This window comes from Microbulbifer mixtoriginis (SeqCode) (genome assembly GCF_052468275.1).
The window spans coordinates 4,436,002-4,551,344 of record NZ_CP174341.1; the positions used below are offsets into that span (position 1 = coordinate 4,436,002).

Annotated in this window: 77 protein-coding genes and 1 pseudogene (1 of these 78 running past the window's edge); 20 read left to right on the top strand and 58 right to left on the bottom strand. The window is 41.6% G+C overall.

The window, feature by feature from the left end:
• Window positions 1-198, bottom strand: the 5' end (the start) of a protein-coding gene (locus ACJJIC_RS19480; RefSeq protein WP_444908864.1) for a class I SAM-dependent methyltransferase. 813 nt of this gene lie to the left of the window's left edge; only the first 198 of its 1,011 coding nucleotides appear in the window; the start codon lies at window positions 196-198; its stop codon lies beyond the left edge, outside the window.
• Between the two features lie 534 nt (window positions 199-732).
• Between ACJJIC_RS19480 and moeB the strand changes: the two genes are divergently transcribed.
• The 10 genes from moeB (at window position 733) to ACJJIC_RS19530 (ending at window position 14,995) form a co-directional block, all read left to right on the top strand.
• Complete coding sequence (gene moeB, locus ACJJIC_RS19485) at window positions 733-1,902, top strand: molybdopterin-synthase adenylyltransferase MoeB (RefSeq protein ID WP_444904003.1); 1,170 nt, start codon at window positions 733-735, stop codon at window positions 1,900-1,902.
• A 27-nt stretch (window positions 1,903-1,929) separates the two neighbouring features.
• The gene (locus ACJJIC_RS19490) at window positions 1,930-2,340 is read left to right on the top strand and encodes a M67 family metallopeptidase (protein ID WP_252084779.1); all 411 of its coding nucleotides are present in this window, start codon (window positions 1,930-1,932) and stop codon (window positions 2,338-2,340) included.
• A 21-nt stretch (window positions 2,341-2,361) separates the two neighbouring features.
• A complete protein-coding gene (locus ACJJIC_RS19495; RefSeq protein ID WP_252084778.1) occupies window positions 2,362-2,634 on the top strand; it encodes a MoaD/ThiS family protein in 273 nt (90 codons plus the stop codon).
• A 207-nt stretch (window positions 2,635-2,841) separates the two neighbouring features.
• Window positions 2,842-4,755: a CoA transferase gene (locus ACJJIC_RS19500; RefSeq protein ID WP_444908863.1), complete on the top strand. Its 1,914-nt coding sequence runs from the start codon at window positions 2,842-2,844 to the stop codon at window positions 4,753-4,755.
• Window positions 4,752-6,431, top strand: a complete 1,680-nt coding sequence (locus ACJJIC_RS19505; protein ID WP_444908862.1) for a class I adenylate-forming enzyme family protein — start codon at window positions 4,752-4,754, stop codon at window positions 6,429-6,431. Before ACJJIC_RS19500 ends, ACJJIC_RS19505 begins: the two co-directional genes overlap by 4 nt.
• A gap of 51 nt (window positions 6,432-6,482) precedes the next feature.
• The gene (locus ACJJIC_RS19510) at window positions 6,483-7,676 is read left to right on the top strand and encodes an MFS transporter (RefSeq protein WP_445357696.1); all 1,194 of its coding nucleotides are present in this window, start codon (window positions 6,483-6,485) and stop codon (window positions 7,674-7,676) included.
• A gap of 1 nt (window position 7,677) precedes the next feature.
• On the top strand, window positions 7,678-8,802 hold the full coding sequence (locus tag ACJJIC_RS19515; RefSeq protein ID WP_445357697.1) for a hypothetical protein: 1,125 nt from the start codon (window positions 7,678-7,680) through the stop codon (window positions 8,800-8,802).
• 29 nt (window positions 8,803-8,831) lie between these two features.
• On the top strand, window positions 8,832-11,249 hold the full coding sequence (locus ACJJIC_RS19520) for a hypothetical protein (protein ID WP_444908859.1): 2,418 nt from the start codon (window positions 8,832-8,834) through the stop codon (window positions 11,247-11,249).
• A 16-nt stretch (window positions 11,250-11,265) separates the two neighbouring features.
• Window positions 11,266-13,770, top strand: a complete 2,505-nt coding sequence (gene pigE / locus ACJJIC_RS19525; RefSeq protein WP_444908858.1) for a prodigiosin MAP biosynthesis aminotransferase PigE — start codon at window positions 11,266-11,268, stop codon at window positions 13,768-13,770.
• A 58-nt stretch (window positions 13,771-13,828) separates the two neighbouring features.
• Complete coding sequence (locus tag ACJJIC_RS19530; RefSeq protein ID WP_444908857.1) at window positions 13,829-14,995, top strand: acyl-CoA dehydrogenase family protein; 1,167 nt, start codon at window positions 13,829-13,831, stop codon at window positions 14,993-14,995.
• 56 nt (window positions 14,996-15,051) lie between these two features.
• Here ACJJIC_RS19530 and ACJJIC_RS19535 read toward each other — a convergent pair whose 3' ends face one another.
• The 3 genes from ACJJIC_RS19535 to ACJJIC_RS19545 form a co-directional block, all read right to left on the bottom strand.
• The gene (locus ACJJIC_RS19535) at window positions 15,052-16,281 is read right to left on the bottom strand and encodes an MFS transporter (protein WP_444910998.1); all 1,230 of its coding nucleotides are present in this window, start codon (window positions 16,279-16,281) and stop codon (window positions 15,052-15,054) included.
• On the bottom strand, window positions 16,268-17,269 hold the full coding sequence (locus tag ACJJIC_RS19540; protein ID WP_252084770.1) for a helix-turn-helix domain-containing protein: 1,002 nt from the start codon (window positions 17,267-17,269) through the stop codon (window positions 16,268-16,270). Before ACJJIC_RS19540 ends, ACJJIC_RS19535 begins: the two co-directional genes overlap by 14 nt.
• A 1,075-nt stretch (window positions 17,270-18,344) precedes the next feature.
• A complete protein-coding gene (locus ACJJIC_RS19545) occupies window positions 18,345-19,559 on the bottom strand; it encodes a hypothetical protein (protein ID WP_445357698.1) in 1,215 nt (404 codons plus the stop codon).
• Window positions 19,560-20,957: 1,398 nt separating this feature from the next.
• Here ACJJIC_RS19545 and gcvP point away from each other — a divergent pair.
• Window positions 20,958-23,849 carry an aminomethyl-transferring glycine dehydrogenase gene (gcvP, locus tag ACJJIC_RS19550; RefSeq protein WP_444908855.1) on the top strand — a complete coding sequence of 964 codons (2,892 nt, stop codon included), beginning with the start codon at window positions 20,958-20,960 and terminating at the stop codon, window positions 23,847-23,849.
• 269 nt (window positions 23,850-24,118) lie between these two features.
• Complete coding sequence (locus ACJJIC_RS19555; protein WP_444888171.1) at window positions 24,119-24,400, top strand: zinc-ribbon domain-containing protein; 282 nt, start codon at window positions 24,119-24,121, stop codon at window positions 24,398-24,400.
• 136 nt (window positions 24,401-24,536) lie between these two features.
• On the opposite strand, the gene ACJJIC_RS19560 is transcribed toward ACJJIC_RS19555, so the two are convergent.
• The 5 genes from ACJJIC_RS19560 to purU form a co-directional block, all read right to left on the bottom strand.
• Window positions 24,537-25,856: a glycosyl hydrolase family 18 protein gene (locus ACJJIC_RS19560; protein ID WP_445357699.1), complete on the bottom strand. Its 1,320-nt coding sequence runs from the start codon at window positions 25,854-25,856 to the stop codon at window positions 24,537-24,539.
• A gap of 112 nt (window positions 25,857-25,968) precedes the next feature.
• Window positions 25,969-28,806, bottom strand: coding sequence for a TonB-dependent receptor (locus tag ACJJIC_RS19565; protein ID WP_445357700.1), 2,838 nt, complete (start codon window positions 28,804-28,806; stop codon window positions 25,969-25,971).
• A 363-nt stretch (window positions 28,807-29,169) separates the two neighbouring features.
• Window positions 29,170-29,901: a PAS domain-containing protein gene (locus ACJJIC_RS19570; RefSeq protein ID WP_444882582.1), complete on the bottom strand. Its 732-nt coding sequence runs from the start codon at window positions 29,899-29,901 to the stop codon at window positions 29,170-29,172.
• A gap of 108 nt (window positions 29,902-30,009) precedes the next feature.
• Window positions 30,010-30,462, bottom strand: coding sequence for a hypothetical protein (locus ACJJIC_RS19575; protein WP_445357701.1), 453 nt, complete (start codon window positions 30,460-30,462; stop codon window positions 30,010-30,012).
• A gap of 32 nt (window positions 30,463-30,494) precedes the next feature.
• Window positions 30,495-31,331: a formyltetrahydrofolate deformylase gene (gene purU, locus ACJJIC_RS19580; protein ID WP_444882584.1), complete on the bottom strand. Its 837-nt coding sequence runs from the start codon at window positions 31,329-31,331 to the stop codon at window positions 30,495-30,497.
• A gap of 83 nt (window positions 31,332-31,414) precedes the next feature.
• Between purU and pepQ the strand changes: the two genes are divergently transcribed.
• Window positions 31,415-32,728 carry a Xaa-Pro dipeptidase gene (pepQ, locus tag ACJJIC_RS19585; RefSeq protein WP_445357702.1) on the top strand — a complete coding sequence of 438 codons (1,314 nt, stop codon included), beginning with the start codon at window positions 31,415-31,417 and terminating at the stop codon, window positions 32,726-32,728.
• Window positions 32,729-33,008: 280 nt separating this feature from the next.
• Complete coding sequence (locus ACJJIC_RS19590; protein ID WP_445357703.1) at window positions 33,009-35,060, top strand: amidohydrolase family protein; 2,052 nt, start codon at window positions 33,009-33,011, stop codon at window positions 35,058-35,060.
• 79 nt (window positions 35,061-35,139) lie between these two features.
• Here ACJJIC_RS19590 and metE read toward each other — a convergent pair whose 3' ends face one another.
• The gene (gene metE / locus ACJJIC_RS19595) at window positions 35,140-37,371 is read right to left on the bottom strand and encodes a 5-methyltetrahydropteroyltriglutamate--homocysteine S-methyltransferase (protein WP_445357704.1); all 2,232 of its coding nucleotides are present in this window, start codon (window positions 37,369-37,371) and stop codon (window positions 35,140-35,142) included.
• A gap of 181 nt (window positions 37,372-37,552) precedes the next feature.
• On the opposite strand from metE, the gene ACJJIC_RS19600 reads away from it, so the two are divergent.
• On the top strand, window positions 37,553-38,488 hold the full coding sequence (locus ACJJIC_RS19600; RefSeq protein WP_444898949.1) for a LysR family transcriptional regulator: 936 nt from the start codon (window positions 37,553-37,555) through the stop codon (window positions 38,486-38,488).
• Between the two features lie 101 nt (window positions 38,489-38,589).
• A complete protein-coding gene (locus ACJJIC_RS19605) occupies window positions 38,590-39,129 on the top strand; it encodes a cytochrome b (protein WP_444888162.1) in 540 nt (179 codons plus the stop codon).
• A gap of 81 nt (window positions 39,130-39,210) precedes the next feature.
• On the opposite strand, the gene ACJJIC_RS19610 is transcribed toward ACJJIC_RS19605, so the two are convergent.
• The 7 genes from ACJJIC_RS19610 to ACJJIC_RS19640 form a co-directional block, all read right to left on the bottom strand.
• On the bottom strand, window positions 39,211-40,980 hold the full coding sequence (locus ACJJIC_RS19610; RefSeq protein WP_444882590.1) for a DEAD/DEAH box helicase: 1,770 nt from the start codon (window positions 40,978-40,980) through the stop codon (window positions 39,211-39,213).
• Window positions 40,981-41,201: 221 nt separating this feature from the next.
• Entirely contained in the window at window positions 41,202-42,455 is a 1,254-nt protein-coding gene (locus ACJJIC_RS19615) for a capsule polysaccharide biogenesis protein (RefSeq protein ID WP_445357705.1), read from the bottom strand.
• 690 nt (window positions 42,456-43,145) lie between these two features.
• Window positions 43,146-44,216 (bottom strand): phytanoyl-CoA dioxygenase family protein, encoded by a 1,071-nt coding sequence (locus tag ACJJIC_RS19620; RefSeq protein WP_445357706.1) that lies wholly within the window; start codon window positions 44,214-44,216, stop codon window positions 43,146-43,148.
• 136 nt (window positions 44,217-44,352) lie between these two features.
• Window positions 44,353-46,365 carry a capsule polysaccharide biogenesis protein gene (locus ACJJIC_RS19625; RefSeq protein ID WP_445357707.1) on the bottom strand — a complete coding sequence of 671 codons (2,013 nt, stop codon included), beginning with the start codon at window positions 46,363-46,365 and terminating at the stop codon, window positions 44,353-44,355.
• Window positions 46,366-46,394: 29 nt separating this feature from the next.
• Window positions 46,395-47,315, bottom strand: a complete 921-nt coding sequence (locus ACJJIC_RS19630) for a glycosyltransferase (RefSeq protein ID WP_444908848.1) — start codon at window positions 47,313-47,315, stop codon at window positions 46,395-46,397.
• A gap of 34 nt (window positions 47,316-47,349) precedes the next feature.
• On the bottom strand, window positions 47,350-49,122 hold the full coding sequence (locus ACJJIC_RS19635; RefSeq protein ID WP_444908847.1) for an SLC13 family permease: 1,773 nt from the start codon (window positions 49,120-49,122) through the stop codon (window positions 47,350-47,352).
• Window positions 49,123-49,828: 706 nt separating this feature from the next.
• A complete protein-coding gene (locus ACJJIC_RS19640; RefSeq protein WP_445357708.1) occupies window positions 49,829-52,033 on the bottom strand; it encodes a glycosyltransferase family 2 protein in 2,205 nt (734 codons plus the stop codon).
• A gap of 617 nt (window positions 52,034-52,650) precedes the next feature.
• Here ACJJIC_RS19640 and ACJJIC_RS19645 point away from each other — a divergent pair.
• On the top strand, window positions 52,651-53,058 hold the full coding sequence (locus ACJJIC_RS19645; RefSeq protein ID WP_444908845.1) for a transposase: 408 nt from the start codon (window positions 52,651-52,653) through the stop codon (window positions 53,056-53,058).
• Between the two features lie 1,785 nt (window positions 53,059-54,843).
• On the opposite strand, the gene ACJJIC_RS19650 is transcribed toward ACJJIC_RS19645, so the two are convergent.
• The 17 genes from ACJJIC_RS19650 to ACJJIC_RS19730 form a co-directional block, all read right to left on the bottom strand.
• Window positions 54,844-57,735, bottom strand: a complete 2,892-nt coding sequence (locus ACJJIC_RS19650; RefSeq protein WP_444908844.1) for a glycosyltransferase — start codon at window positions 57,733-57,735, stop codon at window positions 54,844-54,846.
• A gap of 91 nt (window positions 57,736-57,826) precedes the next feature.
• Complete coding sequence (locus ACJJIC_RS19655) at window positions 57,827-62,695, bottom strand: hypothetical protein (RefSeq protein WP_445357709.1); 4,869 nt, start codon at window positions 62,693-62,695, stop codon at window positions 57,827-57,829.
• A gap of 529 nt (window positions 62,696-63,224) precedes the next feature.
• Window positions 63,225-63,986 carry an O-methyltransferase gene (locus tag ACJJIC_RS19660; RefSeq protein WP_444908842.1) on the bottom strand — a complete coding sequence of 254 codons (762 nt, stop codon included), beginning with the start codon at window positions 63,984-63,986 and terminating at the stop codon, window positions 63,225-63,227.
• A gap of 216 nt (window positions 63,987-64,202) precedes the next feature.
• A complete protein-coding gene (locus tag ACJJIC_RS19665; RefSeq protein WP_444908841.1) occupies window positions 64,203-65,636 on the bottom strand; it encodes a mannose-1-phosphate guanylyltransferase/mannose-6-phosphate isomerase in 1,434 nt (477 codons plus the stop codon).
• Between the two features lie 154 nt (window positions 65,637-65,790).
• Window positions 65,791-66,765 (bottom strand): hypothetical protein, encoded by a 975-nt coding sequence (locus ACJJIC_RS19670; protein ID WP_444908840.1) that lies wholly within the window; start codon window positions 66,763-66,765, stop codon window positions 65,791-65,793.
• 164 nt (window positions 66,766-66,929) lie between these two features.
• Entirely contained in the window at window positions 66,930-67,868 is a 939-nt protein-coding gene (locus tag ACJJIC_RS19675) for a hypothetical protein (protein WP_444908839.1), read from the bottom strand.
• Window positions 67,869-67,885: 17 nt separating this feature from the next.
• A complete protein-coding gene (locus tag ACJJIC_RS19680; RefSeq protein WP_444908838.1) occupies window positions 67,886-69,382 on the bottom strand; it encodes a heparinase II/III domain-containing protein in 1,497 nt (498 codons plus the stop codon).
• A gap of 45 nt (window positions 69,383-69,427) precedes the next feature.
• The gene (locus ACJJIC_RS19685) at window positions 69,428-70,585 is read right to left on the bottom strand and encodes a glycosyltransferase (protein WP_444908837.1); all 1,158 of its coding nucleotides are present in this window, start codon (window positions 70,583-70,585) and stop codon (window positions 69,428-69,430) included.
• The gene (locus ACJJIC_RS19690; RefSeq protein WP_444908836.1) at window positions 70,578-74,411 is read right to left on the bottom strand and encodes a glycosyltransferase; all 3,834 of its coding nucleotides are present in this window, start codon (window positions 74,409-74,411) and stop codon (window positions 70,578-70,580) included. Before ACJJIC_RS19690 ends, ACJJIC_RS19685 begins: the two co-directional genes overlap by 8 nt.
• A 70-nt stretch (window positions 74,412-74,481) precedes the next feature.
• Complete coding sequence (wecC, locus tag ACJJIC_RS19695; protein WP_444908835.1) at window positions 74,482-75,762, bottom strand: UDP-N-acetyl-D-mannosamine dehydrogenase; 1,281 nt, start codon at window positions 75,760-75,762, stop codon at window positions 74,482-74,484.
• A 77-nt stretch (window positions 75,763-75,839) separates the two neighbouring features.
• Window positions 75,840-76,961, bottom strand: a complete 1,122-nt coding sequence (gene wecB / locus ACJJIC_RS19700) for a non-hydrolyzing UDP-N-acetylglucosamine 2-epimerase (RefSeq protein ID WP_444908834.1) — start codon at window positions 76,959-76,961, stop codon at window positions 75,840-75,842.
• A 15-nt stretch (window positions 76,962-76,976) separates the two neighbouring features.
• On the bottom strand, window positions 76,977-77,540 hold the full coding sequence (locus ACJJIC_RS19705) for a hypothetical protein (protein WP_444908833.1): 564 nt from the start codon (window positions 77,538-77,540) through the stop codon (window positions 76,977-76,979).
• Window positions 77,541-77,772: 232 nt separating this feature from the next.
• Window positions 77,773-78,687 carry a glucose-1-phosphate thymidylyltransferase RfbA gene (gene rfbA, locus ACJJIC_RS19710; RefSeq protein ID WP_444908832.1) on the bottom strand — a complete coding sequence of 305 codons (915 nt, stop codon included), beginning with the start codon at window positions 78,685-78,687 and terminating at the stop codon, window positions 77,773-77,775.
• Between the two features lie 138 nt (window positions 78,688-78,825).
• Window positions 78,826-80,469: a polysaccharide biosynthesis/export family protein gene (locus tag ACJJIC_RS19715; protein WP_444908831.1), complete on the bottom strand. Its 1,644-nt coding sequence runs from the start codon at window positions 80,467-80,469 to the stop codon at window positions 78,826-78,828.
• A gap of 82 nt (window positions 80,470-80,551) precedes the next feature.
• A complete protein-coding gene (locus tag ACJJIC_RS19720; RefSeq protein ID WP_445357710.1) occupies window positions 80,552-81,778 on the bottom strand; it encodes a KpsE/RkpR family capsule polysaccharide export protein in 1,227 nt (408 codons plus the stop codon).
• A 38-nt stretch (window positions 81,779-81,816) separates the two neighbouring features.
• Complete coding sequence (locus tag ACJJIC_RS19725; protein WP_445357711.1) at window positions 81,817-82,512, bottom strand: ABC transporter ATP-binding protein; 696 nt, start codon at window positions 82,510-82,512, stop codon at window positions 81,817-81,819.
• Window positions 82,509-83,300, bottom strand: coding sequence for an ABC transporter permease (locus tag ACJJIC_RS19730; protein ID WP_444908828.1), 792 nt, complete (start codon window positions 83,298-83,300; stop codon window positions 82,509-82,511). Before ACJJIC_RS19730 ends, ACJJIC_RS19725 begins: the two co-directional genes overlap by 4 nt.
• A gap of 401 nt (window positions 83,301-83,701) precedes the next feature.
• Here ACJJIC_RS19730 and ACJJIC_RS19735 point away from each other — a divergent pair, with 401 nt between their 5' ends.
• Together ACJJIC_RS19735 and ACJJIC_RS19740 are read left to right on the top strand one after the other, a co-directional pair.
• Entirely contained in the window at window positions 83,702-83,854 is a 153-nt protein-coding gene (locus ACJJIC_RS19735; protein ID WP_444908827.1) for a hypothetical protein, read from the top strand.
• A gap of 770 nt (window positions 83,855-84,624) precedes the next feature.
• Window positions 84,625-84,837, top strand: a complete 213-nt coding sequence (locus tag ACJJIC_RS19740) for an integrase core domain-containing protein (protein ID WP_445357867.1) — start codon at window positions 84,625-84,627, stop codon at window positions 84,835-84,837.
• 485 nt (window positions 84,838-85,322) lie between these two features.
• Here the strand turns inward: ACJJIC_RS19740 and ACJJIC_RS19745 are convergent, their stop codons facing one another.
• From ACJJIC_RS19745 to ACJJIC_RS19830, 18 genes are all read right to left on the bottom strand, one after another.
• Complete coding sequence (locus ACJJIC_RS19745; RefSeq protein ID WP_445357712.1) at window positions 85,323-87,590, bottom strand: glycosyltransferase family 2 protein; 2,268 nt, start codon at window positions 87,588-87,590, stop codon at window positions 85,323-85,325.
• Between the two features lie 118 nt (window positions 87,591-87,708).
• Window positions 87,709-88,836, bottom strand: a complete 1,128-nt coding sequence (locus tag ACJJIC_RS19750; RefSeq protein ID WP_445357713.1) for a glycosyltransferase family 2 protein — start codon at window positions 88,834-88,836, stop codon at window positions 87,709-87,711.
• 81 nt (window positions 88,837-88,917) lie between these two features.
• Window positions 88,918-89,859 carry a sulfotransferase family 2 domain-containing protein gene (locus tag ACJJIC_RS19755; RefSeq protein WP_445357714.1) on the bottom strand — a complete coding sequence of 314 codons (942 nt, stop codon included), beginning with the start codon at window positions 89,857-89,859 and terminating at the stop codon, window positions 88,918-88,920.
• A gap of 515 nt (window positions 89,860-90,374) precedes the next feature.
• Window positions 90,375-91,412, bottom strand: a complete 1,038-nt coding sequence (gene galE, locus ACJJIC_RS19760) for a UDP-glucose 4-epimerase GalE (RefSeq protein ID WP_445357715.1) — start codon at window positions 91,410-91,412, stop codon at window positions 90,375-90,377.
• Window positions 91,413-91,429: 17 nt separating this feature from the next.
• Entirely contained in the window at window positions 91,430-92,365 is a 936-nt protein-coding gene (gene galU, locus ACJJIC_RS19765; protein WP_444908821.1) for a UTP--glucose-1-phosphate uridylyltransferase GalU, read from the bottom strand.
• Window positions 92,366-92,499: 134 nt separating this feature from the next.
• A complete protein-coding gene (locus ACJJIC_RS19770; RefSeq protein ID WP_445357716.1) occupies window positions 92,500-93,639 on the bottom strand; it encodes a polysaccharide pyruvyl transferase family protein in 1,140 nt (379 codons plus the stop codon).
• Window positions 93,640-93,646: 7 nt separating this feature from the next.
• Window positions 93,647-94,531: a WcbI family polysaccharide biosynthesis putative acetyltransferase gene (locus ACJJIC_RS19775; protein ID WP_445357717.1), complete on the bottom strand. Its 885-nt coding sequence runs from the start codon at window positions 94,529-94,531 to the stop codon at window positions 93,647-93,649.
• Between the two features lie 15 nt (window positions 94,532-94,546).
• Window positions 94,547-95,395, bottom strand: a complete 849-nt coding sequence (locus ACJJIC_RS19780; protein WP_445357718.1) for a sulfotransferase domain-containing protein — start codon at window positions 95,393-95,395, stop codon at window positions 94,547-94,549.
• Between the two features lie 27 nt (window positions 95,396-95,422).
• A complete protein-coding gene (locus tag ACJJIC_RS19785) occupies window positions 95,423-96,589 on the bottom strand; it encodes a glycosyltransferase (RefSeq protein WP_445357719.1) in 1,167 nt (388 codons plus the stop codon).
• Between the two features lie 76 nt (window positions 96,590-96,665).
• A complete protein-coding gene (locus ACJJIC_RS19790; protein ID WP_445357720.1) occupies window positions 96,666-98,534 on the bottom strand; it encodes a glycosyltransferase family 2 protein in 1,869 nt (622 codons plus the stop codon).
• The gene (gene rfbB, locus ACJJIC_RS19795; RefSeq protein ID WP_444888127.1) at window positions 98,534-99,658 is read right to left on the bottom strand and encodes a dTDP-glucose 4,6-dehydratase; all 1,125 of its coding nucleotides are present in this window, start codon (window positions 99,656-99,658) and stop codon (window positions 98,534-98,536) included. The genes ACJJIC_RS19790 and rfbB overlap by 1 nt, the downstream gene beginning before the upstream one ends.
• 175 nt (window positions 99,659-99,833) lie before the next feature.
• A complete protein-coding gene (gene rfbD, locus ACJJIC_RS19800) occupies window positions 99,834-100,706 on the bottom strand; it encodes a dTDP-4-dehydrorhamnose reductase (RefSeq protein WP_445357721.1) in 873 nt (290 codons plus the stop codon).
• Window positions 100,707-100,861: 155 nt separating this feature from the next.
• Window positions 100,862-101,410 (bottom strand): dTDP-4-dehydrorhamnose 3,5-epimerase, encoded by a 549-nt coding sequence (gene rfbC / locus ACJJIC_RS19805; protein ID WP_445357722.1) that lies wholly within the window; start codon window positions 101,408-101,410, stop codon window positions 100,862-100,864.
• Between the two features lie 49 nt (window positions 101,411-101,459).
• Entirely contained in the window at window positions 101,460-102,398 is a 939-nt protein-coding gene (gene rfbA, locus ACJJIC_RS19810; RefSeq protein WP_445357723.1) for a glucose-1-phosphate thymidylyltransferase RfbA, read from the bottom strand.
• 98 nt (window positions 102,399-102,496) lie between these two features.
• Window positions 102,497-104,131 carry a polysaccharide biosynthesis/export family protein gene (locus tag ACJJIC_RS19815; protein WP_444908812.1) on the bottom strand — a complete coding sequence of 545 codons (1,635 nt, stop codon included), beginning with the start codon at window positions 104,129-104,131 and terminating at the stop codon, window positions 102,497-102,499.
• 136 nt (window positions 104,132-104,267) lie between these two features.
• Window positions 104,268-105,506: a KpsE/RkpR family capsule polysaccharide export protein gene (locus ACJJIC_RS19820; RefSeq protein ID WP_444908811.1), complete on the bottom strand. Its 1,239-nt coding sequence runs from the start codon at window positions 105,504-105,506 to the stop codon at window positions 104,268-104,270.
• Between the two features lie 3 nt (window positions 105,507-105,509).
• Window positions 105,510-106,220, bottom strand: a complete 711-nt coding sequence (locus tag ACJJIC_RS19825) for an ABC transporter ATP-binding protein (RefSeq protein ID WP_444908810.1) — start codon at window positions 106,218-106,220, stop codon at window positions 105,510-105,512.
• Window positions 106,217-107,008: an ABC transporter permease gene (locus ACJJIC_RS19830; RefSeq protein ID WP_444908809.1), complete on the bottom strand. Its 792-nt coding sequence runs from the start codon at window positions 107,006-107,008 to the stop codon at window positions 106,217-106,219. Before ACJJIC_RS19830 ends, ACJJIC_RS19825 begins: the two co-directional genes overlap by 4 nt.
• A gap of 1,394 nt (window positions 107,009-108,402) precedes the next feature.
• Between ACJJIC_RS19830 and ACJJIC_RS19835 the strand changes: the two genes are divergently transcribed.
• Entirely contained in the window at window positions 108,403-108,666 is a 264-nt protein-coding gene (locus tag ACJJIC_RS19835) for a hypothetical protein (protein ID WP_444908808.1), read from the top strand.
• 1,639 nt (window positions 108,667-110,305) lie between these two features.
• Here ACJJIC_RS19835 and ACJJIC_RS19840 read toward each other — a convergent pair.
• The 6 genes and pseudogenes from ACJJIC_RS19840 to ACJJIC_RS19865 form a co-directional block, all read right to left on the bottom strand.
• A complete protein-coding gene (locus ACJJIC_RS19840; RefSeq protein ID WP_444908807.1) occupies window positions 110,306-110,674 on the bottom strand; it encodes a hypothetical protein in 369 nt (122 codons plus the stop codon).
• Window positions 110,675-111,078: 404 nt separating this feature from the next.
• Window positions 111,079-112,641 carry a hypothetical protein gene (locus tag ACJJIC_RS19845; protein ID WP_444908806.1) on the bottom strand — a complete coding sequence of 521 codons (1,563 nt, stop codon included), beginning with the start codon at window positions 112,639-112,641 and terminating at the stop codon, window positions 111,079-111,081.
• Between the two features lie 70 nt (window positions 112,642-112,711).
• A complete protein-coding gene (locus tag ACJJIC_RS19850; protein ID WP_444908805.1) occupies window positions 112,712-113,053 on the bottom strand; it encodes a hypothetical protein in 342 nt (113 codons plus the stop codon).
• 371 nt (window positions 113,054-113,424) lie between these two features.
• The gene (locus tag ACJJIC_RS19855; protein ID WP_445357724.1) at window positions 113,425-113,754 is read right to left on the bottom strand and encodes a hypothetical protein; all 330 of its coding nucleotides are present in this window, start codon (window positions 113,752-113,754) and stop codon (window positions 113,425-113,427) included.
• A gap of 445 nt (window positions 113,755-114,199) precedes the next feature.
• Window positions 114,200-114,610: pseudogene (locus ACJJIC_RS19860) on the bottom strand (transposase); the annotation flags it as partial.
• Between the two features lie 76 nt (window positions 114,611-114,686).
• The gene (locus ACJJIC_RS19865) at window positions 114,687-114,998 is read right to left on the bottom strand and encodes a transposase (protein WP_444908803.1); all 312 of its coding nucleotides are present in this window, start codon (window positions 114,996-114,998) and stop codon (window positions 114,687-114,689) included.
• Between the last annotated feature and the right edge of the window lie 345 nt (window positions 114,999-115,343).

A 115,343-nucleotide genomic window follows, 5' to 3' on the forward strand; every position in this document is an offset into this window, starting at 1 on the left:
GTTAAGGAAAAGTTCAGCCCGACTCTCTAGAAAATCAAAGTGAAGAGCAACGTCCTTAACTGTACGTGCATCCTGCAGATAATCAAATATTTTAAGTTTTATCCCTGCTGATAGAATCTCCCACCGTAAAGGAGCCACTAGAGTATCAAATAAAAAAAATTGAGCATCATCCCCAAAGGAGGATTTATTAAACAACATTGATAATTCCAATATTTTCTGACAATAGATATCTAATCACAAACTTTATAATCAAAGATTACCCAATAAGACAGATGACCTGAAAACCCAGCGGTTAACAATTGAGATTTCTAAACATAGTCAGATTAAATTATTTATAAAATTTAAAAGCTAATAACTAAAGCTTTAAGCCATTTATTGACAAATTGGTAACAAGGTTAAGTAGAAAACACAATAAATATCTATAGATACCAAACAGATCTAAATCTCATTCCAGAGTTCCTATTTGCTTCAAAGTAACCTGTAAACAAAATTAGCTTCAGGATTCACATCGCTACTTGATACTTGATACTTGCTTTATGAGAACACAATAGGCTGCTCTGCAATCGTTTCCTATCATTACAGGAGCGAAGGAATATCAATTGCTGAACGCCGTTAACCCTTTCGACTGTTCGTGATATGACAAAATCTTGAGCCTAATTTTATATCGAACCTCAATAAAAAACGGTTTGATAATCAAATTCGATAGATAAAAGATATAACAAGGACTACGTAATGACACTGCCCCCGCTTGTCAGCCCCGTTCACGAACTCAGTAAACAAGAAATGGAGAGGTATAGCCGTCACCTACTGTTGCCAGATATTGGAATCGATGGGCAGAAACGGTTAAAAAACAGTAAAGTTTTGATTATTGGTGCAGGCGGACTCGGATCACCGGCATTACTGTATCTGGCTGCAGCGGGAGTAGGGACACTCGGTATCGTAGATTTTGATACAGTAGATGCCTCTAATCTTCAGCGTCAAGTTATCCACGGCCAATCCAATATAGGTGAAAATAAACTAGATAGCGCAAAAGCAACAGTTCAAGAGGTCAACCCTTTCGTTCATGTTGAACTGCATGAAACACGTCTAGATAGGACAAATGCTCTAGAAATAATTTCAGATTATGATCTTATTTTAGATGGAACAGATAATTTTGCTACTCGTTACCTAGTCAATGATGCTTGCGTAATGGCCAAAAAACCTTATGTATGGGGTTCAATATTCAGATTTGAAGGCCAGGCCTCTGTTTTTTGGGAAAATGCTCCTGGCGATATAGGAATCAACTACCGTGATCTATATCCAGAGCCGCCCCCCCCTGAGCATGCACCTTCCTGTTCGGAGGGAGGGGTGTTAGGAGTCCTATGCGCAGCAATAGGCTCAATTATGGCGACTGAAGCCATAAAACTACTCACCGGTATTGGGAGTCCTCTTATTGGGAAATTGATGGTCTATGATGCACTGGATATGACCTTCCGTAAATTACCCATTTATCGTAATCCCGATAGACAACCAATTACAGAACTCTGTGACTATGAATTTTTTTGTGGACTAACTAAGCCTTCGCAAGCACAAGAAGAAATTCCCACTTTAACACCCACTGAATTGCATAAAATTCGGCAGACAGGAAAATCGCATCTGCTGATTGATGTAAGGGAGTCCGGAGAGCGAGACATCTGCTGTATTGAAGGTGCTATTCATATTCCTAAAGCTGACATTCTAGCCGGGCGTGGATTAGAGTCGGTAGATAAAAACACCTTCATAGTTTTACACTGCAAAGTTGGTGGAAGATCCAGACAAGCTCTGGCTGCTTTAGAAAATCAGGGGTTCACTAATCTTTACAATCTCCATGGAGGCATTCTTGCCTGGATTAAAGATATTGAACCTGAACTTCCAGCTTATTAACACTAAAGCACAGACTGGAAATTTACTATGCTAAAGATTTTAGATGTACATATAGAATCTATTATGAATCAAGCACTTGCTGAGCACCCTATAGAGGCTTGCGGCATTATTCTTGGTAAAAAAGATAATCAAGTACCCCATAGAATAGTGCCAATGCAAAATGCAGCACGCTCTGAAAATTTTTTTGCATTTGACCCTAAAGAACAGTTTAAGGTCTGGCAAGAAATGGAAGAAAAAAATGAAGTGCCAATGGTGTTCTATCACTCACATACAAACTCCCGCGCCTTTCCAAGTAAAGAAGATATTCAACATGCTTGGTATCCTGATGCCAGTTATGTTTTGGTTTCAACAACTGGGGGTAAACCTGGTGAAGTGCGTAGCTATCGCATAGTAGACAAAAAGGCCATCGAAGAAACAATTAACGTAGTATCGCAATAAAACAAATAGGCAGATAAAAGCATGTCAGTGAAAGTAAAGATTCCCACTATTTTACGAACTCTAACTAACAATCAAAAAGAAGTAACGTCTGAAGGACAAACAGTCAAAGAGTTAATAGAATCTCTAGAATCGCAATATCCAGGGATCAGAGACCGCTTATTAAAAGAAGGGGAAGTTCACAAATTTATGAACATTTATGTAAATGAAGATGATATCCGCTTCAAAAACCAATTAGCTACAGACATAAAATCAAGCGATGTCATTACTATACTTCCAGCTGTCGCAGGTGGCTAATTAAAAACAAATAAAAAACTGTAAAAAACCTTAACATCTAAAAAAGGTGATCGGCATTATCGACTCACCTTTTTACATTATATAGTGATACCTAATCTAACCGGTAGAGAAATAACCAGAGTTACCTTGTTGCTCTTAAATAACGACCTCAATTAATTTAATTGATTGATTGTGTTACTGGCAACAGATTTTGGTGGTATATAAATTATGGAAATGGATAAATTTCTTAGCGACTGTACAATTATTGGTAACTTTAAAGAAGTTCCGGTTCACCTACAGTCAACAATAAATACTTTTCAGTATCAGTGCCATGCGTTAGGAATTCAAGTAGAAAATGATTTAAGTTTAAATAGTGATGTAAATTTTCCATTCAAATTTATATCTTCAGATAGACGAACTCAGGAAAACCTTTTCTCTTTTTGGTCAGATGATCCCCTACGGCAAGGCTCAGAGTCTGTGATTCAAGCCGCAACTGGCTTGATGTCGGTTCATGGACGTTCCATTGGTGGAATAGATGCCTTGAATGCTCCCTATCTATCTAGCGCATCAGCTGTTTTAACTCTTTTAGGCTGTATAGCCACCGCTATAGGCCATAGACGCGGATTAAATTCGAGAGGATTTCAAACCTCCATGGTATCTGCAGGGTTATTGTGTGTTGGGCAATACCTTGCTGGTGCAACTGTAAATGAATATGCGGAGAATATTCCTCCCGGAGTACACGATCATTCTCAACGACCACCTTTCTGTTCAGCAGATGGTGTGCTTTTTGAATTAGAAACTCTTTCTCCAGAACCTTGGCGTCGATTCTGGAGTGCTCTTGGGATCAGCCAGGAGGATATGAGCAAAGGTTGGCAGTCATTTCTGCAGCGGTATGCGAAAGCAACATCAGATCTGCCAAGAACCCTCATATCAAAAATTTCTTCTTGTAAATTTAAAGATATTGAATTGTTAGCAAGTGAATCGGGGGTCGCAGTATGTCGTCAGAGAACACTTTTAGAAAGGTCCACTGATAGAGATATATCTATTTTATTGGAACGAGGCCCATGGCAACTTAGACCTGAAGTTATTAATAATGATATATACAAAGATTCTTCAAAAAATATTTTAAATCAAGATACTTCAAATAACTTTATTACTGACCAAAGTAAACCTTTGAGTGGACTTACTGTTATCGAATCCTGCCGACGGATTCAAGGGCCTATAGCTGGCCATTTACTAGCCTTATTGGGAGCTAGGGTAGTACGAATTGAGCCACCTGGTGGTGACCCATTACGAGGTATGCCTCCTCTTGCTGGAGATTGTTCAGCGCGATTTGACGCACTAAACCATCTTAAAGAGGTTCGGGAAATCGATATTAAAACACCTGCGGGTCGCGCTGAAGTTCTTTCATTAGTATCTACTGCGGATGTCTTTATTCATAACTGGGCTCCAGGAAAAGCCAAGCAACTACAACTCGACCACGAACATTTGAAAAAGGTAAATCCTGATATTGTTTATAACTATGCCGGTGGATGGGGAATTCTAGATAACGATGTGCACTATCCTGGTACTGATTTCACCGTACAGGCTTATTCTGGACTAGCTAGTGAGCTTTCACATAATAATAAGAATAATGGAGGTACCCTATATACAGCCCTCGATGTTCTTGGTGGGATAATTTCAGCTCAAGGAACCACCTTAGGTCTATTCCGTAAATTTTTTAATAACCAGGGATGTCGTGTAGATACCTCATTACTAGGAAGCGCGACACTTTTAACCCAACCAATTATTAAATCTATTAGGGAAAAACATCAAAAGCCTGAATTTCAGAAAGGAAGGCTATTCAAGACCTTAGATGGATATATCATCCTAGAGTTCTCCTCATCTAATGAACTAATTCCTTTGCTAGATGAAATAAATTTGACGGTCAGAGATTTAGAGCAATCGAACATAGATGAAAAATTAGAGAAAATTCTTGAAGACAAAAATGCTCAAGAGTGGTTATTTATTTTCGAGAAACATAACATCCCATGTAGTCAAGTAATAGAGTCACTCGAAGAGCTACCCAAGCAGCCTCGCTTTAAAGAAAACTTTCAAACCTCAAATTATTCTCGTGTAACCACGCCATGGAGATTCAAATGAACAATACAGGTGTGATTGATATAGTGCCCATTTCGGTGCGACAGGATTGGACTTCTAAAGGATATTATCCCGAGCAAACTGTTTATGAAAAATTTTGCGAAAATGCTATAAAACAACCAAATAAACCCGCAGTACTTGAGAAAGATACAATAACAACTTACAGCCAATTATCTGAATCCGCAGCCCGGCTTGCTAATAGTTTTTTAAAATTGGGGATTGTCAGTGGGGACGTTGTTGTTTATCAGCTGGTCAACTCCTGGCGATCATGTGCTATTGATCTTGCATGTGCTGCAATCGGTGCTGTTGTCTGTCCGATTCCACTTGGGCGAGGCAGCCTTGATATTAAATCTGTTATCAAGCGTACTAATGCCAGAGCATTGATTACTGAAAGATCTTATGCAGATATTGATTACTGTGAAATAATTCAATCGATTCGTCCAAATGCATTATCATTGAGAACATTTATCGTCCAAGGTGATAAACCAGCATCCAGTGAAACTAACTGGAATGATCTTGATGAATTATTTAAAAATGATCCGCTTAAAACACCGATCAAAGTATGCCCTAATAGCCCTGTAAGGTTTCTTATTTCTTCAGGTACTGAATCAGAACCCAAATTAGTTGCTTATTCACACAATGCTATATTGGGTGGAAGAGGACGGTTTTTAGAAAGAATTACTAAGCCCAATAGAGACTTTCGTGCATTATACCTTATGCCTTTGGGTACTGCATTTGGCTCTAGTGCGACATTTGGCGTGCTTTCCTGGATGGGAGGTTCATTAGTACTTCTTCCAAAGTTTGATATAACTACTGCTATAGAGGCTATACAGCAACATAAACCAAGTCATATTTTTGGTGTTCCCACCATGTTTCAACGTATGGCGGCGGCTGCAGAACTACAAAAAACTGACTTATCGTGTCTTACGGCCATTGTCAGTGGTGGCGCCATTATTGATCAAGCGACAATTTATCGCTGTGTTAGTGCTTTTGACTGTAGAATTATTAGCCTTTATGGATCAGCCGATGGTATTAATTGTCATAATACATTGGAAGATTCTTTAGATTCTATTTGTAGATCCGTTGGACGTCCAAATCCTAGTATTTGTGAAATTCGAATTGTAGATGATCAAAAGCAACCTTTGGCTCAAGGGGAGATCGGAGAAATAGCTGGGCGAGGGCCAATGACGCCGATGCAATATGTAAATGCCCCAGATCTAGACCAACGTTACAGGGATCATGAAGGCTGGGTTTATACTGGTGATCTGGGTTGTATTGATGATAATGGATATCTTATTCTTCTCGGGAGAAAAAAAGATATCATCATTCGGGGCGGAATGAATATTAGCCCTGTTCAAATTGAAAAAATTGCAACCTCTCATCCTGAGATTATAAGTGCAGCTTGTATTCCTGTACCAGACGAAGATCTTGGCCAAAGAGTTTGTATCTGTATCACTCTGCGCGAAGGTTCAGATCTTCTCTCACTTAATGAAATTAATGATTACCTTAGGGATCAAGGCCTGGAAGTAAATAAACTACCAGAGTATCTGCAATTTTACCGGCAACTACCGATGACCCCTGCCGGAAAAATTAATAAAAAAATGCTTGTGGAAAATATCTCTTCATTGGGAAAGAGCAGAGAACAATCAAGGAATAGTGAATACGATACTGTAACATAATTTTGCTAACATTTTGGATACCCCATCTCCCTAAAAAGGATTAAATCGATCATGAGTGCCCCTCCAATTCATATAGATACGTTCGATAAAATAAAAATTGGACTGGTTCTTTTACTTGCAATGGCATTACCAATGTTCATTCTTTATGCAACTGGTGTTCTGAGCCCATATTTAATTAAAGCACTACAAGTACAAGAGAGTGACCTGAGCTATATTGTGATGGTTTCTTTTGGGTTAGCATCAATTTTATCCCTATTTGCGGGAAATGCTGTCGACTATTTTGGTCTTAGGGCATCATATGTTCTTCACTTCATAACAATTGCAATATCTTTTTTTATAATTAGTATCTCGGATAGCTTATGGACAATCATTGGCGCTATTTCTATAGTTGGTCTTTCTCAAGCCTTAGCCAATCCCTTAACTAATAAGTTAATTGCACTAAGAATCCCAGACTCTAGTAAGGCCATGATGGTCGGTATGAAGCAATCTGGAGTGCAGTTATCAGCATTACTTGCCGGTTTCACTCTGCCTTTTATAGCAAATAATTGGGGTTGGAGAGTATCCTTCTTGGCTGTAGTACCTATAGCAATAGTGATGGCAATACTAAGTTGGAAAGTATCTCCAAATAAGCCTCTAGTAAGGAAATCCTCTCAACAATACATTCCAAATAGAAAGCTTGCGCTATTAATGTTAACCCAAGGAGGAATTGGAGCAGTTCTTTCTGCATACATCACTTATATACCAAGCTTTGCAATCAGTTTATCCCTAAGCCCAGAGCAAGCAGGGCTTCTCATTACATTGTTTGGTATTACAGGAATGTCCTCTCGAATTATAATGACACCTATAGCCTCATCATTTGATAATCAAGCAATGTTTATCGTAGGGATGATTGGATTCGCTATTCTAGCCATATTTATCACAATGAAATCAAATATTGAGGCCTCTTGGCCAATTTATATTGGAGTCATTGGAATTGGATTAAGTATTGTGGCAACTAATGCAATAGCTATGGGGATGGTTGTAAAGGATTCAAGATTTGGCCCTATTGCCTATGCATCTGGAATGATATCTGCTGCTTTTTTTGCTGGTATAGCCGTCGGATCATCTATTTTTGGAATGATCATTTCATTCTTTGAATCTTTTTCAAGTGGATGGATATTTACTATTTTAATCCTGTTGATAAGTGGGAGTTCTTGCCTGATTCTTGCAAACCAACATTCTCTCACTCAACAAGAAGCTGTTTAAAATGAATAATTCATTGTTGGTAGAGAATAAAGAGTCATCTTTTTCAGACTCTTCTACAAGTGTAAATTACACTGCCATATATGCCATATATGCCATAACCAATACTTTAGAGAGAATTTCTTATTCTTGTGATGATAATTTCCCAATATTTACATCCCCCCAGGATAATCAGTGGAAATTTTCTTCAGGAGGTTCTTGGATGGGCGGATTTTGGTGTGGCAGCTGGTGGTTAAAGGCAAAAGTCAGTGGAAAGGATATTGATAGAAATTATGCGTCTTCTATTTTAGAACGTCTCACACCAAAACTATATTCAGACACAATATTCCGCAGCATGATTTATTGGTATGCATTAGCGCCTGGCATTCGTTTATTTAACGATACTAAGTCTATTTTATTTGCGGAAAAAGCAGCAAAAACCATCTTTCAAAGTTTCAATTCGAAGTGGGATTGCTATCCTATGGGAACCGCTTTGGGGGCAGGAGAAAAAGGAAAAAACACACTAAATATTGATGGCCTTGCTGCTCTTATCCAACTGTTACAGTATGGTGACTCTGAAACCCGTTCTACTGCAAAATCACACACCGATTCAATTATTAAGTTTATGCTCGACCCAAGTGGTAATTTTTCTGCAAATGCTACACTTGGAAGCAATAAAATAAAAATAAGCAATTCTTCCAAGGGTTGGGCTCGAGGCCATAGTTGGGGACTTTTGGGCTTGGCTACTGCTTCCCGTCTTTGGGGCGGAGATTATCATACATTGGCTGAATCATTGTGCGTTGAATGGCTTAATGAATATTCTGATAAATTCCCTAAGAACCTTAAAAATGGAAATCGAAATCACCTGGATCCCTCTGCATCACTGATCGCGGCATTATCAATGTATAAACTTTCCGCATGTCCAAAAAATATGATTGATTGGCGAGCAGAAGCCAACTCTATTATTAAAAATATAATTGAGTCTGACTACTTCAATATAAACGACCAGTCCCATGAGGCATATTTTAACGGTTGCTTTTTTCGTATTAACTCTAGCGAAGAAAGTTTAGGTGAAACAATATGGGGATATTTTTTTCTTCTGCAGGCTCTGCTTATATCAGAAAAAATTATTGACCCAAACGATATTTAACAAAATGAATTAGAGGCTCAACTTTAGAGATGAATCACAACATAGGGATATGCATTATTTCTGAGAATCCTGCTCTTATTGAAGAGCTGGATTATATATTTTCTCTTATCCATGTCATTCAAAATCCTGAGGATGATTGCTCATTTACGATAGAGCCATTTTCTCTACCGCCGAAAAATAATAGAGACATATTGAATGCCACTATAAAACAAGCTCAACACTATCTAACGAATGCTGGCAAACGTCATGAATTCTCATTTACTCCATATATATTTAGAGATTTAAATGAAGCAATTAAGGTGTTGCCTGGAGAAAATACTGTTTTTGACATATTTATTGTTGACACTGAATATTTACCTGAATACTCAAAAGAGGCCAACATTAGCTTACCCGAAAGCCCTTTTGATTTATTAATATCATCTTGTAAAGTACGTACACTTACTCCATTTTCTAAAGTTATGTACGTGCCAGAAGAGAGTCTAAATAGTATTTTATCATATGTTGATGGCAGTACTCAGATTCAAGTTCTACAAGACGATCCGGATTTAGTTAGGGCGAAATTACTAAAACTATTGATTGATCACATGGAGCACGGTTATCTCAATAAGTTATTATCAAGAACTGCAGCAACCACTAAATCACCAATTGGAATCGCCCAGGCAATCTTTAGTCACATGCAAGAATTCTGGCCGAAGCAATGGGATTTCCACTATTATACGGGCTCTATGGTAGCCAACTTAATTCGCTCAATACAGGCATTATGTACGGATGTCCAGGATGATTCATCGCCCAGATGTTTAACTGGTAATAATGAGCATTGTTTAGCTGCTGGCGCATTAGCAGGATGGCAACTATTCGAGCGTTCATACGTTATTACAGTCACTTCTGGTATGATTGATGAATTTCGTGGTACTTTATCGAACCTTCAAAGAGCAAAAGCCCCAGGTTTAATTATATGTGCTGATAGTCCAGCTGATTCTTGGTTTGCTTTTCAGGGAACAATTGACGTTGATACTGATGGGCGTGAGGTCATAGCTGCCAGAAGGATACCCCACGTATACCTACATGATCGGGAAACCTTATCAGAACAGCTGAATAAGGCTTTTCAAGTCATGCATGAAAATCCTGGTCCCGTTTTCATTTTTGCCACTCCAAATATACTCGAGTCTAGGGAGAATACATTTAGCCCATCTGAATTCATATCAAAAGTATCCGAACCTGATGATATACATCAGAATGATCTCGATACTGTTATGAACTTAATTAACAATTCTGATATCAGATTACTCTGGAACTGTGGTCCGCTTTCTAAGTATGAGCTTGAGTTGGTAACCCAGATTGCGCAAGATGCAGGTATAGCTCTAACCGATTCATTAACTCATCCAGGTACGGTTCAAGCTTATAGAAATGGAAAACTAAATAAAAACTATCTTGGAACCTTCGGCGTCTATGCTTTCAGTCGACGGGTTTATCACTACCTACATGACAATGGAAAACTACGAGGGCCGGATACTCTTAGTCAATTTTTTTTAAAACATAAAATTGATCAGGCTGCGACCCCATTTTCAGAAGGTAAACTGAAGCGTAATATCCATATCGTCCAAGTTAATAAAAATAAACGTCATCTCTCTCCTTACAGCAATATTGCCCTTAATATGCCTCTTGTAAAACTCTTGGAGTATATAAAGGCGCACTTAGACGTACAGGATCACATCAAAGCAAATCGCTTAGCATACTTGACAGAGGCTACAAATCTTGACGAATGTGTACCCGGGGATTATATGGCCAGCCTTCCAATGTCAGCCAATTATTTCATGTTGAAATTAGGTCAACAGGTTAGGAGATTAATTGAGAACAATGCATTTGAATTCATTGGTGTTTATGATGTAGGGCGCTGTGGGTTATCTGCAATACGTAATATACCAAGGACCTGTCGTAGTTTTTCTGGCTGGTACGGAAGAGCACTAATGGGAGATGCGCTTTCTGCCCTACCCTACATTGCTAGAACTTCTGATAAAAATGTATTGGCATTTATTGGCGATGGTGCACGAGCACTGGTCCCCAATATTGAGAGTCAACTTGTCCATGCTTTATCTCAAAACCCAAATGGGACAAAAATTAATATTACACTTTTGTATCTATGCAATGGTGTTTTATCAATGATTCAAACATATTTGGACAAAAGAACACCATCCGGCTGTGGTCGACAGGTAGTGGTGCCTTTACCACTTCAGGAGAACCATCCCGAGCATAGGAGAGAGCCTGTTACTTCCCGCAATATCATTGTTAATCGAACAAGGGTTAGTAGCTATCAGGAGCAGCAAATAGGAGATCTTTTGAATCAAAAGGGAAGAATAAATATTGCTGAGGTGCTTCTATCTCACAATTCTGATGGAGATGGTCTAAGCCTAATCTCTGAAGCCTCCTGGAATCGAATTACAGCTTGAATTTGGACTTAAAAGAATGAAATTTGGATTTATCGCTCACCCAACATCAGTTGCCCTGAAGCGTCATGTTAAACTTATTGATTTGGTCAACCGAAATATTGATGAGCAAAGTAATGGTTATCATGAGGACTACTGGAAAAAGCAAAACCTTGTGCCATTTACTACTTTTGATTCCGTTATCAGTAAGGCAGGGTCACAATGTAGTGGAATTATCCACTATATGCCTCTAACCGCAGAGGAAATGCTTTCGGAACATCGAAATGTAACAAAACGTGTTATTGAGGGAATCAATGACTTACAAAGCCGAGGAGCAGAACTAGTTGGGTTAGGTGGATTCACTGGCATCGTTGGAAATCGGGGCCTGCAGACAACAGAGAAATGCTCAATTCCAATCACCACAGGTAACTCTCTAACAGCTTATGCTGCTCAAAGAAACATTCTACAAGCTATGGAGCGGCTCGAACTATCACCTCAAGGTATAGAAGTTGCCATTATAGGCTATCCAGGCTCTATTTCTCTCGCTATTGCTCAACTACTTATCGATAAAGGTTGTCACCTAACATTAGTGCATCGAGGTAAGAGCGATCCTGATAAATATCTGAACTACCTGCCTAGCCAGATGCATTCATCTGTAACGCTCACTAATAATATTGAAGATTGTTACGGTAGAATTAAATTCTATATTGCCGCAACTTCTACAGGCAGTGTAATAGATCCAGCCAGACTTCTTTCTGGCTCAATAGTGGTCGACGCAGCCTTACCTAAGGATGTAATGCCCACACTACAGCCGAGAGAAGATATTCTGATTATAGATGGTGGCCTGATTTCTGCAGGCCCTGAAGTCAGCTTCGGGGAAGCCACTAAAAATTTTGCTCCAAAGAAGTTCATGAATGGTTGCTTAGCAGAAACTATAGTTTTAACTTTAGAGCAATGCAGAGAAGACTATTCACTAGGTAGAATACTGCCGCCAGAGCGTGTATTAAACATTGGCCAACTAGCGGAAAAACATGGTTTTACCACTGTACCAATGGCCACCGACGGAGAGTGGATTACCGATTCCCATTTTTATGGGCTTCTTCGCCATCATCGTGATATTCAGGTCTCTCTTGATACTTCAAAACACCTACAGCGCACTCAAACCATTAGTAGATTTCGACATCACATTAATCCTGTGATGGCAGATTTTTACCAATTTAATCATATTGAACGTGTTTTTCATCACGGAAGTGGATGTCAACTCACTGATATGGATGGAACAATTTACTTAGATTTTGTTGCCGGTTATGGGTGCCTTAATACTGGCCATAATCACCCTAAAGTAACAAAAGCTATCACAGATTATTTATCATCGGAGAATCCTACTTTTGTTCAGTATGTCTCCATGCCATATCATGCTTCTCTACTTGCAGAGAGGCTGGCTGAGCTTGCTCCTGGAGATTTATCAAGAGTCTTCCTCAGTAACTCAGGTACAGAGGCTGTGGAAGCTGCTATTAAAATGGCTCTTGCCGCAACTTCAACGGGTCGTTTGATATATTGTGATAATGGCTATCACGGAAAAACCCTTGGGGCATTATCTATCACTGGCCGCACTAAACACAGATCAGAATTCGAACCTCTATTACCTGAATGCCATGAAATACCTTTCGGTTCCTTGACCGCATTAGAGGAGGAATTACAGAAAGGTGACGTGAGGGCATTTATCCTTGAGCCTATACAGGGTGAAGGCGGTGTTCTATTACCACCTAAAGGATATTTAAAAGAAGTCAGGCGCTTATGTACTAAATATAATGTCATAATGATTCTCGATGAAGTGCAAACGGGACTAGGTCGAACCGGTAAACTCTTTTGTTGTGAGTGGGAGAATGTGGTACCTGACATTTTAATATTATCCAAGTCACTTTCCGGTGGCACTATTCCAATTGGTGCTACGATATCAAATCCTCGTTTATGGGATAGCGCTTACGGTAGTATGGATCGCTGTATTTTGCATACATCAACTTTTGGAGGCGGAAACCTGGCTGCTGCTACGGCTCTTGCGACTTTAAATGTTATTGTAGAAGAAAATTTAGCGGCTAATGCTATAGCTATGGGAGAAAAACTTAAAAGCTCATTAGAAGAAATTGCCAGTCAATACCCCTTCATTAAGTCTGTAAGGGGAATGGGACTTATGCTTGCAATTGAATTTTCTCAGTCTTTCAAAGGCAGTATTAATGCTACTGCTCAGGAACTTGCTCATCGCTTACCCTGGAATTCTCGTGAAACTTACAAAATGCTGTCAGATAATGCCAAGCATCATATGCTTGCTGCCATTGATGCAATTGAGTCCAATTTGGAAGATATGTTTTCCCTAAGATTCGTTACAAAGCTTTCTCAAGAACATAATATTTTAACTTTTCTTACTGCCAACAATAGTCGCGTGATGCGCATTCAACCTCCATTGGTTTTGAATTCCCAAGAAGCATTAAGATTTATTTCTGCTTTCGATTCAGTATGCCGAGACATGTCTACTTTTATGGACTAACCATCATACATGTTAAGCAATTAATTTTTTATTGGAAGCCAGCAGCTAAAGGATAAACATGTCATTATTAACAAAACAACAAGAAAAGCTTGTTCAGAGAGCACGTGATTTTGTACAAACAGAACTCCTTCCTCTTGAAAAGGAGGTTGAAAAATCTGGTGGAATAAGTTCAGAATCTTCTAATGAAATCATAAGAAAATCTCGACAAGAAGGTCTTTTTGCGGCCAATATTGATCGCCGATTTGGAGGAGGGGGACTCACCACATTAGATAACGTTCTCTTGCAAGAACAGTTCGGAGCCACCAAGGAAATTCTTGCACGTCGAGCGGCAGGAAATATCTATGAGTGTATTAAGGAAGGTACAGCCGAACAAATTGAGCGTTTTTTAATTCCTAGTATCAGAGGCGATCGGCACTCAGCATTAGCTGTCTCTGAGCCTGAGGCAGGTTCTGATGCGGCATCTATTACTACTAGGGCCGTACGCTGTGATGCCGGCTGGATACTTAATGGAAGAAAATATTTCATTAGTGATGCGGATTTCTGTGACTACTTTATAGTTGCAGCTGTAACTCAGCCAGATCTTGGTCCACGTGGAATCTCTTTATTTTTGGTTGACAGGAGTCAACAGGGATTTTCCTATGGCAAAAGTTTTAATATGCTCGGATTTAAGGGTACAACGCATCGTGAGCTAATTTTCAACAATCTTATTCTGGGAAAATATGCGCTGCTAGGAGAGGAGAATGACGGCTTTAGAATCCTGGGCGATACATTAGGAAAAGCGAGATTAAGTAAAGTCGGAGCCAGGGCAATTGGAAAGTGCCATCGTCTGTTGTATTTGATGAAGAAACACGCCCAAGATCGTCAACAATTTAGTAAAGCTCTCATTGATTTTGGCCAAATAAAACAAATGATTGTTGATAGTAATATTGAAATTGCAGCTGCAAGAGCACTTCTTCTACAAACTGCTAAGGAAATTGATACTGGCTTAGATTCTCGGGCTGCCATTTCCCAAGTAAAGATACTCGCAACCGAAACTTTGGGGCGTGTTGCAGATAGGGCTGTCCAAGTCTTTGGCGCCTCGGGCTGTCACGATGAAGAGGTGATTGAGAGTTTCTATCGCGATGCTAGACTGTATCGTATTATAGATGGAACATCAGAAATCCATATGAATATCATAGCGAAGGATCTAAAAAGATCAGTTGGGCCTTGTTTCGTAGCCAGCTAAATTCCCTTGAAAGCCAGAACTACTACTTCAGTCAGTTTCTGGCTACACCAGAGAAATTAGATTGATTGATTTCCTTTTAGAAGGATTAACTTATGATTTTTAACTCTCCAAAAACTAACAGCGACCATTAGCCCACCTAATAATATAGTAAACATAAAAGGTGAGAGAGGGGAAAACTGGTGAAGAAATGCTCCCATCAATGGGCCCAGGGCCAATCCTAAGCCTTTACTGACGCCATTGATTCCAGCTATTTTCCCCTGTGTATTCTCATCACCACTGAGACTTAATAACGCGAGATTTCCGGGAAAAAGTAAACCCATTCCACCTCCCAGAATTGCCATACCTAAAAATAACCACAGGTAAGAATCTGCAGAAGCAGATATAACTAAGGCTACAACTTGAATTATACAACCACCTATTAGTAACTTCTCAGGGGACCATGAAAGTAATTTCATTAACACACCCTGAGTTATAACCATAACTGTCATACTGGTCATCATTACTGCACCAGTTCTTTTAAGTGCCTCTCCCGAGGAATAACCAAATTCATCTTGTAACCTCAAACCAATAACTTGCTGTAATGTTCCATAAATTAGCAGACCACAAAATGTTATGAACAACATTGGTAGCAGATTCTTATAAGATAATTTAAATTTTGTATTTAATGACGAACTTCCAATTTCCTTTGATTCTTGTAGATTATTGCAGCCTAACCACCACAATATTAATAGACTTAATCCAACGATCGAGAAGCCTATTGCAATGGAATGCTTACCAATAAGCATTGCTATGAAACCACCAACAATAGTACCAACTCCGAATGCAGCACCCATTTTACCCATTCCTCTTGCGCGGTAGTCACGAGAGGTGAGATCAGCAATAAATGCCTGAGCTGCCGGCATAATGCCTCCAACCCCGATTGCCTGGCATAACCTTAAGCAAAGTATAATTAAAAAGACAGACGCCACAGTTATATGAAAAGTTAGCTTTATATATATAGTACTTGCGGTCAATATCAAAAATAAACCCGTGACCAATATACCAATAGATATAATTTTTTTTCTTCCATAAATTTCACTTTTAACCCCCCAAAATGGAGCCGAAATCATCATAGCGAGAGAGGAGACTGTTAATATAAAACCGGTTTGAATATCTGTAAGCCCCAAATTTCTACCAAGTAAAGGAAATGTTATAACAAATAGACTGTGTGCTACTCCATTGGCAACCAGGATAAGAAGTAATAAATTAATGTTTTGTGCTTTCTTAAAAGACTTAACTGATTCCATACTCACAGTACACTTCCTGTAGTTTTTCATTATTCCTAAATTCAATAGGAGTGCAGCTATATCTCTGTTTAAAGGTCTGTGCAAAATGGCTTGCACTGCTAAATCCACATAAGAAAGCAATATCTGTAATGCTTCTTTGCTTATCTTTTAACAGTGATCGTGCTCTCGCCAACCGATAATCTCTTAGCCAACCAAATACTGTCTTGCCAAAAGTCTTTTTGAAGGTTCTATTTAATCGACTATGGCTCATCCCTACTATTCTTGACATTTCCTCCAGCGAAGGGACATTAGCTAAATCAGCCGTCATCAAGTTTATTATCTTGTCCATTTCGGATGATTTTTTTGCGACGGGAGTATCATCAGGTGCAAGTTCAGCGAGAGGTCTCAACCATCGAGCCAATACATCGAGCGTTTTTGCCTCAGCACTCAAACAATCTAAAGCCGTATTAAAAGGGTTTCCCATTAAGTCTGAAATCCAGGATTCATTTGCTTCTTGATAACCCAGCCTCATAAGCCAAGGTGTTCCATTATCGGAAAAAATTCTAGATTTATTAGGAAAGGCAAAACCGACACGTTTTGTTGCATATTTGATTACAACCATCTCATTCTTTTGCTTAGAAGGTGTATATCGAAAAAGCTTACTGCCTCCGGTATTCACCAACCAAACATCACCAGGTCTAATCAAATAATTTATATCATTTTTGGAAAACCCAATGGAACTAACTCCTTCAAATCCAAATATCAGTAGTGTTGTATTTTTTTGATAGCGAATACACGAAAGATAGTGGTCATTAAACGTACAGCTACTTCCAGTCAAAGTAATATCGTCGCATATTCTACACGTCGTGAACTCCGTATCGCCAATTTCAGGTGGCAGAGAAGTTTGGCTCCACTTGCCCTGGGCCCTACCTGTCTCTTGTAAGTAATTATCAGAGACAATAAATGGTACGCAACCATCAATTACAGACTTTTTCCCGCACAACTCCATTTGATCTAATCCATCTATCCATCAAATTTTCACATGAGAATACATTAGATCACCTTCATTTCAAGGAAATTAAACTAACTACCTTTCATTTTCTACAGGTAAGAAACTAAATAGGATGTTATTTATCTAAACTGTTATTTTGTGACTTATCTATCTTGATTATTTGTTGAGTAAAGTTATACAAGATCTGAAGAGAGGTTAAATAATCACCTACTTAACAGCCTGGGGCAGAAAATATCTAAAGTTTCAAAATTTCACTCTACTTTATGCCATTGATACTTTTGAAATATTCTTCCACCCATACTGGAAACTATTCTTCTACTTGAACTTTCTTGTCAGATTCTATCTAAATTATGGCCCACCAAGCCATCTTTAGGAGATTCAAGAACTCTCTATTTTCCACACGAAAAGTAAGTGTTTTGTATGCAATGTCGCATCAGGCATGAGGAGGAGAGGAACACTATTTCTATACTGAGGTTACTGTTATGGTACTTCTTACTTGAATATCGTCAGCAGTCAGCAGTCAGCAGTCAGCAGTCAGCAGTCAGCAGTCAGCAGTCAGCAGTCAGCATCTTTCCATTCTTATTTTCCCATATCTAGATTACAGTTTTCCTATGCTAAACCGCTAGAAAGCCCTTTCATCTATTCAGGGTAATTATTTGTCAGACTTCTTGAGAGGTGCTTCGTTCATGCAATTAATCATACTACCTGCTCTTCTCAATACTGAAGCCTACTTAAGAAAGAACTCACAGCTTATCCTTTAAATCTGTCGGATAATCGAAATTTCTTAGACATCACTTCTACTTTTCAGCAGAATCAGTGGATATTTTATGGTTGCATAATGTTCGCCATTTAATCCCATTTGGCAACTGTAAATACCGGTTGTTCTACCTATTTTGGATGAGAAAAAATAATTTACTTTATGCTATACAAAACTTTTAACAACAGGCTAATGTAGGCTAGGTGGTTAGCTTGCCCTTTCATATAAGTCCTATTCCTGACAAGCTAAATACCACAATCCAAAATATTTTAAAATCTAAGATACATTGTCAATATCTATACATCACCCCTGAATTTAAAAATTCATAGTAATCATCAACCAAAATTTATTTGTATCAGATAAATAATCTTTTGCATTATAGGTTGCATATTTCACCATACCGGACAAATGCTTACTGAATTTGCGATTATATCTGACACTCCACTCACTACCATAAAACGCGCTTCCCTGATTGGCTTCAAAATTATGATAACTAATGCCCAAATTCCCACCGATCAGTTTTAAGTTGGCAGTAACATACAAATCTTCAACGCCTTTTGCTGGTGTTTTTCTGAATTTATCTGTAAATCCTTGAAATTTATGGGTAGTTGCAAGTGGTGTACTGAAACCAATACCGTTGTTTGCTCCCAGTATCTCGTAACCTATTTTCCCCTTCATTTTTCCTAAGGTGCCTGTAATCTCAGCTAGATAATAATTTGCTGAGTAATCATTAAGGTTTTTATTAATATTTTTCTGGTGTGCGAAACTCAAACGGGTTTCAAAGGCACCAAAATTTCCCAGATAATCCATACCGTAAGTACGACTAGAATCATTTATGGCATTATCGAAGTCTAGATTATATAAAAATACAGATAGTTGATGTTTTATTAAAACAGGGTAGCTAGCTCGAAATAGGTGGATATCCCCTTTGAAATCTGAAAAGTTGCTATCTTCTCCATAAACACGATTGATGTTGTAGATATAGCTGTGATCTAACTGTAATTGACCCGGATTACCATATTGATAGCGTATACCATCGTATGTTCTTTCGTTCTGACGCCAGCTTGCTTTACCCTCCATGCCACCAACAAAGCGTGGGTTATTTAAGTTAATACGCTGATTACCTACCGTAACTTTCAATTGTTCTAAATTATATCTCAAGTACACCTGATTAATCTCTGTACCTTTGGGGTCAGCCACAACCGGATATTCAGTCTTACCATTAACCGTAGAGTTATACTTATCTACACCAATCTCACTCACATTGTCTAACTCAAGGAAGAAGTTCACCCCCTGAAAGCCACCACTTCTCCAGTTAATACGTGTTCTTAAAGTAGAGGCTACTGCATCTTCATACATATTATCTTGTTCGACATACTCTGTACGGTATCGAAGGTTCACTCCAACCTCACCCGACTTTAGAACTTCTGTTATTTTGTTGGTATTACCACCGTTAGCCTCTACTCTTTGAGTATTGCAAACACTTAGGATGAGTATTGTTACCACCATGTATAAATTATTATTTTTCACTCGCTAATCCTTTGCACATTTTAATAAGCTCCGCTACCGGATAGTATCAAAACTCAAACATCCTACTTATCAAACTACGGTAGCTTGCTAATAGTTAGATACCAACCTTATCGGATCCCGAATCATGAACCAATAAGATAAATAACCGGTCAAGATTAACCTTAAATTCGTCTCATGTCATTTTTCCAGATTCAGCATCATAAAAATGCGGCTTCATAAATTACTAGCACCGATAATTACTAACCTCCCAGCTATTCTCTTGCACTATTTTCAGGTTAAAAAAACCACCTAAATGATCACCTCCACCAACTTTATGAAGGGTTAAAGCCTGAAGTGGGGTTGTAAAAAAGTCGATCCCGTAATAAACCTGCTTCACAAAAGGAAACCCATAATATAACTAGATGTACCACCCCTTAGAATTTATAGTAATTATGAAACAGCGATTGCAGTAAGGATTACTTTGAAAGAGATAGAGAGTACACAAAAAGACAACCTTCATTTAACGCTACATCTTTCATGTAAAGATGAATTAAATACCTCCTCTTACCGTATAAAGCCATTAAATAGTAAAGCTATGCTATCAAATGAAAACTCAAAGAATTTGGCGTTGATGAACGTCAGATATCTAACGCGTATATATTCAAAAATTTCTTTTTGTGCTTAGAAATTATTCTTGAAGTTAAAAGTTTAGCCATCCAGTAACGTCGGTCTTAGAAAAGGATTATTTTGAGTGCAGTACAAAATTTGATTGGAACAGCTCAGAATATTTCTTCTATTTAATAATATTGCTAGATTTAAGTAACAGCTGTAATTGTACACTTTTACAGATTATTAACTTTTGTATCATTCATTTAAAATTTAGCCAGGCACCTTAGATGAAAGCTAAATGAATGAGCTTGGAGACAAAATTAAGTTATACCCATCTAAGGAGATCTCTAGTTTCCAGCCGTTACTGAATATACATATACTCGATGCCCTAGTAGAAGGCTACTCGCTACCGTAGGGTCTGGGACTATATGTTCACTCATATCCTTTGTTCGCACTTAAAGCCATAACTTCTTCGGCTCACCCAGAACAAAATACCTCAATATCCCACATTACAGGATTTAACCCACTTTTTGCGCCAAAATTTAGCAGTTTCCCCGCCCAAAACCCGCAGATTGCCCCTACTCGCGCCGATTGCTAAGATGCGCGCCTGCCGCTATGGCCCGGCTTCCCCTCTGGTTCCGTATTGCAACACTGGGGCTGCCAGCAAACCGATTCTCCCAAGCGTTACCCTCGCCTATCCGCTACGCGGAGGCCCGAGGCTTTCCACAGGAAAAGCGGTACCGAGGCCAGGTGCTATTTTTAACCGCGAGCGCACCGCGACGACTCCCTGCGACTACAGGAACGAAGTTTATGACCCAACCATCGCTGCAGCAGTTGGAACAACACGACGCCTTTATCCATCGCCATATTGGCCCCGATGCCAAACAGGTAGAGGCCATGCTGGAAACCCTCGGAGTTGCCAGCCTCGAAGAGCTGATCGAGAAAACCGTGCCCGAAGCCATTCGCAAGACTGATGAGCTGGATCTGGCCGATGCAATCAATGAAGTTGAGGCCCTCGCAGAGCTGAAAGATATCGCGGCGCGCAACAAGATCTACCGCACCTTTATAGGTATGGGTTACCACGACACCATTACCCCCAATGTGATCCTGCGCAACGTGCTGGAGAATCCGGGTTGGTACACCGCCTATACCCCTTACCAGCCGGAAATTGCCCAGGGCCGCCTGGAAGGCCTGCTGAACTTCCAGCAGATGATTATGGACCTCACCGGTATGGAACTGGCCAACGCCTCCATGCTGGATGAAGGTACCGCAGCAGCTGAAGCCATGGCCATGTGTAAGCGCCAGGTCAAACGCAACAAATCCAACACCTACTTTGTGGACCGGGACTGCCACCCGCAGACCATCGCCGTAGTTAAAACCCGCGCCGAGCACTTCGGCTTCGAGGTCGTTGTAGGCGATGTGGAAAAAGATATTCCCGCCGAACTGTTCGGTGCCCTGCTGCAGTACCCCGGCAGCACCGGTCGCGTACGCGACCTGACCGACATCATCACCAAGGTGCACGAAGCCAACGCACTGGTAACCGTGGCCGCAGATCTGATGAGCCTGGTAGCCCTGCGGGCACCGGGTGATATGGGTGCAGACGTAGTTGTTGGCTGTAACCAGCGCTTCGGCATCCCCATGGGCTACGGTGGTCCCCACGCCGGTTTCTTCGCCTTCCGCGAAGCTTACAAGCGCTCCGCACCAGGTCGTATTATCGGCGTTTCCGTCGACAGCAAAGGCAAGCGTGCCCTGCGCATGGCCATGCAAACCCGCGAACAGCATATTCGCCGCGAGAAAGCCAACTCCAACATCTGTACTTCCCAGGTGCTGCTGGCGGTAATGAGTGCTTTCTATGCGATTTACCACGGCCCTGAAGGCCTGAAAACCATCGCTGCCCGCATCCAGCGCCTGGCAGATATTCTCGCTTCCGCCCTACAGCAGGAAGGCTTCAATCTGGCCCACGACAGCTGGTTCGATACCCTGAATGTCACCGTTGGTGCCAAGCAGGAAGAGGTTTACCAGCGCGCCCTGGCCGCTGAGATCAACCTGCGTAAAATTGGTGAAGACGCCCTGGGTGTGAGCCTGAGTGAGACCGCCACCCTGCAGGATGTGTCCGACCTGATCAATGCCTTTATCGGCACCGAACACAGCATCGATCTGCATACTCTGGACAGCGAAATTGCCAGCAAGGGCTCTCTGGGTGTACCCGCCTCCCTGGTGCGCGATACTGAATTCCTAACTCACCCGGTGTTCAACACCTACCACTCCGAAACCGAGATGCTGCGCTATCTCAAGTCTCTGGAAGCCAAGGATATCGCCCTGAATCACTCTATGATTCCCCTGGGCTCCTGCACCATGAAGCTGAACGCCACCGCCGAGATGATCCCAGTCACCTGGCCCGAGTTCGGCAAGCTGCACCCCTTCGCACCAGTTGATCAAGCGGAAGGCTACGCGGAAATGTTCCGCCAGCTACAGCAAATGCTGTCCGCCTGCACCGGTTACGATGCGGTGAGCCTGCAGCCGAACGCCGGTTCACAGGGTGAATACGCAGGCCTGGTTGCTATCAAGAAGTACTTCGAAGCGAAGGGCGAAACCCAACGCGATATCTGCCTGATTCCCGCCTCTGCCCACGGCACTAATCCGGCTTCCGCCATGATGGTGAGCATGAAAGTGGTTGTGGTTGCCTGTGATGATAAAGGCAATGTGGATATTGAAGACCTGAAAGCCAAAATCGAAGAGCACGGCGACCGCGTTGCCGCACTGATGGTCACTTATCCGTCCACCCACGGGGTGTTCGAAGAAGGTATCCGCGAAGTTTGCGACCTGGTACACCAGGCTGGCGGCCAGGTTTATATCGATGGTGCCAACATGAACGCCCTGATCGGCGTCGCGGCTCCGGGCCAGTTCGGTGGTGACGTATCCCACCTGAACCTGCACAAAACTTTCTGTATCCCTCACGGTGGTGGCGGCCCCGGTATGGGCCCGATCGCTGTTGGCGAACACCTGAAGCCCTACCTGGCGGCCCACCCGGTGACTGAAGTACCGGAAACCAATCTGGATAACGGCACCATCTCCGCCGCTCCCTGGGGCTCCGCCAGTATCCTGCCGATCAGCTGGATGTATATCCGCATGATGGGTAAGCAGGGTATGAAGCAGGCTACCGAGATGGCAATCCTGAACGCCAACTACGTAGCCAAGAAGCTGGGTGAGCACTACTCACTTCTCTACACCGGCACCAATGGCTTTGTTGCCCACGAGTGCTTGGTTGACCTGCGCCCGCTCAAGGAAGCTAGCGGTATCACTGAAGAGGATATCGCCAAGCGCCTGATGGACTTTGGCTTCCACTCCCCTACCATGTCCTTCCCGGTAGCCGGCACCCTGATGATCGAGCCTACCGAAAGTGAATCCAAAGGTGAGCTGGATCGCTTTATCGAGGCTATGGCAACAATTCGCCAGGAAGTGGAAGATGTAACCAGCGGTAAATACACTCCTGAGGATAACCCTCTACACAATGCCCCTCACACCCTTGAGGACGTCATGAGCGATGAGTGGACCCACAGCTACTCCCGCGATATCGCCGCACGCCCAGCGGCGTGGTTAAAAGAGCACAAGGTGTGGCCTGCTGCTAACCGTATCGACAACGTATACGGCGACCGCAACCTGATCTGCTCCTGCCCTCCTATCGAGAGCTACGCCGAGTAGAACCCAACACTCTCACAGGTGGATTTAAAAGCGGGCTTTATGCCCGCTTTTTTCATTTTTATTGGGTCGAATTAAACTTCGCCCACCCATAAAGTACTTTCTTCCTCTCAGCTAATGGTAAGGAACACCCAATGAAAAGCGGCAAACAAAGAAGAATCGAAATTAAGCAAGCTCGAAGAAAAAAAAGGGAAGCTAAATAGAGGCAAGATCCTTGATCAGTTCAGTGGCCCATTCCCGACTGGGCTATTGCGGTAGATAGGGCAGCAATTGTGCACCACTCTTACTACATTGCCATTCCTCTCTACTACCTGGATCAAGAATTTCAATGTAAAGATTGTGGCTCAGAAGAAGTATGGACAGCAAAGCAACAAAAATGGTGGTATGAAATCGCCAAGAGAGACTTTGAGACCTCTGCGATTCGCTGTCGTCCCTGTAGGAAAAAGAGAAACCAAGCGAAGGCAGAACAGAAAGCTCATATGGAAGCGATGGCAAAGAAAAAGCCACACCCCAATGAGGCCTTCTTTAAAAAGAGCTTTATTAAAAAAGAGTAGAAGTGTATCCGCCAAGAGTCAGAAACAACTCCTTAGGAGCTGAGTATAAGGGTTGTATTTCGGAGTGTTTACTACCCACTCCGAAATAGATTTACTAAAGAGAATTAACTAAATCACAACTATCAATATTTTTGAACTACTTAAGGCAACTAGGAACCGCTGAAGTACCTGGCCAAACTGTAGAAAGATAGCTGCTAGAATCTTTAGTCACATTAAATATCATTGTGCCGCCACCAAGGTTATTATTTTCGTTACAGGAGGCCAAAGCACTTGCGGTAGATGCACCATTCATCACAGTGGAAGCTCCAACACCCAGCTTAGACTTATCAACACCCAGATTGATATACTTCTGGATTCTTGATGTACAACTTGAGCCCAACCAATAGCTCATCTCCCAGCCATAAGTTAGTTGATCGCCCAGTTTCTTGCCATTCCATTCAGCCTGAAAAGCATCGGTATCACTCCAGAGTGCTTTGGAAATGATTTTATTCGGCATTTTCTCTCGCAATGCACTAGTCACTTTTACCAGGGAGTCAGAATAGGTTTGGCTGCACTGTGAGTACTCATCATCAATATCAATACCATCCAGACCATATTGATCCACTGCATCTTTCAACTGCTGAGCAAAGTCATCAGCGGATTGCTCATCGGCAAAACAAGACCAACCTGCATTTTGGTGATTTCCGAGAACACTGAGTACCACTTTCGTACCCTTGTCTTGCAAGTCTTGTACTGTACTCAAATTGTTATTGAGCAGGTCTGACACTTGGTCATTAAAATGCAAGACCGCTTTCTGACCATCATAATTAATATTTGCCGCAAAGATCACAGCTATATCGAACAACTGACTGCCATCGCTCTCTGTAAAACAGCCCGCATTTCCCAAGTTATTACTGTTAACCTCTACGTAGGCAACTTTGGGAGCAGATCCACTTTCCTGAGGAGTATCTGATTTACACAGTGTTGAGCCCAGCTCACGGATTTCATTCTTGCGTGAACCACATCCATAGCCGCTGCCATCCATGGAGGCATTACCGGCAAGGTTTGCAATTTCCCAGTCTCCCAGAACAGAGCACAGCTCATCTTTATAAATTTGTGCCTCAAGATAGGTAACCGAGTCTGCATCGGACGAACAACTGCTGCCACTAACAACATGTGGTACTGAAGGTTCAGACTTACATAGTGTCTTGGAGATTTGGCGACTTTCATTATCCGTCAATTGGCAATTGTCACCCAGGTGCTCTATTGAAGCCCCTCCTGATAGACCGACAAGATCACCACTATTGAGAAGACCACAAAATTCATCAGGATAATTAAGCGCTTCAGAATAGCTTACTTTGGTAGCATCAGAGGGACATACGCCTGAACTGACCACTTCAATATCTGCGTAGGCACCAGCCTGAAATAAAAAGGTGGCACAAGCAGCTTGCATTGCTCTAAGTGTTGGTTGTTTCATATCTATGCTCATTTTTTATTATGTAGTTATGTGAATTTTACAATCTAACATCTAAAGTCAAAAAATGGTGTAGTGCATTTGCTCTACACCCAATACTACGATCAACGAGGTGTTAGAATTTATAGTTTGCACCAATATAAAATCGGCGCCCAGAGTAGTTGTTGTATGTCATCCGATTTTCCTGTTTCCAATATCCCTCCGCCACTTCTTCAGTTAAATTGATAATAGAGGCAGAGATATTAAAGTTATCAGTGAAGGTATAGGTTGCATTCAGATCCAACTGTCCGTAGTCCTTATCGTATACCGCATACCCACGATGTAAACTTGTAACCCTGTCATCCACCCAATTATAGGAGGCACGAACACCGAAATTTTCATTCTCATAAAATGCAGATAAATTATATTGGTGTCTCGCGGTACCAGGTATCTCAGCTTCGATTGACTCATTAGCAAGAATGATGGTGGAAGTGCCGGTATCCGTAAATGTATAGTTGGCCATAAGACCGAAGCCGCTTTCGAAAGCATGCTGGGCAAACAACTCCACCCCTCTAGAAGTTGCGTTTCCTCCCCCTATCTGCCCCTTCATTTCCACTTCAATAGGGCCATTACAACAATCGTGCTCACGCTCAACAATTTCAGTTACTTGGATTGGCAGATTGTCAATATCTTTGTCAAATAAAGTTACACCCAATGCAGAACCATCGGCGTAATACCACTCTAGGCCCAGATCGAACTGCTTGGAGATCATGGCCTCCAGATCCGTATTCGCAAAGAAGCCACTTCCTCGCCCCGTCCACTCATCCGGAGAAACAATATGAACTGGTGGACCATAAGTTTCAGCCTGCCCCAAATAAGCGTAACTCACCCTTGACATGGCTTTAGAGGCTGTAAATCGTATTACCAGATCATCAGTTAGATCCCAGGCAACATTCAAACTTGGCAAAAATTCTTTTGTGGTATTACTGCGGGAGTTAGCAATAACTTCATCCGATTCCATTCCAGTAATATCATCATACGTTTCTGTAGATAATTTTGTGCTGACATAGCGAACCCCCAAGTTTCCGCGGAAGTCTCGCCATATAAAATCAGCTTGGGCATAGGTTGAGAATATTTCTTCATCAATTGTATAAGTGCCAGATAGTACTGGCATAACAGTGAGGTTGAAGTTTCCACGCACATAGTCCATCAAGGCATCGGTATCAAATGCCAGATAATCAATTGCACCTGTATTACCAGCACTATTATCAACTACCTTATCGCTAATTAAAGTTGAAGTATCTGGGTGGTAATCAGGATTGTGGAACCATTGATCGCCAGATAACCAACCTCGGTAACCGCCATTATCATCAGTCTCGTCATCCCAGCGATAGATATCTCTATAGGATCTAGCCTCATGATCCCTATACTTTGTGCCCACATAAAACTTATTAACAATTCCCCAGTTAGTATCAAATGCCAAATCTAGCTGATAGTAACTCTCTTCATCGCTATTTTCCGTAGCATCTGAGCCAAACCAGTCATAGTAGGGATAAGCTTCAGTATCTTTTGTGAGATCTGTGGAAACTTCATAGCTCGGCTTACCATCTGCAATTGACCAAAGCCAGCTATCCACGGAACCATAACGAGCATCCATATTAGCGTATGTGAGTTCAGAAGTTCCCCCCTCTGCTTCTGTATGCCCAACATTTATAGCCGCGGTATAAAAGCCCCCTTCATAGATAACTTCAAAATCATAAGTATTAGATTCCGATTCACCCTTGCGGGTATAGCCTGTCAGCTGGGGAGACATCAAACCACGGTATACGTCTACACCGCCATTTACATCTCCATCGCCCCAGTTATTTTCATTAAGGTCACCATTGTCGTTAAAACCATAGGTGACGACTGTATCTCCATCCACTTCAATGCCATAGTATGCATCGTCATGATCATTCCATTCCGCAAATGTCAGGCTTTGAGTATTAGTGTCATAGCCAAGCTTGGAACCGAAATAAGCAAAACCAAACTCCAGGCGTTCAGTGGGTCGCCACTGTGCGGCAAGCTGGTATCCATCACGGGTTCGGTCTTCCTTAGAGTTGTGAATACTGACCTGCGTGGGCGCCCACACATTATTAAAAGCTTCTTCTGTGGTCTGATCAACAAGAGCTGACAAATCTGCATTTTCATCAGTATCTGAGTGCAAACGCCAGCCACTTGCATAATTGGTAACTCCGGTTACGCCACGGTCCTGGCTGGTGTACCCAACTAAAATACCAAAAGTTTCGCTCTCATTTTTCCAGGAGTAGAAAGCATTATATTGTGGGTCCCACTCTTCGGTAGTATCTGAATAAGTCGCCTCTGTGGTGATTACACCTTGTCCAGCATCAAGATCAAGAGGTTTGTGGCTATGTAGGATAACGGTACCACCGACACCACCTTCATCAATTCTTGCCTCGGGGCTTTTATAAACCTCTGCCTTACTGATCATACTGGAGGGAAGCAATAAGTAGTTAAAATTTCTGGAGGGAGCTCCACTACCGGAAGTAGCAATGTAATTCCCATTTAACTGGGTGAGAGTCCACTCTGAGCTGGTTCCCCGAATACTAACCGTGCTACCTTCACCACCACTGCGATCGATAGTGACACCTGGCACACGCTGAAGAGAATCAGCTACATTTTTATCGGGGAACTTACCAATATCTTCTGCAGTAATAGCATCTACTACAGCAAGGGAATCCCGTTTGATTTCAAGGTTTTTGGTAGCACTCTCAAGAATTCCAATGACTTGAACCTCTTCAATTCTCTCATCAGAGTCCGAAGTATCTTCCGCGATCGCCATGCTACTTACGACCAGCGAGATAGCAGTAACCATAGACTTCTGCCTGAAACCTCTGCTCCAGGTATTAACCCTTTTTCGGCTATTATTCTTCATTATTTTCATAGCATCCCAACTTTCTATTTTTTCTCTCACCGGTTCAAAAAATGCCAGCCCCTTTCAAAGGGCTGGCGTAAAACTGTCAGGGGACCCTAAACCCCAAAAAGACAGTTCATTTGTTGAGCACTAAAACCCTAAAAAAAAACCTTGATGGAGAGGTAATCAATACTGGGATACTAATGAAACAAAATCGGCGTTTTAGATTTTTAAGAAAAAACAAGCAGTCGCAGAAAGCCAAAAATGAATCGACTAACTACCTGTTTTAAGGAATAAAATCCCAAGTCAAACTCGGGTCTAGAATTTCCGGAAATGAATGAAATGGGCGGCTATCAACTCATCGGGGGAAGTTAACGTACTGCTTTCTCTAAAGTTGCTGAGGACACTCAGCTTGTTCGGCGTTTATATATTGGACTGAACTTCACTACGATAATTTGCTGGAAGCTGTCCAAACATGCCTTTGAAGTGTCTACTGAAGTAACTATGAGATGTAAAGCCAACCCGATAAGCAATTTCAGATATTGGGCTTTGTGTTTCCACCAACATACGACGAGAGTTCTCTAATCTGACTTCACGAACGAATTGCATGGGTGTTTTATCCAGATATTTTTTGAATCGCCGCTCTAGTGCACTAACCGATAAACTCGCGACCTCTGCCAAATCTTCAACGGCAATTGGCTGACTATAGTTATTTTTTATGTATTCAACTGGCCTTTTAAGTTTATCCATTCTAGAGAGAGTCTTAACCGTTTCTTTAAGGTCTCGAGCTACACCATAGGTTCCTATGATTTCTCCATTGGCACTCTTTAATGGGCGCTTTGATGTCGTAAACCAAACTAACTCGCCTGTTTTACCAATATTCAATTCCAGACGATCTGTAATCGTCTCTCCTGACATCACCCTTTTGTCATCACGTATATAGTTTTTAGCGAGATAAGAAGGGGAAAAATCCATATCTGAACGGCCAACTACCTGATGTAATGACCTGCAGCCGACATGCTCAATAAATTCCCGGTTACAATGCACCACATAGCCGGATTCATCTTTTACCCAGAAAATAATATCTGATATAAGGTCAAACACTGCAATGATCTGCTGCGTAGAGACCTGTTCCAAGACTGATTTATACTTCATTATTCTTATTTACATTTTGTATAAAACTGGAATATAGCTGAGCTTACTGACTAACCTCTTAAAAATTAACAAACTCAATAAGTTTTTCTAATCAAGACACTAAAAGTATCAAAATGCCCCCTCTCTACACTCACCCCGCACTTCTCCCCCATATGGGGAGATAATTCGCTCAATTTCAAAATAACCACGCTCGCAGAAACCGGTTTCTATCAACTTCTGCTCCAGAGCCCAATCAAAATAGGCTTCTACCCGACGACTTGAAGGGCCACCACTCTCCACTGGCCCTCTCGGCATACGGGACTGAGCACTGGAACCTGCCACAACTGGCGCAGGGATATCACGCTGCTTTCCCTTTAACGTAAAAGTAAAACGCTTGGCGCCATTGGGAGCAACTTCTGTCTCAAAGGATTCCTTCATTCCTGGTATCGGGCTGTTACTGGTACAGCCTATAAATATCAGGGCAATTGCCAAGCCCCCAAATAGTCGTATTGGGGAAAATGAGGAGTTAAATTTATTTTTATTCAGCACAGCAAGCCCTCTTGGCTCATCAATAGCTTCCATAAAAGGCTATTAGCCTCAGGAGACTTTATCAATTATTTGAATACCACGGTTTTATTGCCATGGATAAATACCCGCTCCTGCAACAGTAACTGCAGTGCGCGGGACAAAACCAACTTTTCCACATCGCGGCCCGCATCCGCCATGGACTCCGCCGAGTAGGCATGATCCACATGTATTACATCCTGTTCAATAATCGGGCCCTCATCCAGATCATCAGTCACAAAGTGAGCGGTGGCACCAATAATTTTAACTCCGCGCTCATAGGCCTGCTGATAAGGCTTGGCCCCGATAAAGGCCGGCAGGAAGGAGTGGTGAATATTAATAATTCGGCCAGCATAATGAGCGACAAACTCCGGGGTGAGTACCCGCATATACTTGGCCAGAACCAGGTAATCCGGATTGTACTCATCTACCAGGGCAGCCACTTTTTCCTCGTGCTCGCTGCGTTTCAGGTCTTGTGCCGGTACACAGTGGAAAGGAATATCAAACTTCTCTACCAACCCACCCAGGTCTGGGTGGTTGCCAATAACAGCGGCTATCTCAACATCCAGTGCGCCCGAATAGCACTTCATCAAGATGTCACCCAGGCAGTGAGGCTCGCGTGTCACCATCAGCACCAGGCGCTTGCGTTTGGTGGACACCAGGCGCCGCTCGGCCCCCTGCGGTAAGGCCATATCCAAATCTTCCAGGAAGGTCGTGTCGTTGAAGATACCTTCCAGGGCGGTGCGCATAAAAAAGCGGCCCTCCGCGCGGTCTACAAATTCATCATTCTTGATGATATTGAGCTGGTGCTTGTAGCAAATATTGGTAATCTTCGCGATCAGGCCCTTATCATCGGGGCAGTCGGTTAGCAGTATCTTCTTTTCCATGGTCGAATTTCAGGCCAAATATCCAGAGTTCAGACTATACACTATGCCGTCTAATCGATTCAGCGATCCATTCCGGGGAGAACATGGATAAAAACCTTTACGCAGATCATATGGCCACCCTGTGCCGCCGCTACGATGAAATATTGGAGTCCTGCGGCTTCGATACCCTGAATGTATTCAGCGGTGCACCCAGGATGCAGTTTCTGGATGACAACCCCTACCCTTTTAAGGTCAATCCCCAGTTCAAGGCCCTGGTACCGATCACCGACAACCCCAACAGTTGGGTGATCTTCAGGCGCGGGCAGAAACCCAAACTCTTGTTCTATCGCCCGGTGGACTTCTGGCACTATGTCCCACCCGCGCCACAGACCTTCTGGAGTGAGCTCTACGATATCGAGCTGTTGAGTAAGCCAGCAGATGCCCGGGAATTCCTAAACGCGGATAACGCCGCCTTCATTGGTGAGGCCGACAGGTTCCAGGACTGGCCACTCGGTGAGATCAACCCCGAAATCCTAATCAACCGTCTACATTGGGCGCGTGCCAACAAGACCCCTTATGAAGTCGCCTGCCTGCGCGAGGCCAACCGCATTGCGGTGGCAGGGCACCGAGCCGCTGAACTGGCTTTCCGCGGTGGCGCCAGCGAGTTCGAGATCAACCAAGCCTACTTGAGTGCTACCGGCCAGGGCGAGAACACCATGCCGTACGGCAATATCGTGGCCCTCAATGAACACGCGGCGATACTGCACTACACCCACCTCTCCACCCAACGCCTGCCCGGCACAGAATTAAAGACCTTTCTGATAGACGCAGGGGCCGACTGCAACGGCTATTGTGCGGATATCACCCGCACCTATAGCTATGCCGACAGCGAGTTCGCTCAGCTGGTGGCGGCAATGGATGAAAAGCAGCTGCAGCTGGTGAACGGCCTCAAACCCGGCCTGCCCTACCCGGAACTACACCGCCAGTGCCACTTGAAAGTTGGCGAGTTGCTGGCCCAGTTCGATATCATCAAATCTTCTGCCGAGAGCGCGGTGGAGTCCGGATTAACCCGGCCATTTATGCCTCATGGTCTAGGCCACTTCCTCGGTCTGCAGGTACATGATGTGGGTGGTCACCAGAGTGGCCCCGATGGCGGTACCACACCCCCACCTGCGGAGTACCCTTTCCTGCGCACCAGCCGCACTATTGAAGAAAACCAAGTGTTTACTATTGAGCCGGGGCTCTATTTTATCGATAGTCTGCTTGCGGAATTGAAAGTCTCCTCCCTTACCAGTGAAGTTAATTGGAATAAGGTTGAAGAGTTCCGCCCCTACGGCGGCGTGCGTATTGAGGACAATATTGTGGTGGGTGCCGAAGCGAACGAGAACCTCACCCGCGCCTGCGAGGCAGAGTATTAATGCCATAGGTAAACAAATACTCTAACTCGCTCTCGCCAAGAGTAAGGCAATCTGGCAGGTTTTGCTGTCTTCCAGGTTGCCGGATCTCCTCAAGCTCTCCCTCACCCTTAACAGGTAAAATAAAAAACCACTGAGGTTTATCCCAACGCCCTGTCGCCCTGATTCATCCTTCTGCCGAAATTACTCCTAAAGCCATCACTCTCTGTACTGCTATCTCTTGCCTGAATAGTAAAAAACAGCCAACCTCCCCTGCGCAAAAACAACAAGAAAGGTTCACCCTATGAAAAAGTCCAGGCTAGCGACACTGGTCGCCGCAGCGGTATTTGCCACGGCCAATTGCGCCTATGCAAAATCAATCGAATATATCTTTTACGATAAAGAGGGTATCGCCGGCAGCGAGGTGATCGAACAAAAGGGCTCGAAAATTTCCGGAGAATTAAAGCTCGGTTGGAATAACCGCCGACTCAATCTAAAGGAAAGCTTCACGATCGGCGCGGCCAAAATGCCCGAGCAGGTCCACATTGAAGGTATCAGCCCCTTTGGCGCGCCAGTTAATGAAGAATTTACACTGAAAGATGGTGTGGCCACTTGGCAAGGCACCGATGAACACGGCAGCGCAAAAACTTCCGAAGCGCAGTTTTATATTCCCAAAAATTCGACTCTGGCCGTACAAACCCAGCTGGTAAAAGCGCTACTTGCCGATAAGGATCACAGCATAGGTTTACTACCCCAAGGACAAGCTCAGCTACACAAGCTGGATCAGCTCACTCTTGAGCAGGGCGATGAGAAGAAAACCGTGTATCTCTACGGTGTGAGTGGCCTGGGTTTTACTCCGGACCTGGCCTGGTACGATGAATCCGGTGATCTGTTTGCTGCCGATGAAGGAGGCTGGTTCGCCATACTGCGCAAAGGCTGGGATAAATCCCACCTGCAACAGCTCAAAGAACGCCAGGTTGCCGCTTCCGACCAGTATTTACTGGATATCGCCGAAAAGCACACCCATACCTCCGCCCAACCGATCCTGATTAGCAACGTCAATCTGGTCGATGTAGAAGCGGGCAAGCTTCGCAAGCGTCGCCACCTACTGGTGGAAAACGGCAAAATCACCAAGATTAGCCGCCGCCCAATCAAAGTCCAAAACGCCACCCGTATCGATGCCAAAGGCCACACCCTGATTCCCGGGCTGTGGGATATGCACGCACACCTATCACCCACTGATGGTGCCCTGAATATGGCCGCCGGTATTATTAATGTGCGCGATATCGGTAATACCCACGAAAATATTATGCGCATCTCCGGCCTGTATGAATCCGAACAGATTATCGGTGGTGACCTGTTCCGTGCGGGCTTTATGGACAGGGAAAGTGAAAATGCCATGCGCATGGGTAAAACGGCAGATAGCCTGGAAGAAGCCAAGGAAATTGTCGAGTGGTATGCGGAACATGGCTACCAGCAGATAAAAACCTACAGCTCCATGGAGCCCGAGTGGATCGCACCCTTAGCCAAACATATCCACGAAAACGGCATGCGCTTATCCGGGCATATCCCCGCCTTTATGACCGCAGAGGAAGCGGTGGATGCCGGCTTTGATGAAATCCAGCATATCAATATGCTGTTCCTCAATTTTATGGGCAAGATCGACACCCGCAAAAAACTACGTTTTACCGAAATTGGTGAACATGCCCACGAGCTGGACTTGGAAAGTGCAGAGGTTGATGAATTCCTGGATAAACTCGCTGAGAAAGGTACAGTGGTAGATGCCACGACTACCGTATTTAGCTCTATGTTGCTGCGCAAACCTGGCAAAATAGATCCGGAGTTTGAAGATATCGCCAACCATTTACCGGTGAATATTCAGCGTGCATTTGTCGGTGCCGAGCTGGATGTAAAACCGGAACACAGGGATGACTACGACCTCTCCGCCGATGCCCTGCTGAAAATGATGCGTAAACTGCATGAGCACAAGGTGACCATGGTAGCGGGTTCCGATGGTATTCCCGGGTTTACCCTGCTGCGCGAGTTGGAGCTCTATGCCAAATCCGGTATACCCGCTATGGATGTCCTACGTACTGCCACACTGGTACCTGCCCAGGTAATGGGAGCCGATCAATATACTGGCAGTATCACCGTGGGTAAAAATGCAGACCTGGTTTTACTGGAAGGTAATCCGCTGGAAGATATCAGCGCACTGCGTCGCACCGCATTGGTTATTGAAGGGCAAAATCTCTATCGCCCTGATGAACTGTATCAAGCCCTGGGCATCAAACCATTTCACCCCTCGGTACCATTTGAAATAAATGGTACGACTACCATTGCAGCCAAGTCTGAATAAAAAGACAAAGCGGTAAGCAAAAAAAGAAAAGTAAAAACCGGCAGTCAAAAAGACTGCCGGTTTTTTTTAAAGCCAAATATTAAGCCAACTCGCTGCGCACAGTGCGCGCCGCTTCCACCATGTTCAATAGGGAGGAGCCCACTTCGGCCCAGCTGCGGGTTTTTAAGCCACAATCTGGGTTCACCCAAAGCCGCTGTATCGGCACTACTTCGGCAATTTTCTTTAGACGCTCAACCAGCTCCTCCCGCTCAGGCACATTAGGGGAGTGGATATCGTAAATTCCCGGCCCTATTTCATTGGGGTAACCGCCATTCCTATCGGCAAAAGCACTGAGCAGACGCAGGTCTGAGCGGGCGGATTCGATAGTAATGACATCCGCATCCAAGGAGACAATCGCCTCCATGATTGCATTGAAATTGCTATAACACATATGGGTGTGAATCTGGGTTTCCGCTTTTACCTCGCTACAGGTAAAACGAAAACATCCCACCGCCCAGGCAAAATAATCAGCATGCTCGGATTCACGCAGGGGAACCCCCTCGCGCAGCGCCGGCTCATCAATCTGAATAATTCCTATACCCGCATTCTCAAGATCCAATACTTCCTGGCGTAATGCCTCGGCAATCTGCAAGCAACTTTCACTTCGGTGGATGTCCTCACGAGGGAAGGACCAGTTGAGAATCGTCACTGGACCTGTGAGCATGCCTTTTACCGGCCTTTGGGTCAGGCTCTGGGCATAGCGGCTCCACTCCACCGTCATAGCCTGTGGACGAGAAATGTCACCGAAAATAATGGGCGGTTTTACACAGCGGGACCCATAGCTCTGTACCCAACCATTGCCAGTATGCACAAACCCCTGCAGTTGCTCGCCAAAATACTCCACCATATCGTTGCGTTCGGCTTCACCGTGTACCAACACATCCAAGCCAAGAATTTCCTGGCGACGGATCGCCTCGGCAATCTCCGCACGCAAATGCTGGGTGTAATCCGACTCACTGATCTCACCGCTGCGATGCTGGCGGCGTACCTTGCGCAATAGGTCCGTTTGTGGGAAAGAACCGATCGTGGTGGTCGGCAACAGTGGTAACTGCCAGCGTTTTTCCTGCAGTACCGCGCGCTCCTGATAGCGCTGTGCACGCCAGCTGTCCTGTAAGCGCTCAGTGACGGAGTTGCCGGCGATAGGATTCTCTACAGGAGTGGCCGTTGATGGAACTGGCTCGGCCAATAGTTTTTGCAACTGGGCCAACTCCGCTAACTTCTGGCGACTGAAGGCAAGCTTTTGTTTTTGCTCAGCCGGCAACGATGTTTCGGTATCCAGGTCCACCGGACTGTGCAGTAGTGAACAGCTGGCCGAAACCCATAGGCGCTCGCCCAAACGATCCGCCAGAGGCTTCAGCAGTGAGTGCCACTTCCGCAAATCCGCTCGCCAAACATTGCGGCCATTCAGTACCCCCGCGGAAAGTACCTGATCTTCCCCAAGCAACTGCGCGGCTTCCGCAAGCTCCTCTGGCGCCCGTACGCAGTCAATGTGTACTCCCGCAACCGGCAGGGAAAAAGCCAACTGCAGGTTTTCCCGCAACGGGGAAAAATAGGTCGTCAGCAACAATTGTAAATTTGCCGTGTGGTTGAGTTGGGCATACACAGCGTGAAACGCTTTGCGCCACTGCTCTGGCAAATCCAAGCCGAGAATCGGCTCATCAATTTGCACCCACTCCACCCCCAGGCTTTCAAACTGGGAAAACAGCTCGGCATAGCAGGGCAATAGATTGGCGAGCAAATCCAGAACATCATCAACACCCCGCCCCAACCAGAGGTAAGTGAGCGGCCCGAGAACCACCGGCTTGGCCTTATAACCCTGGGATTGTGCTTCACGTATTTCTTCCAGCAACCAATTACTATCCAGGGCAAAAGTTTGCTTCTCGTGAAGCTCTGGCACTAAATAGTGATAATTGGTATCGAACCACTTGGTCATGGCACTCGCCGCAACCGGTTGACCGGAGGGCGCGCGGCCGCGGGCCAGACGAAAGTACTGGTCCAATTTATTGTTCGCAGCCCCTTCGGCAAAGCGCTCAGCAACCACACCAAACATCAGCGAATGATTGAGCACCTGGTCATACCAGGCAAAATCGCCAACCGTCACTAAATTAAGCCCCTCACTTGCCTGGGCCTGCCAGTTCTCCCGGCGAATACTCTCACCAACCTCCAGTAGCCGCTGCTGAGATATTTCACCGCGCCAATAGGCTTCCTGAGCTTTCTTTAGTTCGCGATCAGCGCCGATGCGCGGATAACCAAGGACATGCGTTTGCACCATTTTCTACTTTCCCAAGTCCGTTCCTGTGAGAGGGGCCAAGCCCTTTTTTCCTGCCCACACATGTCGGCGCTATTTGTCTACCGATTGCGGCTTCACCACTTGTGAGGCTTAGACTTGATTGTGTGCCTGCAATGTTATTCAATCAATTTCATATTTTTTGCCATAAACATGAATAATTTTAATGATGATAGAAATGCGCCATCTGCGTGCCCTCTCTGTTCTGCGTGAGACTGGCAGCCTGGTGCGCGCCGCTGAGCATCTACACCTGACCCAATCGGCCCTCTCACATCTATTCCGGGAAATGGAGGAGCGCCACAACCTGCCACTATTTGTGCGTAAATCCCGCCCGCTGCGCTTTACCAGCGCCGGCTTGCGCCTGCTGCAGCTGGCCGATGACATATTGCCGCGCGCGGCTCTAGCCCAGCGAGACTTGGCACGGCTGGCCTCCGGCCAGTCGGGACGCTTGAATATCGCCATCGAATGCCACAGCTGTTACCAGTGGTTGATGCCGGCTTTGAATACTTATCGCGACGACTGGCCCGAGGTGGAGCTGGATCTGTGCAGTGGCTTTCACTTCGCACCGCTACCAGCCCTTACCCGCGGTGACTTGGATCTGGTGGTCACCTCTAATCCAGACCGGGATTTGAAAGGCATCCACTATCAGCCACTATTCAGCTTTGAGATGTGCCTAGCACTCAGCCGCAAACATCCCCTATTGCAAGATGATGCCAAACGCCGCTGGGTGACTCCCGGGGAGTTGGCCGGGGAGGTACAGATCACTTACCCGGTGGAGCGGGAGCGGCTGGATATTTTCCAGAATTTCCTCGAGCCCGCTGGCATCGAGCCCGCGGGTGTACGCACGGCAGAGTTGACGGTTATGATGGTGCAGCTGGTAGCCAGTGGCCGGGGTGTCTGCGCTCTGCCCAACTGGGCCTTGCACGAATATCTGCAAAAAGGATTTGTGGCGCAGCTGCGTCTGGGAAAAAAGGGTCTATGGAGTACCCTTTATGCCGCCGTACGCGAGGAAATGCTGGAGCAAGCCTATGCCGCTGACTTTCTGCGGACCGCCCGGGATACCTGTTTTAGCCATCTAAACGGGATTCGCGCAGCGAGTTAAGCGGACTAGCCACTACTATCAGCAACAGATAACTGGAGCGGGTGCACACGCCCGCCGCAACCTAACGCCCGCGCTGGGCGCTGCTTTACAGGAGACGTTCTATGTCCACAACGAATGATCGCTGGAACTCAGTGAGTAAAGGCTTACATTGGCTGTTTGTGATTCTACTACTGGCGGTATGGGGCGCCGTAGAGCTGCACGAATTCTTTGAACGCGACGATCCAATGCGCGGCTGGTTTATGCGCCTGCACTTCTCTCTGGGTGTCGCGGTGTTAATGCTGCTGGCAGTTCGTCTCTACTGGCGTGCGCGCCACAAGCGCCCGCAGATCCAGGGCCGCTCCTGGCAGAAGGCCTTATCCAACCTGACCCATGGTGCTCTCTACTTGGTTTTACTGGCAATGCCGGTTTCCGGTATCGCGATGCGTCAGCTGTTCGGCAGGGATACAGAGTTTTTTGGCCTTTTTGCCCTACCGCGCCTACTGGCAGAGAATTCAGACCTGGGCAAACAGCTCGGCTTCCTGCATAAGGATGTTCTGTGGCCGGCCCTGCTGATATTGGTGGGACTGCATATCGCCGCCGCGCTCTGGCACCACTTCGTCATGCGCGACAGCACTCTGACCCGTATGCTACCGCAGCGCTAAGCACAGCTACCCTAGATTTGCGGCATAAAAAACGGCGCTATAAGCGCCGTTTTTTATGCCTCGGGATTCCCAGGGAAAAGATTACTCCCCGCCATTATCCCGTTTGAACTTGGGCTTGCCCTTGGGTTTGCCCTTGGGCTTACCTTTTGGTTTGCCCTTCGCCTTAACGGCCGACTCATCGAAACGGGAAATCTTCATGGGCTTACCAGCCACCCGTACCTTCTTCAGATGCTGGAAAATTTCCTTGGGCATACCTTCCGGAAGGTCCACGGTGGTGAAGTCTCCATAGATCTCAATACGACCTATAAAGGAACTATCCAGATCCACCTCGTTGGCAATGGCACCAACGATACCACCCGGACGCACACCGTGCTCGCGACCAACTTCGATACGGTAGCGCTCCAGCCCCTCATCGGGTGCTGGCATCTTGCGGTCTTTTTCATAACCGTCTTTCTTACGACGACGCCCTTCAAAATCATCGTCCCGCTCGCGGCGTTCTCTTTCCCTGCGCGGCTTGGACTCTTGCTCTTTGATCAGCAGCGGCTGGTCACCCTGGGCCATGGAGGCCAAGGCAGCAGCGACATCCAGTGGGTCCACTTCATTCTGGGCGAGGAATTCCTCCACCAGCAAGCGGTAGGGTGCCAAGTCTGTCTGGCCTTCCAGGGTTGCGGTAATACGCTCGCGGAAGCGCTGCATACGGGCACTATTAACCATCTCGGCACTGGGTAACTCCAGCTTCTCAATGGGTTTCTTGGTGGCCTTCTCAATAACACGTAGCATACGGCGTTCACGCGGCGCCACAAACAAGATGGCATCCCCTTCACGACCGGCGCGGCCGGTACGGCCGATACGATGAATATAGGCTTCGGTATCGTAAGGGATGTCGTAGTTGATCACGTGGCTGATACGCTTCACATCCAGTCCTCGCGCTGCCACATCAGTGGCCACAACGATATCGAGCTTGCCGTTCTTAAGCTTATCGATTACCTGCTCGCGCAGGTTCTGCGCCATATCGCCATTCAGGGCGGCACTGGCAAAACCGCGCGCGGCCAGCTTGTCTGCAAGCTCAACAGTGCTGTTTTTGGTGCGTACGAAAATAATCGTGGCATCTACTGGCTCGGCTTCGAGGATACGAGTCAGGGCATCCAGTTTATGCAAACCGCCCACGGGCCAGTAGCGCTGGCGGATGGTCTCCGCAGTCTCTTGCTTGACACGGATTTTGACTTCAACCGGCTCGTGTAAATGCTCGCGAGCTATCCGAGCGATCTCTTTGGGCATGGTGGCGGAGAACAGCGCGATCTGGCGCTCTTCCGGAATCTGTTCCAATACCCACTGCACATCGTCGATAAAACCCATGCGCAACATTTCATCGGCCTCATCCAGCACCAAGGTACTCAGATTGGAGAGATCCAGGGAACCGCGACGCATATGATCCATCACTCGGCCAGGGGTACCCACCACTAGCTGCACACCGCGTTTTAATTGTTGGATCTGTCCACGATAGTCGGCACCGCCATAAATTGGAGCCACGTGGAAGCCTTTCAGGTTAGAAGCATAAGCCTGGCACGCCTCAGCTACCTGGATAGCCAATTCACGAGTCGGCGCTAGTACCAAAGCTTGAGGCCGACGGTTTTTCAGATCCAGTTTGGACAGTAAAGGCAGTGCAAAAGCAGCTGTTTTGCCGGTGCCGGTCTGGGCCTGGCCCAGCACATCGCGATTCTCCAACAGGGAGGGGATTGTCTGTGCCTGAATCGGAGAGGGGGTCTCATAGCCCAGTTTTTCGATGGCAGTTAGGATTTCAGGCGGCAGGCCCAGCTGGTCGAAGCCGGCCGGTTTTGGGGTATCGGTCATTTCGGAATTCACTTGAAGCCTAAGTCCCTGTCGTGGGACCGGAGCGGTGGGTCAAAAGGTCGCGCAGTCTAACAGGTTAGGCGTCCCAGATCAGCCTGTTTTTTAAGCAGATATCAGAAGAAAGCCACAACAGCTGCGAAATCTCGGCCCCACAGTGGGAGAATGATAGAAGAGAAAAGACCAGGCAGGGGCCGCAATCTAGTGAAAAAACCACTGAACACTCATTTTGCATCGGTCCTGATATTAGTGCCGACAGGCTTTGATAGCGGCAAAATGGAGTCTTTTCTACCAACTTCCTTCAAGCGGGCACAAACCCTGTCCACTGTCGACTTAAGCCCCCGGGAAAAGCTGCCATCCACCTGTGTGCGCTCATACAGATAAGTATGAAAACGCCGGAAAAAATTGATGTCTACCGGCTCTGGCTGTTTCCAGAAACTAGAAAGGCTGCCCTGGTGCGTCAAACCCGGCAAATCATATAAGGACCGCCCCATTACCTTGGTAGGCACCTTGTGAAGCAGTGCGGAAATGCCCACAGTACTGTTGATAGTTACCACACCCCTTGTATGGTCCAACAAGGTCGGTAAATGCAGATCATGACAATAAATCACCCGCCCACTTATCCGATAACGCGCTTCCAGTACACTGATCAGCCTTTGATAGTGGCAAAAGCCGCGGTCCATCGGATGGTGCTTAAAAACAATGACCGTATCTTCAGGCGCATTTCGTGCAAAAGATTTACACACGACATCTATCGCATTCTCAATCGAGAGCAGGTCAGAATGCTTGCGCAACTGAAAATCATCGCAGGTCTGCAGAGGAAACAAGTAAAAACGGCCACTGTACTTTCCAGTCATCTGGCGGATAAGGCCGCGTTCGTTGAACTTATAGAGCCCCTTACGATAAAAGCTTCTCAGCCAACAGACGCCTTCCTGTAACCAACTGCGATTCCGGTGATGGCGATAACTGGCAAACTCTGATTGGGCAAAACGCATAGCCAAGTAATAAGCAGATGCGAAGTAGGCACGCCGCCAAAAAGTATGACCAACGGGAGGCGCCGGGGTACAGCCTCTAGGTAGATATTGATCTATTGCCTGCCTGGACCAATCAGTTGAGGAAAAAGCATTAACCCCACCCCACTCCATAGTGACAAAATCGGGGCGCAGATAGCCTTCCTCGAAAACGATAAAAGCAACTCCCATCGATTGGCATACTTTTTTGGCGCTTTCATGCAGCCTTCTGCAGTCGCCATATGCAAAAACCGTATCAGCGCCATGCTCAGAAAGATAACGACGAAAAAAAGATGGCCAGTCAGTTTCTCTACCGGTGAAATCTACTTGGTAGTTCCCCCAGCCAAAGTAGCGATCACCTCCATTGAAGTTGATCTTGTGGGTAACAACACCGAGTTGCGAAAACCGCTTTGCCAGCTGGGCAAAAAACGGGCCATGCGGTCCCTGTAAGAATACTGCCACAGACATGAATAGGCCTACTCCGGAGTCACCCTACTAGGGGCATTGAAACTGAATAATGAAACATCAAGGGTACGATCGATAACTCATCACATACAAACCACTGCTATAGCAGACCAATAAACATCGCAACAAGAAACACAAAGCTGGTCATTCAATAGCCCCAAAATTTCCAAATAAAAAACGAACATCGTTTGTACAGGCACTAATTCAGCGGCATAAACAGGTCTTCAGGATACATTACCGCAAATTTATCCATCAGGCGATAGCCTGAAAAGCCACCTTTAGAGACAAGTTTGCCCGTTAAATAACGATGCGGGCCTGTGGATACTTCTCTGCTAAATTGATGCAGATTCAAAATTCATTTCAGTAATGGGGTTGGAAGCAGACTCTATAGGAACCGGAATAGACACCAGTAGCCTTCACTTTATATATAGCAGAACAGATGACTCACTGAGATTGCTCATTTGAAGAGTGTGGCGTACTTCACGGACGGCTATTCTAGAGAGTAAAGAAAATAATGCCAAGACAGCCTATTACACGAGGAGCTCGCTAGCAATGTTCGTCTCTAGCAGGTTTAAAATCCTCTAATATATTTCAAATAACTTGATGCGCACTCACTTTTTCAAGAGCTAACTTTTTCTCTGCACTACTGACCCAACTTAAAATAAAATGTATTTCAATCGATTGCACTCAGAATTATTCAGACTCAAGTATTTTGGAAGCCATCACACTTTTAGCACGATTAAAGGTACCAAAATAGTTACTCTGTTCTCCTCCCTCTGTTTTCCGGCTATCAATCTTCCTCAACGCCTTCTTCCATATCCACTCAAATAGCAACGCGGTTGATCTCGGAAAAGGGGTGAACAAGGGGTTAAATGGGTTATCACGCGCCTGCATCCAAACCGTCATTCGGTGTGACTTTTGTAGCGCCCTACCACGGCAATGGAAACCATAAACATTGCCAATGATAAGCGTATTTTTCGGCACGGATAGCTTCTCCACTTTAAAACCCATTTCAGCCAGTTCCGGAGCACTTACGCGAAATGAGCCATCCCAATAGCGCCCTGGAGCACGATCGGCTCCTTTCTTGCATGCTTCCAAACTCTGCCTGTATTCCCATTTGAGCCGCCTCCATGTCAACCGGTGGGAACCGGGAACATAAACAAATGAGCCATTAGTATCTGAAGAATCATCTATGTATAACCAGGCTTTTACACATGGATGAAAGGTGTCTGCATGCAAATCTCGCTGAGGATCTGGACGTGGAGTGACGTTCGCATGGTTACATAAATTTTCAATATAAAAGAGTGGTGGTCGATTCTTTGAAGAGCAATAACGCATCAATCTATCCAAACCTTTATGGGAATAAAGCCTTTGAAAGTTTGGTGTTTTAGTTCTCTCCGTAGAGTCCATAAAGACCCGTTGAGTAATGGTAGTTCCCTCAATAACCTCTCTGACAGGGGCCTTCAGCTCAATCAACTCTTTAGTCAAGCGCTGAAACTCAGCCTGAGAAAGAAAATTTTTCTTAAGTAAAAAACCATTACGTATGAATTCACGTCGATCTTCTGAGGAGACCAAAGGAGATAATAGTAAAAGACGAAATCGAAAAAGCAGGTGGGCCAGAATAACTCTGATCACATGTAACCCACAGCGATTTAAAAAGCTATTGCCCAGCAGGGGATTATTCTTAAAGCTTTTACCCCAGCTGAGCAACTCAAAAATCCACTTTGGTACTTTCCAGCTTAGCCCAACCATAGAACGCCACATAACACTCCCCAAATTAAAATATGTTCTAAGCAGGTTTTAACCCTCACAAAAAAGAGGGAGGCCCAACAAAATCAAACACTCAAAACCGACTTATATTTATTGCCACATCAATAGATAAAAAGTATTGAACTGAAATTCAATACTTTAAAAATCGACTCCGATACCAACGAAACATCTGCAAGAAAAAGCTCGCCGATTGATCGGGTTTGCGGTTTTTTTGCAAGATCTCAATGTTGGTTTTTGCATCAATAAATTCACCGCTCACCGGATCCACATATACAGGATAGAAAAGTAGAGTACCAGCGATTAATTGCTCCAAACTTAACGCTCTTTGCCGCCGAAGTTTAAAAGACTGCAAATCGAAAGCGTCATATACTGGCGCACTGAGAAGTATATCTTCTGTAAGCCCCCAACCAGCATAAAAAGGAAGCCCATAAGTTACCACTTTGATTTCTCGCAACAAAGCCTCAAAACCACACAGTGAACTCATGGTATGCACTTCATCCACTTTATCCAAAAGCAGAGAAATATCACCTTTTTCAATTAAACTGTCGTAAAGGGATTTTGCACCTACAGGCATCCCCCCTTCTCTTGCACCTTCAACAACATCTGGGTGGGGTTTATAGATAATATGGGCACTAGGATTTCTTGTCCTCACCTCTTTCAACAAAGCATAGTTACTTTTTATTAGCGGCGATCCAGTGGCAATGGAAGCATCACTCTCAACTTGACCGGGAATTAGAATAATTTTTTTATCCCTTGGAATCTCCAGCTCATAAGGTGACAATTCTTGACCAATGTTATATTTAGTTACTCTTTTATTTATTAAATTATCTCGCAATATTTTTGCTTGAATTAAACTTTCCGATGAAAATCTAGCACTATTGAGATACACTTCCAGATCACTGGAATAGCGGGCATCAAAATAAATACCACACGCATCCAGCACCAATGAGCTTGGTTTTACCAAGTCAGCACCCAAACCCGCTGAGCGTAGAAAACCATCTTCAACTCTCCATAAATTTAATTGATTTTGTTGACACTGCTCAACCAAAGTATCTGTAACCTTACTAGCCCACACCAAAATATTGGTATTAGGTCTGGTTATTGCAGCCCTATCAAGAGATCTGAAGAAAGTAATCCTAGATTTATCCCCCAAAAAATTGGGAATAAAACTGCGTTTCCATGGGGAAAATCCAATTCCTAACCATGTCCCCTGAAAACGTTGCCACTGTCTTTTTTGTTCCAAAATCAATGACAACGTATCTTCAAATTCGCATATAACACCCGTATAAGGATTGATATAACGGCAATAGCGAAGATAGGCCGCACAGAAAATTTCAGCCAGTGTTCGTTTTACATTGCGTCTGTTAACAAGCTGGCGATCCTTTGTGAGCCCCCAGCCTGCATAGAAAGGAACACCAAAACAGTGCACTTCCTTACCTGCGATCAATGCATCAAAACCCAGCTGACTGGTAACTACATAGACTTTTTCAACGCGGTCAAATATTGACCATGGAGATAAATCCTGTCCAATAATCCTACAGCCTTTTTGCTTTGCAAGCTCTTGCAAATAACCACGTTTTCTTCCTGAAATAACGTCAGGATGCACTTTGACACAGATCTCAGCACCTGGATTTTCAGTAATCGCACTTCGCAGCATTTCCCGGAAGTGCCTCTCGGAAGCCAACCCAGCGGTTATTGATATATCACCATAAGTCTGGTCTACCACCAGGATCGCCGGACGCTCATCTGCTAAATCCAGGGGGATGTCAACCGATTTGTTATATTTGCACAAACGGTGGGTACGAAGAAGATGAAGTCCATTTTCAGCCCTATTGAGTTCTTCAACGCTAAAATCACTCGCACTGATCAAGCCCTCAAGATCACTGGGGCGAGAGGCGTCGTAATAAATACCGCTATAGTCCATGACCAAACTATGCGCTTGTGCTCCCTCCACTCCCAATCCCAGAGAGCGTAAAAAACCATCCTCAATACAGAAGTAAGGAAGTCCATTCCGTGTGGCTATTCGCTTTGCCTTTATCGACGTAGCCTTGAGCCCCCAGCCCACCATTTGGCTTACGTTTCTATTAGGTCTGGAAAATACATATTGACACTTAGCGCCAAGAAAACGCTCTAGGGTACGCATTCTGCTAAGTCCTAAAGAGCAGTGCCCAACTACAGGCATTTTTTTGCCTCACTCAGCAGTTTTCCTCTTAAAGCATCATCAGCTGCCAATTGTAAAATGCCTTCTATCCAGAGTGATGGCTCCATAGGTAATAGAATTCCATTCTCCTGATGTCGAACCACCTTACCGTAGATATCCCCCTCAGCATAAATGCCCACCGCACCTGCCTGCGTAATATCATAAAATTTGGTATGGGATCTTGCCCTATTGAAGGGGCTATCCAAAAGAGGAGCTAAGCCTATAGATCGTCCCGGCCTTCGCAGTAAGGATAAATAAGTAGGCCATTTCATAGGGTACAGTACCCGCACTCTTGGTACACCACTAAATAAACGATTTACATGTTTATCCCCAATAATCTCAAAACTCAGATCCGGATTTTCCGCCATTACTTCTTTAATAATTTGATAGAGCCAGTTGATATCCTCATAGTGGGACGCTGATCCATGATAGAAAATAGAAAGTTGCTGTCCTTTATCTAGATCTAGTGGCTCTGCCGACAATAACTCAGGGGACCAATCCCGATATTTACTCTGTAGAAATGGAGTTGAGACCAGTAATTTCGCCCCTATAGACTTTAGCCAACGTTGTTTGGACCAGCTATAGCGCAGGATTTTGGCCTGATAGCGCACTGGCATCCTCGCGAAGGCCGACCAATCCAACAAATCATCATCAAGAAATATCGAAACGCCAGATAACTTGCTTAAATTCTGTTGTATCAGTGATTGCCAGGAACGAGAAATATAACGTACAAAAATGAGCTGCGCCCCTTTGAGCTCACCTTCAGAAGGAAGCTCATTGAAATTCAAGCGCTTGATATTTACCCCAAGCTTGCGTAAGTAGGGAATAACAAAGTAATCGGTCGAGGGATTAGGCCCCTCCTCTACAACGATCCAACGGCTGACTACTTCCATTCATACTCCAATAGTTCAGGTAAATATAGGGTCATCACTTAAAAGGAAATATGATTGGCAGTAGTATCAAAACTGTAATTGAATAGGCAATTGTGAGGGGTAAGCCTGCACGTAAGAAGTCACGTAAATGATAACCACCCAAGTTTTGTACAATTAAATTAGTTTGATAGCCAAAAGGTGTCAGGAAGCTTGCACTGGCCCCATAGGCTACAGCCATCACAAACGGCATCCAACTAACGCCAAAGCTATCGGCTAAACTCCAGGCTAATGGAAATGTGAGCGCCGCTGCAGCATTATTGGTCATCAATTCGGTTAACAACAGAGTTAACAAAAAAATACCAATAACCCCAACAAATGGCCCGGCCCCCTGGAGTGAATCTCGCATTGACAGAGCAAGACTATCTGCCAGTCCACTACCGGAGAAAGCTTCTGCTAAGACTAACGCACTGGCAATAATGATCCAGATCTGGAATGGAAAGCGCCGCTGTAGTTCAGTGGTAGTAACGATGTTCAATATCACCATAAAACCTAGCAATACCACCAAGCCTTTTAGTAGTGAAAAAAACCCCAGAGCTGATCCTGCCACAACACTCGCAAACCCCAGCCCCAGTAACCAGCTGTCCCTAGAAGTTAGTTGGCGCTGTACATCAGTACCACTGATTACATAGAAGTTCTTATCAATATTACGATGGTGCTTAAAATCCTGTCCTACCGCTAAAAGTAAGGCATCTCCGGGTTGAAGCTCAATCTCACCAAGCTTTCCGGACAGGCGATCTCCGCCTCGGCGCATTGCCACCACGGCTGCATCGAAACGAGTTCGAAACTGACAACTTTTTAAGGTTTCACCGACGATACTGGAATTGGGAGTTAGAACGACCTCTGTCAGGTCCATATGCAGAGTATCATCATCCAATGCAAACAAATGCAGCCCCTCTATAGCCTGGAGCCTTTGTATGTCACGTACATCACCACTAAAAATCAGCTTGTCACCACTACGAATAAGTTCGGTGGGGGCCACAGGGCTAATACTCTGCCCTCCACGGACAATCTCGATTAGGTAAAGTGTTTCCAGTTGGCGCAAATTGTTTTGCTCGACACTACGACCATCCAACGGTGAAGCGGGAGTGACTTCAGCCTCCAACAAATATTGAGCCGCCTCCTCCTCTACAGTGCCTCCTTCAGGGAGCAGACGATTGCATAGAAACAATACTACCAGCCCGACCACAACCGCAGCACTACCAATAGGTAGGAAAGCAAAAAAGTCCAGTGACGCTTCCCCCCTATCCAGAACAAAGCTATTCACAATCAAATTTGTGGAGGTACCTATCAGTGTCAGCGTACCACCGAGAATAGCCGCATAAGATAACGGCAACAGCAGCTTGCCTGAGGGGTGGCGCTTCTGAGCCTTAACGCTGGATGCCAACGCCGCGACAATAGCTGTATTATTTAAAAAAGCAGAGCTCAAGGCTGTAGCACAAGTAAGTCTTAGTAAGCTGGATTTCAACCTACCACCGATCAATCCATCAGAGATCGCCCTGAGCCAGCGTGCTTTCTCCAAACCAATAGAGATTAGTAGTAACACGACCAATGTCACCAAGCCAGGGTTAACCGCTTTTTGTAGCACCGACTCGGCTGGAACCAAACCGGTCAAAAAACATACAGTAGCAGCAGAGGCAAAAACCAGAGAGGGACGAACGCGACTAAAAATCAAGGTAAAGATAACTAGAACGAAAGTGCCGGCAACAAAGAATTGGGAGAAAGTCATAAAGTTGGAGTGTCGCTCTGGTAACCTAGGTAGATACTTCACCTGATAGATATCTTTGGCAAAGGCAAACTATACTAAATCTGTTGCCAACACCCAACGATTAGCTTATCCCCCATCCTCGAGATTAACTCAGCTCTTCTATCAAAGGAGTTCATACCGTCACGTTATTCAGAGAACTCCTTAGAGAGACTAATAAGGGAGCCGGTTCTCAATACCGCAAACATGATTCTCACCGCAAAAGTTACAATCTGGTTAAAACATAACCACATAAAGCAATATACCAACCCAGAGGGTCATCATAGGATAAATTGATTTCGTCCGTGAACACTCATTAAAACCTCATATGAAATTTGGCAATGAGTATGAAAGCGGCTGTATGATAGGGAGTATCAGCTATTAATCTATATACTATCATATATACAAAATCTTATTGATAGCTGGGAACTTACTCATCTCGTGATCGAGCGATTTAGGGGGTCAGCTCTATAGAGCCGGCATATTCGGTCAACCTGAGATATAGGACAAACTGATATTACATCTACAAAAGACTTAGAAGCTTAAAACAAATCCTAAATTTTAGTTTAACCCTCATCGAGCTTTCTTTCAGTTTTTTCGTACTCCTAAACTGGAGCGCTTTACATCCTGAGTAGCTACTCAAATACTATAGTCAGAATAAATTTTTCGGTCTTGACAGACAAGCAACCGAGCAAACCATAACCCCCTGACATTTGTCGTCGGATTTTATCATTCAACGCCACAAAGGGGCTTTTGTTCTCTCATTTAGTCCTAGAGAAAAATCCTCTCTTGTGTGAGTCAAGAATGGACTGTAGTAAGGGTCTTTTCCCTCATCTGTAGACCACCGTGTCTTCAAACTCATTGCCTCACGATCAAATCGAGCCCGTTTTGTTGGCGTATTATCAATACCGCGACTGATAGATTCATGGTGATACATTTCTGCCCAAGGCGTCCATAAATTACGATAACCAGCTTCCTTAACCTTCAAACAGAAATCAACATCATTGAAAGCCACCTCAAAATGTTCTTCGTCTAACCCACCAACAGTTTCATAAATACTCTTGCGTACCACTAAGCAAGCCGCTGTAACCGCGGAGAAATTTTGTGTACACATCAGACGATTCATATATCCTTCTTCATGGCGATGATAGAACTTATGAGCATGACCTGCTAATCGCCCCAGACCAATAACGACACCAGCGTGTTGTATACGGCCATCACCATAATACAATTTGGCACCAACACAGCCTATATCTGGCCTTAAGGCATGGGAAACCATTTCATTCAGCCAGTCAGGAGAAATCACTTCGATATCATTGTTTATCAGGCCTATGATATCACCACGAACATGTTGGACGCCAAAGTTGTTGATTGCCGAGTAATTAAAAGGTGCATCGTACTTAAGTACCCTAACATTGGGATATCTTTTCAACGCAGACAAATATTTTAGTGTTTTCGGATCAACACTTTGGTTATCCAGAACCAGTATTTCGTAGTTTCTATAGATGGTCCGACAAACAATACTTTCGATGCATTGACGAAGTATCGATAACATATCTCGAGTGGGGATCAAAAGAGAAACCAGGGGTTCTTCTTTTTGAAGAGGCCAACGAACTTTAAGTACCTTATGATTTTTAATAGCCTTTACTTCAACATTCCTACGTCCTACATCATTTAAATACGCCTTTAAAATATGCTGGCTCTTTTGTAGATAGCTTGTATTATCAAAGGATTTCTGCCTGTGAAAAAGGACTCTGGGAACATGGATAATTTCCCGTTGCGGTTTCTTTATCTTTCGTAAAGCCAGGAGAAATAACGAATAATCCCATGCCTCTTCAGAAAATAATTTATAAATTTCAGAGAACTCTACCAAGCCGGGAGCAAAAAGGACAAATTCACCAATATAATTTCTTGAAAAGAAAAGATCAGGATTCCAAGCAGGCTTGAAATCAGGCAGACATCTTTTCCCAGCTTCATTAAGAAAATCCTCATCCGCATAGATTAGTTTTGCATGCGGCTTGCTCTGCAAGACATACTGTAGACAAGTGAGTGCTTTGGAGGCAAGTGATGCACGCGGAGGACATAAAAGTTGATAAGTATCAAAAGAAATAAGATTTGAAAATTGATTTATAGATATAGATTTATCAAACCATTTAATTTGATTATTTACACTCACAATTTCATCAAGCACATTAAAAGTGTCTCTTTTAATGTCATCTGAAAGCAAAATAAACAATTTCCAAGTTTTATAATCTTGGTCCAGAATAGAATCTATGGTACTTCTAATAGAGTCCAGGGAGTCACTTTTATTAATGGGCATTAACAATAAAAATTTAACTTTATCAGAGGAATCAAGCGAATCGGGCCAAAACGTTGGTTCTATTTTATTAACCCAATCTCTATAAGAAACCCGCACCCCAGCTGGTCTAAATGTGGCATCGTAACAAGCCCAGCGATTTGTGAGCCTGAATGGCACTTGTAATTGGCGGCGTTTGAGTCGTGAACGCATTCGATCACGAGCAAAAAGTAACGACACACGAACAAGGGTTAATTGGCGAATGGTAAATTTGCACTCAGTTTGAGCAGGAGAAAATTGTAGTTCCTCTCCTCCCCTGGCAAACCAAAGCAAACGCTTGGATATACGCCCATTACGAACAGGCAAACGAAGATATTGGGACCTTCGTCGACCTTGATGTTGAAGTATAAAACTAGAGTCTAAGTAGCTATGATCCGACTCAATTAAAACTTCTACCATGTACCAACCACGAGAAAACTCACCATTAGTAATAGAAAATTTAGATTGACGAGAGGTAGATTTTCCAATAATACAACCATCAATACTTTTATTGATTTTGATGCCTTGAAGCGGCCGCAACAATGGTCGTAGGTCGTATCTAGTAAAATGAGGAACAGTAATTCTTAAATGTTTAGACTCCATATACATCCCCACAAGCTCCCATTATATGAACTATGCATCTCAGGCTAATACTGCGTATTAACTTTAAAATATTATTAATAATTATTCACAAAAAAACCCAAAGAGATTGATAATTCTTGGGCGAATTAACTGCAGAAAAAGTTCCATGGATCATTTTACAACTCAAATCATTAAGAAAAGTCATACAAAAACCGGGAGGTAAAAATGGATGCCAGAAATACCAACTTAACATTTTTTCCATAACACTTAGGCCGACTATATAATTTTTTTAAATATAATATGATGTCGATATAACAAAAAATAAGATTATTAACAACCATCTTTTAAGCGTCAAAATTAATTGTCAACCTTAATATTTATAATTATTTGAGCTGCCATCTATCTAATACCCTTTATATCAGAGACAAATAGAGTGTTCGATTGAATACAAAGCACGACAAAACCAATCACCCTCTATGGACCAGCAATCAAGTATAAACATAAATCACCATAAAAACTTTATGAGGAATTTTATGCCACAATCGACTCTAAAGGGCTTCTAACTAAAAATTCGAGAATGTTACTAGAGGCTGTTTCATAACTTATCTCGCAATTACAGAGAAAAAAGTCCAGTAATAGTGAGCCGATTCAAGTCAGAGTTAACCGATGATCAATGGAGATTGATCGAACCTTGTCTTCCTGAGTTAAAACGAGGAAAGGGAGGCCCAAAACCCATTGATAATCGAGCCTGTTTTGAAGGCATCCTGTGGGTTTTGCGTTCTGGAGCGCGATGGAAAGATCTTCCCTCACACTATCCATCACCGAGTACATGCTGGAGAAGGCTTCAATTTTGGGAAGATCATGGAGCTTGGTTACAGGCATGGAGAAGATTCCTGGAGCTGGTGGATCAACAGTCTTTACTTAACTGGGAGGAGGTCTTTTCTTATGGCAGCTTTGCACCAGCAAAAAAGGGGGCTTCGAAGTCGGGGAAACCAAATTACTTCGGCCTCACCAGCAGAAGTAAAGTTATTACACCCATTACTTGATGTTACGTATAAAAATACAAAGATCCATCGCTTAGTTTATGATAAAGCGGCGGAGTCTGATTCACTTCGAGATAGGCTGTTAAGTCGTGGAATCGACCTTATCTGTCCACATAGGAGAAATAGGAAAAAAGCCTCAAGGCTGGATGGTAGGAAGCTTAGAAGGTATACTCGCCGTTAGGAAGTTGAGCGGACTTTTGCGTGGTTGGGAAATTACCACCGTTTGGTTGTTAGATGGGAGCGATATTTGTCCACTTATCGTGCTTTTTTCTATATTGCATGCATGTTAATTACGATAAAGAAGTTATGAAATAGCTTCTAGTGATGGAAGCTATTTCCGCTGTCAACCCACAAATCGATCAATAAACATCCCAATAATATTTGCTTATCAATGAAGCTGTAATTAATTAAGAGCCCGTGTAATAATTAACTCTCATAGCTGCATTCACTTAAAGTCAAATCAAAAATAAATAAGAAACAAATTAACATCCAGCGAAGAACATCGAAAAAGAAATATTTTCAACAAAAATTGAAATCAGAGTGCTCGCATCTAGTTAATATTGAAAACTCATTATAACTCTCTACTTATAAAAAGTATGATATTAAACATAAAAATCAGACCTGACATTTTGTACTGTTTAATTTAAGTATAATCTATCTTGGCATATTTTCTTCTATCTTAAGGGAACAACTTTTATAATTATTTTTTAGCTGATACCTTATTGCTTAAGAATATTGTTAAAAAAACAATATTTGCTCGATTTAAAAAGATTTCGGGCTTTTTCAGGAGGCTTAAGAGAAATATATATTTCCGGAGGGTATGTAAGACGGCTTGGCTGTAAGCAAAAGTCATATAATAAAATACGATACAAGAGGGTGAAAGATTAAATATCAATCCCCCATCAAATACCAAACAGTAACTTTATGTATCACTCATAAATTTTATATTACAGAGGAAATTATTATATTTAATCCAGCTTTAATGTTATATATCGATTAAAATATTTTCTCTTGTATAGAGATTAGGGCATATTTCATAAACTTACCATTTTCAAGGATACAAGCCTTGGAATGCATTCCCGAAGAATTCATCAATACTGAAATTTTAACTGGGTGTTTTACAAGCGTAGTAATAGGATAAAAATGAACTATTTTGTAAAAATACAAGCCACAACTTTAAGTAAATCCAATTTTGATATTTGCATATTTTTCCAGACTACTAACTTCAGCTTTTCCCGAGATAACTTTAGAACATACTCACTGTAGAGGTTAACCATTTGATATAAAAATAATATATCAGGAACCACTGATCCATTAACAAGTACCATAGGCAGTCCATACGCGAATACGCGAATACACAAATCAATTCGCAGCTCCTAGGAAGAATCCATATGATAACATCAAAAGCATTTTTCTGAGACTTAATGTACCTTTATCTTTTATTAATTGACACATTGTAGGATATAAAAACTTAAGCAGAGAAACACTCCGCAAAATACCTTCATTATCGTTCAAAACAACTAATTAATTAGCAGTATTAATGTTTTTAGCGCAATAAAAAATAATTTTCGTTTTAGATTTGACATAGAGGTATATTTCGATAAAATAACTTTTTGGATCTCAGCCGAAAAAATCTAGCCAGAACATTAAGCAATTCAAATTAACAGTGTTTTTCTGGTCAAAAAATTGCGAAGCATACCTACGCAGTTAGTAATCGGACTAGTTAGATGGATATGAAATATATCTTCTATTAATAAGCCTCTAAGTGTCGTTAGTAAGCCAAATATTTTATTGCGGCAAAGATGTCTGTTCAGCTATCTTCGATAGTACTGTTTTTAATCGATCACGCAATACGGTTTCACTAAAGTATTTTCTTGCATGCATACGACCCGCTTTACCAAAATTCAGACGTAGGTCCTTACTCTGAACTAATTCAATTATTCTGTCAGCTACAGAATTTAAATTTTTAAATGGAATCAGGAAGCCAGTCTTTCCATTGACTATTAGCTCTGGTAGAGCCCCCCAGTGATATGCAACAACTGGTAACCCTGCAGCCATTGCCTCCAATACAGTACGCCCGAATGACTCCTGAAAATTTGATAAATTCACCACGATATCCACATTGGATAACGCTTGCCATGGGTAGGCTGTATAGTTATTAAATTCTAAGCATTTTGCTACCTCACCATTGCGCTTCTGAATTTGTAAAGACTTAATATACTCAGTCTCTGGGCCAATCAATTTACAAATTACGGGAATCTCCCGTTGCTCAAGTATATCAGCTAATTCAACAAAATCTGCTAGTCCCTTCTTGGGTAAGTTACTGCTAATAAGGGCAATGGTAATAAGCTTATTGTCAGGAGCAACAGGAGACTGAATAGACACAAATTTGGAGACATTCACTATATTTGGTACCACAACAGTGTTACTTGAAGCTATTTCTCGCTCTACGGCCAGAGAGTTAACTAAAACAATGTCTGCTAATTTACGCACTCGATCAGTGATTAATTCAGGACCCGCGCCCAAAACCCAACAAAGTGCCTCATCTGCGAATGGTAGCTCTCGTACATGCACAATATTAAGGATATTTAGCTGTTGAGCTGCTATCAACGGTTCATCAAGAACTAATGTATTGGCATAAACAGCACGAATATCAAATCTCTTGATCAGGTTCTTAAACTCTTCCAGAGTATGGGAATTAATACTTCGCCCAGCCTTCCACCAGCCATAGGGTATAACTGTAAGTGCTACTGCCTTAGACTTAATAGACTCAACATAGTCAATATTGATAGCGCTTGGTAATACAACAAATAGGTTTACTCCCAATTCGTTTAAGACTTTAAGCACATCTAGTAAGCTACGTTCTGCTCCATATAAGTGCTTGCCAGCCTGGTGTGCACATATTAATAGATTCGGTGCTCCAGAACGCTGAACTTGATTTCCAGGTATTACATCCAGAGATTTTAATCCTTGTACACGGCCCACAGTTAAAAAGTGGAGCAATGCCGGTAAATTTGCCGCCCTGGCCTGAGGGAAGCGATACTCATAGTAAGAGGTACTAAACAATGGGCCTGGATCCTTCCCCTCCGTAGATCCCACCTTCCAATAATGTTCAAATAGATCTACCGGTGCATCTTGCAAATCTGGGTACTGCTCCAAATACCACGCAGGATCAAAATAACCAGACTGCTGTACCAGATCCATAGGGTTAAATAAATTTTCAATTTTTCCGGTGGTACCGATTACGTAGGGAGCCTGGAAAGGCCTAACCTTGGGTATTTCAGGTAAATAAAGATCATTTAGGGACTTAATTTCTGAATGCCAGCGCCTAGCTGCATCCTCATAGTCTTTTCTAACCCCATAATAACGTGTAATAAGGTGGGTCTCCTCACAAAGACTTAAAGAATCCTTGTGAATACGACCAAAGCTAAGAGGTACCCCGGGTAAAATTTCGGTTAAAGCATCCTCCCCAAAATATTTGATAATTCTTAAGTAATACTCAGTATCACTATTAACAGAAACCCTATCCCAATAGCCCAGTGCGTTAAAAACTGAGCGACGAAACATTAAAGAAGAAATATTGCGATAAACCCAACTATCCTCCAATCTCCAGTGCGAAAAAAGAAAATTTTCAGTGGTCCGTACCCAATGAGAGGTACAGGCAACTTTATCAGGATTAGATAATAGGGTGTTAGCCTGATATTCGATCTTTTGAGGGTGTGACCAATCATCGCTATCATGAGTTGTAATTAGGTCACCTTCTGCAACAGAAAGTCCTGTATTACGAGCGGCATAGGTTCCTAAATTTTTGTTATGACGTAGCAATCTAATTACTATACCAGGGCGTAAAGAAGTATTTATTACGTAATTTTGCATTAATTGCCAAGTGTTATCTTCACTGGCATCATCAACAATCAAAATTTCCAAATTTCGCCAAGTTTGCTCACTCAATGAACGAAGTGCCGTAATTAGAGTCCGTTCCGCATTATAAACAGGAACTATCACCGATACTTTCGCTTCCTCACAATTTTTAGCAATAGGTAATGATTTTATCAGATAGAGAGAATCGAGATTTAGAGTAGCATTACATTTTTCATCCAGAGCATATAGCCCATGCTGTAAAAAAACTCTGTTCAGTATTGTTAAACGAGATTCGTCTTGGTTTCTATTGACAAAACCGTTAATGATTCTGAAAGAAATTAAATTAATCTCTGCAAGAGATACATCAATCTTACTTCCAAAACGTCGAGAAAATAATTCAAACGTTTTCTTCGCTATATTCCAATGATTACATTGTAATGCAGCTTCCAATAATAGTAGATAGGGACCGGCATGAGAAGGATAGTAATGATGAGAAGTTAGAAGCAGTTGAAGAGAGTTCAACACCTTCACCCACTCATTATGTACGGCATACCAACGTGCTATGGTCCAGGCTGCATATTGACGCTCTTGTTCTATTGAATTGGTCTCTAATAGAAAATGCTCTAGGCGAGGCAAAAGTATTCTATCGCCTCCCCTCCACAGATGATATTCCCATGCCATAACTCGATTTTGAAAGGGGCGTCGCCCCTCAAATCTACCATAGTTAACATAGTGAATCCAAGGGTTGACTCCTGCAGCGGCAACATCTGGGTAGGTTTTGAGATACCAATCCGAGTCGAACTGTTCGGCAGTAATCAAAAGATCCTCATTCCTCGTAGAATAGGATTTTGAAAGTTTGCCTTTTAGCATACGAAACAAGCGTTTGATACAAAACACAGGATAGAATAACTCAACAGGGTAGTGGCTGTCGGCCCTCATCCTTTCCCATAGAGATGTAGTGGATCAAAGGATTAAATCCGCTATCTTTAACATCAGGATTACTATCAAGGTACCACTGACTATCAAAATCAGGCCCTGGGTTACGCCCCTCGAAGGCACCAAGATTTAAGTAATGTAATGCTGGATTGCATGCTGAGTTTTTATCTTCTGCTATGTCCGGATAGGAGTTTAAGTACCATTCAGCATTGAACAAACCTGATTGAGTAATTTGATCTAAATCTTTTTTCTGCTTACGCATTTTTTTCGCGCGTTTACTAAAAGGAATAGCAACCTGAAGGCTCTTTTTACTGCCAACCTGCTCTACCTCAGTTAAGCACTGGTCAAGGTTTCCATCTATCTTCATACGAAGACTAGTCATTTCTTCTTCTTTTTCTTCCAATAAACGAGTCAGTAATGAAAGTTCTTTAAAACGTTCATCGACAGCCCCTTTTGCACCAGCTAGATCCGACTTTAAAGATTGAATACGGAGCTGTAACTGTTGTTTCGATTGCAAAAGTGTATCCCGTTCATTTTCTACGGACTTCAGTCCTTGGTCTAAACTCTTACATCGAGAACTTAGTTCCTCACGTGATTTTTCTATTTCTTGTCTTTCTTGTCGAGCTTGTCTTAGATTCTCTTCAGTAGACTTAAGTGATTTTTCCAGCAGAAGCACACGTTCTTGACTTTTTTGAGAGTGCATATTTTTTGTCGATAAATCTTTTTTCAAATGTTCAAAAGCCACCTCTTGTCGATCATGAGATTCCTTAAACTCAACGAGCTTATTGTTTCGATCTATCAATTCATTCTCAAGATTTTTTATCTTGTTATTTAAATTAAGGTTCTTTTCTTCATAATTAGACTCTAAATCCGCCTTCTGTTTTTCAGAAATAGCTAACAACTCAGTAAGATTTGATATCTTATTAGAACTATTCTTTAATAAAGACTCTTTTTCAATTAATTCCTGAGCCAGTTTTTGGCTTTTACCCTGGAATAAACTCTTATCTGATTTGATCTCATCAATCCTTTTCTTGAATTGATCGGCTTCATTCCTATATTGTTTTTCAGTATTTTGTGCTTTCTGCCACTCATCATGAAGAACACCGACCCTAATTTCCAACTCTGATTTTTCCAAGTCTTTACTCTCACATTTTTTTTGAACCTCCAAGATTTCCTGTTCTAATAGCAAAACCCTGTCTTCAAGTTTAATTTTTTCATCAAAAATAACACTTGATTTTTCCTCGAGCTCCTCTAGATCCAACTCTAATTTTTCAGTGAGATCTTGTGCTGTTTTTCTTCTATGCTCTTCCTCTTCTAGAGCTTGTATCCACTCATTAAGCTCGCCTTCTTCAATTAAGGCAGCTTCTAATTTACTTTCTGCTTTCGCAAGGTTCCGCTCAAGTTCTTCGGCATACTCCTGAGTCTGTAGCCACTGTTTCTGAGCTTCCTCGAATACGTGGAGCTTTTGTTCAATTTTTATTTTTTCTTGATCTGCAGCATTAAACTTACTTTGTAGATCAATCAAATTTGATTCAACTTTCTTAGCCCGTTCTTGTGCTTTGTGCCAGATTTCTTTTTCCTTATTGAGAGAATCCAACTGAGTGAACAGTTGATTTTTTTCAGAGGATATTTTCTTATAGTTAGATTCCATTTCAGCAAGAGTACTTTCTAGCTTCTCAGCACGATCTCGGGTCTCTTTCCATTTTCTATGCTCTTGCTCTAGCTTCTGTGTTCGTTGCAACAACTGTGCCTTCTCTGAATAAGAAACTTTAAGCTTAAATTCAATATCTTCTATATTTTTATGCAATTTTTCTGAATTGCTTTTTACCTCATTCCACTGAAGCTTTTCCTTCTCTAATTTCTTAACCTTAAACTCAGAAGCAACTTTTTCTCTGGATTCATTTTCTAAATTTCTCACAAGGTCGGAAACTTTTTTCTCCAGTTGCGTCGACCGCTCTTTCGAGTCAAGAAGCAACTGGTTCTCGCGCTTTAATTTATCCAGATGTTCTTGAAGTATTTTATTCTCAGCAGAAATACTTTCTGAATTTTTACCTAAATCGGAGAGACTCTTCTCAAGTTGAACCACACTATCTTGGGCCTGCTTTCTTAACTGCTTCTCACCCTTTAGGGAATTCACCTGCTCTACTAATAATATCTTTTCTTGAGCATGATTATCAGAAACCTTTTTCAACTCAACAATGCTTTTCTCAAGTTTAGAAACATGGTCTTGAGCCACTTTCCTAAGATTTTGCTCTTCGCTTAATTTCTTTAGCTGATCTTGAAGCTCTTTATTTTCTAAAGACGTACTCTCTGATTTTTTAACAAGTTCAGCATGTTTTTTTTCCAGCTGAACCAAACGGTCTTGCGCTTGCTTTTTTAGATTATGCTCCCCTTGTAAAGTTTGCATTTTTTCTTCAAGCTTCTTCTTCTCTAAAGAAATACTATCCGAATCTTTCTTAGCTTGAGCTAGATTATTTTCTAGTTGAGATAATTGGTCTTGCGTCTGCTTTCTTAACTGCTCCTCTTCCTTTAGAGAATTCACCTGCTCTACTAATGTTATCTTTTCTTTAGCATGAAGGTCAGAGGCCTTTTTCAACTCAACAATATTTTTCTCAAGCTTGGAAACATGGTCTTGAGCCATTTGTTTAAGCTTTTGTTCTTCGCTTAATTTCTTTAGCTGATCTTGAAGATTTTTGTTTTCTAAAGATGTACTCTCTGATTTTTTAACAAGTTCAGTATGGTTTTTTTCTAACTGAACTAAACAGTCTTGTACTTGCTTTCTAAGCTTTTGCTCCCCGTCTAAACTCTGTATTTTTTCTTCAAGCTTCTTCTTCTCTAAAGTAATACTGGCCGAATCTTTCCTAGCTTGAGATAGGTTTTTTTCCAGTTGAGAAACTTGGTCTTGTGCCTGCTTCCTAAGTTGTTCTTCACCCTTTAACTTAAGGACCTGTTCTTCAAACTTATTCTTGGCTAAGTCAATAGTTTTAGACTTGTTGATAACATCAGCGAGATTCTTTTCAAGCTTCAAAACACTTTCTTCAGCTTTCTCCCTGATCCGTTTTTCTTCCTGAAATTTTAGTTGCTCTTCATCAAACTTTTTCTTGTCCCGTATATTAACATCGTATTTAGCTTTAATTTCAGAAAATTTAGCTTCCAATTCTGAATAGTTTTTCTGGAGCTGAACTCTAATCTGTTCTTCTGCCTGTAATTTTTTCAAATTTTGCTCAAGTTCTTTTTTAGAAGCTCCGGCATTAACAGATTGGCATAAAACTTCTTCTAGCTCTTTCTCTAGTTTTTCAGCTCTGGTTTGAATCTTTTTTTGCTTCTGTTCCTGAATTGATAAATCTGTTTTTAGAACATCATTTATAGATTTTTGTGCATTTAATGTTTCATCGTTCTTAGAGATAACGTCTTGGAGTTCTATTTTTGTTTTTTCATTCTCCTCAAGCTTTAGCTTTAAAGCTGCAACCTCATTGTCTTTTTTTTTGTGGGAATCCCGTTCACTTGTTAATTCATGTTTTATAGCTTGCAGCTTCTCATCTTGCTTAGTTAACTCCTCTTTTCGTGAGTTAATCTCTGCAAGATTTTTAATGCCCTCATCTTTTAATTGTTTTAATAACTCATCCTTTAAGGAAAGCCTATTCTCTAAATCCTTGATATTTGTTGATAATTTTTCAGATTCGTCTTTTTGCTGCTTAAACAACTCTTTCAGCCGTTGATGCTCAGACTGAACTTTGTTCTTTTCTTCAGTGCTATATTCTGAACGTACTTGATATTTTGTTAACTCTTGTCTCAGCTCAATACCTTCTGCATGAAATTGTAAAAGTTGTTGATTACGCTCATTTACTTGTTGGTATTGTTCATCTAGCCTCTGACGTAGTTTTTCAACTTCAAGTTTCAGATCATCACGGAACTCCTGTAAAACACTGACTCTCTCAGCCAATTGGCCACGCTCATGAGCGTTTTGTTCAACAATTTTCTCCATGCGCAGGCTAAAATTTTCCAACTCTCTTTTTTTAGAGTCCAGTTGAATCTGAGCATTTCCATAATCTGCCCCCAACCGCTTCAATTTAGTCTCTTGCTCGCCTAAATTGGTCTCCAATATTTCAGCTTTTTGTTGATATTCTTTAGCCTGTAATGCATCTTTACAAGTCCTGCCCAGACGGGCAAAAACATCTCTGACTACTTGCAAGGATGAATTTGAATCAACCCTATCAAACAAATTAGTCATTAGAGGGCCTAATTCTCCACCTACAGAAACAACACCCAACCCTTCGCCATGATGAAATGTAAAAGTTGGATATTCTTTTGAAAATTCTTGAAAGACATGATTAATTTCACAGTTTGGTGCCAATTTTGAAACACCTGGTATAAGCAGTATTCCGTAGGGAGAGAGTTTTGACTTCCAACGTGTTAATAAGCCATCTAGATCCTCTTCCTCAGTGGGATTCACTAAGAGAAGATCAATAGTTCTATCTTCAAACTGACTAGCAGCTTTTAGCAGGCTACTATCTAGCCTAAGAGAGAAACTATCATAGTTCTGATCATTGAAATTTATAGCTTCAAAACTTGAAGAATCTAGATCATTCACAACTTGTGGATAAGTCACATAACAACGCGTCTCCATTCTCAGTCTTTGAACAGCTTGACAAAGTGCAAGATGAGCAACACCAGTCTCCAATCCTAAGGTCATTGAAATCCTTGGCTGGTGTGCCTCCATCAACCAAAATAGAAAGGGAACATGCTCTAACCATAAGGATTTACGAAGAAAAGTTGGCGCCCAAAACATTGAACTTTGGGCCAAGTTATTTATTGCGGGTTTTAACGCCAGATCAGATTGCATTTCAATAGTTCCCTTATCGGCCTAGTGTACTTCTTAAAAGATACATTAGATTTGTAACAATAAATGCTTTATAGGTGACTAATACATACAATTGAAAAAATTAAAAACATCAGCATGTCAAGCAAAAATATTTTTGTTAACTTAATGTTCTTATTGAACCTGTATTCTTAACAAATATTCAGAGAAAAAATTTAAATATGTTGTGATTCTTAAAATTAATAAAAACACACAAAATAGTTGGAACAAACAACCGCCAACAGTCAAGTTAGTTTTAATATCCTTACATATATAAATCTAAAGATTAATTTAGAGGTCATGAAGACTAAATTACCTAGCTATTGCTCATATTAAAATAATTGAATCTTATGAATGTAATATGCGACAACAATATATGTTTAAATTTCTCTCATCCGTAAATGTATGGCACATTCAAATTTTATATTTATATCCACTAAAAAACAGAAGTAGCAAGTATCTCACTTGGTTTTACTTATGACAAAAGAAAATTTTCCTTTGGCGGGTAATTTTATTATGGTGAAATAAGACGGCCCAAGCCTTTTTCCATTGGATAGTATTCCAAAATTAAACCGTATTTCTTCGACCACTGTTCACAGATATCTCGCTCTTCTTTACGGATAGTATCGTCCATCCATATTTCAGCCTTAGACGATAGCTTATCTGACAAAGCTGGTAGTGCAGGGTAGCGGCTATGCCGACATGTGGCACCAGGAGGCCCGTCAACCAAAACTAGATCTACAAATTCAATCCCTTTTAATAGTGATAGAGGATACCAGAGTAAAGGCATGACAATATTATCATTTTTATGCAGATGTTCCCCATTCCAGACTTCTAAGTCTCCAATGCGAAGATCTACCCATGATTGCAGAAACTCTCTTTCGAGAGCAGATTGTGTCTGCTTACCATAGTGAATACTATGTTCAATAGAGATTAGCTTGCCAAGTCCATTTTGACGCAGTGCGTCTGCCATTACTAATGTAGAGGCTCCACTACCAAATTCAACAATCACTTTTGGACGGTGTGTCATAATATGAGTATGGAGCTTTAGTAAAATATCTGGAGATGTAGCCCAACCTCTCAGTGGTGGCAACTGTCCCTTAATAGATAACCGTTGCTGTAGCCAGCTAAGGGCCTCTAATTGCATATAAAGCCGATCCTGAACCCTAATAAGATCTCGGGTGAACTTATTAGAATTTTCGTTACCAACCACACAGATCTTACTTTCTATTTTTTCCATTAACTCATTCAGGGTATCCATTTGAGTTTCAGACATAATGGTAGATAACCCCTCAGAGTTTCATGAGTATTAAGATGAATGATATCATCCCAAATGGTGAACTGGATAATGCCATGTATTCATAAAGCTTTGGTTTGTAATTTATTGATCATAATAACTTTTAAGTTTCAAAAAATAATCAATCTAATTAAATACAATTGCATTGGACAATAGCACAATTAAATTCTCTATGTTTGTCTTTTTTTGACATAATTAACATCGCCCATAACTATCTTCGAAGCGTACAATATCATCTTCTCCCAAATATTCTCCACTTTGCACTTCAATCATAATGAGAGGAATTATTCCAGGATTTTCTAATCTATGTCGATGCCCAGCTGGGATGTAGGTAGATTCATTGGTCCTCAGAAGAATATCATTATCACCATTGATTACCTTAGCCGTGCCTTTTACAACAATCCAATGCTCACTTCGATGATGATGCATTTGTAAAGACAGAGAAGCTCCAGGCTTGACCTCAATACGCTTCATCTTAAAACCTTCGCCCTCCTCTAAAACGGTATAGGTTCCCCAGGGTCGATGCGAAGTTACATGTTGATGATGTAATTCTCCACCGCTATCCTTAAGACGCTTTACTATTTGCTTGACTTTCTGACTACTATCTTGATTAGCTACCAGTAGGGCATCAGGTGTATCGATAATCATAAGATCTTCAACACCTACCGCAGCCGTTAGTCGGTATGAACTTTGAATATAGATATTAGAGCAATCCTCAAGTTCAGCAATACCGATTACTCGATTTCCATTGCTGTCTGATTCCACCAGTTTAGACATGGCTTGCCAACAGCCAATATCACTCCAACCCAAGCTACAAGGAACCACAGATATTCTTGAAGATTTCTCCATCAGTGCATAATCGATGGAATCGTCTTCTACCCTGGCAAAAATTTCTGGGTCAAACCGAGCCAACGTACAACCTCTCCCCTCACTGCGATGACAGAATTCGAAGGCACTATCTACACTCTTAGCAAGACTTGGTGAGTGAGTAGTCATCTCTTCCAATAATGTACCTACACGGAAACAAAACATGCCTGAATTCCATAAATAGCGCCCACTGGAAAAGTATTGCTTAGCCAAGCTATGACTTGGCTTTTCTACAAAGCGCTCTACATTGAATGCATGTCGACCTGAAGTGTCACATCCCTCAGCAATTTCTATATAACCAAAACTCGTTTCTTCACGTGTTGGTTGAATACCAAATGTAATAAGACGACCTTCATTAGCTATCTCTGAAGCAAATGAAACTGCTTCTATGAAGGCATCTTGATTTTTTACCAAATGATCAGCTGGAAGGACCAACATCAATGCATCACTACCATAGCGAAGCTGTAACTCCAAAGCTGCAGAATAAATCGCAGGTGCAGTATTACGTCCACAGGGTTCTAATAAATAATGAAGTGGTATGGTGGGTGATAGTTCACGATACTCGTCTTCAATACGAAAAAAAAGTTCCGTATTTGCTACTGTGGTAACACTTTCCACGGAATCTATAGAAATTCCTCTAAGGAATGTTTTCTGAAGAAGTGAAAGCCCATCATTCATTTTTATAAATGGCTTAGGGTTTGCCTCTCTTGATACAGGCCATAAACGAGATCCCGAACCACCGGCTATTATCACGATATGCACAGCACTCCTCCAATTAGCGTAATTATTTAGAATCAACATCCCTAATCATAAAATTTTAAATTCATACAAAAATCAATGAACATATTTATATATAAAAAAAAGAACCGCCTACAAATTGATTTAACGAAAACTTATAAAATAAAGTGTTTTTTACTTACTTTTCTTTTTTTAAACTAAGATCTACAATCAAATCAATCAGGAATTCATCCCTTGCTGAAAACTCATGTTTCATTGTTATTTCATTTTTTCTCTCTTTTAAAAATGGTTCGAAATCACCTTTAAGATATGGATATTTAGCAATAACTCTTTCATTAGAAACTTTACATTGATCATATATTCTTAAAACATTAGCGTGTGATAAGACTCCATATTCTTCACCAAAATCAGAATATTTTTTCCTGAATTTATGAGCCCAGCGTTCAGTTTCCATTTTTGAGAGCCCCTGCTTCCAAAAACGTGACGTAAGTCTTCTGATCAAATCTGTTAATTCGAAACTAACCCGATTATTTACATTTACTTGCGATGTATTTAAGTAGATTGATGGCACTCCTATGGTAGAAAGAAAACAAGGTAAAACGCCATCGCCATTAATGCATCTATTATAAGAAAAAAAAGTAGTATGAAAATAACTGGACCAAGAACGTAATAAATCAAAATAATTGAATCTAGGTTTTGGAAGCTGTTTTGTTACATAGTCATCGATAGATAATATGTTCTGTCCTGATTTAGTTTCCTGTAACCACAAGGACTCTATCAGTTCATATTGAGGCCTTAGATAACATATGACATCGATATCAAATCTGTATTTTTGTGCAAAGCTATAGATATAGTGGGGCATAAGATCACCCCCTTGTAAAGTTGAAAATGCTTCACAACTTAATACTACATTTTCACAATTTGATTCATTAATCTCTTTCAGTAACTCAACCCACCCTCCTAACTTAGTTTTATAGCGTGGATCATTTGTTATTTGAAACTGTAAATTATGATGAGACCCATGGCTTACTCTTGCCACTTTTGGATATAGAAAACCATATTTGATTAAATTTGAGTAATTATCTGACATGAACTTCTGAATGGATGAAGTTCCTGTTTTATGTGTACCGATATGCAAATATATTTTTCTCACATCAACCCACTTTTAAATATATTCATTACCATATAACCTTGCAGTGAAAAAAAATAATGCGTCCAGCTCATTCTATTCATTAAGTAATCTATGGTCGGCAATTAAAAGTGTTAAAAAAATATTAAGCTTCGACACAAGTCTAAAAACTTATGGATAATAGTTATTCAAGTAATATAGCCTGGATATTTGTAACCTAGGTAACCAGCAAGTTCTCCCAACTCGTTTTTAAATATATTTGAATAATCAGTATTAAGTTTTCCCTTTTTCTTAGAGTCAAAATTTATAGATGAATCATTTTCAACATGCCCGCCAGTCTCTATTAATATGTCTCTTGCCTTCCAAGCCTCCGGAAATTTTGTCTTAGCTAGAAAAAGCACATCATAAACAGAAGAATAGGTTTTTGTAATTAAATCTTCATAGCGAACAATATCATCGAAATTATTTTCTTCTTCAAATGCCAGATGATAAAAACGTTTAACATTATTTACTTGTTTAATTAAATACTCTCTATCGGAGGCCTCTGGATCTATTTGAACTCTATAAACATCTTTTCTAAAAGATCTTGAATAAGCAATATCAAATGGGTTTCTCATCAAAAGTATTAAATGATTCTCTCCCATATCCTTCACAAAAGTTGTTGGTGTATCATCCCTTAAATGCATAATGTTGACTGGTACGATATTATAGTTTTTATCTCGCAGCCCCGAAGAAGGAAAGTAGCTCACCAGATCAAAAAGCATTTTTCTTTCTTTTTCTGATAGACCAGTACCTCTTCCTCCACAGAGAGAAAGTAAAGCAGGAGGATAATAAACCTCTTTAATCAGATCAAAGTTTCCGATAGAGGAAAGGATTTCTCCAAGTAAATCACACCCTGAAGAGCCGCAACTTATTATATAAAGAGTTTTACTTTTATTTTCAAATCTTTTCTCTAGATCTTCTATAAGCTGATCAACAATCTCCTGCCTACTAAAATCCCTCATATTATTTATGGATTTCAAAATCTTTTCGCGATTTCTCTTATGAAACAGGGTGTCATCAGGCCAGAAAACTTCTGGATTGAAGAGATAACCTTTTAGGAGACTAAAAAAATTATTCAAACCCATAAGAATACCAATAGTTTCTAACAAGAGACTTTAGTGCAGACGAAAAAAAAGTTACTTTCATTGGCAGATGAACTAACTACCAATGAAGGTGCTCTAATTATTTTGGAATGGCCTACACAACGCTCGGTTTCTAGGAAATTAATATCCGTATTGTCCATGGTAAGTCGAAGGATAATTCTATTTATACAATCAGGTTTACTTATTTCAAATACACCCTCTCGAATCTGTCTTAATCCACAATTTTCTGCAAAGTTATAATATAATTCCCAATCATTATCGGATGAGATAGACTCATGAAAAATTATTGTGTCACTATAAGCATAAATCGATCTAAGGTGATTTGATGATTTGGATTTTGAATGACCTACAATTCCTGTTCGATTCAGTAAAGCCACAAGGGATAAATCGATAATATCCTGATGGTTATCATTTTTTACTGCCAATGAATTATGACCATTAGCAGCTTTAAACCAATCATATCTAAGTTTAGAGCCATATTTGTAAGGTCCACCTGAGTCAACTAGTAAACCTCCAAAATCCTGAAACCAAACATCTGTATGAAGAGGTGAATGATGTCCATGAGCACTCTCTGCATTGTGAGACAGTGTCAAGAAATGCACAGTATCATCATTCGCCCGACCCCGAAAATATCCTATTTTATCAAGCCGTTCCCAATGAGAGACCAATTGATCTGCTTCAGGTATAAATTTTTTTTGATGATTACTTAAAGTTCTACCAAGTGTTGTATCACCGGAAGCTGGGAGCGTTCCATCAGGAAATGATAAAGAAGCCATATGATAATTCATGTTTTTCTCAATCAGCCCTATATCAAAATCTAGTTCAGCTGAAAGACGAGACATGGTTTCTATTACGTTCTTAATAGCAATTATGTCAAAAAAACAGTACGTAATACACTGTTCAAGAGCAAAACCTGTATCACGATCTATCAAAGAATCAATAAAATCAGCTATGCAAAGTCTTAACTCTTCCTTTCTAATAATATCTCCAGAAGATTCAGAATGTATAAACGCAGCTAAAAGATGAAAAATTCTGTGATTATTGTTGCTCCATTTATCATCTTTAATAAAACCATTTAACCGATTTTTAATTTCATCCACATGAAAATCAATTTTTTTTGAAAGTTGATCATCAAAGTTTAATGAATCAGTGTATTTTCTTATTTCAAGCAATACACACAAACGCTCACATATTGCATGATCATCCCACAGCATGTTCCAAGCTCCCGTTCGTTCTTCTTCGGGAGTTATATTCAGTACTTTATGAATAATTTGTAAGGCAACTATAGTTTTCTCTGAATCACCACTTTCTATGACTGGAATAATCCAAGCAAAAGAGTAGAAGTAGAGCTGTATAGTCTTGTCCTCTTTATCCAAAGCCTGATAGACATCATTTTCTGATTCAATCGATAATGGCTTATGGCATGGATGGACAAGAATCTCTGTACAGCTATTCATTAAAGAGATGACTTTGTCATTATCAATATAATCGTCCAAGTGTTTAATCCAGGACACATATGGAGAAGGCTTATATTCCACCAACTAGATCACCATTTTATTTATATTATTGAAAAATAATCGCGAAACATAAGAAGGGGAAAGAGACTTCTTGGATTCACTAAAAACATTCAGTGAAATATTTTTTTTGTCTGTATACAACAACATTTGTTCTGCAAGTGAATCATCAACACAATTGTCAAAAGTGACACAAAATCCCCATTGCTTAAGATCTTGAAAACCACCACTATTTGGCCCAAGCACAGGAGTATTAAAAGTTATGGCCATCATAGCAGCACCGGAATTCATTGTCCGATAGTAGGGGCAAACAGCTAAATCGGCTGAACGAAAATATATCTGTAACTTATCATTAGGGACCGGTGTCATGTCCAAAATTACATCATCTTTCTCTGAAGCCCAATGCTTAATCTCTCCAACTAAACGACCATCGGTAGGAAGCCCTGCAATTATTAACCAAGTTTTAATTTTTGACCTTTTCCTTACAAATTCATAGGATTCCATCAATCGGTCATAACCTTTATATTCCATAATTGCCCCAAAACAGAGAAAAACAAAATCACCACCAGTAATTCCCAATTGGTTTCTTGCTTGATCTCGTGAAACTGTATCAGGTTGGGCTCCCTCATAACTGGGATGTGGAACTAAAAAGGTTTTCTTCTCATTTAGTGAATAGTAATGACTCGTCTGCTTTACACTATCACTAGCCATGATATGCACAGAGTCAGCGGCATCTGCAACTAATTGATGTATTTTTTTATCTTGATCAATCCAGACTGTTTCATGTGGCATTACATTATGTACCGTCCACACTATTTTATGACCATTATCTTTAATTCTTCTGATTAGTTTTTCCCAATACACTACAGCCTTATTGGCATCATCTTCAGTTTTAGCGTACTTTGTTTTATCGTGCAGCCAGTGAAAATGACAAATCACTTTACCGGGCCATGGTATCTCGCCGCATAGATCTAGTTTATGGATAGGTAGAAGACTAACATTATATTCAGTATGAGCAGAATATAATAAAGCTTGATATTGATTTCTCTGTGCTACAGGCCCATAGGCCAAGACGCAATGATCATTACTGGTATTTAACAGCTCCGACTCTAATACATTATTATTTTTTGAAAGTTCAGCACAGCTTTGCCATAGTTTTTCTGGTATATCAATAACTTTAAGCATGAAGAACTTCCTCTTTAATCATATTTACCTGTGTAACCAGCCCTTTATAGATTGTTTCATAACGAATAGCATTAGCACTCCAGGTACGTTCAGAAAAGACCCAATCTTTGGCTATTTTTACCTTATTCTGCCTCAAAGCTGGATCATTAATATAAATTAGTAGTTGATCGACAAGGCTATTTACATCTGCAGGTTTTGCAATTAATCCTCTATCTCCGTTCTCTCCCACAACTTCCTTTAAAGCAGGCAGGTCTGTTACTATGATTGGTCTCTCCAAAGCCATGGCCTCGTAGGGTTTGAGCGGGGTAACCCAATCCGCAGCATAATCTGGGATACGTGGAATAACAAATAGATCAATTGCTTTGTAGTAAGAATTAATCAAACTATGATCAACTTCACCAGAAAAATGAATAATTCCGGAAAGTTCTAATTGATCAGCTAAGTCCTGTAAATTTTGTCGTTCGGGACCATCACCAACCAAAAGGCCTCTAATATTCAATCCAGAGATTTCACGTAGTCTTTTAATTGCCCGAATTAAATATTGATGTCCTTCTCGACGGGACATGTTTGAAATATATCCAACCACATAATCGGCACCTTGTAACTCAGGTATTTCTACAGGCTTAAATTTTTTTCCGAGATATTTTGTCTCATCAATTGCATTTGGTATCACTCCAATCTTTTCTGGTGCAACACCTCTCTCAATCAGAATTTTTTTCATACTATATGAAATTGTGGTCACGAAATCTGCCTGAGACATACAAAAGTCTTCTTTAATTATTCGCAACTTTGTTTTCTCTAGCTCCATCACATCACCACGAACAGAAGTCCAGGTATGCTCGTGAAATGAACGGACTTCGTATAAGAGAGGCAAGCCAGTAGCTCTTTTTATAGCTAGCGCTTGAAGTGCCAACTCATATCCTCGAACACCTGATGCAGCATGAATTAAGTGAGCACCACGTGCTTTAAGGATCATAGCGATATGAAATGCTGAATAACTGCTTCGATCAGCAAGTGAAATGCCTCTCAAACCTTCTGTATTTGCACCAATGCGAAAATGTTCTATTCCTTCTATTTTTTCATAATTTCTCACACCCGAGATGCCAGCAGATCTTGGATACCCTACTGGTGAGATAATAAAAGGATCAATACCAATTCTCTGTTGTGAAAGAACCGTATTTAGGCAGCGGATTGCTCCACCTGTATTCTCATATGGATATGCAGTTTTGTGTAGATGAGCAACTGTTAATTTCTCGTTTTTTCTAATTTTTAAAATTCTGTCATTTTGAATGAGATTTGGTACCCAGGTTCGATCTAACTCAACCATTTCCTGAATTGCGCTATTGAGCTGATTCAAATCATTTTTGTGTCCCGAGACATTATATTTGTAGCTCAATAGGGCAAGCCTCAAACTTGTAGCGCCCTCTTTATGAATAAATGGTTCAATAGCCTTAACCCAATGCGTACCTGGCATTTTTTGACTAAGCCAACGAGCAGTATCCTCTACGCGTACTTTTCCAAGGTTTGCTTTTTGTATTTGAATTTTTCCAATTGTAGAAAAAGCAACAATATCTGCCTCTACCTTTGAATAATTTGAATTCTCAGGAATAGTAAATATTAGTAGCCTCAAAGCCCCCTTTTCTTTAGTTGTGTCCACGTATTGGTAGTGGGGGTATGCTTTTGAAGCAGCAAACCCAGATATTTTACCTTTAAGCTGTTTACCACTTTTATCGAAGAATCTAAAACTAGCAACTATACCCTTTGAGTTTCCACCAGTTTCATCATTAACCTCTAATTCAAGATAGTATAGACCGCTACTATCGATTGTTTGACTTATTGTAAAAATTGTTTTGGGGGAAAGAACCTTTATTGGGTCATTGTAATTTGAAGACCCTTCAATTCTGTTGATGAGTTTTAAAAATGCATCTCTATTATCCGGATCATTTGGAAATAGATAATAACTGTAGTCAGAAAATTCTTCACAAGTTCTCTCGATTCTATATTTATCAGTGAAATTAATATTCGAATAATATGAACAAGTACTTTCATCAATAAATGCATCTGCATAAAACAAATGCTCTTTAATCACTGGTAGGGAAACTTTTCTTGCTGATATTATAGCTGGTAAAGATGTTGAGAAATTTCCTGAGGCGATTAGGATAGATGGACGATGAATCTTGAACATCTCTATGTAAGCATCAACTTCTGCTTGTAAGTAAGATTTATTATTCTTTACATATCTGTTACCAACTTCATCATATAGAATATGTGATATTCCATCTATCGTTAGTTCTCTTTTATATAACTCAGAACTTGTCCCCTTATCCAATCTATTTTCTGATCTAATAAAACAGAAAATTTTATAACCTCTTATTTGGAGTAGCTTTGCCATTTTTATAATTCGCTTAGCATAACCCTCTTTTACATTATCCGGGTTATAACTTCCTACAAACGCTACACATTTATTAACTGGAACAATTTTGGTATCTATAGGTTGTTCTATTAGTTCTTTTGCAGTATTAATAAGTTCTGTTACATCAATTAAGGGTCTACTTTGGGAAACATTCTCTACATTGTCAGTAAATCTCTCTCGTAAAGAATTTACCAGTACACTCAATTGTTCATTCATTGATGGTATCCTGTTAGAAGATACCGGCATACTTAATACTTGTTGAATCCCATTTCTTAGGCTAGTCACATTAGCTGCTTCAAATGAAATAACTCCATCATACTTAGCAGAAATTTCTAATAGTGGCTCCACATCTGATACGACTAGCCTTTTACCAAACGCTATTGACTCTAGAGCCTTCATTGGTGATACTAATTCAGATACTAGAAATTTCTTTCTAGGAATTACAATTACGTCAATTAGAGCATAATAATCTGCAACTTTCTCATGTTCTACTCTGCCTACCTGAATTATCCATGATTTGTTTGCAAGTTGACGTTGTGAATGAACCAATTGGTTAGTTGGGTTCTCATCTCCCACAAGTAAAAGCTTATAATGAGCGCGCCGATGATTAAGTTCTTTACAAGCTTCTATAAGAGTGTCTATACCCTCATACGAATTGAAGCTACCTATATAGCCTATCACTATATCATCTGGATCTATACCTAATCTTTTCTTTACTTCGGGGTCAGCATGCTTTTTTATAGGTAACCTATTAATTCCTAAAGGAAGAATATTAATCTTTTCAATTTCTATACCACGAACACTTAATTCAGTTCTCATCAAATGATTAAGTGTAAATACCTTTGTAGCTTTCTTACAAACGAATGTATTACGTTCTGCCTCTATTTTAAATAAGGAGGTTTTATCAAATCCTGGTTCTCGAGCAGCTCGAGACAATTCCCAGAATCCACGCACCTCATAATAAAAAGGTATACCATGGCGCTTAGCAGCAACCCATGCTGGAAGTCCCACAATATAATCTGACGCAGCTAATACAAATTCGGGTCTATAAATTTTAAAAAGCTCACAAAAACGAGCAACACTAGATTCGAGATGATCTCTTTCGTCATTTGGAGCTTGATTTTTTTTCCAACGGCTGTGTATATAGCGGACTCCATCAATCACTATTTCAGGGGCAACGTTATTCTTCAGTGAACCTAATTCCCATGGTCTTCCAGGACGTACAAAACACAGAGTATCAAAACCTTGCTCATTCAATGATTTAGCTACTTCTTGTGTACGAACCGCGTAACCATTACTGGCATAACTTTCTCCATGGCTCACTATATAGGCTATGCGGCCAGGTACTGATGAATACACTCTGCTTAGTGAATGTTCTGAGAGCATTTCAGCGTGTTTTAACAGCACATCCATAAAATATTTTGTCCAGTGATTAGTAAACTGTAAAATCCGTTTATGTTTACTTAATTAATCTGTCCAACCCTTAGGCGAGAAGGCCAACCGCGTCTATCAGATTACTTTTGCTTGTTAATAGGCTTTTTTGCTCTGAAAATAGGCTATGTTTAACTAATATACATACAACATCAGCGTCATTCAGTGAGTTCTCTAAAGTAGAAAGCTCAACGTTCGAATGTTCGAGCATCTTGGGCAAGTTCTCAATATTTGGTTCAACCACTTTTAATCTACAACCCAAAGTCGCAATTGCATTCACTATATTAAGGGCCGGGCTTTCACGAAGATCATCAATATCTGGTTTAAAGGCGATCCCCAAACAGGTAACTGTAATATCACCATAGGTATAACCTGATTTTTCTGCTTGAATTTTCTTTAGATGTTCCTTAACTTGATTAATAACCCACTTTGGTTTATCGTCATTAACCTCACGGGCAGTACGTATCAGTTTGGCTTCTTTAGGACACGAATCAACAATAAACCAGGGATCTACAGCTATACAATGTCCGCCGACACCGGCACCTGGCTGAAGGATATCGACACGTGGATGGCGGTTAGAAAGTGAGATCAGCTCCCAGGCATTAATACCTAGCTTATTACAAATAACAGATAATTCATTGGCAAAAGCAATATTCACATCCCTGAAACTGTTCTCCGTAAGCTTGGTCATCTCAGCCGTTCTGGTTGTAGTTATCAGACACTCACCTTCGATAAATATCTGATAAAGATTTTTAGCCGCTTCGGAGCATTTATGAGTCATACCCCCTATAACACGATCATTATCAACTAATTCACGAACCACATGCCCGGGTAATACTCGCTCCGGACAGTATGCTATTCGAATATCGGATAGCTCACCATGAGTTTGCGGGAATGTCAGATCTGGCCTAGCCTCCGCAAGCCATAACGACATTTTCTCTGTTGTTCCTACAGGAGAAGTTGATTCCAATACCACTAAATCTCCAACCTTTAATACGGGAGCTAATGCTTTAGAAGCCATTTCAATGTAGCTAAGATCCGCTTTATGAATATTTCCTTCAGATTCTTTGATGAATGGTGTTGGTACGGCTATCAAAAAGGCATCAGCGGCTTGAGGCCTGGTCGTTGCATTTAAAAAGCCTTCAGTTACCGCGGCATGGACGATCATATCCAATTCAGGTTCTACGATATGAATATTTCCTTTATTTATGGTATCAACCACATGCTGGTCTATATCTATACCTATTACTTTCTTACGTCTGGAAGCAATTACAGCAGCTGTGGGCAATCCGATATACCCCAGCCCAATAACAGAAATGGTTTCGAATTCCATAAATATTCCTATTAATTTTCATTGGAAGTGCCATTAGAAATGGCAGTTTCATGAAGTTCCCTGTATCACTCAAAATATCACTGAAATTCAATCAGAGATTCTATTATTCTGTTACATGCTTGCCCATCTCCATAGGGATTATGAGCATAACTCATCTTTTTATATTCATCATCATCGGTGAGAAGTCTAGATAGTTCACTAGTAATATTTGAGGTATCGGTACCTACTAGCTTTACCGTACCTGCCAATAATGCTTCGGGGCGTTCGGTCGTATCACGCATTACTAGAACAGGCTTACCTAGAGATGGTGCCTCCTCTTGGATTCCCCCAGAATCGGTTAGAATAATATTTGATCTATTCATCAAATATACAAATGGCAAGTAATCTAAAGGGTCAATAAGATAGATATTATCTATATGTTTTAAAAGGCGATTTACAGGCTCCCGTACATTTGGATTTAAATGTACAGGATAAACTATCTGAGTATTAGGATGAGATTTCGAAATTTCAACAAGTGCCTTACATATACGTTCAAATCCACCACCAAAACTCTCACGACGGTGCCCAGTGACTAAAATTAATTTTCTTGTATCATCTAGGAAACTGAAGTCTCTAGTTAATCCCTCATAATGGGATTGATTGTTATCAAGTTTGCGTACGACCTCAAGCAAAGAATCAATAACTGTGTTTCCAGTTACATATATCTGATCTTCACTTACTCCATCATTTAGTAAATTTATTTTTGAATTTTCCGTCGGTGTAAAATGTAGAGTAGCCAGAGACCCTGTTAGTTTTCGATTTGCTTCTTCTGGCCAGGGTGAGTAAAGATTCCCTGTACGTAGGCCGGCTTCTACATGGCCAATAGGAATTTTATTGTAATAAGCAGCTAAACTTGCTATTAAAGTAGTTGTAGTATCCCCATGTACCAAAACCATATCCGGGTTGGCTTTAGTAATTATTCTGCTTACACCTGTTAGAATATTTGCACTCAGGTCAGCAAGATTCTGTCCTGGTTTCATTAAGTTAAGATCATAGTCTGGATTCAATTCAAACAAGCTGAGTACTTGATCCAGCATTTCACGATGTTGTGCAGTCACACAAACCTTGGTCTCGAATCTAGAATCATCTTTAAGCCTTAAGGATAATGGCGCCATTTTTATCGCTTCGGGGCGAGTACCAAAAACAATAAGTACTTTCATACAAGTATTCCTTTACTAAATCACATCTGATCCCTTTTCATCAATAATCAAGTACTCAAGTTCTTGACAACGTCTTACATACTTTTCCAGTAGACATTGAGTCTCTTTTAATTGTGATTCCACAATATTATCGGTGTCATTTTCGAAACTTCTCTCTCTATATTTTAATATGTTAACGCTTTCATCATTTTTGATATTCCAGTTACTTTGCCTTACTGGCTGAACTTCCCTACCCTCACGTCTACCAAATCGCAGGTAGTGAATAAGAGGATTTTCATTGCTTTGGGCGACATCTGGATATTTCTTTTGATAACTTGCACTGCAAAATAAAGCGGATGGACTTCTCCCCATACGCCAGCCGTAGCGTAAGTAATGTAGCTCTGGTGTTAGCTTGATACTCTCTACATCAGAATGATGCGATAGGTACCACTCAGCATCAAATAGTGGAGTATCTTTCAATAACTGAACTTGGTACTTCTCATTCATTGCTTTTTTACCATGAATAGGTGAAACCAATAATGAATTAGTTGCCAAAATTAAGTTAAATTTATTTATATTAACGGAAACACTGTTGACCACTTCATTTAAGACTTTTATTTAACTTTTATTCAACAAAATTTTTAAGAACTTTTCTAAATTTGAAATGAGCTGTTAGATTCAACGAATATATAGAACACTCTTCACTTAAAGGTAATTCAACCTTGATCGTGCTAGATTTATATTCTAACAATTATTTATAATTTTTAAGTTGCAAAATTTTATTACAGTGGAAATAATTAAATTTTTTGCTTAATGTTATTGTTTGAAAAAATTAACGCCCAAAATTATGATCTCGCACTGACTCGCCAAGTAAACGCATCAAATAGTCTCCATAGCCACTTTTCATAAGCAATCGAGCCTGAGTTTCAAGTTCATCAGCTGAAATAAAACCTTTACGAAAAGCCACTTCTTCTGGGCAGGCAATTTTTAGCCCCTGACGACGCTCAATGGTTTGTACAAAGTGTGCAGCGGCTAGTAAATTATCATGAGTACCGGTATCTAACCAGGCAGAACCTCGCCCCATTAATTCCAAATTTAATTCACCTCTATCTAGATACATTCGATTTAGATCTGTAATTTCCAGCTCACCACGATTACTTGGTCTAATCTCTCTCACCAATTCACAAGCTTTATGATCATATAAATACAAACCGGTGATGGCGTAGTTTGATTTTGGTTCTGTTGGTTTTTCCTCAACACTAATAACTTTACCTTCTGGATTAAATTCAGCAACACCATAAGCACCTGGATCTGCAATCCTATATCCAAATATAGTGGCACCCTGGAGTCTGGCATTAGCTCTATTCAACAGATCACTAAATTGGTGCGCGTAAAAAATATTATCTCCAAGAATGAGAGCACTGGGATTGTTGCCAATATGATCACGTCCGATTATAAATGCTTCAGCCAATCCATTTGGAGACCTCTGAATTGCATAACTTAAATTTATTCCCCACTGTGCACCATTTCCTAATAGTGCTTTGAAAAGACATTGATCCTGAGGTGTTGTGATGATTAGAATTTCTCTAATACCTGCTAACATCAATGTGGTAAGTGGATAATAAATCATTGGCTTGTCATATACAGGCATCAGTTGCTTACTGATACCCTTGGTCAGTGGATAGAGCCGGGTTCCAGTACCACCGGCTAATATGATCCCTCTACGCCCATAATGAGTCGCAGTCACAATTCCTCCAGCATATTTAGATTAGCGCCAGGGTCAAAATATGTTGTACTACATTTATATTGAAAATCAGTTAATTTAATTGTCTCTATAGATCAAGTAGTATCATATGAATAAAAAATTTTTTTAACACTCCTAACCTCAGAATGATAGAACAGCTGCGGTTCCAACGGCAATTCGATACAAGATTTCTGTGATATCTTTTGTCACCTGCAATTCACTTGCGTTTATCTTTGGCATCACCATAATCTCATCTCCGGGACGCAACCGATTCCCAAGGCGATTATCAAAATCTCTATCTTCAATACGCGTAATTGTTCCATCCAGATGTAATACTACTAATTCATTACGATTGGCATTATTAGCAAATCCACCAGCTAGTTCTATATAGTCTTCCAAAGTATATTTTTTATTATAAATAAGAGATGTTGGAAATATCACTTCGCCAACTATGGACACTGTAGAAGCTTTTAAAGGGACAATTATTTCATCGCCATCCTCTAGTAACATATCAGAAGCTTTTGGATTATTTGCGATAACAACCTGTCCCCTAGGTTTTGCTTTACGAGCTTGCTTGATGAAATTCTGAATCATTAAAGCATTATCTTTTTGAGAGTCCTTTTCAAGATCGGTAGTAGGCTGACGGGTCAAAACTTCCATCTGGAGTGCATCAAGGGATCTACCAAGTGCTGCTCTTTGCTTCTCCGCCACACTTTTCCGATAGAGTTGAATCGATTTTTGATCAGCATTTTCACGATAACTTAATTGAATCAATAACTCATGAAGCGTGGCACCATAAGGCAGTATATATGTAGCGGGTCCGTTTAGTTCTCCAGAAACTAAGATTGATATTGACCGTACATCATTATCACGCACCAATTCGACCTCTGCACCAGGATACAGTCGAGTTGTCATCGCCTGAGATAAGGGTAAATAGTAAGCTTGTTGTACTCCATCAATAATTTGCGTGATACGTGCGAAGTTGGCTTGTGGATCTGGTTTACTGACCAGCAACATCTCACCCAATTGAGTATAAGGACCTGAGAACTCCAATTGCGCAGCCTGTTGAACGGCTCCATCGATAGTAACAGAACCTTTTCTGGCCCCGACTACAATGACATCACCACTACGCAGCTGCAAAGCTGGCATAACACCATCGACTAAGAAATTATACAAATTGACCTGTTGTATTAATTCCCCTTGCCTAATCACCTTTATATCGACAAAGCTACCACTCTCGGCGTCTATTCCACCAGAACTATCCAAGTAGTACAAGATAGAGTCGGAACTAAAACCATTATATAGCCCTGGATTATTCACATATCCAGTGACGAATACTTTTACAGGCTGGCTAGCCTCAAGGTTCGCATAAGCTTGTACATTGTTTTTGAAAACCCGTTTTACGTGGCGAAGAACAAAATCATTTAGATCTCCGTTTTGAACACCTCCAACATGTACTGGGCCCACCTCTGGTACAAAAATATTTCCCTTAGGATCAACTGGTAAAGTAGCACTAAAGCTATATGCTCCCCATAGTTGCAAGTTAATCTGATCTCCAATTGTTATTCTATAATCAGGGTTAAATCCGTTGAAAGGTTGATCCTTAAATCCACCTTGAAAAAGAGTTTTCCCAAAAACGGGAACTTCAGATTGGTTTTTTTCACTTGTTTCTATTTTGTCTATAAGCTGTGTTTCTAGGGCAAAGACCTCACCACATGAGAAAACACTGAATATAATAAAAATAGATGCGAAATATTTAATTCTATCTTCACTGGTAAGTTTCATTTTTCAATTGAGCATCCTAGCTTATAGATGATTCATATTTAAACCGCACACCCAGAATTAGTATTACATTTAACATATATTTTTATATGCGATTATCTCTTATACTTGCTATTAGCATAACTACAATGCCATACAATAGTAAAAGTATTATTGTGAGGCTCACTAAGTTATAAATCTTATGTGGGTATTCTGCCTCTTCAGCGAGTGATGGTTGTGTTACAACCATTAGATGTTTTAATTTACCAGAAGCTTCCATTCTTGCACTTTCCAGAGCCTTAAGTGATGCTGCGTAAGCATCAGTTGCAAATTGTAGATCTAATTCTAGATTCTGAAAGTGTGCACCTAATGTATTGAGTCTCTGTTCACCTTTCTCGTCACCTATACCAACCAATCGAACTTTTTCTAGTTCGATTTGATTTTTCAAGGCGCCAATTTCTGCTTGTATTGAAATTATTTGTGATGAGTCAGTATTTAGATACGTTTTAGCGGCTGTAAGTTTGGCGCGTTCTTCGGCCAAACGAGCCTCCAAACTCTGGATAATACTGCTGATTCCCTTTGTTAGCTCTTCAGGGCTTACCACATTATTACTATTTTGGAAATCCAAAATATCCTGCTTTGACATTCGGAGCTTGCTCTGCGCAAGTTCCACCTCATTCTCGACGAAGTCTACTTGCTTATCAGCAAGTTGGTTACTCAGCGCATTAACAAAGTTCTCAGATTTCAGTATTACCGTTTCAATGAGTAGCCGTGCAAAATTTGGATCGAAGGCCTGCATTTCTATAGTGATTATTCCAGTAGTTTCAGTATGATTTACTACTATGTGATTTCGATAATACTCTAGGTATTCTTCTTGAGTAGCATCAGTAGATAGGCGAGAAAATATATCACGCTTATTGCTTTTGTAGTATTCTGATAACTTCAATTCATTGTCTAAATACAAAGCCATATCTAGTGATTGAATGTAGTTCACTACCAGAAAAGAATCCTGATTATCATTCCCTATTCCAGGAATCAAAAAGCCTAAGCCAGTCGATACCCCCTGAGAAGATGTAGTATCTTTGACTATCAACTGTGCAATGCTTATATATCGCTCAGAGACAAAAAATACATAGTAAACAGCTACCAGAAATACTGGCATAAGTACGAATAACAAAAAACCAATATGCCTAAAGAGTAATGCTCTAATTTCCTTTTTAAATTTTTTTATGAAAATACTGCTTAATAGGGTAAAATTACCCAGTGACCTTTCTAGTTTATCTGTGATGCTCCGCAACATTTCATTCATATAATTAAATTTTAAATTTTGCACAGCTTTTATCGACTTATTTATATTAATTCATTAAACGCTTACTTATTATTTTTTCTCTCCCCCCCTGAGTAATCTGGTATATCTGCTCGATATAAAGCAATCGCTTTTCCTATCGACTTGCATATCTTCACACCACCATCATCAATATAGATACCTACATCACAATTTTTTCTTAAAATTGGCATTGCATGTGTCACGATAATAAAATTAGATTTTTTTCGTTTTTCAGCAATAGTTGCTTCACATTTTCTTCGAAAGTGAGCATCACCCACCGACATTACCTCATCCACTAAATAAACATCAAAGTCCAAGGCAATACTCAGTCCGAAAGCTAATCGAGAACGCATACCTGAGGAATAGTTTTTTATTGGAGCATCAAAATAATTACCAATTTCTGAAAACTCTTGGACCTGTTTCATTACTTTGCATTTCTCTTCTCTCCAAACACCATGTATTCCACACACAAAAGCAACATTCTCTCTACCAGTCATACTTCCTTGAAATCCGCCGGACAATCCCATAGGCCAGGATATTCTTTTATCTGTTACAATTTTTCCAGAGTCTGGGTAGTCAATTCCGCCCATAATTCTTAATAAAGTCGACTTGCCTACTCCATTTCTTCCTAGAATACCTATATTTTTCCCTTCTGGAAAATTAGCATTTACATTTTGAAATAGGATCTTTCGTCCATGGGGCGTACGGTATGACTTGGTAAGGTTTTCTAATTTGATCATTGACTTCTCACCAAATCTCTCCAATAAGCCCTGTAAGTTAATAAGCCCAACGCAAGCATACCTGCTGAAGAAAAAATCAAATATTCAAAATTAGAAAATTTACCTTCGTAGGACGCAAATAAACCTTCTCTTGTAAATTCAATAACATGCAATAAAGGGTTCCAAAGTAAATACTGATGGTACTCCTCTGGGACTTGCTCCAGTGAGAAAAATACCCCAGAAATAAAATAAAGAGGCCTATTCACCAGAGGAATTACTTTTGACACCTCGGGATGCTTTTCACCAAGTACACATAACACCAAACTAAGACCAAAACAGAAACAAAAAAATAAAATATTTACTTCAAATAATAAAAGTATATCTCCAAAAGGAACATAAATCCCAATCCAAGCAAGTATAATCATTAGAGTAAACAGGCAAAGTATGTAAACTGAAAATTCTAAAAAGACTCTTGCTATTACAGTATCAAAGGGTCTCAATTGCCGATAATTGAATAAGCCACGATTAGATGATACGGCCGCAATTCCTTTTGATAAACAGTGACTAAAAAACAAAAATGGTGCAATACCACCAAGCATAAACAATGTAGTTGGGATACCTGGATAAAAATTTCTTCCAATTAAATTGAAGATGGTTGCCAACACCATTATGTGTAAAGCAGGCTCTAGTAACGCCCAAGCATATCCCAGCCGCCACTTACCGAAGCGGGTCTTCATCTCGCGAATAAGGAGTGAATATATCACATCCCGTTGGATCTGCCAGTTTGAACGTTTGGCTATAGGGTTCATAGATAATATTTCTTGAATATCGTTCTATATAACACTCTTATTATTGTGAGTGATGCTAAGGGTACACATATATATAGCGAATATTCCTGAGAATGCCACCTAAATCTCAAGTTGGCGCCACATTCCACCTAAATAAACCTTATTAGTTCCTTGGTTTTTTTAATGGCGTGGATGTGATCTTTATAGGATGATATTTGTGATGTAGAAATTTTATTTGTGTAACTGGTAATACCGGAATCCATCCTCTCTATAAATTCATCAAGTAGTATGACACTTAAAACAACTTCGAAATTGTACTACCTAATTCATAAAGAACTAATGAATTAATAATATTCATCATGGTGATTGGAGCCTAACCCGCTTTTGCACGCACCTCCACTTAACTGGTATGGAGGTGTCTTATGGCACGAAGAAAGCACTACAACCGTTATGATGACGATTTTAAAGCAACAGCCGTATATCTAATCGATATCCCCGGTGTACTAGTGAAGCACGTGGCTGACGCTCTCGATATCCATGAAGTGATGATTTATTGTTGGTGCATAGAAATGTGACGGATGCAGATCATGGCAAAGAAGAAAAATATAAACATAGGTCCTGAGGTAAAGTCCGAGCAGAAGCGTCCCATGAAACTGGAGCGGGAGCATAATCTGCTTCAATAAGAGCACGCCCTTTTAAAAAAACCATCCGATTCTCTTTACAACAAAAAGGGAAATCTTCGAGTTCATCAATCATTACCGGGAGAAGCACAGTATCGCAATGATGTGCTGGATCTATGACGTCACCCTGATGGATACAATTACTGGCGCCACCCTGGCGTATGTGAACGTCGATAAGAAAATAGTGAGCCGTTTGCACATATAAGATTAGTTTTTAACCGACATGATGGCTGCTATGGTAGTCCCAAGAACACCCAGGAGCTGGAAAGAGGGTATAAAAGTTGATCAAAAGCAGGGGGAGAGGATCATTCGAAATCTTGGTCTTAGGGCTGTACAATCGAAGCTCTACACGGCTAGGTCGGGTACTTACAGATATGTATACGGGATCACGCGCCGGAACCAGCTATGGATAGGTGATGTTACTTATATAAAGCTCAGAGATGGCAGCTGGTAGTATTTGTCAGTAGTCATGGATCGCTACAGTAGGAGGGTTGTCTCTTGGTCCCTGAGCGATAGAAGGGATGTCTCTCTAACAGGCTAGTATCGATAGGATGGTACGAAACCGTGGACATCATCCGGAGCTGATCTTTCACTCTGACCGTGGCAGAGAGTACTTATCGGGCCTATATCGTGAGCGATTGCGCCGATATCGGATCTGTCAGGGTATGAATCGCGTGAAGAAAATGAATGACAATGCATTCATTGAGTCATTCTTTCACCAATTTAAAACGGAGCGTATTAAGCACCAGGAATTCGATTCTGCACAACAGCTAAGAGCGATAGTGACCGAATATATCTGTTACTACAACAATCAGAGATCGCACTCGTCTATTGGGTATGTTTCACCTCAAGATTTTGAGTGTAAAATGAAATGCTAAAACTAGGTGTGTGCAAAAGCGGGTTAAGTCCCATTTCCAGCTAGAAGTTTTTTAGCAAAACTTTATTATTCCCTAGCGTGAAAATTAAAGGACAGCTCTATTTCATTTTTTTATGTTCGATAGAATGCATTCACAAAAATAAGAAACATTACTCTCAGGTTAAAGTAAGCTCTCAAGATTCCATAATGTGTCTCTGGTCATTATCAAATATTAAATGCTACATTTACAACCAACTACAGACTATTGTTATAGAGTACTTGAACTATATAACATTAACTATAGATTGGTCTATCATAGGCTAGCAAATAAAACTATGATAACTTTTTCTTGAAAAAGATAATATTTTTCCCATATCCTAATTCATATTTTCAAAAATCATGTATTATGAATTTATTGATAGCGCAGCATGAAACTCTCAAAATACTTCATCTTTTAAAGCTATAGCGCAACGATATTAAAATATGTTACCCAATGTGAAACTTTAACTATGCTAGTGAAAAGTCTTCATGCACGAGCGTCAGGTTTGGGTTGTAGGCTGGATCTGTATCCAATTGATCTCCCCAGCGGTCACGCATATATTCCGCCTCTTTTTGGGCTCGACGCCGCTTAGTGAGTGTATTGTCCGCTCCACGGGATACTGACTCATGATGATAGAGTTCTGCATAAGGAGTCCACAAATTCCTATAACCTGCTTCTCGAACCTTCAGACATAAATCTACATCATTGAAGGATATCGCTAGATTTTCTTCATCTAACCCTCCGACGTGCTCAAATACTTCTTTACGAAGAAGAAGACAAGCCGCTGTTACCGCTGAAAGGTTTTGTACCAAATGCAAGCGCGAGAAGTAACCATATTCATTGCGACTAAAATATTTATGTGAGTGACCAGCCACACCACCAATTCCCAGAATTACACCGGCATGTTGAATCGTATCGTTAGGGTAATAGAGTTTGGCTCCTACACAACCAATTTCAGGCCTCACTGCCTGACTCACCATCTCAGTCAACCAAAGGACATTGATAGGCTCTATATCATTATTGATTAATCCTATAATTTCCCCTTTAGCTAAACTTACACCATAATTATTAATGGCTGAATAATTAAATGGGTGATCCCACCGATGAACAGATACACGTGAATCTGTGTTTCTGATTTCATCAAGGAATTGTAACGTTTCCTTGCAGCGACTTTGGTTATCTAAAATGATTAGTTCAAAATTGGAGTAATTGGTTTTGCAAAGAATAGCCTCAACACAAGGCCTAAGGATATCAATGCCGTCTCTTGTCGGTACCAGAAGACTCACTAACGGAGCTGGCTCAGGAATGGACCAACGGACCCGATAGCTATTTGGTGCAGTTCCAGGCTCGGCCGTTGCACTTAGCTTTTCTCGTTTTAGGTAATCAGAGACGGCTTGTAAACCCGCAGTAGCGGCATAACCCTTTGCATTACTTTCTTGTGCTGTTGATCCGCTAATGGCTCTCCAGTGGTAGAGTATCTCTGGAATATGTACCACATTGTTGGAATCAAGATGTGGCATACAACGCAACAGTAGATCATGATCCTGACTGCCCTCCACACCTACTCGATAACCACCAATTTGTTTTATCAAGCTCGTCTTGAGCACAGTAAGATGGCAAATATAATTCTGTGAAAGTAAAAGATCAGGATTCCAACCTGGTTTTAGGTGAGGATCAAAACGTTCACCATATTCATCAATTTTGTCTTCATCACTATAAAACAGTAAAGCTTGTGGATTTTGCGAAATCGCTTCTACTATACTTTGTAAAGCATTAGACGCCAGAACATCATCATGATCAAGCAATGCAATATAGTCTCCTTTCGCTAAGGATAAAGCACTATTGCTCGCTGCAGAAATATGTCCATTTTCGGTTCGAAAGGAGACTCTAATACGACTATCTTGTTGTTGATACCCCTCTAAGCACTCCTTTACTTCTTGTTTCCGAGAGGAATCATCGGCAATACATAGCTGCCAGTTGTTATAACTTTGCCCAATTACTGATTCTAGACAGTCTCTCAATAGGCGAATATCTGTATCGTAGACAGGAAGTATAATTGAGATCAAGGGATGACTGGCATCTACCGTTATATCGTAAGAATTTTCACGTGGATAAATATTTTTTATTTCTTTTTTTTCAATCCACTCAGAATAATCATAAGTCTGACGTTTTTTAACAAATGTTTTTTCATAGTAGTTGAGAGCAATATCCTGCCAGGCACAAGACTTCTCACGGGCTTCAGCATTAATCTTTTTTAGGACATCACTCTTATTTATATTCCTAAATTTAAAGTGCATGTTAGCTAAGCGTTGTGACAGCCTATCTTTTGCAAACTGAGGGAAGAGTTTCACCAAATGGAAATGGCTCACAGAAAACATTCCTGTGCTTTCCAGAGGATCAAATCTGAGAGCGCGTGTACGTGATGTGAAATAAATGAGCCGTTTCGTAACCCGGCCAAATTTTATCGGGATAAAAAAGCTATCTGCCTCATTAAATCCATTTCCATAATCAACATATAATTTGGAATCTATGCTAGCCTGGTTATGTCTCAGTACAATTTCGATCATGTACCAACCAGAATGCAAGGTAGAGCCTTCGATAGTAAATTGTGGGTCGTTATCTATAGATTTCCACTCAAAATTTTTATCCGATTCTTTAATACACTCAACCCCTATTACAGGCTTTAGCCTAGGAGCCAAATCAGAATGAAACCACGATTTTATTAACTTGAACACCACAAACAATCCAATTAGACAACTGAGTAACTTATAATCTGAATATACAGTATTCAATTAGCAGTTCAGCGAGAATAATTTTTAGAGCCGACTTTTACATCAATTCTTCCCAAAAGACTCAATGAAAGTTAACTTTTGCTTCTACATTTGTTCCATAGATGTATGCTTCAATCTTATCTTCTGAAGATATAATTTTAGCGGTTTTAAAACTAAAGCCACATTGCAATTTTTTAGAAAGCCCTTTACGAACAACATCTGGACGACTTCGATTTACCTCTACAAGGTGTTCCACGCCATTGATCAATAAACGAATCTTTATAGGGCCATCATATTCAGTAACAGCCCAACCGGTAATCAACTCTGGCTTTACATCAACAAAAGCTTTCCCGTAACAGAGAAATGGTGTCTCTGTAGCAATACGCTCCCTAAGCTCTGCAATACCTTTTTTTACATCAGTCACATAACTGAGAAGTGCTTCGTCAACTACATCGTTTAAGTCATGTGCTTTAAAATAGGCTTCCCCTTTCTTTCTACCCGCACTACCTGCTCCGGAGCCCTTATGCTCTTTCTTCATAATATGTTCATGACGGGACTTAACTACATAGTGATTAATTCTAATTCCACTATATGAAACCTTATTAGTTCTGGGCTCACATGGCTCACCACTTTCAAATACAGCGGGTCTAAGATCTCCGGTATAATAGAGACCTGATTTTAAAATGCACTCATGGACATGCATTCTATCCACCATATTAGGCTTCAGGATAGTCTTAATATGCCGATTGAAATCATGGTCTTGTATAGAGGCACGAGTGAATCGCTCTATTACCAGGCCCTCTTCTTTAAACTTATAACCTGATGAACCGAAATTTCGCCAATTTAATGCAAGTGCACCCGCATCTTCCAGCTTATGGAAATCAGATAAAATACTTTTTAATTCGCAATTATTTTCACTAACAAGAAATTCATCGGCGTCGATAAAACACAGTAAATCAACTTCAGTAGCGAAGTGGTTTAAAATATAATTATATGCAGGCATCTGTGGCCCACAGTCGCCAGTTCTGGGGAAGTGCACTCTATTTATCACTCCCAGGCTATCTAGCGCCTCTAACAGCTGAGAAGAGCCATCATCACTGATATTATCAGCGATATAAAAAGCATCTACACCAATTAGTTGATGGTATACGATCCACTCAAGAATATAGTCATATTCATTTTTAAAAATTGCGGCAATTCCAAACTTCACATGCACTTCCAAAAACTAATCGTAAACCCTAAATAAGTAGACATTCTATATAGCCCCAAAAGCCCGGGCTAGTTCTAACCTTTAGCTAACATTATATAATAATGGCTGCCCGGTAGCTGCCACGATACACTCTATAGTATTTATGTTTATGTTTCTGTCTATTTCTAGAGAGAAACCAACAAAGCCGCCTCGCCCCTGTTCCTGAGCCTTAAAGTAGGGGCGGTATTCATTGGCTTTACATTCAGCAATCACGTTACCTCCCATCCTTGCTTGAATTAATACTGCTTCATGTAAATTCTCTGCAATAGCCCAACCTTTTAGCTTACCAGCTTCAAAATTAGTTACAGAACCAGAAACATAACCTACTTTGGCATTAGTAAGACGAAGACGCCAATCAAACTGAAATCTAGCACGATTATAAAACTCTATCTCTTCGGCATTGAGGCTTTTTAACTCTTCTATTTCTCCTATGGGTAACATGCATGATTCCACAGCCTTATCCTTATTGATATTTTTATGTAGATAAGGAATATCAATGTTAAACTTTCTATTGAGCAAGCGTAGAGATTCCTTATAAGACTCTACGAAACCAATAAAACCAAACTCAGTCCATGTTTTACGCCCTACGAGACGAAGTTGTCTATTAATATTTTCTGAGCGACGATAGAAACTCTGAAAGCTCTCCTCGTGATCACTATTTTTTATTAGATGATTATATTCAGAGACGATTCTTTGTACCGGATCACGCAAGAAAGTGATCATTCTACCGACACCAAAAATATTAGCGTATTTTGCTGAATGGAAATGCCCCGTTAATAATTGATATCCCTGCCTATTAAAGGTATTTGCAAAGTGCCACCCATCCCTCTCGCTTTCGACCCAGCTTTTAACAATACTGCTCGTTATCGCTGAATTCACCCCATAATCTAGGCATATTTTCTTCTTGCCGAAAAAAGAATCTAGCCCTTGACGAAAACTGGTGCCCGCTGTTTTGGGGATATGTACAAAAACAATAGGTTTCAAAACAACATACCACTATTAATAAACACTTAGATCACCTATTCCATCAGCAAACACACATAAATCTATATGATGATAAAACCAATCCTTTCTCTATACGCGAGGCTGGATACGTTTTATGCAAAATATTGCAAGTATCCTACTTGCTTAGGGTTAATTTCGACTACCCATCCACCTTAAAGAAATGGCATTTTGTACTAAAAAAAGAGCCCAGGCCTTGCCTGGGTTGACTTTTGAAAATCTTTACCTTTCAACTTTGTATCAGCCGTGCCCGTCAGAAGTATATAGATGTTACAAATCCTCACTCTCAAGGCTTTAGTAGTAGGACTTATGACAATTATGTAACTAGAAGGGGAGCCCTGCTCAAGTTTAACCCATCCATCTGGGTCAGCCCAATATACTTCTGTGTGAAGGCGCGTCCAGTAAACCATATTGTTATATTCAATAACTACACAACGATTTTACTGGATTTAGTACATACCTGGTTAGTAGAACAAGCTTTCACTCTATTACTTTGTTTATCTTTCATTGGTGTCAATGCCGTAGCCATGGGGATTGTTTGTCTGCCAGTGCCATGTATCAACCATCATTTGTTCTAGCCCCAATCTTGCCACCCAGCCCAGATCCTGCTTCGCCTTGGAGGCATCAGCCCAAAAAGCTGTTAAATCACCTGCTCTCCGAGGCGCCACGCTATAGGGGATGGATACACCTGAGGCCTGTTCAAAAGCCCGCACTATATCTAGAACAGATGTACCCTTTCCTGTTCCAAGGTTGAAGGCTATAGTACCAGTTTTACCTTCAAGCCACTCCAGGGCGCAAACATGCCCCTCCGCTAAATCCATCACATGTAAGTAATCCCTCAGGCAGGTACCATCCGGTGTGGGGTAGTCATCACCAAATATCGATAACTCTTTGCGTTTACCCACTGCAACCTGAGCGATGTACGGTAACAAATTGTTAGGTATACCCTGGGGATCTTCTCCGATTAGACCTGAGGGGTGCGCGCCAACGGGATTAAAGTATCGTAGGAGTGCTACAGAAAGCTCTGGGTTGGCGAGGGCCGCATCCTTTAAAACCTGCTCCACCATCCATTTACTAGTTCCATATGGGTTACTGGTGTTACCAGCTTGCAAGGTTTCCACATAAGGCACAGGAGCCTCACGACCGTAGACAGTCGCCGATGAGCTGAATACCAGCTGCTTAACTCCATACGCCTGCATTGCCTCCAGCAATACAAGGCTTCCAGTAACATTACTCTGGTAGTAGTCAATCGGCTTTTGCGAAGATTCACCTACAGCCTTCAATCCAGCAAAGTGGATCACAGCATGGATTGTATTCTCAGTAAAAATCCGCTCTAACAGCGCGCGATCTCTAATATCACCATGGTAGAAACGCACTGGTGTACCGGTGATCATCTGTACACGCTGTAGCGCTATTTCGGAGCTATTGCAGAGTGAGTCGATGACTACCACCTCAAAACCAGCCTCTTGCAGTGCCACCAAGGTATGGCTGCCTATGTACCCAGCTCCCCCGGTAACCAATACGCTTCTACCCATTGCTCACTCAACCTCCATCATGCAACAGCATCCTGTGAAATATGATTCTGAGTTTCGGAAATCTTATTCTCAGATAAAATCAACGTATTTAGATAAGCTCTGTAACTCTTAGCTAAATCGGGATGGCGCAAACCATACTCAACATTTGCCATCAAGTACCCTAGCTTAGAGCCGCAATCATGGCTCTTGCCCACCATGCGATAGGCTTCAACGCTTTCTTTGGTCATCAAATCGGCGATTGCATCTGTGAGCTGAATTTCATTACCAGCACCTGGTAACGTTTGTTCAAGGAGTGGCCACAGCTTGCGAGAAAGTACATAACGTCCAACCACCGCCATATTCGACGGCGCCTCTGCCATAGGAGGCTTCTCCACAATAGCCGTCATTGGCTGCGAGGTATTTGGAGACAATGCGGCCCCCTGGCAATCCGCCACACCGTATTGATGTACCTCCTCTTGCGGCACCGGCTCCACCATCACCTGGCTGACACCGGTTTGATCGAACCGAGATAACATTTGCGCTAAATTATCACGGCTAAGATCTGAGGCAGCATCATCGATAATCACATCCGGCAGTAATACTGCAAAGTCCTCATCACCCACCAATGGTTGGGCGCATAGAATTGCATGACCCAGGCCTTTCGCCTCACCCTGCCGTACGTGCATGATAGTGACGTCTTTCGGACAGATGGACCGCACCTCGTCAAGCAGCTGACGCTTGACCCTAGCCTCTAGGGTCGCTTCCAACTCAAAACTGGTATCAAAGTGATTTTCGATAGAGTTCTTACTGGAATGAGTAACCAGTACGATATGCTTGATACCGGCAGCCACCGCTTCATTGACCACATATTGAATAAGCGGTTTATCAACGATAGGCAGCATTTCTTTGGGAATAGCCTTTGTTGCTGGCAGCATACGAGTTCCCAAGCCAGCAACGGGTAAAATTGCTTTCATTTAAGCCTCAATAGAGTCATAGCTTTAAGGTAAAAAAATCAACAGCCTGTAAACAGCAGACAAAAAGTCGAATCATAAATTTATAATGATTACCATTAAATTAAATTAAATTAGAACCTTTAAATGAAGGCTTCTTAACTTATAAAGCCTTTAAAGTTTTTGGAAACTTTAACATCAAGGCTTTTAAAAACATCCCAATAAATATTAGCAAGCCTTAATCTATTATCATCAAACTCTTTACCTGAAAAATTAAATTCAGAAAAAATGCTCAACATCTTCTCCTTAGTATTATATATATCAGAAAAAGTTAGGCTTTCAACGGATGGAACTTTCAATACATTACAAAGCTCACGAGTCCTCGTATCAGTTGTTATACATACAGCTGGAGTTTCAGCCTGTAGGGCAAGAATGTTTCCATGTATCCGAGTGCCAACTGAGTGGCTGTGCAAAGAAAGACTTGTAAGCCACGAGTCGATATCACCATGAAATACTGAAAATTTCCGAAGGAAATTAATAAGTGCAGTCCCATCCTTTGCACCAAGAAATCTTTGTGCCAAATTTTCAGTCAGTGTTGCTTCACTAGCATCTAAATTTTCATTCATTAGCGCTTTAAAGAGAATTGGTGGGTGCTGTATCGTATAGCTACCACAACCGATGCCTTCTAAAAGATTCAGTAGATCTCTTTCAACCTGTTGCACTGCAGGATTTACTTGCCCGGAAGCAATATTCAATCTACTTATTGGCCTATTAAACTTTTCCTCAAGCCTCACACCTAATTTTTTATTCCCATTTATAAAAACTGTTGAACAACCACCAACAACAACATTGAAAATGCCAAGGTTATTTAGCAAGCGCTTAGTATATTCACCTCTGCAAAGTATTGCAGGAGAACGTTTCGCCACAGATTGCAAAAATCTTAATGTACCATTTTTTAATTCTGGGAATGTCGCTTCATTATCTGACTGTGCACCCAAACCAATTACTAAACATGGTACATCTAGCTCTTCCACGATATCAGCAATCGCCCCCATATCCGAATTTGGATTTAGCTGATTGGAAGCCGGAAAAACAAAAAGGTCAACCTTACCTTTCAATGCTATTGCATGTGCCATTCCCTGAATAATATGGAATTTAGCATCAAACATTCTGGGCACAGAGTACCAATATGCTAAATTGCCTGTATTATTTCCAGTTTTCTTCATTATCTCTTGGGCAGATAATATCCAGGGCTCTGATATACTCCCAAAATTGGGAGAGAATATTGCTACATTCATAAAATTATTAATTCTCTAAAAGAGAAACCACTTCAGATTTTTTGTCTAAAATTGCATTTTTAAGTATGGCTCTATCAACATCATCATAAGATTGATAAAAACCTCTAATCACTTCATCAAGCCCCAGAATTTTTCCTTGAGCAAAATATACTTCATCATCTTCAAAGTCAAAGCTCAAACTATTGCGCATGCAAGAAAGCGATGGGCACCTAATTCCATCCAGATATCCAGGCCCTTCCCAATCTAAATCTGAAGAATAAGGTCGCACACCAACTCTATCCAGAATATTATTCTTCAAAAACTCAAAGACTGGTTTTCTCGGGTGGTTGAATTGATTAAATAGTTTATAGGACCGCGAATTAGTTCTTATAAAATCAGACACCGGAAGATCTATACTGTTAATCTTTTCTCTATTATACAGTCGCTCTATAGATCTTTCGTAATAGTTAACAGCTTTCGTTTCTTCGATTAAATTTTCACTCAACAGCCTCTCTTTGCATAAGGCCTCTGAATAACCATCAAGGTAGAATTTCAAAATGAAAAAATCATGAACTAGATTTAGTGGGGACTGAATTCCCGGCAACATCTCCAGCTGGGGAAAATATCCATCAAAGTAAAGAGGCGGAAAAGATAGAGAGATACAATTTTCTGGCAGCTTCGTTACAACCGATTCAGATGAAAGCTCCTTTACTCCCCTACCTCCAAAAGGCTGATAAATAAACAGATCTAGATCACGTACTTTATTAAGGGTATCATTTATATCCGTACTATCTAAAGTATGAACGGGCTTTATTTCCACCAACTTATATACGCTGCTAAAGCCCTGATCACTAAGCAAAGTTTTGGCTAGTGCCACGCTCTGACAGTTTGCATAAACGCTAAACTTTTTCATTTCTTATTTCTAAACTTAAACTTCATATCCCAATGAATTTAGCTCTTCACCTAGATGCTCATTAAAAATCTCACAAAGTGACGAATCCATCTCACTTTTCCATCTAATAACTGACTCAGGTGCAGTAATGTGCTGATCAACAGAGCTTCTATTAGCAAGAACCTGATTATAATCAAGAGTCAAACCAAGCCATTCGCTGATATCATTTGTCTTATCAAATGGAGACAACATAAAATCTTCGTACTTTATAAAGTAACGTCTATCGTCACACTCCATATTGGCTACATGTCTCATAAAGCTCTTTCTCATTTTACAGAGTCTTATCGCATAACTTTCATCTGTATCGCTCTCTTCCCATCCAAACCCATTAAAGCCACGCTTTTTATTAAAGCTTTTTATGGAAAGAAATTCATCTCTAGGATCTCTCAGCAAGAATAAGTTTTTAGCGGCAATAACATTGTTTACTTCACTGCAAATATCATGGACGACTTTCTCCGCATAATACACGGGATTATTACTATCTATTATATCTGAATTAGTTTTCTTTACTTGGGTAGAAAATCCATTCCAAAGCCTTTTCAAAAAATCTTTAGAAAGCTCATCCCTATCGAAGATACTTACTTCAGAATATGGTATAGGGCCAACTTTATTTAGCTCTCTATTAAAAATGGAATCTGGATTCCAATCCGAATCATTAGCAGTATCTTTACCAACCAATCCCGACAATCTGCATAAATAAGTTAAATGGCGTTTTTCAAATGGATAATGCCTATCAAAAACTACATTATTTGAAGAACCTAGGACCTGCATTAACAATGTGGATCCTGACCTTCCAAAACTGCGCAACATAATTGGTGTAATCATAATTATGCCTATTACTCAATCTAAATATTAATAAATTGATAGATGAATATTTGAGCATTCACTAATGCTCAAAGGTTTAGGGATATCGCTAGCAACCAAGTCCCAGCTATTCCTCTCATCACAAGCTTTCAAAATAGCCTGCTTAAGGGAGTTACTACTTCCACTACGGAAATTGTAGCCATTAACGCCATCGGTAATTTTTTCAACCATTCCGCCAATATCACTTCCGATCAACGGGCGTCCATGGTTAAAGGCTTCCTGAATCACCATTGGTGAGTTCTCCCACCACACCGAGGGAATAATCACCCAGTCTGCCTGCTCCATTAAACGACTCATCTCATGGGACTCGTAAGAGCCATGCAATGTAACCAAATCACCGAGGTCTTCCAGCAAAGCATGGATTTTTTCCTGAAACGCCTCTGTTTGCCCTTGCAAATTAGCGCCGTGAATATCCAGATGAACTTTATCCCGAATATCTTCCGGCAGCAGTTTAAAGGCCTCCAGTAATACATCTACACCTTTGAAAGGATTAATCTGACCAAAGAAAGCAAAACGGCCGCGCCCTTCTCCTTTTGCTAACGGGCGAGGTGCTGGCGTTTCGATCTCCGGTTGACCATTTTCGATCATCACCATTTTTTCTTCAGGGATTCCCCATGCTTTATAGCGCTCAATCAAAAAATGGCTAGGCGAGACAAACATATCCACTAAATTAAAAATGGATTTTATATATTTCTCTCTGAGGAAAAAGTCTGCAGCTGAGCGCTCAGGGAAACAGCGAGCACAGTCAGTTGGAGATGATTTATAGCACAGCTTCATCTGTTTGCCCGGCTTAACCATTTGGCCGTTATTAGCACAGATGGCTAAGTATTCATGCAGTGTTACAACAATACGTGCATCCGGCAGTGTGTTTCTTACCTCACGTATTAATTCCAAGCCCATATGTATATAGTGATGAAAATGTATCACCGTTGGCTTATAGCGCTGTAATAATGCACGAAATTCTTGCCATACATGCTTTTTACAACCGGACTGGAATAGGAAGAAATCGGACATATGGGTATGAAAAAGAATTTCTTTATCCGAATTAATCGTAGAAAAGGCGGATCCCCCATGAGAAGGCTGATCGGTACGAGCCAGAAAAACCGTATCTAAACCCAGCCGCTCATATTCCTTAAATAAATTATAGGCAGCCACTTCTGCACCGCCTTTGCTGTGATCGGGGTGACCGTGGGAAACAATCAGTATTCTGTGTTCAGTCATCGATAATTCCTTAACGAACCAGCTGTTCTATCAGGCTTCCCCAGCGCTCAGTATGTTGCCAGGCATTGTAAAGTGTGATTTTAAATTTCCAGTCACGGTTTTCGAATAAATTTTGTGACATTCTCTCTAAATGGTAGAGCTTTTCATCGGTGAGTACATAGTGTCGATAGCCCGCTTTTCTTAACTGCAGACAGAGATCAGAATCCTCAAAGTCTCCAAGTACATAGGTTTCATCCAGGCCACCCACAGAATCATACAAGGCTTTGCTGATAAACATGCAGGCACCCGTAACCGCAGGTGATTCCATTACAGAATCAATATCAATCAGCCATTCAGGATTTCCCTTTCCTGGATGTTCATTCAGCCATAAATTACCAAATTGCACACTTTTGGAGAAACTCATCCCAATATGTTGAATTGTGCCATCATCAAAAACCAACTTCGGTGCAACTACGCCAACATCCTCCAATGAAGATGCTTGCTTTTCAATTCGTGATATCCAGCCGCTGCTACTTGGAATAATATCTGAGTTAAGCAATACCAACTTATCGGCACTGGCATGACGCGCCCCCAGATTATTAGCCCCGGCATAACCTAAATTACGGCCACCGTAAATTACCTTGAAGCTTACAGGGAACAATCTACTGGTGTCATAGCAGAAAGGTATAAATGCATCATAGAGTCTGGGATCATCCAGAACGTAAATCAGCTCTGTCTCGGCAAAATCAGCATCTTCTGTAAATTGTGCTATCTGGTGTAACAGAAAATCATAGCGCCCATAGAGGGGTACTATAACACTGCGTTTGGGCTCTTTAATTTCTTGACCGAACTGTATTACTTCTACTTGGGGTTCTTCGAGAAGATAGCGTCTATTCGTCCAAAGCGCTGAGAGCGCCGGACCTATATATTTTCGCATGTTCTTCTGGTATTCACGACCATCGACATTGAAGTTCACCAGCACCTGCTGACTTGCATGGGTAATATCCCCACGAATATTGGTCTGCTGAATCGGGACAACTCCCAGGCGGCCCTCTTTAGTGAAGAAGAGCAGCTCCAAGCGGGCTTTCTCTATCAAATGCGGCATAGGCACCCAAGTGAAGAAACCCGCTTTATAATTAGCTTCCGCTCTGCCTGGAAAGGCTTCCAAAACATCCGTGCGGGTAAACCGAGCAGATTCCTCAAGCAAATTTTTGCTGTAGCTACCATCGGTAGTGCGCAACACTAAACTTGCCAGATCCAGCTGACCGTCAAGTAGCCAACCAGAAAGGAATAGTCCATGGCCAGGTACTGCCAAAATACTGTCCCAGTGCCAGTTGACCAAGGTCTTGAGTTGTTCTTCCTCCAGTTTCTTTAAGCCTGGAATCTCAAAAACTCCATTGCCCATGCTCTTAAACATCGCATTAAGCAATTCGGCTTTTTCACCAGTACGCCAAGTCATGCAGTGGCCAAATAAGGCTTCGCCACTCAATTCTATGAATGGCTTTAGCTCAACCTCTTTGGTCTGACCGTCAACCCTTACGGTCATACGCAGGGGACTATTTTCTATAGCAATATCATAGGGCCACTCCACCAAAAGGCTGTAACCCCAACGACTATTTCCTTCGAAATTGAAGTGTCTATTTACATCCAGCCTGGTGGTACGCAGGGTACTATAATTTATCTTGTCGATACTTTCCGTATCAGTATCTTCATCACTGCCGATATACTCGAGTTGAAAATCCAGAGATTCGTGCTCAGGGTGAAATGCCCAGCCCTGGATCAAAAGGTGTCGCCCGGCGATAACCCCGCAAATATCCACCCATACCTGTACCTGTTCGGAGAACGTCTTCTCCGCTGTGCTGCAGGCAGCCTTAAAACGCCTTCTAATATTAATTCCCATTATCTATCTCCCACTTGCTCAGCAGTGCTGTATTGCTGGTCTATCCACTGACGATAGCTACCATCCATCACTGCCTGCCACCAGCTGTCATTCTCTAGATACCACTGCAGCGTTTTACGAATTCCGCTAGCAAAACTCTCCTGTGGTTGATAATCAAGTTCACTATTGGACTTCTGGGGATCTATGGCATAGCGACGATCATGTCCGGCTCTATCCTTTACAAAGGTAACCAGACTCTGTGCTTTCCCTGCTATTGCAGATACCGCTTTGGGGTACTTATTAGTGAGTTCCGGATTCTCAGCAAATTCTGAGTTCATTAGTTCACAAATCAGCTTAACGATGTCGAGATTTGCCCATTCATTAATACCACCAATGTTGTAACATTCTCCCAAGTGGCCTTTTTTAATTACTAAATCGATGCCTCGTGCATGGTCCTCTACATACAGCCAGTCGCGAATCTGCTGACCATCACCATAAATCGGTAGTGGTTTGTCCTGCAGGATATTAGTGATTACCAGTGGTATCAGTTTTTCTGGAAAGTGGTAAGGGCCGTAATTATTGGAGCAATTACTGGTGGTAACCTTCAGTCCATAAGTATGGTGATATGCACGCACCAAGTGATCTGATGCAGCCTTACTAGCTGAATAGGGGCTATTGGGTGCATAGGGTGTGGTTTCGCTGAAGGCGGGATCCTCAGGGCCTAGGGTTCCATATACTTCATCAGTGGAAACATGGTGAAAGCGGTGATTGTCTTTATTAACCCCGTCATCCAGCCAGACTTTTTTGGCGGCCTTCAGCAGGCTATGAGTACCGATAATATTGGTTTCAATAAATGCGTCTGGGCCACTGATAGACCTGTCAACATGGCTTTCCGCTGCAAAGTGCACCAATGTGTCAATTCTGTGCTCTTTGAGCAACGTTTCTACCAAGTGCGTATCGCAAATATTTCCTTGGCAAAAATAAAAATTAGCATTTTCCGCTACCGGCTCCAAGTTAGCCTTGTTACCAGCATAAGTTAGTGCATCTAGAACGACTACCTTATCTTGTGGGTAAGTGCTCATCCAATAGTGGATAAAGTTTGCGCCTATAAAACCAGCACCGCCGGTTACCAGTAAATTACTCATTTTTTTGACAATTCTTTTTTGGATGTTTAGAAAACTAAAAGCGTATCTTTACAAGATTAAATTTTTAGTTCTTCAGTAGTTTCTGGTGTCTATTCAGTACATGCGCCTTTCTCGCGTGTGTCACTTCATGCATATGGATGTCTACTAACATAAAGGACAGCATGATCTGTTTTTTTTATGACGCAGTCTTTTCCTGTAAAACTTTGCGTAAAACCCTGCGCCAATGCTGTGGTTCAAGATTCAGATCATTCACCAATTTAGACTTATCCAGAACACTATAAGCCGGCCTAGCTGCGGGAGTAGGGTAATCTGAGGTATTGATTGGCCTAATTTCTACATTTTTCGCTTCTGCTAGTAGCCCAAGCTCCTTGGCTTCTTCATAGATTGCGACAGCAAAATCATACCAACTAGCGGTGCCAGCATCCGTACAATGGTAGATTCCGCATAAATCGGGCTTGCCCATCAATGTGAAGATTGTCTTAGCCAATGTTTGGGTGCTCGTAGGTGTACCTATCTGATCCGCCACTACACCCAATTGATTACGTTCACACATAAGCCGAAGCATGGTGTTGGAAAAATTAGCTCCGTGGGCACTATAAACCCAGGCAGTCCGTAGAATGATTGCTTGTGGCAATACACTTTGCACGGCAACTTCACCGGCAGCCTTACTTTCTCCATAGATACCCAGTGGGCACATCGAATCCTGGGGCTGGTATGGGGTGGAGCTCTGACCGTCAAATACAAAATCTGTGGAGATATGTATTAAACGAGCCCCCATTTCGCGACAAGCTTTCGCCAAGTTTTCTGGACCTGTCGCATTAGTGGCGAAAGCTTGCTCTCTCTCTGATTCCGCCTTGTCTACCGCTGTGTAGGCAGCAGCATTGATGAGAGTATCTGGTTGGTACTTATTAACAGCTTGCATAACCTGGTCACTATCTGTGATATCCAGATCGTTGCGATCTAGCGCTATCAGATCAATACCGGCTGGTTTGCGTTTTTGCAATTCCCTTGCCAGCTGGCCATTCTTACCGGTTACTAGGATTCTCATTCACTTATTCACATTGAATTAGGTTAGGCCAGTGGTACCCGGCCCTAATAGTGGAAACTAGCGGCGATAAAGCCTGGCATTCAGAATTATATACCGGGCCCCACTGATAGTTTATGGCTATACCTTTAGGTATAGGTCTCGTCTGCAACGAGCCGTTACTGGAAAACAATCGCGTCTTTTAGATGTTTCCCCTCAGCATCTTTCGCTGAGAGCTTGGGCGCTTGGCCATTAATCAAGGGCCATTCGATCGCCATATCAGGATCATCCCAACGAATGGAATGTTCATACTCAGGTGCGTAGTAATCGGTACATTTGTAAACGAACTCTGCCTCAGCACTAGTAACATAGAAGCCATGGGCAAAGCCTTCCGGTACCCAAAGTTGACGTTTGTTTTCTGCTGAAAGCGTCACACCAACCCACTGGCCGAAAGTTGAGGAGCTTTTACGCAAATCGACCGCAACATCAAAGACCTCACCTTTGGTAACGCGCACTAACTTACCTTGTGTTTGCTTGGTTTGATAATGCAGACCACGTAGTATGCCCAAGGTAGACTTACTATGGTTATCCTGGACAAAGACTCTATCTGCACATTCCTGGCTGAATAAATCTTGCCGAAAAGATTCGAAAAAGAAACCACGCTCGTCACCAAAAACCTTTGGCTCCAGGATTTTCACATCAGTTATTGCAGTTTCTATCACTTTCATACTGTGTATTTCTTGATTATTAACAAGGCAAAGGAAAAAGGTTGTTGTTCTAGAGTACAGCGGTCAATCGATGCTGAGTTAGAGTAGAGGTCTCTCCAGATTCTAGCAACAAGCTCATTAAATATTCGCCATAACCGCTCTTCAAGAGTGGTTGAGCCTGCTTTTCCAATTGCTCGGCACAAATAAAACCTTTGCGATATGCCACTTCCTCAGGGCAGGCAATTTTCAGCCCCTGACGCCGCTCCAAGGTTTGAACAAAATGCGCAGCCTCAAGCAGGTTGTCATGGGTTCCAGTATCCAGCCAAGCACTGCCACGGCCCAATAACTCAACATTTAGTTCATCGCGCTCAAGGTAGATATTGTTGATATCGGTAATCTCCAATTCTCCACGCGGGCTAGGTTGAACCTCCCTGGCCAAGTCGCAAACTTGACTATCATAAAAATACAAGCCTGTTACTGCGTAGTTAGATTTTGGACGGGTCGGTTTCTCTTCTAAGCTAACGGCTTTGCCTTCCTTATCAAATTCTACGACGCCATAGGCTCTTGCATCGGCAACACGGTATCCGAAGACTGTAGCGCCTTCTTCCCGATCATCTGCACGATGCAAGATCTGACTAAAGTGCTGGGTATAGAAAATGTTATCTCCCAGCACCAGAGCACTTTTGTTGTTACCCACATGCTCACGACCAATAATAAAAGCTTGCGCGAGACCATCTGGGCTCGGTTGTATCGCGTAGCTGATATTAATTCCCCATTGAGAACCATCTTCCAACAAGCGTTGATAAAGATATTGCTCTTCTGGAGTAGTAATGATCAATATGTCTCGGATCCCCGCCAACATCAGAGTTGTCAGCGGGTAATAAATCATCGGCTTATCATAGACCCCCATCAACTGCTTACTGACTCCCCTGGTAAGAGGATACAGACGGGTACCGGAACCTCCAGCCAGAATAATCCCCTTTCTGGTTGAACTTCCCTTCGTGATCATCTTTTTCTCCTTGGAGCTATATATTGCTCACTACTTTCGCCTCCTCCTCTTCCTTTTTTATCTAAAGGTTATAAAGAAGAAGAGTTATCCGATTCACCTTAGAAAGACAGTACTGCAGCCGTGCCCACTGCTATACGATAAAGAATTTCTGTGACATCTTTAGTCACCTGTAGCTCACTGGAGCGCACCTCTGGCATCACCATTATTTCATCACCTGGACGCAAGATATCTTTCAGACGGTTATCGAACTTCCTCTTTTTAACCCGACTGATAGTGCCATCCAGGTGTAGGATCACCAGTTCATCTTGATTGGCGTTATTGGAGAAACCGCCGGCCATTTCAATATAATTTTCCAGTGTATGACGCGCATTAAATACCAGTGATGTGGGGAAAATCACTTCACCTACCACTGAAACCGTCGAGTTCTTCAGGGGCACCACCAGCCTGTCACCATCTTCAAGCAACATGGTTCCAGCATTGGGATTGTTAGCCAGTACCACTTGACCACGGGGTTGTGCTTTTCGTGCCTCAGCAATAAATTTCTGAATCATTGCCGCATTTTCAGACTGAGCGCCTTTTTCTAACTCAGTGTTTGGCTGTCGGGTAAGGACTTCCATCTGAAGAGCATCAAGGGAGCGTTCTAGCGCTGCACGCTGCTTCTTAGCCACGCTCTCACGGTACAACTGCACCGCAGATTGATCGGCATTACCTCGGTACTGGAGCTGTGACAAAAGATCCTCCAGCGTTGCGCCGTAGGGAAGCACATAGCTGGCAGGGCCATCCAATTCACCACTTACGGTAACGGATATCGATTTAATGTCGTTATCTCTTACCAACTCAACTCTGGCTCCAGGATAAAGCGCAGTATTTAGAGCTTCCTCTAGAGGTAAATAACTGGCTTGCTGCTGATCATCGATCACTTGGGTAATACGGGCAAAATTAGCCTGAGGATCTGGCTTGGTAACCAGTAACATCTCCCCCAACTGGGTGTAAGGACCGCTAAATTCAATTTGTGCGGCCAGTTGCACCGCGCCTTCTATAGAAACTGCTCCGTTACGTGCCCCAATTACAATGGCATCACCGTTGCGCAACTGCAATGCGGGCATGCTGCCCTCGGTGAGGAAATTGTATAAATTAACTCTTTGCAGCAGCTGATCACCACGTACAACTTTAACATCTATAAAGCTACCGCTATCGCGGTCTATACCACCAGCACTATCCAGGTAGTAAAGAATGGAGTCAGAGGAATATCCGTTATACAACCCTGGATTCTTGACATAGCCTGTTACAAATACTTTTACCGGCTGACTTGCTTCCAAATTGGCATAGGCACGTACATTTTTCTTGAATACGCCTTTTACATGGCGCAGAACAAAATCGTTGAGCTCGCCATTTTTTATGCCGGCTACATGTACAGGCCCAACCTCGGGTACAAAAATATTACCCTGCGGGTCCACAGCCAAGGTTGCACTGAAACTATAGGCACCCCAGAGCTGCAGGTTGATTTGATCACCCACGGTAATGCGATAGTCTGGGTTGAATCCACTAAAGGGCTGATCCTTAAAAGCGCCTTGGAATAGGGACTGACCAAAGACCGGCACATTGGATTTTGGAATCTCTGTAGATTCATTCTTATCCAACTGCTGGGTTTCCAGCGCCTGAGCATTTGGCAAAGCAATACTAGTCAGTAAACCTAGTAATACCCCTAGAGTTTTTAAGTTTCTCACGATCATCTTTTCGATCTTTTAGTTTGCGTATCTATTTGTAATAGTCCAGATTTTATAACGCAAAACCTAGACCAATATTGTTTTCAATAATTCAGCTGTTTTCAGCTTCCCTCTAACACTTCATCAGGAAGTAACTAATATGCTAAATCCTGTGATCGCGGATACTGGATACCAGCATCTTCACAATGCCATAAATTAATAGCAAGATAATTGCCAGGCTAGCCAGGTTATAAAGTTTGCGTGGATATTCCGCTTTCTCAGCCAACGACGGTTGGCTGACAACCATTAAGTGCTTTAGCCTTCCAGAGGCCTCCATACGCGCAGTTTCCAAAGCTTTAAGAGATGCGGCATAAGCATCGGTGGCAAACTGAAGATTCAATTCCAAATTCTGGAAGTGTGCATTCAAGCTGTTGAGGCGCTGTTCTCCCTGAGCGTCTGAGACACCAACAAGGCGCTCCTTTTCTGCGGCTATTTGTCCTTCCAGGGCATTAATTTCAGCCTGCATTGAGACAACCTGAGAGGAATCGGGGTTTAGATAGGTTTTGGCAGCCGTCAGCTTGGCACGTTGCTCGGCAAGTTTGGCCTCCAACCCTTGGATAATGCCGCTGATGCCTTTGGTAAGCTCTTCCGGGCTGACTACTTTGTTGCGGTTTTGAAAATCAAGAATTTCCTGCTTGGAAGCTCGGAGTTTATTTTGCGCCAACTCCAGCTCACTGCGAACAAAAGCCACTTGCTTATCAGCCAGCTGATTGCTAATCGCATTAACAAAATCTTCAGACTTTTGGGTAACAGTCTCAACTAACGTACGGGCGAATTCAGGCTCAAAAGCCTGCATTTCGATTGTAATAATGCCCGTCGACTCATCGTAACCAACCGCAGTATGTTCGCGGTAGTATTTCAGGTAATCTTCCTGAGTAGCGTCAGAGGTGAGCCGCGAGAAGATGTCGTAACGATCGCTTCGGTAGTAGTTACTTAACTGCAATGTCTTATCCAGATATACAGCCATATCCAAGGATTGGATATAGTTAACCACTAGGAAAGCATCCTGATTGTCAGCTCCCGCCCCAGGCAATAAGAAACCGAGAGAAGATGACATTCCCTGGCTGGAGCCGTTGTCTTTTACAATCAGCTGTGTACTGCTGACATAGCGATCCGAAACGAGGAAAAGATAGTAGGCAGACACCAGAAGCAGCGGCAAACCAACACAAAGCAGTAATCCACGCCAGGGGCCCATGCCCGAGCGGTCTGCTCCAGGTTGAGACTGCGGCTCATTCGCCGCGAAGCCTGCAAAAATACCTTTTACAACTTCAGCAGTTCTTTTTAATGCACCATTATCGGGCTTAGTCTTTTGTTCTGTGACAAGCTGCGTATTTGTTTCCATTGTCTATGCCTTAAGTGCCTGTGCGGCCCTGTTCTGTTGTTGCACCTTGGGCTTGGGGATTCCGTGCTGATAAACCTCTATGGCCTCTTCTACGGTGTCGTAAATCTGTAGCCCTTGTGGTCCGAGATAGATACCGACATCGCAATTTTTTTTCAGTTGCTGCATTGCATGGGCCACGATAATAAAATTGGCTGATTTGCGTTTTTCGGCGATAACTTGTTCACACTTGTGTTTGAAGTGTGCATCACCAACCGACATCACTTCATCTACCAGGTAGCAGTCAAAATCCACAGAAATACTCAAGCCAAACGCCAAGCGGGAGCGCATTCCGGAAGAATAAGTTTTCACAGGCGCATTGAAGTAGTCGCCTATCTCGGCAAAGTCCTGAACCCTATCCAGTACCTTTTGCCGGCTCTTACCCCAAATTCCATGAATACCACAGATAAACTCGGCATTCTCTCTACCTGTCATACTGCCCTGGAAACCACTGGCAAGCCCCATAGGCCAGGAGATGCGCTCGTTGGTAATGACCCGTCCATAATCGGGATAATCAATGCCGCCCATAATCCGCAACAGGGTTGATTTGCCGGCACCATTGCGCCCAAGGATGCCGATATTCTTACCCTCGGGGAAAACGGCATTCACATCTTTGAACAGTACCTTGCGTCCATTCGGCGTGCGGAAAGACTTGGTGAGATTGCGTAACTCGATCATTTACTGCGCACCAAGTCTTGCCATTGACTACGATAGACCAGCAAGCCAAAGCCAAGCATTACCAGTGAGCTGAAGGCTAGATATGGCAAGTTAGCAAACATTCCGTGGTAGCTACTGAACAAGCCTTCACGAGTTAACTCAATCACATGCAGTAAAGGATTCCAGGAGAGATACGGGTGGTATTGCTCAGGCACCTGTTCCAGGGAGAAAAACACCCCAGACATAAAGTACAGTGGCCTCTGGATTAAGGAACCAAACTTTGACATCTCTGGGTACTTTGCACCGCCCACACAGAGCGCCAAACTCATGCCGAAGCAAAAACACAGATAGAGAAAGTTCACAACAACCAGTAACAGGAAATTATTAAAGGTGGCAGATACTCCAAACCAAGCCAATATTCCCAGTAGCGCAACCAAACTAACCAGGTAGATTACAAACTCCAACATCACCCGGCTTACAACGGCATCAAAAGGACGCAGCTGGCGATAGTTGAATAGGCCGCGGTTGGAGTCCACAGCCGCTATAGACTTATTAAAGCAGTGAGAAAAAAATAAAAACGGCGCGATACCAGCGAGCATAAACAGCATGGTGGGAATCCCTGGGTAGAAATCTCGCCCAAGGAAGCTAAAGATCGCGGCCAGGACCATGATATGCATGGCTGGCTCCAACAATACCCAAGCATAACCCAGTTTCCATTTACCGAACCGAGTTTTCATCTCGCGTACAAGCAGCGCGTAAATCACATCCCATTGGATCTGCCAGACTGTGCGCGAAGTTGTTGGGCCCATAGCAGCTTTTCTTGAATAACTGTGAACCAGTCCCACTATCTAAAACGTGGAACTGGGATAATGATCTCAAATCCATTTGGAAGGATTTACTTCAAATAGCCGAGTGATACCTGGTAGAACTTCACTCATCTTTAGCGTGCTAGCTTCAAAGCTTGCAGAAATAGATGATGACTCCTCCTGAGTACATCAGCAGCTTTGTTGGTCAGCGCGGCATATTATCGCGGCCTTTCACCCACGTCACACCAAATTAATTACGCGCCATTACGTAAACCCGCCTGATTACTTGCTTTACAACAAGTCGCAGAACTTACACAGATTAAAATCCAGTCTCAATGTGCGTCTGGTGCCTGTCATCAATAGGCAAACCGATAGCTTCTACTTAGCCCTCCTCCTGAGCATTCACTTCCTTCAAAAGCTTTCTAGAAGCGCCGTACTATTTTTATACGAATCGATCTGATTTTATACGCATCCAGAGGGAAGACTCGAGCTAGCCCTAAAATTTTATCCCCAGCATGCAGGGTGGCTTTTGGAGGTTACTTCTAAAAAATAGTGGAGTGACCCAGATTCCAAAGGCTCCTCTAAGCCTCCTTAGGAGTATGTAGCTTGTGCTGAACGCAAATATGAAAGAGAGCAGGCTAGCACTTAAATACCCAAGTGAGTACTCGCCAACCATCTAAAAGTTATACCGACCTCACAGGTCGGCAAGTAATCAGTACGAAAAATCTCCAACCGGTTGAAGACCAAGATCTACAGGCGAAGCCCATTTTCAAAAATGACTTGAAGCTATTGTACAGTTTTCATGAGGTAGCTAGACCGAGCACCTTGAACTTGGCCATGGTTACCAGTGAGCTGGCAAAGGCCATCTGCCTGCCACCAGAATTATGAATGTACAAACGTACCAGTCTAGCAATTAAGAAATTTTGAGCGCACGGGGATCAAATCTTAAAGATCTTTCGAGCTTTACTCCTACTTTAACAGCATGCTCCATGATACTTACCAGCACTGAAGTCAAACCTTCAACATGGAAATCTGTCACGATCTTAACTTGTGCGCTGTCGGCGTCACAGAAAACACAACTCTAGCCTTCTTAGAAGTTTCAATTTTAACGGCTGTCAATGTATAAAGCATCTCAACATCCGTGTTAGCACTTGAACAAAGATATGTGGTTAACGATGGTCAGCCTAGGAACGGGCTAGACCTGTTGTCAGGTTGAGAGCAGATAAAGCAGTAGTCGAGTAAGGAAATGGGCAGGCCTAAAAAGCCCCGCATGGTGGGCGACACAGCATTACCGGGAAACCTCTAGCCTGAACCGCGCCAGGGAAAGCTGCTGGCGCTATCACTGCCCGGATGGTTCCTACAAGATCTTCAAAGTTTCCCTTGTAAATGCTCAGCGTATGGCGAAGCAGACCAACGCTCATCGGGACGATAACGTGAAACGCAATCTCAGTAGAGTACCCGGTAGAGCCTACTTTGCACATAATGTTGCACGATATATGGAATGGTGGCTAGAGAGTCACCCACGCTTAGTCAACAAAGCCAGTTGGCGTAATCGCTGTAACGCACTAAAGCGGTTTGGGGAGAGATTTGAGGCCATCCACATACACAAGGCCAAACTCGCAGATCTGCGCAATTGGTGGGAATCCCTTACCATTCACTAGCGCATACACGCCGTAGAGAATTTAATTAATTCTTTGATTTCTTAATGGTAGAAGGGTTGTGCAAACTGGAAAGCAATCCATTTACCACCGCCGATGATCGCCCGCGTCTACTAGAAAAAGGCAGACCCAACAAGAGGCGACAGCGCCTCAGCCTGGAAGCTTACTGGGCTATTTATGAAAAGGCTAATGGTAGGGGTTTTTAACATAGAAAGCCTTGATCAAATAGGGCATCAACTATGTATTAAATTACGATTCGATCTGAGAAGGATTTTATATTACATCCCCTAAACATACTTCGAAGTTAAGATGTAGATTTTCACTAATCGCATATCATTATTTGAGTTGTTCATAGGGATTGGATACTGTATATCTCAATGCATGAAAGACTTATCGGAAAAGCATAATCAACTATAAACCAATGTAGGTCCGCGTCTTCAATAAATATCTATTTTTTCTATCAAATAGCTTTAGTAACTGCGATATCTGATCTGCGATAAGTACTTTTTTATTGCTCCAACTGGATTTTGAATGTCCTTTAATTGCATTTTAAAGGACTAGACATTAGCCCTGAAATTTACAGATTCTTGAGGTAAATCCAGCTCTTGATCTCGGAGGTTAGTTATAGTTTTCTCAACTTCTTCTACTTTATCAGCAGCAGATAGAACATTCTCTTTTGCACTGCCAATTTTTTTAGCTTGAGTCGACCAACAGTAGTAAAGTGTAGAGTTTCGTGGATCTTCTGGGTAACTAGGAAGAATCAGCTCATCAAGAGCTTCACTAAACGTTTTTTAAACCGCAGTTATGCGAATCTTACACTCTTACAAAGCCTCATATGAGCATCACAGAAATTGAATCAATAAATTAAAGCTGACAACAAGTAAACCATTGTAAATAAGCTCATTACTCAGATCCTCTCCAGAGAATCGAAACGCAGGCGGAAGATAAAGCCCATCCCAACAAAAAAAAGCATCAACCCTTGGGCTAACTTATGAATAGAAAGGGCTAGAAATTTCAGAAGAAAAAAAGAGCCCTGAAGGCTCTTTTTTCTTTCTTGCGAGTTTGTGTTCACGTTTATGTTCACTTGACAAGAAGCCGTGAGATTCTTCTCGCAAACCCTTGATATGCAAGGGAAATATTGTGAAGTTAAGCGGGATCAAACCGCTTATCTCAACACTGCCAGTCTTCAGCACACAAAAAGATTAGTCATTGTATCTTAAACGGAAACTGCCCTATTCCAACCTCAAGCAGCTCACTCATCTCGTTAATAGCGTACAAATGTCTTAATTGTAAGCTGTACATGAATGATAAATTTTTTGAATATGAGCTTACTCAGTATTGACCAATATCTACATGGCCTTATAAATAATCGTTGCAGTAATTGAATCAGCCGTAAAAGGCCTGGTTAGTTTTCCTTATACCCTTGATGTTTCCACTAATGTAGCAAGTAGGATGTACTTTATATCCTCAATGATATAAATACTAGAGCCAGCTTGGATTTACTGTTTCTGATAGAGACTAAGAATTTATTTCTAAGCTGCCAGGATTAGTGTTTCACATGACTAAATCTTTGCTGCCCTATCGATGCTTTCAGGGCGGCTTGATTTCCGCCCGTATAAAGCTGAGAAACCCTAGCAGATATTTATATATCCACTCTATAAATCAACGGGTAATTATTTCCGTTGCCATCCCTACAACCCTCTAAACCGAAACCTACGGTAGCAGATTTTGCAAAATATGCAGATAATAAAGATGAAAACTGCTCTTTCGTATCATGTGCATCTGTCCCATCATTGCGGTCAAATTCTATGACCACATGGTTGCTGGACCCCGAAGCGCAGCCTTCCGCTACTTCACCACCGCTAGCATCTGGTGAGAATTTAATAACTGCATAGTATTTATAGGTAGTAATACCTTCAATGGTTTTATCAGGCTCAATTGTACTTGATGCAAAGCTGTTACCAGACAGTAGCACCAAGAGTAATCCGAAGGATAGGTCAAACATTTTCATAAAAATTAACACTCCTTAATACATAGCTCAATCAAAGTGACAACATAATAATATATTAACCAATAAAATTATGAAAACCTTTCCTGCTACTTTTTGTACTGCAATATTACCATATATTGCTACCAAAGCTTCGACTTAGGTAGCACCATGACTACTATTGACCTTTCTATTTTTTTTCATGCTCTTCAACTCGAAAATAAAATTCAAATAATCATTTGTATATGATTTATCCTGGCTTAAACCACATTTCCTCAAGATACGCCATACTCGACTGAGATTTACATTCCTTGTAGTTTTCATATAACAGTAAAATTAACGTAGCAACATATTATTTAGCCCCCACTATCGGAGGGCTAAACTTAAATCTTATTTAGTATTTTATATTAATTTATAAAACCAATATCCTAACCTGCCGTATCCCAAACAACCTCTCCATTTGTGAAATTAAAATGTTGTCCAGCATTAGGGTTAAAATCAGGGATTGTATACTCTGTGGGTGATTTTTTGGGGCAACCATAGCGTGCTAGCTTATCCTTATTCAGATCAAAACCCAATATATTAATTCCTGAAATCAAATTACAAGCTGAGAAAAAGGAATTTAACATTGGCCATTTCGTATATGGAATTACTCCGTGAGAGCCAAATCCTGGTAGACTGCCGCTGCTGCCCTCTGCCATGCCATATATGCTGCCCAAACTTTGTGAAAATTGGAATGGCGTCAATTTTTCATATGTAACCGCTGCAACTATCGCACAAGAGTTGTTTGCCTCAACCTTAATTTCATTTTCACCAATAAATGAACCGTCATATACATATGAGAAAGAACCAGTTACTTCACCTTTAGATCTCCACTTATACTCCCAATCGTGCCAACCCTTATCATAAAGCTCTACTGTGGCGGGTCTTCCATTTAGCCCAACGGCTATACCGGTTGTTTCATTAAGAACACTTTCTGCTGCAAAAAAACCAGCCCCGTATTCTTTTCCTTTTCGAAAATTTAACAAATTAACAGATCTATCAATTTCATAGGCATCCCAAATAGAATTATCCGGCAACTTGCGCTTTAACAGGTCAAGATTTACTGGGTGTAGAGCACTTTCCGCATTCCAATTAATTGCCCCTTCCTTCGTTGTATAAACAATATTATCATTTTTTACAGGAATGAAGAACATAGGGTCGGAAGCTGCGATTGGAATATATTTAGGCTCACCAGATACAACTATTACCTCATCGATTTTTCCATTATTCTCTGGATATAAATTTTCTACGTTCTCTCCACCTATCAACTTATCTGCATTTGACGAATAATATAACCCCCCATCCGCCACCGTAAGAACACCACCATTGTAAGATCGAACCGCCTGAATGGCCTTTGAAGTATTCTCAATAAATTTACTACCTGTTGAACTAATAAGATCATTTATAGATCCAAATGATCTTATATCCCCCTCCTTAGTTTGAGCAAAAATATCTCCATTAGCGTACCCAATAAAATCATACATGGTAAAAAAATAGGACCCCAAAGGTCCTGAGGAGTTAAAAACATCGACACTAAGAGCGCCAAATTTTTCCCTCAGGATAAGCACCTTTGCTTCATCTTCAACCTCTACGACACTTGGCCGTACAGAAAAATTATCAAAACTTCCAACATTACCTAACTTTATCGTGCTACCGCCCCCACTCAGGTCCAATGCATTAGGGCTATAAAACACATCCCCATTTTTAACTACTGAGACAACACCAGCCTCTCCCAAAGAAGAAATCCCATAAAAATACTCGCCAGGTGCGTGCATTTGAACTGAGCCAGCCCCTCTTAAGTACTGTGGTGCCACAGAAAAATTAACACCACAGTTATTTACGCTACCAATTACCCCACCATTATACTCAGCTAAAATCTGATCATATGTAGAGGCCAATACACTATTTGATATAAGCGACAAGCAAATCGCAGAAAAAGTTTTATTCATTTTAAAACCACATACATTTTTAATATAACCTAAAGCAGAAAAATATTAATTTCTCTCCAGATTAAGCATCTTAATAATCTACATCCACTCTGTAGATAGTTGGATAACCTAATGATTCGGAGGTACAGCCACTAATACCGAATCCTACTTTTTTCTTTGCTGCAGCTGCAGCAAGTATTGACGAATACATTTCTTTAGTGCTTCCATCGTCAGTAAACTCTAATATAACTTGCTCTTGAGTGGCATGGGCACAGCCTTGAGTATTAGGGAAACCAGGTTTAAAATATACTACTGCAAACCCTTTGTAGGTCTTAACTCTGTAAATTTCTCGATCAATTGGCACCTGATCATTCCCTGCATAAGCACTGCAACAAAGAGCAACTGGCAACGCAACCAATAGTTTTTTCAACATATATTTACCTTCATTTAAGAAAAATATTTTGAACAATCAGTTAAAATGCATCTTTTAACTGAAGGGTATCTGAACAATTATTGACACCCTTAATTTTGAACCCGATTTAAAATAAATGCCTGAAGCGAGACTCTAATCTTTAAAAAATAACACATAATACAAATAAACCAAGAGCCTCATCGAAGATAGATAAAGGCCACATCTACACTGAAAATAGGTTAGATATTCTTGGCAAGCTGCACCTAATGGATTCATCAAGCATTTCTCACGACCACTTAGATTTTTCTTTTAACACAACCTAAATATTAAAAATATATATCCCCAAATTAAAACAAATGAATGAACACTTTGTTTTTTGAATAGCTCAGTCACTATTGTCTTACGTAAAATGTTTGAATTACTGGTGCTCCAGATAAACACTCTGCAGTATTCAAATCACTATATCCAATATTTACTGTTTTTTTAGCCGCTAAGGCTGCTAAGGCCGCAGAAAAAACCTCTTTATGAATTTCACTATCATTGATAGAGATTCTGACTTGAGTTTTATTTGTACACGGACTATTAATAATGTTAGGAGAAACATCAATAAAAATGGTTTTTGTAGATTCACTAATTCCCACCCCCGAAATAGTAACATCCTGAGTAGCTGACAACGCAAAACTAGACCAGGACATAAAAAAGAATAAAATACCCAATCTCATAAACACACCTTAAAAATTAAACTAAGAAATTTATTGTAAATTTTTCCTCGGACCACAGACTCTCACTTCAAAAAATTTCAGAAGCAGACAAAAACGTTATGTAGTCCTTGCTAGCAAAAAAGCCGATGAATTTTAGCTTTTTTACGGGGCTTAATCTAGCATTTTTTACCCTCAAAACCTATAAAAATAGAATTTACTACTGCAAATGAAGTCTAAGTGAGTCGTTCAAAGAAGTGCGCACTCACTAAACCCTCAATATCATTACAACCAGAAAAATTATGCATTTTAAATACCCAGTCAGCTCAACAATCATAGAGAAATATTACAAACCATATAAACCCATACGCACCAGCAGCCGCAGTCACCCCTAGATTTTCACAACAACTAACACACTTGGCGCTACCGAAAGAGGCTTATAGCTCTTGAAATAACACTAGAAGCTGTTTCATAACTTCTTTAGCGTAATTAACATGCAGGCAATATAGAAAAAAGCTCTGTATGAAGATAAGTAGCGATCCCACCTAACGACTAAACGACGGTAGTTCCCTAGCCATGCAAAAGTTCGCTCAACTTTCCAGCGTCGCACATATCTCCTAAGCTTTCTGCCATCTTGTTTCGAAGGTTTTCTTCTATTCCTACTGTGAGGGAAAATCAGATCAATTTCACGGCGGGCCAAACTATGGCGTAGTGGATCAGAATCTGCAGCCTTGTCGTACACTAGTCGTCGAATTTTTGTATTTTCATAGGTAACATCGAGTAGTGGATGTAAAAAATTTACTTCTCCTGGTGAGGCCGAAGTAACGGTGCCTCCCAATGGAATACCTTCACCACCGACCACCACCATCCGCTTTGTACCCTTGCCCCGCTTAGTTTTTCAGACTTCTGCTCCCCTTTTTTGCTAAAGCAAAGCTACTATCCGAAAAGACTTCTTCTCAATTAAGCAGGGATCTTTGATCGAGCTGTCCGAGAAATTTTCTCCAAGCCTTCAACCAAGCGCCTTCTCTTCCCAAAACTGGAGCCTTCTCCAGCAAGTACCCGGCGAAGGGTAAGATGGGGGAGATCCTTCCCTTCCATCGTGCTCCTGAGCGCAAAATCCACAAGATACCTTCAAAACATGCACAGTTATCAATGGGTTTGGGACCTCCTTTTCCACGTTTTAGCTGGGGAAGGCAAGGCTCAATCAATTTCCACTGGGCGTCGGTTAATTCTGACTTAAATCTACTCACACTTACTGGTCTTATCATTCCATGAAGTCGCAAGAATAACTGATTTCAAGTTACGAAACAGCTTCTAGCAGATCGAAGTCCTCAACGGCCAGAACTATTATTGTATAATTGCTCAATTACTCAACCGATACAACAAAACTGTCTATCTAGAGCAAAAATGCTTTAGTCCTTAACACACAGTGGGTGCTCTCCCGCAGACATTGAAACGTGGGGGGCGGGCTTGCGTGTTGTCGCCATGAGGACGCAAATCAATCACTAACTGAAAAATGCAAACTCTGAAAAGATACCCCAACACATGACGCTGGCGAAGTACATCAAGAAAGTTAGCTACTCAATCATTTATTGCTTGATCAGATAACCTTA

Excerpts from the sequence above, each read along its gene's own strand:
- moeB (WP_444904003.1), top strand. The coding sequence starts at position 733 with ATGACACTGCCCCCGCTTGTCAGCCCCGTTCACGAACTCAGTAAACAA.
- ACJJIC_RS19490 (WP_252084779.1), top strand. The coding sequence starts at position 1,930 with ATGCTAAAGATTTTAGATGTACATATAGAATCTATTATGAATCAAGCA.
- ACJJIC_RS19495 (WP_252084778.1), top strand. The coding sequence starts at position 2,362 with ATGTCAGTGAAAGTAAAGATTCCCACTATTTTACGAACTCTAACTAAC.
- ACJJIC_RS19500 (WP_444908863.1), top strand. The coding sequence starts at position 2,842 with ATGGAAATGGATAAATTTCTTAGCGACTGTACAATTATTGGTAACTTT.
- ACJJIC_RS19505 (WP_444908862.1), top strand. The coding sequence starts at position 4,752 with ATGAACAATACAGGTGTGATTGATATAGTGCCCATTTCGGTGCGACAG.
- ACJJIC_RS19510 (WP_445357696.1), top strand. The coding sequence starts at position 6,483 with ATGAGTGCCCCTCCAATTCATATAGATACGTTCGATAAAATAAAAATT.
- ACJJIC_RS19515 (WP_445357697.1), top strand. The coding sequence starts at position 7,678 with ATGAATAATTCATTGTTGGTAGAGAATAAAGAGTCATCTTTTTCAGAC.
- ACJJIC_RS19520 (WP_444908859.1), top strand. The coding sequence starts at position 8,832 with ATGAATCACAACATAGGGATATGCATTATTTCTGAGAATCCTGCTCTT.
- pigE (WP_444908858.1), top strand. The coding sequence starts at position 11,266 with ATGAAATTTGGATTTATCGCTCACCCAACATCAGTTGCCCTGAAGCGT.
- ACJJIC_RS19530 (WP_444908857.1), top strand. The coding sequence starts at position 13,829 with ATGTCATTATTAACAAAACAACAAGAAAAGCTTGTTCAGAGAGCACGT.
- ACJJIC_RS19535 (WP_444910998.1), bottom strand. The coding sequence starts at position 16,281 with ATGGAATCAGTTAAGTCTTTTAAGAAAGCACAAAACATTAATTTATTA.
- ACJJIC_RS19540 (WP_252084770.1), bottom strand. The coding sequence starts at position 17,269 with ATGGAGTTGTGCGGGAAAAAGTCTGTAATTGATGGTTGCGTACCATTT.
- gcvP (WP_444908855.1), top strand. The coding sequence starts at position 20,958 with ATGACCCAACCATCGCTGCAGCAGTTGGAACAACACGACGCCTTTATC.
- ACJJIC_RS19560 (WP_445357699.1), bottom strand. The coding sequence starts at position 25,856 with ATGAAACAACCAACACTTAGAGCAATGCAAGCTGCTTGTGCCACCTTT.
- ACJJIC_RS19570 (WP_444882582.1), bottom strand. The coding sequence starts at position 29,901 with ATGAAGTATAAATCAGTCTTGGAACAGGTCTCTACGCAGCAGATCATT.
- ACJJIC_RS19575 (WP_445357701.1), bottom strand. The coding sequence starts at position 30,462 with ATGGAAGCTATTGATGAGCCAAGAGGGCTTGCTGTGCTGAATAAAAAT.
- purU (WP_444882584.1), bottom strand. The coding sequence starts at position 31,331 with ATGGAAAAGAAGATACTGCTAACCGACTGCCCCGATGATAAGGGCCTG.
- pepQ (WP_445357702.1), top strand. The coding sequence starts at position 31,415 with ATGGATAAAAACCTTTACGCAGATCATATGGCCACCCTGTGCCGCCGC.
- ACJJIC_RS19590 (WP_445357703.1), top strand. The coding sequence starts at position 33,009 with ATGAAAAAGTCCAGGCTAGCGACACTGGTCGCCGCAGCGGTATTTGCC.
- metE (WP_445357704.1), bottom strand. The coding sequence starts at position 37,371 with ATGGTGCAAACGCATGTCCTTGGTTATCCGCGCATCGGCGCTGATCGC.
- ACJJIC_RS19600 (WP_444898949.1), top strand. The coding sequence starts at position 37,553 with ATGATGATAGAAATGCGCCATCTGCGTGCCCTCTCTGTTCTGCGTGAG.
- ACJJIC_RS19605 (WP_444888162.1), top strand. The coding sequence starts at position 38,590 with ATGTCCACAACGAATGATCGCTGGAACTCAGTGAGTAAAGGCTTACAT.
- ACJJIC_RS19610 (WP_444882590.1), bottom strand. The coding sequence starts at position 40,980 with ATGACCGATACCCCAAAACCGGCCGGCTTCGACCAGCTGGGCCTGCCG.
- ACJJIC_RS19615 (WP_445357705.1), bottom strand. The coding sequence starts at position 42,455 with ATGTCTGTGGCAGTATTCTTACAGGGACCGCATGGCCCGTTTTTTGCC.
- ACJJIC_RS19620 (WP_445357706.1), bottom strand. The coding sequence starts at position 44,216 with ATGTGGCGTTCTATGGTTGGGCTAAGCTGGAAAGTACCAAAGTGGATT.
- ACJJIC_RS19625 (WP_445357707.1), bottom strand. The coding sequence starts at position 46,365 with ATGCGTACCCTAGAGCGTTTTCTTGGCGCTAAGTGTCAATATGTATTT.
- ACJJIC_RS19630 (WP_444908848.1), bottom strand. The coding sequence starts at position 47,315 with ATGGAAGTAGTCAGCCGTTGGATCGTTGTAGAGGAGGGGCCTAATCCC.
- ACJJIC_RS19640 (WP_445357708.1), bottom strand. The coding sequence starts at position 52,033 with ATGGAGTCTAAACATTTAAGAATTACTGTTCCTCATTTTACTAGATAC.
- ACJJIC_RS19655 (WP_445357709.1), bottom strand. The coding sequence starts at position 62,695 with ATGCAATCTGATCTGGCGTTAAAACCCGCAATAAATAACTTGGCCCAA.
- ACJJIC_RS19660 (WP_444908842.1), bottom strand. The coding sequence starts at position 63,986 with ATGTCTGAAACTCAAATGGATACCCTGAATGAGTTAATGGAAAAAATA.
- ACJJIC_RS19675 (WP_444908839.1), bottom strand. The coding sequence starts at position 67,868 with ATGGGTTTGAATAATTTTTTTAGTCTCCTAAAAGGTTATCTCTTCAAT.
- ACJJIC_RS19685 (WP_444908837.1), bottom strand. The coding sequence starts at position 70,585 with ATGCTTAAAGTTATTGATATACCAGAAAAACTATGGCAAAGCTGTGCT.
- ACJJIC_RS19690 (WP_444908836.1), bottom strand. The coding sequence starts at position 74,411 with ATGGATGTGCTGTTAAAACACGCTGAAATGCTCTCAGAACATTCACTA.
- wecC (WP_444908835.1), bottom strand. The coding sequence starts at position 75,762 with ATGGAATTCGAAACCATTTCTGTTATTGGGCTGGGGTATATCGGATTG.
- wecB (WP_444908834.1), bottom strand. The coding sequence starts at position 76,961 with ATGAAAGTACTTATTGTTTTTGGTACTCGCCCCGAAGCGATAAAAATG.
- ACJJIC_RS19715 (WP_444908831.1), bottom strand. The coding sequence starts at position 80,469 with ATGAAACTTACCAGTGAAGATAGAATTAAATATTTCGCATCTATTTTT.
- ACJJIC_RS19725 (WP_445357711.1), bottom strand. The coding sequence starts at position 82,512 with ATGATCAAATTAGAAAACCTTACCAAGTCATACCGTACGCCCCATGGA.
- ACJJIC_RS19730 (WP_444908828.1), bottom strand. The coding sequence starts at position 83,300 with ATGAACCCTATAGCCAAACGTTCAAACTGGCAGATCCAACGGGATGTG.
- ACJJIC_RS19735 (WP_444908827.1), top strand. The coding sequence starts at position 83,702 with ATGGCACGAAGAAAGCACTACAACCGTTATGATGACGATTTTAAAGCA.
- ACJJIC_RS19740 (WP_445357867.1), top strand. The coding sequence starts at position 84,625 with ATGAATCGCGTGAAGAAAATGAATGACAATGCATTCATTGAGTCATTC.
- galE (WP_445357715.1), bottom strand. The coding sequence starts at position 91,412 with ATGGGTAGAAGCGTATTGGTTACCGGGGGAGCTGGGTACATAGGCAGC.
- galU (WP_444908821.1), bottom strand. The coding sequence starts at position 92,365 with ATGAAAGCAATTTTACCCGTTGCTGGCTTGGGAACTCGTATGCTGCCA.
- ACJJIC_RS19770 (WP_445357716.1), bottom strand. The coding sequence starts at position 93,639 with ATGAATGTAGCAATATTCTCTCCCAATTTTGGGAGTATATCAGAGCCC.
- ACJJIC_RS19775 (WP_445357717.1), bottom strand. The coding sequence starts at position 94,531 with ATGAAAAAGTTTAGCGTTTATGCAAACTGTCAGAGCGTGGCACTAGCC.
- ACJJIC_RS19780 (WP_445357718.1), bottom strand. The coding sequence starts at position 95,395 with ATGATTACACCAATTATGTTGCGCAGTTTTGGAAGGTCAGGATCCACA.
- ACJJIC_RS19790 (WP_445357720.1), bottom strand. The coding sequence starts at position 98,534 with ATGGGAATTAATATTAGAAGGCGTTTTAAGGCTGCCTGCAGCACAGCG.
- rfbB (WP_444888127.1), bottom strand. The coding sequence starts at position 99,658 with ATGAGTAATTTACTGGTAACCGGCGGTGCTGGTTTTATAGGCGCAAAC.
- rfbD (WP_445357721.1), bottom strand. The coding sequence starts at position 100,706 with ATGAGAATCCTAGTAACCGGTAAGAATGGCCAGCTGGCAAGGGAATTG.
- rfbC (WP_445357722.1), bottom strand. The coding sequence starts at position 101,410 with ATGAAAGTGATAGAAACTGCAATAACTGATGTGAAAATCCTGGAGCCA.
- rfbA (WP_445357723.1), bottom strand. The coding sequence starts at position 102,398 with ATGATCACGAAGGGAAGTTCAACCAGAAAGGGGATTATTCTGGCTGGA.
- ACJJIC_RS19815 (WP_444908812.1), bottom strand. The coding sequence starts at position 104,131 with ATGATCGTGAGAAACTTAAAAACTCTAGGGGTATTACTAGGTTTACTG.
- ACJJIC_RS19820 (WP_444908811.1), bottom strand. The coding sequence starts at position 105,506 with ATGGAAACAAATACGCAGCTTGTCACAGAACAAAAGACTAAGCCCGAT.
- ACJJIC_RS19825 (WP_444908810.1), bottom strand. The coding sequence starts at position 106,220 with ATGATCGAGTTACGCAATCTCACCAAGTCTTTCCGCACGCCGAATGGA.
- ACJJIC_RS19830 (WP_444908809.1), bottom strand. The coding sequence starts at position 107,008 with ATGGGCCCAACAACTTCGCGCACAGTCTGGCAGATCCAATGGGATGTG.
- ACJJIC_RS19835 (WP_444908808.1), top strand. The coding sequence starts at position 108,403 with ATGGCGAAGCAGACCAACGCTCATCGGGACGATAACGTGAAACGCAAT.
- ACJJIC_RS19840 (WP_444908807.1), bottom strand. The coding sequence starts at position 110,674 with ATGAAAATGTTTGACCTATCCTTCGGATTACTCTTGGTGCTACTGTCT.
- ACJJIC_RS19845 (WP_444908806.1), bottom strand. The coding sequence starts at position 112,641 with ATGAATAAAACTTTTTCTGCGATTTGCTTGTCGCTTATATCAAATAGT.
- ACJJIC_RS19850 (WP_444908805.1), bottom strand. The coding sequence starts at position 113,053 with ATGTTGAAAAAACTATTGGTTGCGTTGCCAGTTGCTCTTTGTTGCAGT.
- ACJJIC_RS19855 (WP_445357724.1), bottom strand. The coding sequence starts at position 113,754 with ATGAGATTGGGTATTTTATTCTTTTTTATGTCCTGGTCTAGTTTTGCG.
- ACJJIC_RS19865 (WP_444908803.1), bottom strand. The coding sequence starts at position 114,998 with ATGATAAGACCAGTAAGTGTGAGTAGATTTAAGTCAGAATTAACCGAC.